Here is a 107,440-nt window from a genome sequence, read left to right as displayed (position 1 = left end):
CCAGCGGCATGTATTCCCCGAACGGAACGAGGTGGAATTTGTCAAACACCGCCAGCGTCTCGCCTTCCGCGGAGAGCGCGACCAGGGAGTTCCAAAGCCCTGACAGGCGCCGGTCCTCGCCCCATTCGGCGCGCACCGTCCCGGCCAGCAGCGTCGCGCCGGGCGCGAGCGACAGTGCTGCCAAGCGGATCGCCTCCGGATCCTGCGCCAGCAGGAAGGGGCTGGCGGTCTCGGGCCAGATCGCCACCACGCGTTCCCCCGACGCGGCGGCACGGGCCGTGCCCTCGCGCGTCAGGTCGAGGTAGCGGCGGAAGATGGGCAGGCGCTGCGCCTCGTCCCATTTCACCTCCTGCGCCACGTTGCCCTGGACGAGGACAAGGCGAATGCCGGGCGCGGGCGGCTCGGGCTGGCCGAGGCGCCAAGCGCCGAACCCCATCCAGGGCAGCAGGATCAGCAGCGCCAGCGGCACCGCGCGCCGCAGGCCCAGCAGCGGCAGCCCTGCCAGCAGGATCGTCACCAGGGACAGGCCATGCGTGCCGATGATGGCGGCGGGCTGGAGCGGCAGCGGGTGGAAGGCCCAGCCCGTCCCGATCAGGTTCCAGGGAAAGCCGGTGAACAGGAGGCCGCGCAGCCCCTCGGCCAGCACCCAGGCGCCGGCGAAGCCCAGGACGCGCGGCCATCCTGGCGCGGCCCGCCACGCCACCAGCGCCGGCAGGATGGAGAACAACGCCAGCGGCAGGGCCAGACCCGGGGCTGCGATCGGCACCAGCCAGAACCAGCGCCCGAAATCCGTGAACAGGGAATGCGTGACCCAGTACAGGCCGGCCACGTGGTGCCCGAAGCCGAACAGGAAGCCGAGCAGCGCGGCGCGCCGCCAAGTAGGCGCCCGGCCCACCAGCCGCACGAAACCCGGCACGGTCAGCAGCAGAACCGGCAGGAGATGAACTGGCGGCAGGGCGAGGGCGGAGAGCGCGCCCAGCACGGTGGCCAGGGCGGCGGGACGCTGCACCAGTTGCTTCACAGCCAGTTGATTCCCTTGCCTTCGCGCAGGCGCCGCTCGGCGCGGTCGAGATCGGGCGGGGTGGACAGGTGATACCACTCGCCATCATGGACGATGCCGTGCAGCCGCCCCGCCTCGAGGGTGCGGTCGAAGCAGCGATTGAGGCTGAACACCCCGTCCGGCTCCGAGGCCACCAGTGCGGGCGCCATCAGCTGCACCCCGGCGAAGAGGAAGGGCGCGACCTCGCCGGGCTTCGGGCGACGCAGCCGGCCCCAGCCATCCAGGAAGAAGTCGCCGCGCCCCACCGTTCCCTCGATGCGCGCGGTGGGCATCAGCAGCAGCAGCGAATCCATGCGCGCCGGATCGAAGGCTTCGGCGAGGCGCTGAAGCGCCGGCACCGGCCCCTCGCGCCAGAAGGCGTCGCCATTGATGATGGCGAAGGGTTCCTCGCCCAGCAGGGGCAGGGCGCGGCGGATGCCGCCGCCGGTTTCCAACAACTCCGGCTCAAGCTGGAGGCGGGTGCGGGGAGGCGCCGTGCGCGCGGTGAGTGCAGCGGCGACCTTCTCCGCCTTCCAGTGCGCGTTCACCACCGCCTGCTCCACCCCGGCCTCGGCCAGCCGGTCCAGCGCGTGGTCCAGCAGCGAGCGGCCGAGCAGCGTCAGCAGCGGCTTCGCCGTCTGATCCGTCAGCGGGCGCATCCGGGTGCCAAGCCCGGCCGCCAGCACCATGCCGCGCCGAATCACGCCGGGTTGCCGCGCAGCCGGGGCGGGACATGCGCGTCCAGGAAACGCCGCAGCGGTGCCGTCGCCGGGTGCTCCAGCGCGCGGGCGAGATGCGCCCAGCAGCGCGGCCCGTGGGCGAGGTAGTGCGGCTTGCCGTCGCGGCGGTCGAGCCGCACCCAGAGCGCCGCGACCCGCAAGTGGCGCTGTGCGCCGAGCGCGGCCATCGCCGCCGCATCCGGGGTGCCGCCATAGGCGCGCAACGCCGCCTCGCGCGCCGCCGCCGAAACGTCGCGCCGCGCATCTTCGACGAGGGAGACGAGGTCGTAGAACGGGTGGCCGCGCGCCGCGTCCTGGAAGTCGATGACCGCCATGCCGCGAGCGGTGGGGACGAGGTTGGCGGGAAAATAATCGCGATGGACGAAGCCCTCGGCGGCGAAGGGAGCCAGCATCTCGGTCAGCGCGGCGCGCAGCCCGGCCCGCATCGCGTCATCCGGAGGCGTGCCGAACACGGCGGGCCACCACCAGTCGAGAAACGTGGCCATCGCCGCCTCCGTCATCCGGGGCACGTCCCAGGCGGGCAGGCCATCGGGGGGCGGCGCTCCGTGCAGCTTCGCCAGGGTGCGGGCGGCGGCGGCATAGAGCGGCACCGGGTCCGCCCCGGCATCCAGCGCATCCGCCATGCTCTGCGGCCCCAGATCCTCGACCAGCGCCGCGCCCGGCGCCTCGGCCAGCACCGCCGGGGCGGGCACGCCGATGGCATCGAGGTGGCGCGCCACGCGCAGGAAGGCGTCCAGGTAGTCCTGGCCTGGCGTCTCCATCAGCAGGGCCGGGCGCGGACCGCCATGCAGCCTGGCGTAGCGCTTGCTGGCATCGCCAGGAAGCGACTCGGCGCGCGCCGCGGCGAAGCCGGCGCGGGCGAGGAGTTCCGTTACCACGCGCGCTTCTCCCAGCCCGTGACGACCACCCGGCGCGCATCGCCCTCCAGCGGCTCCAGCGCGACGCGCAGCGCCCCTGGCGGCGCCAGGGGGCCGAGCCGGTCGGGCCACTCCACCAGGGCGATGCCCTCCAGCGCCTCCTCCCAACCCAGCTCGTGCAGCGCATCGGGACCGTCGAGGCGGTAGAGGTCGAAGTGGGAGGCGATCATGCCCCCCGGCATGTCATAGAGCTGCACCAGGGTGAAGGTGGGACTCGGCACCTCCAGCGCCGCGTCGCCGGAGAGGGCGCGGAGGAAGGCGCGCGCGAGGGCGGATTTCCCCGCGCCCAGTGGCCCTTCCAGCAGGATCGCATCCCCCGCCCGCACCGCCTGGGCCAGTCGCGCGGCCAGGGCCTCGGTCTCGCTGAGGCCGTTCAGCACCATCTCCATGGCCCGGCTTGTCGCACGCCCTGGACGGGCGAGGCAAAGCGGGGCAAGCGGTCGGGCATGAGCGACGTGATCGAGACCGACGTGTGCATCATCGGCGCGGGGCCCTGCGGCCTCTTCGCCGTCTTCGAGTGCGGCATGCTGAAGATGCGCTGCGCCGTGGTGGACACGCTGGAGGAGATCGGCGGCCAATGCGCCGCCCTGTATCCCGAGAAGCCGATCTTCGACATCCCGGCGCATCCGCGCATCGAGGGCGCGAAGCTGATCGAGCAGCTGGCCGAGCAGGCCCTGCCCTTCGAGCCGCGCTACCTGCTCGGCCAGCGCGTCGAGGCGATGACGCAGGGCGACGAGGGCTTCACCCTGCGCACCAGCACGGACCGGGTGATCCGCTGCAAGGCCGTCATCCTCGCCGCCGGGGCGGGTGCCTTCGGCCCCAACCGCCCGCCGCTGGACCACCTGCCGGATTACGAGGCGACGGGCGCCGTGCGCTACCTGGTGACGAAGCGCGAGGAGTTCCGCGGCAAGCGCGTGGTGATCGCCGGGGGCGGCGACAGCGCGGTGGATTGGGCACTCAGCCTGAAGGACATCGCCCACGTCACCATGGTGCATCGGCGCGACAAGTTCCGCGCCGCGCCCGAGAGCGCGCGGCAACTGGCCGAAGCCGCCGCGCGCGGCGAGGTGGAGATGGCCATCCCCTACCAGCTGCATGGGCTGGAAGGCACGGAAGGCCGGCTTTCCGCCGTGGTGCTCGCCACGCTGAAGGGCGAGGAGAAGCGCGTCGAGGCCGACCATCTGCTGGCCTTCTTCGGCCTGTCCATGGAACTCGGCCCCATTGCCGAATGGGGGCTGGGCATCGAGCACAAGCATGTGCGCGTGGACCCGGCCACCTGCCTGACCAATATCCCTGGCGTCCATGCCATCGGCGACATCGCCACCTATCCGGGCAAGCTGAAGCTGATCCTGCAAGGCTTCAGCGAGGCCGCGATGGCGGCGCACGCCATCCATCCGCGGGTCTTCCCCGGCGAGGCGCTGCATTTCGAGTATTCCACCTCCAAGGGCGTGCCGCTCGGGTGAAGCGCGAGTCGCCCGCCGCGCAGCGCAACCGGGACCCCATCGCCGAGGCGCTGGTGCCGCTCCTGCCCGCGCGCGGCGTGGTGCTGGAGGTGGCGAGCGGCTCGGGCGAGCACGCCGTCCATCTGGCGCGGCGCTTCCCGCATCTGCTGTGGCAGCCCAGCGACCCGGATGGGGAGGCGCGCGCCTCCATCGCGCTTTATGTGCGCGAGGCCGGGCTGCCCAATCTCCGCCCGCCCCTCGCGCTGGACGCGGCCGGGGAAGCGTCCTTCCCGCGCGCCGAGGCGGTGCTGTGCATCAACATGATCCACATCGCGCCCTGGGCGGCCTGCGAGGGGCTGTTCCGCAAGGCGCCGGGCGGGTTGCTCTTCTTGTATGGACCATTTTTCCGCGACGGCGTCCTTACCGCCCCCTCCAACCTCGCCTTCGATCAGGACCTCCGCGAACGCGACCCGCGCTGGGGCGTGCGGCGGCTGGAAGACGTGGCGGCGCTGGCGGCGCGGAATGGCTGGGGTTCGCCCGAAGTCACGGAGATGCCGGCCAACAACCTTCTGGTCGCCTTCCGGCGCTGAGCGCCCCTCACTCGCGCAGGAGGCGGAAGGTGCTTTCGGTCGTGGAGACGCGGATGCCCGGCCCGGGCACGCGGGTGTAGCGCGCTGATCCGGTCAGCTGGTTGCCGGCGATGCGCCCCTCCAGCTCCGTCGTGAAGGGGTTGCGCCCCATCGTCAGCGTGCCCGAGGCGATCAGCGTCCCGTCGGGAGCGAGCCGGCCGCGGAGTTCGCCCGTGCCGATCAGCCCTGCCCAGGATTCGAAGCGCACCGCCACCGCATCCCCTTCCCCGGTCGGCCGCACGATCAGCCGCAGCCTTCCGCCGCGCTGCAAGGTCTCGTTGAAATTTGCGCCGCGGAAGCTGCCGGGCCGCTCGGCGGGCGTGGCTTCCGGTGGCGGGGCGGGCGGGGCCGCTGGCGGGGAAGCGCGTGGTACCTTTACGGCGGGGGCTGGCCCAGGCGATGCGGGTGCTGGCGCGGCCGGGGCTGGGGCCGCCTCCCGGGCCGGGGCTGCCTCCTGGGCCGGGGCGGGCTCAGCGCTTGGGGTTGGCTCCGCGACCGGAAGCGGCATTCCGGCCCATTCCCAGCCCAACGGGATCAGCGCGACCAGCAGAAGCAGCAGCACAGCCACCGGCCAGCGGCGCCGGCGCGACCGCGCCGGCCGCCGGGACGGGTGCGGCGGGGCCAGGGGCGCGTCGGCCACGATATCGGGCGGCATCTCCACCGGCGCTGCGGAGGGCCGGCGCAGCGCCGAAGCGGCGGCGACCGGCACAGGCTCCGGCGGGGGCGCTGGCGGTGGCGGCGCAGGAGGGGGCGCGGCTTCGGGCCTGGGTTCCGGCTTGGGCGCTGGCGCCGGTTCGGGTGGCGGCTCGGGGGCGGGCGGTGGCTCCGGCGCGGGCGGGGCTGAGATGGGCGGAGCCGGGGTGGGCCCGCCGGAGCGCATCGCATCCGCCGCCTCGACGTGATGGGGGCCGACCCGCGCCGAGCCGCCCATCCGGGCGATGAACATCGCGCCCTGGGCCAGGGTCGCCACCAGCCGGGGCAGGCCGCGCGCGTGCAGGGCCAGCGATTCGACGGCCTCGGCCTCGAACAGATCGGGCGGCTCGCCCACCGCCTCCAGCCGCGCGGCGACGAATTCGCCCACATCCTCGAGGGAAAGCGGTGGCAGGGGCACCACGGCGAAGGGCAGGCCCAGCGCCTCCAACCGCGCGGCGAAGCCGGGCAGCGCCGCCAGGACGGAGGGTCCGTCCTCGCCCAGGCCACGCAGCGCCGCGTCGTCCAGCGCATCCGCCTCGTCAAGCAGCCGCACCGTTTCGGGCGGGTCCGGCTCGGCGGTGAGGGCGTGTTCGTGAAGCTGCGCTGGGCGGCCCTCCTCGCGCAGGGTGCGCTCCACTTCCCGCAGCAGCAAGGTCTTGCCCGCGCCCGGCTGGCCGAGCAGCAGCACGGGCTGGCCGGGCCGCAACGCCCCCAGCACGGCCGCGCGGGCGCGCCGCCAGCCGGCATGGGGCACGGCACCGTCCACGCCGGAATGGAATTGGAAGGGGAGGCCGGAACGGGCCGGGCCGGACACTGAGTTCACCTTTTCTCCCTGGCTTGGCTTCGCTGAAACTCGCCGGCTGGGTGGAGGTGTCAGCCCCGGCTCATTCCCCGCCTCCCAGCGCGGCGAACCATTCCGCATAGGGAGAGTTCTTCGCCAGGCGGCGGTTCCAATCGGGCGCCCCGTCTGTCCACCAGACAGGTCCTCGCTCGCCCAGCGCGACCTTGGCGGCATGGACCGATGCGCCGGCATTGGCAAGAGCGTCGCGATCGCCGGCACGGCGGGCTGCGCCCACCGCCCGCCGCGCCGCCATCAGGGCACGAACCAGCGAGTCGCGCTCCGCCTCGGGCAGATGGGGGTTTGCGCGGCGCCACAGCCGACCGCGCACCACGATGTAGCGCCCGTCCGGCGTAACGGGCGGCGGCTCGTCAAACGACGAGGCCGCCATTCACGTGGATCACCTGGCCGGTGACGTAGCCGGCCTCCTCGCCGAGCAGGAAGGTGATGGCGGCGGCCATCTCCTCCGGCGTGCCCAGGCGGCGCATCGGCACCTTGGCGGTGAGGGCCTGGCGCTGCTCCTCCGAATAGGAGGCATGGGCGCCGGGATCCTTCTGGGTGTAGCCGGGGGCGATGGCGTTCACCGTCACCGCCGGCGCCCATTCCATCGCCAGGGTGCGCAGCAGCGCCTCCACCCCCAGCTTGCCGACGGCTGTGGCCGGGAAGTTGTGCGCGTCATGGCGATACAGGTGCGCGACGAAGGAGGACACGGCGACGAGGCGCGGATGCGTACCCCGCCGTAGATGCGGCCCGGCGGCGCGGGCGAGGCGGAGGAAGGCCCAGAGGATCGTGTCCAGGCTCTTCGCCAGCGTCGCGTCCGACAGGTCGCTGGCCGGGGTGCGGTCGGCGAAGCCCGCGTTGCTCACCACCGCGTCCAGCCCGCCCAGTCGCTCCGCTGCCGCTTCCACCAGCCCGGTGGGGGCCTCGGGATCGGACAGGTCGGCCAGGACGACATGCGCCTCCGCGCCCTTGGCGCGCGCCTCCTTCGCCACCGCCACCGCGCCCGCCTCGTTGCCGCGGGCGTGGATGACGAGGGCGACGCCCGGCGCGGCGAGGCGCCGTGCCGTCGCCGCGCCGATGCCGGAGGAAGCGCCGGTGATGAGGACGCGTCGCGTCACCCGGAATACGCGACGGTGCGCGTACGCTGCTCGCCCAGCCCCTGCACGCCGAGGCGCAGCGTCTGGCCCGGCTTCAGGAAGACCGGGTTCGGCTTCACACCGAGGCCGACGCCGGGCGGCGTGCCGGTGAAGATGATGTCGCCCGGGTGCAGCGTGATGAAGTGCGACACGTAGGAGACGATGGTCTTCACGCCGAAGATCATGGTCTTCGTGCTGCCCTTCTGGCGCATGGTGCCGTCCACCTCGCAGAACAGGTCGAGCGCCTGCGGGTCAGGCACCTCATCCTTGGTGACGAGCCAGGGGCCGACGGGGCCAAAGGTGTCGGCGCCCTTGCCCTTGTCCCAGGCGCCGCCGCGCTCGATCTGCCATTCGCGCTCGCTCACGTCATTGCCCGTGGCGTAGCCGGCGACGTGGTCCAGCGCCTGATCCTCGCTGACGCAGGTGGCCTTGCTGCCGATGACGATGCACAGCTCCACCTCCCAGTCGGTCTTGGAGCTGTTCTTGGGGATCACGATGTCGTCATTCGGGCCGCTGATCGCGCCATTGGCCTTGAGGAAGACGATCGGCTCCTTCGGGATATCGGCGCCCGTCTCCGCCGCGTGGTCGGCGTAGTTCAGCCCGATGCAGATCAGCTGCGTGAAGCCCGAGACCGGCGGGCCGAGGCGCGGATTGCCCTCGACCTTCGGCAGGGTGCTCGGGTCCAGCGCGGCGAGCTTCTTGAGGCCGTTGGGCGAAAGCACGTCGCCCGCGATGTCGTCGCAGATGCCGGACAGGTCGCGGATCGCGCCCGAGGCGTCGAGCAGACCCGGCTTCTCCTTCCCCTTGGGGCCGTAGCGCAAGAGCTTCATGGGGTTCCCTCTCCCGATTTGATCGGGCGGGAGCCTAGGGGGGAAAGCAGCGCGGTTGAAGGGGCGGGGCGCTACAGCGTCCAGCCTCCGTCGATGATGACGGCCTGCCCGGTCATGAAGGCGCTCTCGTCGCTCGCGAGATACACGACGAGCGAGGCGATCTCCTCCGGCCGCGCGAGGCGCCCCATCGCCTGGCGCGCGACGAAGGCCGCGCGCGCCTGCTCCATCCCGCCGGCCTCGTCCGCATTCGCCGCCACGCGCTCCTCCCAGGAGGGCGTCTCCACCGTGCCGGGGGCGAGGCAGTTCACGCGGATCCCCTGCTTCACCACGTCGGCCGCCGCAGCGCGCGTCATGCCCACCACGGCCGCCTTGCTCGCGCCATAGACGAAGCGGTTGGGCGCCCCTTTGATGGAGGAGGCGGCGGAGGACATGTTGATGATGGAACCGCGCCCGCGCTCGATCATCGCCGGCAGCGCCGCCTGCATCGCCTTCCACATGGCGCGCACGTTCAGCGCGAAGGCGAAGTCCCACTCATCATCCGTGCAGGTCAGCGCCGTGTTCTGGTGGACGAAGCCCGCGCAGTTGAAGATGGCGTCGAAGGGCCCGCCGCGCGTGATCGCCTCGCGCAGCGCCGTGTCGTCCATCACGTCGAGGCCCTGGGTCTCGATGCCCTCCAGGCCGCGCAGCTTGCCCACGTCCCTGTCGGTCGCCAGCACGTCCGCGCCTTCCTGCGCCATCATGATGGCGGCGGCGCGGCCGATCCCCTGCCCCGCCGCGCTGACGAAGACGCGCTTGCCCTGAAGCCTGCCGGCCATCCCTGGTCCCTCCCATCGTTGCGCGCATTGCGCAGGGAAGGGAGAGGCGCGTCAATCGCGAAGGTGCGGGGCTCCGTCCGTCAGAGGTGGAGGGTGCCAACAGAGATCCGGCCGCAGAGCGACCGGCACCGCCAGACCACCCAACCAGCAGACGCGACCGTGGCGCGGCGAAAGCCAAGCGGCCAGAGGCCGCGCCCGTCGCCTGAGGGCCCAGCAAAACTCCTAGCTCGGCGCAAGCGCCGAGCTAGGGTCTTCCGGCCAATCATGCTTCGGATAGCGGCCGCGCATGTCCTTGCGCGCATCGAGCCAGCCGCCCTTCCAGAACCCCGCGAGGTCCCGCGTGATGGCGATGGGCCGCCCAGCGGGGGACAGCAGCGCCACCTGCAAGGGCACGCGCCCGCCCGCGAGAGGCGGCAGCGACGACATGCCGTAGAGGTGCTGCGCCCTTGCCTCCAGCGTCGGCACCTCCGCCGCGTAGTCCACGGCGGCGGAGCGGCCCTGCGGCAGGGCGATGCGCGGCGGAAGCTCCGCATCCAGGCGGCGGCGGAGATCGTGCGGCAGGAGGATCTGCGCCACGTCCAGCGACTTCAGCTCGGACAGCTTCGTCAGCCCGTAGAGATGCGGCGCCAGCGCCTCGGCGGTCAGCGAATCGGGCCAGGGTTCGCCTTCCAGCGCGCGCATCCGGGCGATGCGGGCGCGCAGCTGCTCGGCGCCCTTTGTCCAGTCGAGGTCGCGGAACCCGCGCCCCGCTGCCGCTTCGGCCAGGGCGCGGGCCATCGCCTCCGGGTCGGCGGATGGCAGCGGGGTTTCCTCCAGCACCAGCGGGCCGAACATCCGCCGCCGCCGTGCCAGCACCGCCCCGGCGCGCGCATCGAAGGAAGCGCCCTCCTCTACGCGGAACCGCTCCGGGAAGCGTTCTTCCAGCGTGGCGAGGCCGATTGGCGCCGCCATGCGGATGCGAGCCTCCATGCCCTTGAGTTCCAGATCGGCGACGGCCAGCAGGCGCTCGCGCGACAAGGGGTCGGTGGCGGGCAGCCGCGCGCCCTGGCCGGAGGCCATGCGGAAGGCGCCATCCATGTTGCCGCGCCGCAGCGCGATGCGGTCGGGGAATCCCGCGGCCAGCAGCGCCCCCGCGTCCCCCGCCGCGTGGACATTGCCGTGCACCCCCAGACGTCGTCGGTGCAGCGCGGCGGTGCGGCGGATGGCGCGCAGCGCCACCGGGTCACCATCGGCGGGATGGTCGAGGCGCAGCGTGATGTCAGCGGGCGGCTCGCGGCCCCTCAGCGGATCCCGCTCCTCCAGCAGCGCGGCGAGTTCGGCGGCCAGTGCCGCTTCCTCCTCATTCTCCACCGCGCACATCATGCGGGCGAGGCGCGGATGCGCCCCCAGCCGCGCCATGCGCCGTCCCATCACGGTGATGCGCCCCTCCGCGTCCAGCGCGTCCAGGTCGCGCAACAGGGCGCGCGCCGCCTCCACCGCACCGGCGGGGGGCGGGTCGGGGAAGGACAGATCGGCGGGCGCGGCGCCCCAGGCGGCGCAGTCGAGCACGAGGCCGGACAGCTCGCTTTCCAGCATCTCCGGTCGGTCCTGCAGCGCCATGCCGCGCTGCGTCGCCTCGCTCCAGAGCCGCACGGCCACGCCCGGCTCGGTGCGCCCGGCACGGCCCGCGCGCTGCTCGGCTGCGGCGCGGGAGATGCGGGTGGTAACGAGGCGCGACAGGCCGGTCGCGGGGTCGAGGCGCGGCGTGCGGCGGAACCCGCCATCCACCACGATCCTGACCCCGGGCACGGTGAGCGAGGTCTCGGCGATGCTCGTCGCCAGCACGACGCGGCGGCGCGGGCCGGGCGAGAGGGCGCGGTCCTGCTCGGCGGGCGGGAGTTCGCCGTGCAGCGGCAGCACGTCGGCGTCCAGCCCGCCCAGACGCTCGGCGGTGCGGCGGATCTCGCCCCAGCCGGGCAGGAAGGCGAGCACGTCGCCCCCCTCGCGGCCCATCACCTCGCGGATGGCGCGCGCCATCGCTTCGGGCAGGTCGCGCGGCTCCAGGATGTCGCGCTTGGCGTGCTCGACGCGCACCGGGAAGGCGCGGCCCAGGCTTTCCACCAGCGGCGCCTCCATCAGATCGGTGAAGCGCGCCCCGTCCAGCGTGGCGGACATGGCAAGGAGGCGCAGCTCCGGCCGCAGCGCCCGTTGCAGGTCGAGGCAGAGGGCAAGGCCGAGATCGGTGTCGAGGTGGCGCTCATGCGCCTCGTCGAACAGCACCGCCGCGACGCCTTCGAGGCCGGGGTCGGATTGCAGCCGCCGCACCAGCAGCCCTTCGGTTACCACCTCCACCCGTGTCCGCGCGCTGCCCGCGCGGTCCAGCCGCGTGGCGAGGCCGATCGTCCCGCCCGGCGCCCCCTCGCCCAGCAATTCCGCCATGCGGCGCGCGGCGGCACGGGCAGCGACGCGGCGCGGCTCCAGCACCAGCAGCTTGCCGCCCTCCACCCAGGGCTCCTCCATCAGCGCCAGCGGCGCGACGGTGGTCTTGCCCGCCCCGGGCGGGGCGACCAGCACGGCATTCGGCCCGGCGCGCAGCGCATTGCGCAGGGCGGGCAGTGCCTCCTGGATGGGAAGGTCGGTTCCGGGGTTCATCATGGTCCGTGCGGTTCCTACCGCACGGCGCTCTCCCCGCCCACGGGCGGGGCGTCAGTGCCGGCGCGCGCTGCCCATCAGGTCCAGCAGCGGCGCCTCCGGCGTGCGGCGGCGCGCGGAGTTGCGGGGCGGCGAGACGCGGCGCCCCGCCTCGGCGCGGAGGCGGAACAACTCGTCCAGCAGCCGGTCCATCGTGACCCAGAGCGGCTCGTTGCCCTGCCTTTCGCGCATCACCACCGCATGGGCGGCGAGGGTGACGTTCAGCGTGCCGCGCGTGGTCTCGGGCCGCGGCATCCGCATCTGGCAGAGCGCCTTCTCGACCTCATCCATCGGGACATCGAGCAGGGCGGCGATCTCGGGCGGCTCCTTGCCCTCGCGCCGCATCCGGCGGGCATCGCCCGCTTGGCGGGGGGTCAGGGCGATGCTGGGGCGCAGCGCCTCGGTGAGCCGGGACATGTCGCCCGCCCCGGCACCGGGCGGGCGGCCTTTGAACTCGCGCATGGTGCTATCTCCGCATGCGGACACAACACCATGCAACCGAAGATGTATGCCGGGGAAGGCACATCTCGCGCCTTTCCCGCGGATCAGCCGAGGCTGCGCTCCACCCAGGCCTTCATCTCGGACCGGGGGGCGGCGCCGACCTTGGTGTCCACCGGCTTGCCATCCTTGAACAGGATCATGGTCGGGATGCCGCGCACCGCGAACTGGGTGGGAGTCATCGGGTTCTCGTCGATATTGACCTTCGCGACCGTCAACTTGCCCGCGTATTCCTTGGCGATCTCGTCCAGGATGGGGCCGACCATGCGGCAGGGGCCGCACCATTCAGCCCAGAAATCCACCAGGACAGGCCCCTGGGCCTTCAGCACCTCACTCTCGAAAGTTTCGTCGCTGACGGCCTTGGTCACTTCGCTCATGGAAAGCGTTCCTTCGTTCGGTTACCCTGAAGGTCGGGTCGGAGGGGGCCGCGGTCAAGGAGCCGCCCTCCCGTACTGGTCCCCCGAGCGCGGGAAACGCCCGCCCCGCCGGGCCAATGATTGGCCACGCCCGATTCCTGTTGCCAGGCGGGTGCCGATGGGTGGATTTTCCTCGGTTCAGAACATCCCGGCTGAAAGGAGGGCACAGGATCAGGAACAGCAGCACCCCCGTTGCATGGAAGGAATGAGACATGCCCGAGCGCTCCCTTCGTCCAGCCGCGGTCCTCGTGGCACTTTGCGCCGCCTTCCCCGTCGCGAGCCTTGCCGAGGTCATCACGACGGGCTGCGAGAACCCGCCCAACTGTCTCCTCCTCGAGCTGACCAGCGGCGGCACCATCCAGGTCGACGACAAGATCTTCACCGGGTTCACCTTCTCCCCCACCGGCAGCGATCCGGCGCCGCAGCCGTCGCAGATCACGGTGACGGGCACGGGTGTCGGCACGAACGCGCCCGGCCTGCGCTTCTCCAGCCCGACCGAGTTCCGCACCGGCGTCAACCAGGGCCAGAACTTCATCATCAACTACACGGTCTCGCTCGTGCCGGGCAGCACGATGCGGATCACCGACATCCAGTTCGACCTCAACTCGCCCTTCACGGTCGCCGGCACGGGAAGCATCGCCGGGATTGAGGTGGCGAATTGTCGCGGCGAAACCGGCCTGCAGCCGCGTCGCGAGCTCAACGTGGCCGGAACCGCGACCGGGGCGACGGACACGGCGCTCACGCAGGCCCCGGCGACGAGCTGCGAAGTGTTCAAGCAGCTGCTCCTGTCCGGTGGGCAGAACGGGCTGGCGCAGCTGCTCAGCTTCGACAACCAGTTCTCGCAGAAGCCCGTTCCCGAACCCTCGAGCCTGGCCTTGCTCGGCACCGCACTGCTGCTCGGGGGCTTCGGCCTTCGCCAGCTGCGGGCGGGTTGAACGGGCCTTCCCCGCGACGGGCACCCCGCCGCGGAGATGATCAGAAGGGCGCGAAGCGGTCCAGCAGCTCGCCGGGCAGTGGCATGGCCCGCGCCCCCACTGTCCAGACCAGGGCGCATTCCACCGCCTTCTCCGGGTGGATCTGCCGCAGCACGGCGCGATAGGCCGCCATCTGGCGCAGATAGGCCTCCGGCACCGCCTCCGGCGACCCGGGCGGCTCGCGGTTGGTCTTATAGTCGAGGATGGTGACGCGGTCCGGCTCCAGCAGGAGGCGGTCCACCTGCCCGGCCACCAGCCGCCCGCGCAGCCGCGCCGCGAGCGGCGCCTCGGCCAGGGAGCCGGGGCCGAAGGCGGCGGCCAGCGCCGGGTGCTCCATCACTGCCAGCGCCTCGCGCAGGATTTCCGCCTGCTGCTCAGGCGACAGGGCGTGGGCCGAGCGTGCCAGGAAGGCCGCACCTGCCGCCGCGCGGCGTCCGGGCGGCAGGCCGGGCAGGGATTGCAGCAGGGCGTGGACGAGGTTACCGCGGCGGAACCGCGCCGCGCGCCGATCGCCCTCGCCATGCGGCGCCAGGGCCGGGCCATCCCCTTCCCCCTCATCCTCCTGGCGCGAGGGGGTGAGGATCGGTTCCGGCTCCACCGCCGTGGCACGCAGCCGCGCCCAGGCGGGCAGCGCCTCTGCTTCGGCGCGCTCGGGGCGGGATTCTTCGCGACGCCGGTCGCGCTGCGGCGTGGCATGGTGCAGGAGCGGCCCGTCCTCGAACCCATCCGGGCGGGCGCCGAACCCCTCCGGCTCGAATTGCGCCTCCTCCGCGCCCAGGCGGCGGAACCCGGCGAGGAGGCGCGTGTGCCAGCAATCCTCGGGAAGCTTGGCGCGATACCAGCCGCAGACCAGCAGCCGGTCCTCCGCCCGCGTCAGCGCGACGTAGAGAAGGCGGTTCATCTCTTCCGCCTCGCGCGCCGCGCCCTCGGACACGGCGGCGTCGTAATCCGGCGTGGCGAAGCCCTCGCGCTTCGGCGCCCAGAGCGGCAGCCCGTCCGAGGTCCAGCGCAGCCCAGACTCGCGCGGGCGGCTGCCGGTGATGTCGGGAAGGATCACCACCGGCGCCTGAAGCCCCTTGGCGCCATGCACCGTCATGATCCGCACCTGATCCGCGCCAGACTCCGCCTGGCGCTTCACCTCCGGCGCGGCGCGGCGCAGCCAGTGCAGGAAGGATTGCAACGCGTGCGGGTGGGCGGATTCATGTGCCAGCGCGGCGTTCAGCAATTCATCCAGCGGGTCCGCCGCATCGGGGCCAAGCCGTGCCAGCAGCCTTGCCCGCGCGCCCCGCTCGCCCAGCAATTCCGCGATCAGCGCGTGCGGGGGCACGTGGTCGGCGCGTTCCTCCAGCGCGGCCAACAGGTCGGCGGCGCGGCCGATCGGCGTTTCCGCGCCGCGCTGCGCCATCAGCCTTGCGTGGAGGCTGGTTCCACGCTTCCAAGCCAGGGCGAAGAGATCCTCCTCCTCCAGCCCGAAGATGGGCGATTTCAGCGCGGCGGCGAGCTGGAGGTCGTCCTCGGGCAGCAGGATGGCGTCCAGCGTCGCCAGCACGTCCTGCACGGCGATCTGCTCGATCAGCACCATGCGGTCGGCGCCACCCACCGGCACGCCTTGGTTCTTCAGAGCCTTCACCAGCTGGCCGACAAAGGCGTTGCGGCGGCGCACCAGCACCAGGATGTCGCCGGGGCGGATGCGGCGGCCGCGCGAAGGGTCACCCTCATGCCGTGCTTCCAGCGTTTCGTGGTCCAGCATGTGGCGGATGCGGGCAGCCAACGCCTCGGCCAGGCGAGCATCGGGGCCGGTCTCGTCGCGCGCCTCGCCCGGCACGTCCCAGGCGGGGGCGCCCTCCGCCTCGCCACCGGCTTGGAGGGGCCACATCTCGACCAGACCGGCCGCCCCGGCGCGGTCGGGAATGTGGCGCAGCACCTCGCCATCGGCCACGACGCCCTGCCGCGCCGGGCCTTCGGCGAAGACGGCATCCACCAGGGCCAGCACGGCGGGGGCGGAGCGGAAGCTCACCTCCAACGGCACGGCACGGAACGCCTCCTTCGCGGCTGTCACGTCGCGCCCATACTGGTCCAGGGCGCGCGGCAACCCGGCGGCATCGGCGCCCTGGAAGCCGTAGATGCTCTGCTTCACGTCGCCCACCGCGAAGATCGTGCGCGGCAGCTCCGTCCGCTCCGAGCGGCCGCGGAACTCCGCCCCTTCCCCTGCGAAGAACTCGTTGGTGAGGGCGCGGACGATGCCCCATTGCTCGGGGTTGGAATCCTGTGCCTCGTCCAGCAGCAGGTGCTCGATGCCGCCATCCAGCTTGTAGAGCACCCAGGCCGCCCCCGGATTCTCCAGCAGGCGCCGAGCCCCGGCGATCAGGTCGTCGTAATCCTGCCGTCCCAGCACGGACTTGCTGTCGCGGAAGCGGCGCAGAACCGGCAGGGCGAGGCCCAGCGCCGCCCCCGTGGCGCGCCAAAGATTGATGGCGGCGCGCAGCCCGTGCAGCTCCGCGAGGCGTTCTGCCTCCGGCTTCAGCACAGCCTCGATGCCCTCCTTGTCGCCGCTCTGCTTGGTGGCGAGGTTCTTCTTCGGCTCCTTCTCCTTGGTGAGGAAGATGGCCTCCCACTCCGCCGCGGTCGCGGCGCGCGCCTCTGCGTCGCGGTCGAGGAAGCCCAGAATCTGCTCGCCCCGCTCGGCATCGTTGGCGTTGCGGCTGTTCGCGAGGGCGGCGGCGGCGTGCCGAATGGCCGCCTCCTCCCGGGGATGGGTGAGTTCGTGCAGCAGCCCGTCCTCGTCCATTCCCGCGGGAATGCCGAGGCGCCGGGCGATGCGGGCCAGCAACCCTTCCAGCCCGCCCGAGGCCTGGACCGCCTCGGTCAGCCACGCCTCGGCGCCGCGAAGCTCGGCCATCAGCCGGGCCAGCTGCTCCCCGCCCGCGAGCGGGGCAAGGAGCGCGGCCTCCGCCGCCTCCGGCAGCACAGCCTCGCGGGCGCCGGCAAGTTCGGCGGCGGCGTCCATCTCCTCCATCAGCGAGAAGCCGGGGGCGAGGCCCGCTTCGAGCGGGAAGCCGCGCAGGAGCGACTGCGCGAAGGCGTGGATAGTGGCGATGCGCATGCCGCCGGGCAGTTCCAGCACCTCGGCGAAAAGCTGGCGGGCGCGGGCCGCCTCCTCTGGCTCCGGCACGCGGCCCAGCAGGGCGCGCAGGTCGCCCAGCAACGCGGCGTCGGTCTCCACCGCCCAATCGCCGAGCCGCGTGTTGAGCCGCGTCGCCATCTCCGCCGCCGCCGCTTTGGTGAAGGTGAGGCAGAGCAGGCCCTGCGGCCGTGCCCCGGCGAGCAGAAGGCGCAGGATGCGGTCGGTCAGCAGCTTGGTCTTGCCCGAACCCGCAGAGGCGGTGACGAAGGCCGAGACGGCGGGATCCGAAGCCTGGCGCTGACGTTCGGCGGCGATGTCCCGGGCTTGCGGATTCGGCATGGGAGGGAGGCTAGCCCGAAACCGTGCCGCCGTCCGCGCGGTTCATCCCGTTCACCGATTGGAGGACGCGATGAGCCAGGACGAGAAGCCGCTGGTGCGGGGCAACCACCTTCCCTCCAGCGACGACGTGACGGAAGGCGGCAAGGCGCCCAGCCCGACGGACGGGCCGGGCAAGCCTAAGCCCGCCACTTCCCGCGCCGAGGCGGAGGGCAACCCGACCGACGGGACCAGCAAGGCCACGCAGGGCAAGGCCGAGAAGGACCACGCCGCCGGAACGGGAGCGGGGCAGGCGCTGCGCAACGAAAGCTAGCGCCCGCCCTTCGCGGTCAGTTCGCGAGGAACTGCGCCTCGGTCTTCTCGCGCAGCTCGTCGAGCGACACGCCCGGCGCCATCTCGATGAGGCGCAGCTCGGTGTCGCCGCGCCGGGCGACGGAGAAGACCGCGAGGTCGGTCACCACCATGTCCACCACGCGCTGCCCGGTGAGCGGCAGGGTGCACTGCTTCAGCAGCTTGGACTTGCCGCCCGCCGTGTGTTCCATCAGCACGATCACGCGCTTCACCCCGGCGACGAGGTCCATGGCGCCGCCCATGCCCTTCACCATCTTGCCCGGGATCATCCAGTTGGCGAGATCACCATTCTCCGCCACCTGAAGCGCGCCGAGGATGGAGCAGTCGATGTGCCCGCCGCGGATCATCGCGAAGGAATCCGCGCTGCTGAAGATGCTGGTGGTGGGCAGCATCGTCACAGTCTGCTTGCCGGCGTTGATGATGTCCGGATCCTCCTCCCCCTCGAAGGGGAAGGCGCCGATGCCCAGCATGCCGTTCTCGCTCTGCAGCTGGACCGACATCCCCTCGGGGATGTGGTTCGCCACGAGCGTCGGGATGCCGATGCCGAGGTTGACGTAGAAGCCGTCCTGCAATTCGCGGGCGGCGCGGGCCGCCATCTCGTCGCGCGTCCAGGGCATGTCGTGTCTCCTCAGGCCAGCTTTTCGGTGCCCGCCGCGGCCGGCGTGGCGGGGGCGCCGCGCGGGCGCACGGTGCGCTGCTCGATGCGCTTCTCGTAGCCCGAAGGCAGGGCGATCATGCGCTTCACGTAGATGCCAGGCGTGACCACGTGATCCGGGTCGATCTCGCCGGCCTCCACCAGGTTCTCCACCTGCGCGACCGTTACCTTGGCGGCGGTGGCCATCATCGGGTTGAAGTTGCGCGCGGTGCGCCGGTAGACGAGGTTGCCTTCCGTATCGCCCTTCCAGGCATGCACCAGGGCGAGGTCGGCGACGATGCCGCGCTCCATCACGAAGGTCTCGCCGTCGAACTCGGCGGTGGGCTTGCCCTCCGCGACCTTGGTGCCGACGCCGGTCTTGGTGAAGAAGGCGGGGATGCCGGCGCCGCCGGCGCGGATGCGCTCGGCCAGCGTGCCCTGCGGGTTGAACTCGATCTCGAGCTCCCCGGCCAGGAACTGGCGCGCGAACTCCGCATTCTCGCCCACGTAGGAGGCGATCATCTTGCTGATCTGCTTCGTGCGGAGCAGCTTGCCGAGGCCCACATCGTCGATGCCCGCATTGTTGGAGACGACGGTGAGGTTCTTCACCCCACTCTCCTTCACTGCCTCGATCAGCACGTCGGGGATGCCGCACAGGCCGAATCCGCCCGAGTGGATCACCATGCCGTCGCGCAGCAGCCCGGCCAGCGCCGCTGTCGCGTCGGGATAAACCTTGCCCATCCTGAACCCTCGTCCCGTTCCGGTGCGCGGGAACCTAGCGGCGGGGCGGCCGGTGCGAAAGGGCCGAAAGGAAGCGCGGGGGTGGGCTTGCGGGCTTCGCGCAGCAGGGCTATAGCCCCGCCCACCTGTGGGGCCATAGCTCAGTTGGGAGAGCGCTTGAATGGCATTCAAGAGGTCAGGGGTTCGACTCCCCTTGGCTCCACCAGGTTTTTCCAAAGACAAGTGATGTGGCGAAGGCTTCGGCGGCACTGACGCTGCCTTCCCAATGGCGCTTCCATTCCGGCGAGGCGTTCGCTTGTCTTTTCTGCCTGCCTTTGCGCCGACCGGAATGGTACGCCGTTCAGAGGCAAATCCGGACTGATGGCCGGTCTTCGAGATTGCCCCTCCAAAACAGAGTTCAGCTCCGACACTCACGCCCACCACTTTCGGCACTGCCAGCCTACCGCCCTGCGGCGTGATCAGGCGCCGCAACGATCTTCGCCAGCGCCTCACGCATGGCCGGCGCGAAGTCAGCATGGCCATAAAGGTCGTTATGTCCGGCATTGATGGTGCTCTCGAAGACCAGCTTCTCGATCACCGGGCGCAGCGCCGCGCTGCGTCGGGCCGGCACGATCGTATCTCGCCCTGCCATAATGAGGGCCGTCGGCACGGGGGAGCCTCGCAGGAACTCGATCGTTGGCATGTGGTGGCGCAGGAGCAGGCCAACCGGAGCCCACCAGTAATGGTCCTTTGCCACGCCCTCCAGGGAATCGAATGGCGTGACCAGGATCAGGCCAGCAGCAGGCCGGTGTTGGGCCAAGTAAGCCGCAATGCTGGCACCGATGCTGAACCCGACCGCGACGACAGGGGCTTGGGCATCCTGCTGGAGATGGTCGAAGATCACCGTGGAATCGGACAACAGCATCTCTGCGCTCGGCCGGCCGCTGCTTGGCGCGTAGCCGCGGTAGTGGAAAGCGGAGACCTCGTGCTCTGGGAAAAGGCCGTGAAGATACAGGGCCATGGCCTCGGCATTCCACGCATTGCCGCCAAAACCCAGCAGCTTCGACGCGTTTTCATGGAACGCCTGTCTGGCGCCTGGAATACGCACGCCTATGAGGGTCTCGCCGTCAGATGTCCTGACCTCTAGGCGCTGCGCCGATGAAGGGAGTTGAACCCGTGCGGTTCCGGCAAGCGTCGTCGGAAAAATGATCCAAGTTTGGGCGAAATACACCCCAGCCAGGAGAGCGGTGTAAAGCGCCGCCAACGTCAATGCGACATGCGCAAGCCACATTCAGCGATTCCCCATGTCGTCACTTCGCCGGGCCAGCCACAGGTAGAAGTAGGAAGCTGTGGCCCGCAAGGTTGTCGCTCAGACCCTATCCTCAACGGGCCACATGTACCTTTGAGGATGGGCCTGATCGTGACGTCAAAGTGTGAATAATCATGTGGGGAAAGAATGTGGCTTGAGACAAGAATTTTGATGGGCTTTCCAAGCCATTGACCCCTGTCAATTCAGCCATATTTGGGGGATGAGAATTTGCGGCCTTGCCTCGAATGACTTGAACAACACGGGCCGCATTCTGCGTAGGAGTGATTTCCATGTCAGATCATGAAGCTGAATCCAAATCCCGGCCGCGCGGGCGCGAGGCAGGACACGAAGGCACACAAGCCGCCGACCGAGTGATGGCTGCGCTCCAGGAGATGGGTGTCGGGCAGTTGCGCCAGATCATCAGCACGGCGGAGGGCTTGATCCAGCGGAAGAGCGAGGACGAGAAGAGATCCCTGAAGGAGGAGATCGAGCGCCGGGCAGCCGATCTGGGCATCAGCCTTCGCGATCTCTTTGGCGAGCCCGTCCAGGCGGCCGGCCGTGGTCGGGGAAGGTCGGGCAGGAAAGCCGGATCCGAAGGGCCTGCGCCGAAGTACCGGGGACCGGGCGGGGAGCTTTGGAGCGGTCGTGGTCGCATGCCGCGATGGCTGCAAGTCGCCCAGGCCGACGGCAAGTCCAAGGACGATTTCCTGATCAGGTAGGGCGTTTCACGCTTCAGGCTGCGAGCTGGGAGGCGCTCGTCCCAGTCTCGCGCCAAGCCTTGGACCGTCAAGGGCCGGATCGGGTCCGATGGCGAGCGCCACGACGGCTGCGACCGCATCCCTCCGCCAAGGGCCCGATCGGTAAAAGCTTCACCCCGGCGCAGCCGCGAAACAAGTGGACGAGGCTTGCCGCTTTCCGCCAGAAGGGAGAGCCAGCGCGGCACCGCCGCGCGGGGCCGAAACGACAAGAGCCCAAAGGGGCGCGACACGAAGCCGGGGAGCGTGATGGAGGATCTGTGGGCCGAGCATGGATGGTGGGCCTATCCGCTTGTTTTCATCTGGACGTTCTTTGAAGGCGAAACGGTCGTTCTGGTTGGTGGAGCCGCCGCGCGCGTGTTTGGCACTCCCGACCCATTCATCTTGTTCCTGGTGGCTTGGTGGGGATCCTTCCTGGGCGACCAGTGCTGGTTCTTTGTAGGCCGGCGCTGGGGGAGGCCATTCGTGGCCAAGCGGCCCAGGCTAGCCGCCCGTGTCGAGCGCGCCCTCCATTTGCTGGACCGCTACGGCGTCCTTTTCATCCTCTCATTCCGTTTCCTTTACGGCATCCGCAACGTAGCGAGCGTGGCGATCGGCCTTTCGCCGATGAGCTGGACCAAATTCGCACTCTGGAACTTCCTGGCCGCCGCACTCTGGTCAGCCAGCTTCGTCGCCGGCGGCTATTTCCTTGGAGCGCTACTCGGCCCCAAGGGGGTCGCCATTGCGCTCGGTTGCGTCGTGCTGGCCGCCGTGGGAGGTGTGCTGATCCGGCATTGGTGGCGACGTGGCATGACGGCTTCCCCGGCACGGCAGGGTGCCTCGCCCGGCCCTTGATCTTCCGCCGTGGCCGGTGAAGCGCGTTGGCGAGGCGCAGGAGCCGGAGGCGGCTCATCCTTAGGCTCGGGATATCCCTGACGTGGCGGCTTCAGGCCCTGTGCGTCCTCCGGCCCGCTCGGGCGTTCGTGCATTCGTGAGCCACTCCGGAGCGACGCCCCATGCGTGACCACCGCCGTCTCCTCCTCGCCCTGTCCATGGTTCCGCTCCTTGCCGCGGGTGCCGCGGCACAGGATCGGGCCGCGCAGCAACCGGCCCTGACCGACTGCTCCGTCGTGCAGTCCGATGGGCTCCGCGCCCCCGCGGAGGCCGCGTCGATCGGCCTCGCCTTTCTCGGCGACGGTGCGGAACGTCACGTCGTGGCGGTCCAGCCGCGCACCGGCCAGGCACCGGCGCCTCGGACCACCCTGCGCGCCGCACGGCCGGGCGTGTCCTACGGCGCGGCGCTGGAGGCAGCTGCCCCGGGCCAGCCCGCGTCCGAGACCGCCTTCACCCTGGTGACGCTGGAGCAGACGGGCATGGTGCTCGTGGAAACCTGGCGCTGGCGCGCTGCGCAATCAGGGGAGCTTTCCCCCGCCTATAGCTGGGCCCGGCTGCGCTGCGGCGCCTGATGACGTGATCCGGGCGCCGGGCGGCGTGAGCAGGCACCCGCGCAATGATGGCGCGGGGGCAGGGACGCATGATCGCCGACACCGTCGCATGTTGAAGCCGGTATGCGTCGTTGGCGCGTTGATGCGCGGCGGTCTTCATCGCCCCCGAGCCGGGCAGGCGCTGCCACGAAGCCCCGCGAGGGCGCCAGGAGATCTTCCATGACCCATATCGTGCTGGCCGGCGACTCGGTCTTCGACAACGGCGTCTATGTCCCGGGCCAGCCAGACGTGGTTCGGCAATTGCGGGCGGCGCTTCCTGCGGGTGCCCAGGCGAGCCTCGTGGCCTTGGATGGTGCGGTGGTGCGCGACGTCCCCCGTCAGATCGCCACCCTGCCCGCGGACACGACGCATCTGGTCATCAGCGCGGGTGGCAATGATGCGCTGAGCCAGGAGTGGATGCTCGGCCGGCCATCGCGCCTGGTGTCGGATTCGCTGGATCTCTTCGCCGATCTGCGCGGGGCGTTCCGCCAGGATTACGTCGCGATGCTCGACGCGGCCCTGGCGCAGGGGGTGCCGGTCACGGCCTGCGCCATCTATGACCCGCGCTTCCCGGATGCGGACCGGCAACGGCGCGCCGTCACCGCCCTCGCCTTCTTCAACGACATCATCCTGCGCGAGTGCTTCCTACGCGGCATCGCGCTGCTGGACCTCCGGCTGATCTGCAGCGAGGCGGGCGATTTCGCCAACCCGATCGAGCCGAGCGCGCAGGGCGGCGAGAAGATCGCCGCCGCCATCGCCGCGATGGCGCTGGAGCGCAGCACGCGCGGCGCCCGCGTGGTGACCGGGCGAAGCTGAGGCAACTCACTCGATGCGGATATTGGCGCGGCGGATCACGTCGCCGAACACCTCGCGCTGCTGGCGCAGATGGGCGGCGAAGCCTTCCGCGTCCTTGTAGGCCGGCTCCAGCCCCGCGATCTCCATGCGCGACACCATCTCCGAGTTCTGCATCCCCTCGCGCATCGCCTCCGCCAGCCGGTTGATGATGGGGGTCGGCGTCTGCGCCGGCACCATCAGCCCGAGCCACGCGCCGAGATCCATCCCCTCCAGCCCCGGCACGCGCGACAGCGGCGGCACCTCCGGTGCCAGCTTGCTGCCATTGAGCAGCGAGATGCCGAGGGCCCGGAGGTTGTTGGCGCGGATGACCGGCTGCGTCGCGGCCAGCGTCTCCACCACGTAATCCACCTGCCCGCCCGCGACGGCCGAGACGCCCGCGGCGCTGCCGGTGAAGGGAACATGCGTAACGTCGAGGCCGAGGCGGCGATTGATCGCCTCCGCCACCAGATGCGCCGTGGCGCCGATGCCAGAGGAGGCGAAGCTATAGCGCCCCGGCGCCGCGCGCACGGCCTGGATGAACTCCTGCATGTTCTCCGCCGGGAAGCCGGGCCGGATCACCAGCAGGTAAGGCGAGTTGCCGGTCATGGCCACGGGCGCCAGGTCGCGCTCTGCATCGAAGGGAAGGCGGCGCAGCAGCGGCGAGATGCTGACCGGGCCGGAGGAGCCGGCCAGCAGCGTGTAGCCGTCGGGCGGCGACTTCGCGACGTTGTCCGTGCCGATCGTTCCGCCCGCGCCCGCGCGGTTGTCCGGCACCACGGACTGGCCGAGGGATTGCGAGAGCGACTGCGCCATGAGCCGCCCGATGATGTCGGTGGCCTGACCCGGCGGCCAGGGGATCACCATGCGAATGGGGCGGTTCGGATAGGCCTGCTGCGCCGCGCCCTCGCGCGGCAGGGCGCCCGTCAGGGCGAGGGAACCAAGCGCGGCTCCGCGCAGCATTGTCCTGCGTTCCATTGGCACGTCCTCCAAGCGCCGCGCCTTCGTGGGCGCGGCGTCTTCCCATCTCGCGCCACGGATGCGGCGCCGGGGCCAGCTTAGTCGCGCGGTCGCGCACCCCGGAAGTCCTTGGCATGCAATTGACGCCACGCGGGGCCGGGCCGAAGCTTCCGGGCAAGGAATTGGGAAGGAAACGGCCGCTCCGCATGACAGGACAGCGCGCACCGGGCGCGGCCTTGCCGCTGGCAGGTCTTTGCGTCTTCGAGTTTGGCCACAGCGTGGCTGCGCCCTTCGCCGGGCAGATCCTCGGCGACATGGGGGCGGAGGTGATCAAGGTGGAGAAGCCCGCCGGCGACGATGCGCGCCGCTGGGGACCGCCCTTCTGGGAGGGCGAGAGCGCGATCTTCCAGACTCTCAATCGCGGCAAGCGCTCCCTCTGCCTCGACCTGCGGGACGAGGCGGCGATCGCGCGGCTGAAGGCGCTGCTCCTCGAACGCGGCGACGTCGTCCTGCAGAACATGCGGCCGGGCCAGGCGGAGTCGCTCGGGTTGGGGGCAGAGGCGCTGCTGGCGGCCAAGCCCTCGCTGGTCTGCTGCAACCTGGGCGCCTTTGGCCGCACCGGCCCGCTGGCGCAGGCCCCAGGCTACGATCCGCTGATGCAGGCCTTTGGCGGGCTGATGAGCGTGACCGGCGAGGCCGGGCGCCCGGCGGTGCGCGTCGGCGTCTCCATGGTGGACATGGGCACGGGGATGTGGGCGGTGATCGGCATCCTGGCAGCGCTGCAGCGCCGCGCCATGACCGGCATCGGCGGCGTGGTGGACGTGTCCCTGTTCGAGACGGCCGCAGCCTGGATGAGCGTGCCGGTGGCGCAATACCTCTCCTCCGGCGAAGCGCCGGAGCGGCAGGGCTCGGGCGCGCAAGGCATCGTGCCCTACCGCGCCTATCGCACCGCGGATGGCGAGCTGGTGGTGGCCGCTGGCAATGACGCGCTGTTCCGCGCCTTGGCGAGGGTGCTGGAGCGGCCCGAATGGCTGGATGACCCACGCTTCCGCTCCAATCCCGACCGCGTCGCGCATCAGGATCTGCTGTATCCGATGATCGAGGCGGAGATGCTGAAGCGCCCCAACGCCGAGTGGATGCGGCGCCTGGACATCGCTGGCATCCCCTGCGCCCCGGTGCAGGATGTGGGCGCGATGCTGGAGCATCCGCAAACCCAGGCGCTGGGCCTGCTGCAATCCCTGCCGGGCACGGGCGTCCAGGCGATTGGCCTGCCCATCTCCTTTGACGGAACCCGGCCCGAGCCGCGCGGCCCGGTGCCGGCGCGTGGAGCAGACAACGCGCTGCTGGGAGGCAACGCCGCATGAGCGCATCCTACGAAACGCTGGCGATCGAGCGCCCATCGCCGGAGGTGATGGTGGTGCGGCTGAACCGGCCGGAAGTGTCCAACGCGCTCAACACGCAGATGGGGCTGGACCTTCTGGATGTCTGGACGCGCCTGACTGCCGAGCCGGGCGAGGTGCGCTGCGCCATCCTCACCGGCGCGGGCGACAAGGCCTTCTGCGGCGGCGGCGACCTGAAGCAGCGCAACGGGATGAGCGTCGCCGCCTGGAAACACCAGCACGAGATCTTCGAGCGCTCCTACTGGGCGCTGCATGATTGCCCGGTGCCGGTGGTCGCCGCGGTGAACGGCCATGCTTTCGCGGGCGGGCTGGAGATGGCGCTGGGCTGCGACTTCATCTACGCGGTCCGCACCGCCCGCTTCGCGCTGACCGAGGTGACGATCGGCATCATGCCTGGCGGCACCGGCACGGTGACCCTGCCCCGCGCGGTGGGCGAGCGGCGCGCCAAGGAGATCATCCTGACCGGCAGGCCCTTCAGCGCGGAGGAAGCGCTGGAATGGGGCATGGTGAACCGCTTGGTGGAGCCGGGCGCGGCGCTGGAGGCGGCGCTGGAAACGGCGCGGATCATCGCCGGCAACGCGCCGCTTTCCGTGCGGCAGGCGAAGAAAGCCATCCATTTCGGCTTGCAGATGGACGTGCGCTCCGCCTTCCGCTTCGAGATCGAGGCCTATAACCGGCTGGTGGACACCGAGGACCGCATCGAGGGCGTGCGCGCCTTCAACGAGAAGCGCAAGCCGGTCTTCAAGGGGCGATAAGAGATGGACGTCAACGCAACGGGCGGCAGCGCCCTCATGTCTCTCGATCAGGACTATCCGGAAATCCGCGAAAGCGTGCGGCGCATCTGCGCCGGGTTTCCCGGCGCCTATTGGCGCGACCTGGAGAAGCGCGAGGAATACCCGACCGAATTCGTGCGCGCGGTGACGGAGGCCGGCTATCTCGGCGCCCTCATCCCCGAGGAATATGGCGGCTCCGGCATGCCGCTGCGTGCGGCCTCGGTCATCCTGGAGGAGATCCACAGCAGCGGCTGCTCCGCCGGCGCCTGCCACGCGCAGATGTACATCATGGGCACGCTGCTGCGGCACGGCAGCGAGGAGCAGAAGCGGCGCTACCTGCCGGGGATCGCCAGCGGCGCGCTGCGCCTGCAGGCCTTCGGCGTCACCGAGCCCACCAGCGGCTCCGACACCACCAGCCTGCGCACCCGCGCGATGCGGGAGGGTGACCACTATGTCGTCACCGGGCAGAAGGTCTGGACCAGCCGCGCGCTGCATTCCGACCTGATGCTGCTGCTGGCCCGCACCACCCCGCGCGACCAGGTGAAGAAGAAGACCGAGGGACTCTCGGTCTTCCTGGTGGATATCCGCGAATCGCTCGGCAAGGGGATGGAGATCCGTCCCCTGCCCGCGATGATCAACCACAACACCACCGAGGTCTTCCTCGACAATCTGCGCGTTCCCGCGGAGAACCTGATCGGCGAGGAAGGGCGCGGCTTCCGCTACATCCTGGACGGCATGAATGCCGAGCGCGTGCTGGTCGCATCCGAAGGCCTGGGCGATGCGCGCTGGTTCATCAGGAAGGCCGCCGCCTACGTGAATGAGCGCGTGGTGTTCGACCGCCCCATCGGGAAGAACCAGGCGGTGCAGTTCCCCATCGCCCGCGCGCATGTGGAGACGGAAGCCGCCGAGCTGATGATCCGGAAGGCCGCCGCGCTGTTCGATGCCGGGCTGCCCTGCGGCGCGGAGGCCAACATGGCGAAGCTCCTCGCCTCCGAGGCGTCGTGGAGCGCGGCGGAGGCCTGCCTGCAATGCCATGGCGGCTTCGGCTACGCGCGCGAATACGACGTGGAGCGCAAGTGGCGCGAGACGCGGCTGCTGCAGACCGCGCCCATCTCCACCAACATGATCCTCGCCTATGTGGGCGAGCACGTGCTCGGCATGCCGCGCACCTATTGAGGGAGGAAAGGCCATGACCGGACTGACCCAGGCGATCGGCGCCTATGTCGCGGATGCCCCCACGGCGCCGCCCGAGGACCTGCTGCCGCTGCTGCGCTCCGCCTTCATCGACACGCTGGGCACGATGATCGCGGGCCGGGACGAGCCCGCGGTGACCCTGCTGCGCGAGCATCTGGCAGAGCGCGGCGCGACCGCCACCGAAGCCTCCGTGCTGCTGGGGGCGGAGCGCGCCCATTCCGCCGACGCGGCGCTGCTCAACGGCACGGCGGCGCACGCGCTCGACTACGACGACGTGGCGCTGGGCGGGCATCCGTCCACCGTGCTGGTCCCCGCCATCCTGGCCGAGGCGCAGCGCATCGGCGCCACGGGCGCGCGCGCCATGGCCGCCTATCTGGTGGGCTATGAGGTCTGGGGCGAGCTGATTGCGCGTGAGCCGGACCCGCTGCACGAGAAGGGCTGGCACCCCACCGCCGTGTTCGGCACGGTGGGCGCCGCGGCGGCGCTGGCTTCGCTGCACGGGATGGACGCTGCCCAAGCGGCGCAGGCCGTGGCGCTGGCGGGCAGCATGGCCGGCGGGCTCGTCGCCAATTTCGGCAGCATGACCAAGCCGCTCCATGCCGGGCGGGCAGCTGCCGCGGCGGTGGAAGCGGTGCGGCTGGCGGCGCGCGGCTTCACGGCTTCGCCCGACGCGCTGGAGCATCGCGCGGGGTTCCTGGCCGCGCTGTCGCCCAAGGGCCGGGCGGATCGCGACGCAGCCGCGACGCTGGGCCAGACGCTCCGCATCCGCGAGGTGGGGCTGAACGTGAAGCGCTACCCGATGTGCTACGCCACGCATCGCACCATCGACGGCGTGCTGAATCTCGTCACCAAGCATGACCTGCAACCTGATGAGGTGGCCTCGGTGGAGGCGAGCATCGGCGAGACCCAGGCTTCCATGCTGCGCAACCACGCGCCGAAGACCGGGTTGGAGGCGAAGTTCAGCCTGCAATTCGCCGTCGCCTCCGCCGTGGTCGCGCGCAATGTCGGCCTGGGCGAGCTGACCGACGGATTCGTCGGGAGGCCGGAGGTGCGGGCCCTCTTCCCGAAGGTGAGCATCACGACGCGCGACACGCGCTGCCCGCTGGAACCCGCCTTCGCCGAGACGGACCGCGTCATCCTCCGCACCACCAAGGGCGACGTGCTGGACAGCGGCGAGATCCGCTTCCCGCGCGGCAACTCGCAGAACCCGATGGAGGAGGCGGAGCTTCACGCCAAATTCGCCGATTGCACGCGCGGCTGGAATGGCGGCGCAGCGCTGCTCGACCAGTTGTCGCGGCTGGAAACCTTGCCCGGCCTCGGCGCGCTGGGCGGCCGGGCATGAGCGTGGCGGATTTCGACGCACGCGTCGCGCGGGTGCGCGAGGAATGGCTGGGCCGAAGCTGGACCGTCGAGGATGACGTGACCCCGGCCACGATGCGCCGCATCGCCGCCATGCTGGACATGGACCCGGATGCGTTTCCGCGCGGGGCGGAAGTGCCGGCGCATTGGTTCAGCCTGTTCTGCGCGGAATCCGCGCGTCAGGGCGAGATCGGCGCCGATGGTCATCCGGCGCCCGGCGTGGTGCTGCCGCCCATCCCCTTGCCGCGCCGCATGGGCGCGGGGCGCCGTGTCCAGCTCGAAGGCGGGTTCCGCGTCGGAGAGGTGCTCACGAAGCGTGCCGAGGTCGCCGCCATCGAGCCGAAACAGGCGCGCACCGGCACGATCTGCGTCCTGACCATGCGCCACTCCTTCAGCGTGGGCGGCCGCCCCGTGGCGGTGGACGAGTTCGACGCGGTGTATCGCGAGGCTGTGCCGCCCGGCACCTCCTCGCCGGTCAATGCGGGCACGCCCGCGCCCACGGATGCGGCCTGGGGGGTGGAGCAGCACCTGCCGAGCACGCTGGTCTTCCGCTACTCCGCCATCACCTGGAACGCCCACCGCATCCACTACGACGCCGACTACACGCGCGAGGTCGAGGGCTATCCGGCGCTGGTGCAGAATGGCGGGCTGACCATGCAGCTCCTGCTGGACGCGGCGGTGGCTCACGCACCGGGGCAGCGGCTGGCTGGCTTCACCGCCCGCCTCACCCGGCCTATCTCGATCGGCGACACGGTGACGCTGGCGGGGAGCGAGGTCGCGGACGGCGCGATGTCGGCCTGGGTGGCGGATCGCGGCGGCGCGCTCTGCGCCCAGATGGAGCTGCGCTTCGCATGAGCGGCCCGCTCGACGGGGTGCGCGTGGTGGATCTCACCACCGTGGTCGTCGGTCCCATCTGCACGCGCACCCTCGCCGATCAGGGCGCGGACGTCATCAAGGTGGAGGCGCCAGGCGGCGACATCCTGCGCTACCTCGCCGCTGGCAGCCGCTCCCCGGCAATGAGCGGCAAGTTCATCAACTTCAATCGCAACAAGCGCAGCATCGGCCTCGACATCAAGCGGCCCGAGGGCGCGGCCGCGCTGCGGGCGCTGCTGGCCCGGGCGGATGTCTTCGTCAGCAACGTGCGCCCGGCGGGGCTGGAGCGTGCCGGGCTGGACTTCGCGACGCTCTCCGCACTGAACCCGCGCCTCATCCATTGCTCAATCCAGGCTTTCGGGCGCGGCGGGCGCTACTTCAACCGCCCGGCCTATGACCCGGTGATCCAGTCCCTGTCCGGCGTCGCCGGCACCTTCGAGCGCGCAACGGGCGAGCCGCGCTTCGTGCCCATGGTGATGACCGACCACATCGCCGGGCTGGTCGCGGCGCAATGCATCGGCTTCGCGTTGTTTCGCCGCGAGCGCACGGGTGTGGGCGAGGCGGTGGAGGTGCCGATGTTCGAGAACATGGCCAGCTTCGTCGCCAGCGAGCATCTGGGCGCCGCCACCTTCGACCCGCCGCTCGGCCAGGCGGGCGATGAGCGGCTGTTGAGCCCCTATTACCGCCCGCTGCCGACGAAGGACGGCTACATCACCGCCCATCCCAACGACAACCGCCAGGCCTTCGCCTTCTTCGACGTGATCGGACAGCCGGAGATGAAGGACGATCCGCGCTTCAACACCCCCAAGGCGCGCAGCGAGAACGCCGCCGCCTTCTTCGAATTGCGCGCCGCCGCGCTGCGCGAGAAGACGACCGCGGAATGGCTGGAGATCCTGGCGGCGGCGGACGTGCCCGCCGCGCCCTACAACCGGCTGGAGGATCTGCTGGAGGACCCGCACTTGAACGAGGTGGGGTTCTGGGAGATGGACGACCATCCGACGGAAGGGCGCATCCGGCGCGCCCGCGTCGCCAACCGCTTCAGCGGCGGCATGCGGGAGGAGACGCTTCCCGCGCCGCGGCTGGGCCGCGACACCCGCGCCGTGCTGCGCGAACTGGGCCATGACGAGGAGAGCATCGCCACCATGATCGAAACCGGCGCCGCCTTCGAGGATGTAGCGTGATGGCCGCCCCCAACTGGCGTTCTCTGCTCTTCGTGCCGGCGACGGCTGAGAAATTCGTCGCCAAGGCGCATACGCGCGGCGCGGATGTCATCATCCTCGACCTGGAGGACAGCATCCCGCCCGGCGAGAAGGAGGCGGCGCGCACCGCCCTGCCCGGCGCGGCGCGGCAGGTGCGCGGCGGCGGACCGGAGGTCTGCGTGCGGATCAACCGGCCACTGGAACTGGCCGTGCCCGACATCGTCGCCACCGTGCTGCCCGAAGTGTCGGCGCTGATGCTGCCCAAGGCGATGGGGCCGGAGCATGTGCGCCTCCTGGCCGAGGTGGTCGCCTCGCGGGAGGCGGCGCTGGGCCTGCCCGAAGGCCAGGTGCGGCTGATCCCGGTGGTGGAGACGGCGGAATCCCTGCCGCTGCTGCCCGAGATCGCGCGCGCCCATCCGCGCGTCGCGGCCATCGGCGTCGGCGCCGAGGATCTGTGCACGGAGCTGGAGGCGGAGCCGGGCGCGGATGCGCTCTACGCCTTCGGCATGCAGGTGGTGGCGGCAGCGCGTGCGGCCGGCGTGCTGCCCATGGGCTCCGTCGGTCCCTTCGCGGATTTCTCCGACCTCGACGCCTATCGCGCCTCGCTGCGCCGTTCGCGGCGGCTCGGCTTCGGCTGCGCCGCCTGCATCCATCCGTCGCAAGTCGCACCGATCAACGAGGAATACGGCCCCTCCCCCGCCGAGGTGGACCGGGCGCGGCGCCTGATCGCCACCTTCGATCAGTCGGTGGCGGAAGGGCGCGGCGCCGTGGCCTTCGAGGGCGCGATGATCGACCTGCCGGTGGTGGACCGGGCGCGCAAGGTACTGGCCCGGGCGCGCTGAGCGGCCTAGCCCGGCTGGCACCAGCATGGCCGGCGAAGGGTGCGCGATTGGAGGGGGAGCGGAACTGGCCTAGCTTCCGGCGCGAGAGGAATCCGCCATGCTCCCCCTTCCCCGCCGCGCCGCCTTAGCCGGCCTTACCCTCGGCTTGCCCAACCTGGCGCGGGCCGAAACCTGGCCCAGCCGTCCGATCACCCTCGTCGTCGCGCAGGGACCCGGCTCGGGCAGCGACATCAGCGCGCGGCTGCTCGCGGGCACCATGGGCGCCGTGCTGGGCCAGCCCGTGGTGGTGGAGAACCGGACGGGCGGCGGCGGTGCCATCGCGCATCAATCCGTGGCGCGGGCGCAGCCGGACGGCAACACCATCATCTTCTCCTCCACCGCCGCGCTGCTGGTGCTGCCGCTGGTCAACCCGGGCGTCCGCTACGCGATGGATGATTTCACCGCCGTGGCGCCGGTGCTGCGCGCGCCCTTCGCCATCCTCGCCTCCACCGCACCGGGCGCGCCCGCGACCCTGGCGGATCTGGTGGCGCGGCTGCGCCGGGACCGCACCGCCTATGCCTCTGCAGGGGTGGGCACGATGACGCACCTCGCCGCCGAGGCCTTCCTGCGCCGCGCGCAGGTCGAGGCGGTGCATGTCCCCTATCGCGGCAGCGGCGCGGCGCTCACGGACCTGATCGGCGGGCAGGTGGTCTTTGCCGCCGACTCCCTCACCGCCTCCATGCCGCACATCACGGGCGGAAGGCTGCGCGCCCTGGCCGTGACGGGGGAGCGGCGCGAGGCGGTGCTGCCCGACGTGCCCACCCTCGCGGAAGCCGGGCTGCCCGGCGCGCCGATCGCCGTGCTGGGCGGGCTCTTCGCGCCGCGCGACACGCCCGCGGCCCGCGTCGCGCGCCTCGCGGCGGCGACGGATCGCGCCCTGGCCGACCCGGAGGTGGCGGCCCGCTTCCAGGCCTCGCAGACCGAGATCCTGCGCGAGGCTCGCGAGGCCTTCGTCGCCCGGCTGCGCGAGGAGGAACCGGTCTGGCGGTCCCTGGTGCGCCAGCTCGACCTGCGCCTCGAATGAGCCTGCCGGTCGTCCATCCCGATCCGTCGCGCACCGGCCCGCTCTCCGGGGTGCGGGTCGTGGACCTGTCGCGCCTCGTCGCCGGCAACATGCTGACGCTGCAGCTGGCGGATTTCGGCGCGGAGGTGATCAAGGTCGAGCCGGCGGGCGCCGGGGACACGCTGCGCGCCTGGCGGGAGCGGCACCCGGACCATCCGGGCGGTTTCGATGGCTGGTGGCAGGCCTATGGCCGCAACAAGCGCAGCCTTGCCCTCGACCTGCGCGACCCGGAGGCGGGGCGCTGGCTGCGCCGTCTCGTCAGCACGGCGCAGGTGCTGGTGGAAAGCTTCCGCCCGGGCACGCTGGAGGCGATGGGTCTGGCGCCCGAGGCGCTGCACGCCGAAAATCCGGGCCTCGTCATCGTCCGCATCTCCGGCTGGGGGCAGACCGGCCCCTACCGGGAACTGCCGGGCTTCGGCAGCCTGGTGGAAGGGTTCAGCGGCTTCGCCCATCGCCATGCCCGGCCGGACGGCACGCCGGAACTGCCCAACATGGCCCTGGCCGACATGGTGACGGGGCTGTCCGGCGCCTTCGCCGTCGCGGCCGCGCTGCGCGAGGTGGAGGTGCGTGGCGGGCGCGGGCAGGTAGTGGACTTGTCCCTGCTGGAGCCCATGGCCTCCATCATGGGGCCGGACGTCACCAACCGCGCCGCGCTGGGAGATGCGCCGCGTATCGCCAAGATCGCCTCGCCGCGCGGGGTGTATCGCTGCGCCGACGGGCTCTGGGTGTCGTTGTCGGGCTCCACCGAGGCCATGGCGCGCCGCATCTTCGCGGCGATCGGCCAAGCGGCGCTGATCGAGGATCCGCGCTTCGCCGACAACGCCGCGCGGCTGGCCCATGATGCGGAGGTGGACGCCATTCTCGACCGCTTCATCGGCAGCATGACGCAGGAAGCCTGCCTCGCTCTGTTCCGGGCGGAGGGCGTCACGGTCGGGCCGATCCTGGGGCCGGCGGAACTCCTCGCCGATCCGCATATCGCCGGGCGCGGCGTCTATGTCCGGGCGAAGGAAGGGGAGCGCGAGGTGGTGATGCACGCGCCCACGCCCCGCCTCTCCGGCACGCCTGGTACCGTGCGCCGCCTGGCCCCCCGGCTGGGCGAGGACACGACGGCTATCCTCGGGGAGCTGGGCGCGGGGCCAGAGGAGGTCGCGGCGCTCAGCGTTCCGCCTGCCCGGCGCTAGGGCTCCGGCGTGTCGTCAGCGCGCACGCAGCCCCGCCCTGCTGCCTTGGCCTGGTAGAGGGCGCGGTCGGCGCGGCGCAGCACCTCCTCCATTCCGGCGGCGCCGGCCAGCCGCGCCACGCCGATGCTGGCGCCGATCCGCGCCTCGCGCCCCTCGCCCAGGGGGAAGGGCCGTTCCAGCAGGGAAACCAGGCGGCGGCCGAGCTCGAGCGCCTCGCCATCCATCATCCCTGAGCAGAGGAGCGCGAACTCGTCCCCGCCCAGGCGGCACACCACGTCGCCGGCGCGCACCGAGGCGCGCATGCGGCGCGCGACCTCGGCCAGCACGGCATCGCCCGCCGCATGGCCCTGGCCGTCATTCACCGCCTTGAAGCGGTCGAGGTCCACCAGCAGCAGCACCCCGCCCTGCCCCGTCCCGAGAGCGTGCGAGAACAGCGCATGGAAGCCGCGGCGGTTGGGCAGGTGGGTCAGCGGATCCTCGATGGCCAGCTGCTCCGCCGCGACCTGGGCGAGCTTGAGTTCCGTGATGTCGAGGGCGAAGCCGGCGACATGGCCGCTCGGCAGGGTGCGCTTGACCACTCGCATCCAGCGCCCATCCGGGTAGCGCCGCTCATAGGCGCCATTCCCCTGCTCATGGGCGCGGATCGCTGCCTTCAGCGCTTCCTCGATATCTTCGCCGGGACGCGTCAGGGAAAGGGTGACTCGCATGAGGTCGTCATAGCGCAGCGGCGGCGTCAGCCTGGCAAAGGCGTCGCGGTGCAGCTCCGCATAGGAGCGGCTATAGGCGATGAGGTAGCGATCCCGGTCGAAGACGGCGAAGTTGCATCCCGTCTCGTCGACGGCCAGGCGGAGCAGCTCCAGGTCGAAGGGCGTCGCCTTGAGAGGCGCCCCCTGTGCTGCCGTTTCTGTCGCCTCGCGATCCATATGCGCCCCGGGAAAAACCCAAACACCGGGATGAGACGCAAGGCAAGATGAAGAGTTGCGGAATGACCCGTTACACGTAGAGGTCGAGCGCCCCGTGCAGCCGGGCACGCAGCCATTCCAGCGCGACGTCGTCCCGCAACGAAGCGGCGTGCTCGACCGCCTGGGCGTAGTTCAGCGTGTTGAACAGGCGCAGCACCGGCGCTGCCTCGCGAAGCTCGGCGGGCCCCATGCCGTAGCCGCGCAGCAGCGCCTCCTTCGCATCCACCGACAGGTCGTGCAGGGCCAGGGACAGATCCCACCACGGCGCGGCATGGGAGGTGCAGAACTCCCAGTCCAGGATGGCGCGGATCTCGCCCCCGCCGCTGACGATGACGTTCTTCAGCCGCAGGTCGCCGTGGTTCAGCGACGGCTGCACCTCCATCTTCTCCAACGCCTCCAGCGTCTGCCGCAGCTTGCGGGCCGTGGCGACGGGCAGCATGGCGTGGCGGCGCAGCAGCGCGAGCCGTTCCGCCCCGCGATATTCGCGCCGGAGGTAGTCGCGCCAAGTGTCCCGACGGGACAGGCGGTTGTGCGACCAGTCGAAGGTCTGGCCGAAGCCTTCGGTGCGGATGCCGTGGATGAGCCGTGCGTTGCGGCCCAGCGCCTCCAGCACGCCGCGCCGCTCCGGATGGTGGATGGCCATGTCGCCGGGCACGGATTTCAGCACCATGAAGGGCAAGGGGGCGGCGCCGACCTCCAGCACCTCGGGCACGGGCACGCCGGCCTCGCGCGCCTGGGCCATCGCCCATTGCTCCTTCAGGAAGTCCTTCACCTTCCCCGGCTCGGGGTTGAGGCGCAGCACGAGCTGGTCGCGCCCCATGCGGGCGGCGAAGACGTGGTTGCTCAGCCCGCCGCCCAGCCGCTCCACCCGCGTCGGGTTGCGGCCCAGCAGGCGGCGCAGGATGGCGCCGGCATGGCGGCGGGCAGCACGCGCGTCGAGATTCACGAAGCGCCGCCCTCGGCCGAGAGGCGGCGCAGCAGCGCGCCCAGCCCGGCCGGGTCGGGCACGCGCAGCGTGGCGTGGACGCCCTTGTGCTCCAGCGCCTGCGGCCCGACCTGCACGGCGAGGCCGCATCCGGCGAGGAAGGCGTCCATGGGCGTGTCGCCGCAGCCCACGGAGTCCGGCAGGGAGAAGCCCAGGCGATCGGCAAGGCGCCGCGCCCCGTCCAGCTTGTCCACCCCGCGATGCGTGACGAAGGAGGAGGGCCGCGCATGCTGATAGGCCATGCGCTTGTCCTCCGGGATGGAGACGAGGAGGAAGATCATCAGCACCTCCTCCGCCGCCAGCCGCCGCCGCAGCGCCTCCACCGGGCCGTGGAACACCTCCGAAGCGGAGCGGTAGCGATCCCGTGCCGCCTCAGCCCCCGCCTCGCCCGGCGCCCAGATGCGCTCGCCCAGCTGCCAGTCGCGCCCGTAGAAGAAGACGAGCAGCTCCTCCACTCCGCCGGCGACAAGTCCCTCCACCCCCTCCAGCACCTCCGCCACCTCGGCGGGGGTGACAGGAACGGCGTCGAGCTCGTCGAACACCACCGTGTCGCCCGGGCCAGGGAGGAGGAGACCGGTCTGGGCGCCGTTCAGCGACACGAAGGGCAAGGGCTCGTCCGTGATGGAGGACCAGGCGCGGCCGAAGGTCCGCACCACGTTCAGCGGGAAGCGCAGCGTGTTGATCGCCACGGGCCGCCCCAACTCGGCGAGGCGCTTCAGCCCGAACTCCACCTCGGGATGGACGCGGATGCGCCCTTCCCACTCGTCCAGCGCCGTGCCGTCGAGGTCGGTGATGACTGCCCCTGCCTCGCGGAAGGCGGAGCGGGCCAGGAAAATGGCCAGCGGGTCGTCGTGCAAGGATGCCCTCCGGTCAGGGTTGTTCCCCGGCACAACGCAGGCCTCGCGAAAAAGATGACACTCCCTACATCTTGCAACGAAGGAGCCCCGCCATGACCCCTGGACCCGAGACGGTCATCCTGCCCCGCGCCCACGATGTCGGCGGCTTCGAGGTGCGGCGTGCCCTGCCCTCGCGTGAGCGGCAGATGGTCGGCCCCTTCATCTTCCTGGACCAGATGGGGCCGGGAGAGTTCCTCTCGGGCAAGGGGCTGGACGTGCGGCCGCACCCGCATATCGGCCTGTCCACCCTCACCTATCTCTACGAAGGCGAGATCCTGCACCGCGACACGCTCGGCGTGCGCCAGCCCATCCGCCCCGGCGAGGTGAACTGGATGACCGCCGGGCGCGGCATCGCCCATAGCGAACGCACGGACGAGGCGAAGCGCGGCCAGGTGAACCGGCTCTTCGGCATCCAGTCCTGGGTGGCGCTGCCGAAGGATGCGGAGGAGGTGGACCCCGCCTTCTTCCACCACGGCGCCGATGCCCTGCCCTTCGTCGAGGATGGCGGCATGGCGCTGCGCCTCGTCGCCGGGGAAGGCTGGGGGCTGCGCGCGCCGGTCGCCGTGTCCTCGCCGCTCTTCTACGCCGACGTGATCCTGGCGCCCGGCGCCGCCGTGCCCTTGCCCGATGGGCACGAGGAGCGCGCGGCCTACCTGGTTTCGGGAACGGTCCGCATCACGGACCAGGAATGGGAGGCCGGGCGGCTCCTCGTGTTCCGCGCGGGCGACCGTCTCTCGCTCCATGCCGGGCCGGAGGGGGCGCGGGTGCTGCTGCTGGGCGGCGCGGCGATGGACGGGCCGCGCTACATCTTCTGGAACTTCGTCTCCTCATCGCGCGACCGTATCGAGCAGGCGAAGAGTGACTGGAAGGACGGGCGCTTCGGCGCGGTGGCGGATGACGAGAAGGAGTTCATCCCGTTGCCTGAGGGCCGCGTCACCCTCCGCGCCGGTTCGAGGGACGTGGGCCAGGGATCGCCCACGACCTGAAGACATGGGGTAATCGGGGCGGGCCGCCTCCCCGATGCCCGGCTTGCTAGGATCAGCTCCGGGCATGCCATCTTGGGAGAAGCCGCCATGGAGCAGTATGTCGCGCTCGACGTTTCGCTGAAGGAGGTCAGCGTCTGCGTCATCGACACGAAGGGAGCCGTGACCTTCGAAGGCAAGGTCGTGGCCGAGCCTGCGGTCCTGATCAGCCTCATCCGCAGCAAGGCGCCGCAGGCTGCACGCGTGGGCCTTGAGACCGGCGCCACCTCTCCTTGGCTGTACCATGCCCTGAAAAAGGCCGATCTGCCGGTGGTGCTGATGGACGCGCGACATGCCAATGCCGCGCTCTCGATGCGGCCGACCAAATCAGACCGCAGCGATGCCCGCGGCTTGGCCGAGATGCTCCGGATCGGATGGTATCGCGCCGTCACCGCCAAGAGCTTCACCGCACACGAGCACCTGGCGCTGCTCGCAGCCCGGCGTCGTCTGGTGGGGATCCGCGTTGACCTTGATGGGCAGATCCGCGGCCTGTTGAAGACCTTCGGCCTGATCCTCGGGCCAGGGAACACCGATGCCCTCATCCGCCGCGCCGAGGCACTGGCGGAGGGCAACCCGACCATCAGCGGCTTGGTGGCCAAGCTCGCCGAAGTGCGGCGGCAGGTCGCCGTCCAGATTGCCGCGCTGGACCGCGACATCCGCCACGTCGTGCGCAGCGAGCCCGTCCTCAAGCGGTTCATGACCGTGCCCGGTGTCGGACCGATCACCGCATTGGCCTTCCTCTTCACCATCGATGAGCCGGAGCGCTTCAAACATGCTCGCGATGTCGGTCCCTATCTCGGGCTGACGCCGACGCGCTACCAGTCCGGCGAGGTCGACCGGCATGGGCGCGTCTCGAAGTGCGGCAACGCCTTCACCCGCACCTGCCTGTACGAAGCAGCCAATGTGCTGCTGACGAAGGTGCAGCGGTTCTCGCCGCTCAAGGCATGGGGCACCCGCCTGGTGCAGCGGATCGGCGCCAAGAAGGCGCGCGTTGCGGTCGCCCGTAAGATCGCCGTCATTCTCCGCTGCATCTGGGTGGACGGCAGCGAGTTCTGGTGGACGCGCGAGGAGGCCAAGATGGCCTGACCCGCGCGCCACCATCCAGGCTCCGCTCCGGCGGAGAGGCTGTCTCTGCCGGGACGGTGGGTGGAGGCGACCGCGCAGTGACCGTTGGTCGGTCCGACGGAAACCGGCGGATCAGGCCGCCTCAGACATCGCGGCGCCCCACCCCTGACCCCCATCATGGGGCGGATCACACCGACCCCGAAGAGAACCATGACCCCGGCGGCGGCCAGCCTCTACTCCGGCGCTTGACCTGGATGCCCCGATTAGAGAACGGTCAGTAATACTTCAGCGCCTGCGCCTTGCCGCCGAACCAGCGCCACACCAGCACGGTGTAGGCGATGATGACCGGCAGCACGACCAGCGTGCCGACCAGGATGATCAGCAGGCTTTCGGGCGCCGAGGCGGCCTCGAAGATGGTCAGGCGGTCGGGCACCACATAGGGCCAGAAGGAGTAAGCGAGGCCCTGGAAGCAGAGGATGAAGATGCCCGCCGTGGCGGCGAAGGGCACCCAGTCCAGCGCGGCGTCGCGGCGCGGCAAGTGGCGCAGCGACAGGAACACCACCAGGAACAGCGCCCCCGTCGCCACCGGGATGGGGGCGAGGCCGAGGATCTCCGGGAAGGAGAACCAACGCTCCATGATGCGCGGCGAGGCGAAGGGCGTGGCGAGTGACACGGCGACGACGCCGATGCCGGTCAGGATCAGCGCGATCCGCGCCCAGCGCACCGCACGCTCCTGCAGCGCGCCTTCCGTGCGCCACACCAGCCAGGAGGCGCCGATCAGCGCGTAGCCGGCGCAGATGAAGACGCCGCAGAACAGCGCGAAGAGCAGCGCCCCCCAGCCCTCGGCGAAGCCGAGGATATAGACGCCGAGCATCCAGCCCTGCGAGAAGCCGGCAAGCAGCGAGCCGCCCTGGAAGGCGAGGTCCCAGCGCGGCTTCTGCGCCTCTGGCGCCTTGGTGCGGAACTCGAAGGCGACGCCGCGCGCGATCAGCCCCACCAGCATCAGCAGCACGGGGATGTAGAGCGCGGTGAGGATCATGCCATGCGCCCGCGGGAAGGCGACCAGCAGCAGCCCTACGCCCAGCACCAGCCAGGTCTCGTTCGCATCCCAGAACGGGCCGATGGAGTGGATCATGCGGTCGCGCTCCGCCTCCTCCGGGGCCGCGCGCAGCATGATGCCCACGCCGAGGTCGAAGCCGTCGAGCACGGCGTAGAGCAGCATGGCGAGGCCCATCAGCCCCGCGAAGACCATGGGCAGCCAGGCGCCCTCGGGCAGCGTCTCCATCCCCGTCACTCCCCTGGAACCAGTGTGGCCGCGGCGGGCAGGCCGGGGCGCTTCGGCTCGCCCGGCGCGTCCGGACCGGTGAGCGCCGGACGGCGGGCGAGATGCATCAACGTGCCGACATAGGCGAGCAGCAGGAAGGCATAGACCGCGAGATAGGCAGCGAGCGAGGTCGCCACCGTGCCAGCCGGGACCGGCCCCGCGGCCTCGCCGGTGCGGAGGATGCCGGTGACGAGCCAGGGCTGCCGCCCGATCTCCGTCGTGTACCAACCGGCCAGCGTCGCCACCCAGCCAGAGAAGGTCATGCCGGCGAGCGCCCAGGCCGCTGGGCGCGACACCCGCCCGCGCCGCCAGAAGGAGAAGGCGGCCCACCAGGAAACCAGCAGCATCAGCACGCCCATGCCGACCATCACGCGGAAGGCGAGGAAGACCGGCAGCATCGGCGGATGCTCGCCCGCGAACTCGTTGAGGCCGCGGATCTCGCCCTCCCAGCTATGGGTGAGGATGAGCGAGCCGAGATAGGGCACCTCGACCGCGTAGCGGTTTGTGCGGTTCGCGTCGTCGGGCCAGGCGAAGAGGCGCAGCCCGGCACCGCGTTCCGTCTCCCAGATGCCTTCCATCGCCGCCACCTTCTGCGGCTGGTGATGCAGCGTGTTCAACCCGTGCATGTCGCCGGCCAGAATCTGCAGGGGGATCAGCGTGGCAGCAACGAAGACGCCGACGCGCATCGCCCGCATGACGCCCGGGCTGTCATCGCCGCGCAGCCAGCGATAGGCCGACAGCCCCGCCACCAGGAAGGAGGCCGTAAGCCCGGAGGCGAGCAGCATGTGCGTGACGCGAAAGGGCATGGAGGGGTTGAGGATGATCGCCGCCCAATCCGTCGCATGGGCCACGCCGCCGCGGATCTCGAACCCCGCCGGGGTCTGCATCCAGGAATTCAGCACCAGGATCCAGAAGGCCGACATGGTCGTGCCCAGCGCGACGAGGAGGGTCGCCAGCGTATGCAGCCGGTCGGGCACGCGGCCGTAGCCGAACAGCATGACGGCGAGGAAGGTCGCCTCCAGGAAGAAGGCGGTGATGACCTCATAGGCGAGGAGCGGCCCGGCGATGTTGCCCACGCGCTCCATGTAGCCCGGCCAGTTGGTGCCGAACTGGAAGGACATGGTGACGCCGGAGACGACACCCATCGCGAAGGAGAGGGCAAAGACCTTCACCCAGAACTTGTAGGCGTCCATCCACGCCTCGTCCTTGGTCGCGTTGAAGCGCAGCTTCAGGAAGAGGAGGATCCAGCCCAGCGCGATGGTGATGGCCGGGAACAGGATGTGGAAGGAGATGTTCGCCGCGAACTGGATCCGCGACAGCATCACGCCGTCCATGGTTTCTTCTCCTTCTGGCGGGACTTCTTCCCGCCCATGATGAGCTTCAGCTTGCGGCCGGAATCCAGCACCTTGGCGACGCCGCTTCCCATGCGCAGCAGGGCGACGACGCGCTCATCCGGCAGCTTCGCGATCTCGTCCGCCCAGGAGGTGAGAAGTTCGATCGCCTCCGTCATCTCGCGCAGGCGCCCCTGTGCGTGCTGCTCGGCGGGGGTGGCCGCCTTCTGCATCATCAGGTCGCGCAACACGGTGAGGGTGGGATCCACTTCGCGCTTGCGCCGCTCCTCCGCCAGGGTGCGGATCACTGCCCAGGGGTCCTCCAGCGCGGCGAAATGGTCGCGCCGGTCGCCGGGCAGGTGCAGGCGGCGGATCAACCGCCACGTGTCTAGCTCCTTCAGCCCCATGGAAACGTTGGAACGCGAGACGCCTAGCGCCTCCACGATATCCTCCGCGTTCAGCGGGCGATCGGCGACATAAAGCAGGGCGTAGATCTGCCCCACCGTGCGGTTGATGCCCCAGCGCGAGCCCATCTCCCCGAAATGGAGCACGAAGGACTGGATGAGGGGCGGAAGATCCATACTCGTCAGATATTTCTGGAATTCCTGAAATTCAAGAAGCACTCACTCGACCGTGCCCTTCACCGGAAGCTTCAGGTAACGCACGCCATTGCTTTCGGCCTCGGGGAAGCGCCCGGCCCGGATGTTGACCTGGATGGAAGGGATCAAGAGCGCGGGCGTGGAAAGCTTGGCGTCGCGCTCCTGCCGGAAGCGCACGAACTCCTCCTCGCTCATCTTGAGGTGGGGGTTGTGCGCCTTCTGCTCTGCCACGCTGGACCGCCAGGCGAAGCTGTCCCGCCCCGGCGCCTTGTAGTCGTGGCACATCCACAGCCTCGTGTGGTCCGGCAGGGCAAGCAGGCGGGTGATGGAGTTCCACAGGGCGCGGCAATCGCCGCCCGGGAAGTCGCAGCGCGCCGTGCCGTAATCATGCATGAACAGCGTGTCGCCCACGAACACATCGTCTCCAGCCTTGTAGGCGATGTCGGCCGGGGTGTGTCCGGGCACGTGCAGCACCTCCACCCTCAACCGGCCAAGGGCGAAATGGTCGCCATCCTCATAGAGCTCGTCGAAATCACCAGGATCCGCCTCCACGTCGAAGACGGGGCGGAAGATGCGCTGCACCTCGGTGATGTGGGCGCCGATGCCGATCGGCGCGCCGGTGCGTGCCTTCAGCCAGGGCGCCGCCGTCAGGTGGTCGGCATGGGCGTGGGTCTCGAGGATGCGGGCGATCCGCACCCTCTCCTCCCGCGCCGCGTCGAGGATGGCCTGGGCGGAGCGGGTCGAAGCCTCGCCCGCCGCCTGGTTCCAGTCCAGCACGGGATCCACCACCGCCCCCTCGCGCGTCTCCGGGCACCAGACGAGGTAGCTGACCGTGTTGGTGGGTTCGTGGAAGAAGGCGCGGATCGCGGCGTCGGGCATGGCGTTTCCTCCTTTTCGGGCGAGGCTAGGTGCGCCTTGCTGCCCTCGGCAAGGAATGTTGCGCGGGCGGATCGCCGGGCGTCCGGTTCCGTCCTATGCAGAGAGGCATGCAAGACCCGCTGCTTTTCGCCCTGGCCGTGCTGGCGCTGCTGGGGACGCCCGGCCCCACCAACAGCCTTCTGGCGACCTCCGGCGCCATGGCAGGGCTGCGCGCCTCGCTGAAGCTCATCCTGGCGGAGGCGGCGGGCTACCTCATCGCCATCCTCGCCATCGGGCTGCTGGTGGGGCCAGCCGTGGCGGCCTCGCCTCTCGTATCGGGCGCGCTGCGGGTGGCGGTGGGGATCTACCTCGTCCTGCTGGCGGTGCGGCTCTGGCAGAAGGGCGAGGCCGGGCCAGGACCGGACGGCGCGGTGACCTTCGCGCAGGTCTGGCTGACGACGCTGCTGAACCCCAAGGCGCTGGTGCTGGCCCTGGTGATCGTGCCCTTCGGCCATCCCGGCGTGGGCCTCTATCTGCTGGGCTTCCTGGGGCTGCTGATGGGCTGCGCCCTGGGCTGGATCGCCTTCGGCGCCATGCTGGGCACGGCGGCGGGGCGGGCGGGCAAGGCGCGCTTCGTGCCACGGGCCGGATCGCTGGCCGTAGGCGGCTTCGCGGCCTTCCTGCTCCTCTCGCCGATGCTGCGCTGACCGCTTGACAGGGGGCCGGAGGCTGCGCTGCCTTCGCGCCATGCCCGGCACCGCTTCACCAGACATCCTCATCGTGGGCGGGGGGCCGGCGGGCTCCACCGCCGCCGCCCTCCTCGCCATGCAGGGGCGCTCCGTCACGCTGCTGGAAAAGGAGGCGCATCCGCGCTTCCACATCGGCGAGAGCCTGCTGCCGCGCAACCTGGACATCCTGGAACGCCTGGGCGTGCTGGAGGAGGTGCGCGGCATCGGCGTGCACAAGCCGGGCGCCGAGTTCGTGAGCGACCGCACCGGGCGGTCCTGCGCCTTCCCCTTCGCAAAGGCGCTCAACCGCTCGCGCACCAGCTCGTGGCAGGTGCGGCGCTCGGATTTCGACGCGCTGCTTTTCAGCAATGCCCGCCGCAAGGGCGCCGATGCGCGGGAGCGCGTGCGCGTCACCGACATCCGCTTCGGCGCGCCGGGCGAGCGTGCCACCGTCCTCGCCGAAGGGCCGGACAAGGAAGCGCTGGAGTTCCGCCCCCGCTACGTGCTGGACGCCTCCGGGCGCGACACCTTCCTCGCCGGGCGGATGCGGGTGAAGGACACCAACAAGTACAATAACACCGCTGCCATGTACGCCCACTTCGAGGGGGTGGAGCGCCGCACCGGGGAGCTGGAGGGCTACATCTCCATCCACCTCGCGGAGGATGGCTGGTTCTGGCTGATCCCGCTGCCGGGCGACGTGATGAGCGTCGGCTTCGTCGGCAACCAATCCGCCTGGAAGAACCGCAAGGGCGCGGCGCAGGAGGTGTTCGCGGCGCGCATCGCCTCCTCCCCCACCGTGTCGGACCGGCTGCGCGGCGCGCGGATGGTCAGCGACATCTACAGCACCGGCAACTACAGCTACCGCGCGCGCCAGGGCTTCGGTGACAACTTCCTGATGATCGGCGACGCCTATGGCTTCGTGGACCCGATGTTTTCGACCGGCGTGCTGATGGCGATGACGGCGGGCGAGCTGGGTGCGGAAGCCGCCCATGCCTGGCTGGACAACCCGGCGCGCGGGCAGCGCCTGGCGGCGCGCACCAATCGCGAACTGGCTGACGCGATGGACCGCATCAGCTGGCTGATCTACCGCATCAACGACCCGGTGCTGCGCTCGCTCTTCATGGCGCCGCGCAACACGCTGTGGATGCGCGATGGCATCATCAACATGCTGGCTGGCAATCTCCGTGGCGACCCGCGCGCCACCTTGCCGATCCTAAGCTTCAAGGCGGTGTTCCACGTTCTGTCGGCGCTGCACCGCTTCGGCCTCGGCCCCCGCATGCCCGAGGAGCCGACGGCGCTGGCACCAGCGGAGTAGCGCGTCAGATCGTTGCCCGGGCGCATGTTCCGAGCCATCGGGCGATCCCGCCCGGCTTGAAGCTGCTTCAGCGCGTTCGGTCGCGCATCCAGTCGCCGGCGCGATCCAGCGCGTTGCCGGTGGATTGCGCAGCATTCCCCAGCGCATCGCCGGTACGGGTGCCGGCGCGATCCAGCGCGGCGCCGGTGCGCGCGGCGGGCTGACGGCTCTCGCAGGAAGCGAGGAGGAGGAGCGCAAGGAGCAGGGGAAGCCGTGTCATGAGGTGGGAGCATGTGGTGCAGCCCGGTGCGCCGCAAGATCTGCTTTGGCTTGCCGTGCCTGGGAAGCAGCGCCATCATCCCGCCGCCTGATCAAGGGGAACACGCCATGACCGCGCAACGCCGCACCCTCCTGCTTCTCGCCCTCACCCTGCCCGCCATCGCCGCCTGCGGGCGCCAAGCCGCTCTGGTCTCGGAGGTAGATGGCGAGTTCCAGGGGCCGGGCAACCTCTCGGATCGGGCCTTGCAGATCCGCCGCGCCGGCGCCTCGCTCGGCTGGTCCATGTCGGATTTCCAGCCCGGTCTGATGCGCGGCACGCTGAACCTCCGCTCGCACCAGGCGGTGGTGGACATTCCCTACGACCGGAACCGCTTCCGCATCCGCTACGTGGACAGCACCAACCTCAATGCCTCGGCCGGCACGATCCACCCGAACTACAATTCCTGGGTGCAGAACCTGCGGAACGCCATCATGCGCGAATCCGCCATGGGCGGATTCAGCCCAGCCCGCCACTGACCGCGATCACCTGCCCGCTGACATAGCTGGCGGCGTCGGAGCACAGGAAGCCCACCACCGCCGCCACCTCCTCCGGCCGCCCGGCGCGGCGGGCGGGCACCATCTCCCGGATACGCTCAGGCGGCAGGGCGGCCGAGACGGCCGGGCTCTCGATGATGCCGGGCGCCACGGCATTGGCCGTGACCCCGCGCGAGGCGTATTCGAGCGAGACGGTCTTCACCGCGCCGATCAGCCCGGCCTTGGCGGCGGCATAGGCCGCCTGCCCGCGATTCCCCATCAGGCCGGAGATGGAGGAGATGGCGACGACGCGGCCCCAGCGCGTGCCCATCATCGGCATGATCAGCGGCCGCAGCGCGGCATAGAAGCCGGTCAGCGACACCTCCACCACGCCCCGCCACTGCGCCTCGGTCATCGCGGCCAGGGGCACGTCGTCATGGATGCCGGCATTGTGGACCAGGATCTGCACCGGCCCATCCGCCAGGGCGCACTCCAGCGCGGCGGCGGTGCCGGGTACGTCCGAAAGGTCGAAGCCCATCGCCGAGGCGCGCCCGCCCCCGGCGCGGATCTCCCCCGCCAGCGCCTCGGCGCGCTCCAGCCCGGCATGGGCGTGGATCAGCACCTCATGCCCCTGCGCGGCGAGGTGGCGGGACATGGCTCCGCCCAGCGGGCTGGCACCGCCCGTCACCAAGGCGCGGCGGCTGGTCGTCATGCGAGGATCACGGCCGCCTGGCCCTCCAGAAGCGCTTCTCCCTCGCCCCGGATGGCGAAGCGGTAGATGAAGCCAGAGGCCTCGGCCACCAGCGCCTCGGCCTCCACCTCCAGGGGACCGGGCACCTCGTCCAGCAGGGCAAGGCGCAGGGACACGTCGCGCAGGGAGGAAACGAAGCCCCGGCGCTGCGCCGCCCCCTCGCCCAGCGCGCCGTGCAGCGCCATGGCCTGCAGGGCGAACTCGACGCCGCAGATCGCGGGCAGGATGCCGTCGCGGCGCAGCGGGTGGGCAGGGTCGCGGTGGCGCGCGGTCTCGCAGAGGATGCGGCCCTCCTCCCAATGCAGCACCCGGTCGAGCAGGGACATGGAACCGGCATGTGGCACGAGGCGCGCGACCGCAGCCGCGTCGCCGGGCAGGGTCAGCATGGAATGCAGCGCAGCTCCAGGTGACTCTCAGGGCCGGAGGCGAGGCGCTGCACGGAATCGCGCCGCGCCGCCAGGGCGCGCAGCAACGGCAGGGCGCGGGCGGCGGGGTTGCCTGTCTCCAGCGCCATCAGCGCATCGTCCGGAGAAGCCTCGGGCGCCGGGCCGGGGCGCGGGGTGAGTTCCAGCACGGCGCGCGCGCCAGGAGAGTCGGCCTGGCGCAGCACCAGCGCGGCGGCGAAGGGAAACGCGGTGGGCCGGGCCCCGTGCAGCGGCGCCGGCATGGGCACGTCATAGGCACAAAGCAGCACCGGCCCGCCGCGCACCGAAGCCGAAGCCGCCGCCGCCAGCAGCCCCGCGCCGAAGGCCGCATCATGTCCACCCAGCGACAGGGAGGGGTGGGTGGAGCCGACCGCGATGTGCCAGTACCCCGCCGCCGCATTGTGCACCGAGTTGTGGAACTGCGTGGGCGAGAGCGCGACCTCCTCCGCCTGCAGCGCCTCCATCAGCGCCCCCACCACGGCGCCGTCGCCATTGGCGCTGCTGAACACCGTTTCCAGCGCCGCGCGATCAGGCTCCGCTTCCGTCGCCTCGGCGGCGGCGGCGAGGGCGAGGCGCGTGGTGGCCCCGGCCCGGCGGCGCTCCGTGGGGGAGAGCAGGGCGGGGGCGGGCACGGCGCATTCCGCCGCTTCCCAAGGGGAAGATCCGGCCAGCACGGCCTCGCTCGCCGCCCATCCGGGCAGGCCGGGGCCCCAGACGGAGACCCCATGCACGGAGCAGCGGATCATGCGCCCCTCACGCGGGGCGGCCGATGACCAGCGAGCAATTGCTGCCGCCGAAGCCGAAGGAATTGCTGAGGACCCGGCGCAGCGGGGCCGCCCGGTTCTCCGTCACGATGTCGGAGCGGAATTCCGGGTCGGGGCTGTCCACGCGCAGGCAGCCGGGCACCAGCCCCTCCTCGACGCAGAGCGCACCGATCACCGCCTCGATGGCCCCTGAAGCGCCGAGCGTGTGGCCCGTCCAGCCTTTGGTCGAGGAACACGGCACGGCCTGGCCGAAGAGGTGGTGCACCGCCCGGTCTTCCATCGCGTCATTGGCGCGGGTGCCGGTGCCGTGCAGGTTGACGTAGCCGATCTCCTCCGGGGCGATCCCGGCGCAATCGAGCGCGGCGCGCATGGCGGAGACGGCGCCCAGCCCTTCGGGATGCGGCGAGGACATGTGGTGGCCGTCGCTGCTGGCCCCCGCGCCCAGCAGCAGCGTGGCGCCGGGGGGCGCGTCCGCCGGGCGCTCCAGCAGCAGCAGACCCGCCGCCTCGCCGATGGAGATGCCGTCGCGATCGCCCGCGCAGGGGCGGGTGGGGCCGCGGCTCAGCAACTCCAGCGCGTTGAACCCCTGCAGCGTCAGCCGGCACAAGCTGTCCACCCCGCCCGCCACCACGGCATCCGCCACGCCCGCGGCGATGAGCGTCGCCGCCTCCATGATGGCGCGGGCGCCGGAGGTGCAGGCGGTGGAGATAACCAGCGCCGGTCCCGTCAGCCCCAGACGGGACTGGAGATAGCGCGGCAGGGCCTGGAGGTCGTGGGTGCGGCCATAGTCGAAATCGGCGGGCAGCTCCGCCTGTCCCTCCGGGCGGCGGCGATAGGCCTGCTCGGTTTCCTCGATGCCGGCGGTGCTGGTGCCGACCACCACGGCGATGCGGTGCGCCCCATGGCGCGCGGCGACTTCCCGCACCGCCTCGGCGAAGCCGTCGGCGCGCAGGGCGAGTTCGGCGATGCGGTTGTTGCGGCAGTCGAAGCCGGCGAGCTCGGGCGGTGGGGCGGCCTCCTCCAGCCCCGGCACCTCGCCGGTCCAGATGCCGTCCGGCGCACCGGGGAAACGCGCGGGGGCGAGGCCGGAGGCGCGGTCGCGCAGCGCCGCCCGGAGCGGTTCGACCCCCGCCCCCAGCGCCGTCACCACCGTCCGGGCCGAGATCGCCAGCGGCCAGGGGGAAGCGCGGCCGCTCATGCCACCTGCCGGGGCAGGAGGGCCAGGGCGAGCAGGAAGGCCGAGGCGACCCCCGCGCTCACGGTGAGGCCGATGCCGCGCAGCACCGGGGTTTCACAGACCAGCAGGAGGCCGAAGGTCAGGAGCGTGGAAAGGACGCAGGACAGAACGGCTTCCAAGGTGCGTGGGTCCATCTCGGCGCGGGCGAGGAACAGCGCATAATCTATGGCAAGTCCCGCCAGCAGCAAAAGAGCGGCGAGGTGGAACAGGTTCAGCGCCTCGCCCGCCAGGGCGAGGACGGCAAGGGCCAGGAGCAGCGCGCCCCCGATCGGCCCCGCCGCGCGCAGCGCCGGGCGCAGCCCGCCCAGCCCCCAGCCGAGGATCAGCAGGACAAGCGCCCCACCCGCCGCCGCCCAGCCCAGCGTGGCCGCCCCATAGGCGAGCAGCAGCCGCTCCATCTCCAGCTTGGTGTCCAGGAAAGCGACGCCCGGCAGGCCCAGCCCCGCCGCTGCCGCTTCCAGCGCCAGGGGATCGGAGACGCCGCTGGCGGGGGCGATGGCCCAATGCGCATCGCCCTGCTGGGCGAGAAGGGGCGAAAGCCGCGCGGAAAGCACGGGGGCCTCGCGCGCGAAGGCCGCAGTGGTGACGGGGTCGAGGGCGCGGCTTTCCACCACCGCCGCCTCGAAGCGGCCAAAGGCCGTGGGGCGGAAGGGCAGCCCGACCGCGGCCGTGCGCAGCGCCTCGGCGAGATCCTCCGCCGCGGGCAGCGCCGCCTGCCGCTCCCGCTGCGTCGCGAGGGAAGGCAGCCAATCGGAGGGGAGGTCGAGCCCCGCCAGCAGCCCGCGCGCGAGAAGCGGCGCGGCGGCTTGGCGCAGCGCCTCCGCGCCTCGCAGCGCCTCCTCCGTCGAGGCGGCGGGGCCGATCACGAACAGCGCCCGCACGTCGGGCGCGCCGAGCGCCGCGCGCAGTTCCGCGTCCAGGTTCTGCTGCGCCGCCGGAACGGGGGAAAGCGCGGCCATGTCGCGTTGCAGGCGCGGACCGCCCGAAGCGAGCAGGGCAAGCGCGGCCAGTGCCATGGCCCCCGCCGCCAGGGCCCGCCGCCCTTGCAGGGCGCGCAGCGGCCGCAGCACCATCGCCGGCAGTGCCTGGGGCTCCGACGCGAAGCCGGGCGGCGCCAGGCGCGGCAGAAGCCAGCGCGTCGCCAGCGCCGCGACCAACACCCCCGCCGCCGCGAAGGTGCCGAGTTGCGCCAGCCCCGGCAGGCCGGAACCCAGCATGGCAACCAGCCCCGCCGCCGCCGCCGCCGCCGCGAGGCGCAGCGTCGGCCAGAGCCGCCGCGCCGCATCCCCCATCGCCTCGCCGGGGCGGCGCAGGGTCAACAGCAGGATGGGGTAGTCTACCGTGACACCGAGCATGGTCATGCCGAAGCCCAGCGCCACCGCATGCACGGAGCCGAAGACCAGCAGCGTCAGCGCGTAGCCCGCCAGGGCGCCCGCCAGCAGCGGCACCGCCACCAGCAGCAGCAGCGCCGCCGAGCGGAAGCGCCAGAACAGGAACAGGGCCAGCAGCCCGGCACCGAGCCCCGAGGCGAGCTCGACATCCGCGCGGATGGAGGCGGCGGCCTCTGCCGCGAAGACGCCGGGGCCGCTCAGGAGAAGCCGCGCGCCAGGGGGTGGGCTGGCGGTGGCGAAGCCCTCGCGGAAGGCGTCCATGGCTTCGCGCTGCGCCTCCGCATCCAGCCCCCCGCCAGCGGAGCGGGCCAGCAACAGCACGCGGCGGCCATCGGCGGTGAACCAAGCGCCATCGCTGTTTTCCAACCGGTTCTCCCCCAGCCAGCGCATGGCGAGGCGGGGAAAGGCACCGGTCGGGTCGGCAAAGCCGAAGCGGGCCAGCAGCGGCGCCGCGGCGCTGCGGAGCCCGTCCAGCAGCGCCTCCAGGCGAGGACGCAGCGCCTCTGCCGTGAAGGCCTCCGGGCGCGTCTCGTCGGAGAGGAGGTAGCGGTGGCGGAACAGGAAGGCTTCCTCCGCCTCGCCCAGGCGCAGCGTGCCGTCGCCCACGAAAGAGAAGCGGCCCGAGGCGCGCAGCGAGGCCGCCGTCTCGCGCGACAGCCGTGCCATCTCGGCGCGCGGCGCCCCCTCGATGGCGGCGAGGAGCAGCGTGGTGGCCGCGCCCGAGCGCAGCTCGCGGAACAGGAAGGCACTGGCCGGGCTGTTGCCCGGCGGCAGGAACTCCGCGAGATCCGCGCGCGGCGGTTGGCGGGCCAGCAGCGCGCCGCACAGCGCGGCGAGCAGGAGCAGGGCCAGGAGGGGTCGCATCAAGGGAGGGGGAAGATCCTCATGCGGCTGATCCCACCGCCCTCCTGGGTTTCCACCTCCAGCACCTCCGTCCCCTCGCCCCGCAAGGTAAGGCGCTGCACCATCCCGCGCAGCCGCAGCGAGGAAGGGATGAGGCGTAGGCTCCAGCTGCCGTCGGCGGCCGGGTCGAAGCGGATGTCGTAGTGGCGCTGCAAGGTGGCGAGGTCGCCGGCCAGCGTGGCGCGCACCGCCTCCACCAGCGCCGCCATCTCGGGCTGGCTGGCGAGGGCGAAGTCCTGGCGCTGGCCGCGATCCGGTCGCTCCCAGGTGAGGCGCGGCCCGGCGACGGTCAGGCGCTCTTCGATGGGCGAGGTCGTGTGCTTCTCCAGCCGGTCGGGCGCCTGCCAGCTCAGGGTGCCGCTATAGGGGATGGGCACGTCCAGCTCGGGCAGGGCGCGCTCCTCCTCGAAGCGGGAGCGGCGGCTGCGTACCCCAGCCATCCGGCGCATCTGCGCCTCCAGCGGCGTCTCCGTCTGGGCCACGCCCGGAAACGCCAGCGCGGCGGCAAGGAGGAAGCGCCGCCTCACGCGCCCCAGAACCGGTGGAAGTTGAACCAGTTGTCGGGTGCCTCCCGAGCGGTGTCCTCCAGCCGCGCCGCGTAGCGGCCGAGCGACCGGTGCAGAAAATCCTCCCGCCCGGCGCGGGCAACTGGGGCGGCAAGATCTTCGAAGGGCTCGAAGCGCACCTCGTAGTGGCGCGGCCCGCGGCGCAGCCCGAAGGCCAGCATCACCGGAACGCCCAGCACCGCGGCCAGTTGGTGCGGCCCCGCGGGGAAGGCCGCAGGCGCGCCGAGGAAGGGGAAGGAGACCATGCGCGCCCCTTCCGGCGCGCGGTCGGCCAGCAGACCCACCAGCCCGCCGCGCTCGAGGCATTCGCGCACGCGCAGCATGGCGTCGGGCTGGCCCAGCGGGATGATGGCGGCGGCGCGCGCCTCGCCCCCCAGCGCATCGGCCCATTGCTTCACGCGGGCGGCATTGCCCTCGTGCATCAGCACGGCCAGCTCCACCGGGCAGCCGGCATCCGCCACGGCGCGCATCGCCTCGAAGGAGCCGAGATGGGCGCCCATCAGCAGCACCCCCCTGCCCTGCGCCATGCGCTCGCGCAGTTCGTCCAGCCCGCGCATTTCCAGCCGGAACTCCTCAGTGCGCCCGGTGCAGAGCCACACACGGTCGAGGATGGTGCTGCTGAAGCTGAAATACAGATGCCACAGATCGCGCCACCCCGCCTCCCGCCCGAGGGCGCGGCGCAGGAACTCGCGCGAGGCGTGGCGCGGGCGCGGCGCCGTCAGCAGGAAATAGGCGGTGATGGGGAAGAGCAGCGCATGGCCCACGCGCCAGCCGAGGCGCAGGGCGATCACCGTCATCAGCCGCAGCAACGCGGGCGAGCCGCGCTCGGGCGCCGCGCGCCAGTCCGGTGACGCGGCGGGAGAGGAGTTCAGCGGGAGGGTGCCGACGGGCATCCGAACTCCCCCCGTGCGACCACGCGCGCGCCCACGCGGCAGGTGAAGGACACGCGCGCTCCGGGCGGACCCAGCTCCAGCTCCACTGCCTCCTCCGGCGCGACGGGAGCGGTGAACTTGGCGCGCAGCAGCGCGGTAGGCGCCGTCCCGTCCCGCCGGGCGATGGCCTGCATCACTTCATCCAGCAGCAGGACGCCGGGCACGATGGGGAGGCCCGGGAAATGGCCAGGCAGGCTGGGATGGTCCGCCGGGATGGCGAAGCGCGTCACTTTCCCTCCAGGGCCAGCAGGGCGTGGCGGGGCAGCTTGCCCAGCGCGTCGCGCGGCAGCGCCTCCACCAGCCGGAGGCGGCGCGGCAGGAAGGCTGGGTCGAGCCGCCGCCGCAGCCCGAGCAGGATGTCCTCCGCGCTGCGGCCAGGAGCCACCACCAGGGCGGAAAGCCGGGCGGCGGGGTTCTGCTCCAGGTCGTCGGGCACGACGAAGACGCCGTCCTCCACCCCTTCCACATCGGCCAGGGCGCGATTCAACTCGCCCAACGAGGCACGCTTGCCGCCGAGCTTCACGATGTCGGCGATGCGGCCCAGCAGGCGGAAGCGGCTGTCGGACAGCATCTCCAGCGCATCGCCGAGCTTCACGCGGCCCAGCCCCGGCACCAGCGCCGCCGCCTCCTCCATCGCGATGCCGGGATAGGGGAGCCAGGAATCCTCCTCCACCGTGCGGCGGCTGGCGACGGAGCCTGCCTCGGAGGCGCCATAGATCTCCAGCACCGGCGCCTCCCAGCGCACCTCCACCGAAGCCGCCAATTCGCGCGCTAAGGGCGCGGTGGCGGAGATCACGGCGGCAGGCGAGCGGGCGGGCGCATCGCCAGACAGCAGGGCACGCAGGTGCAGCGGCGTTGTGACGAGGATGCGGCGGCCCGGCAGGCGCTCCAGCGCCGCCAGCACGTCGCCGGGGAAGAAAGTCTCCTTCGCCTCGATCGCCACCTGCGCCTGGAGCGGCAGCATGATCGTCGTCTCGAAGCCGTACATGTGCTGGGCCGGGACGGTGGCGGCAATGGCGGCGAGCGGGCCGTCCCCGTGGCGCAGGCCGAAGCGCGTGGCGGCAGCCTCCGCCGCGGCGACCAGCGCCCCCCAGGGCTTGAGGTGGGCGCTCGGCGCGCCCGTGGAGCCGGAGGTGAAGGCGATGGCGGCGATGCGACCGGCCGGGATGTCCGGCCAGGGCGGCGCCTCGCCGCCGGGCGGTGCGCCATCCACGCGGATCACAGGCAGGGGGCATCCGGGCACGGGCGCGTCGGCCAGCACATAGGCATCGGGAAAGCGCGCGGCGGCGGTGGGGAGGAACTGCGCCGCCCCGGCCCGACCACCGCCCAGCAGCACCGGATGCCCGCGCAGCACGGCGGCGGCAAAGGCGACGAGGGAGTGCGAACGGTCGGCGCAGAGATCCACCGCATGGCCCTGCGTGGGCAGGCGCGCGGCCAATGCCGAGGCTTCGCGCCGGAACTCGGCGACAGAGAGCGGAAGCCCTTTCCGGAACGCGATCGCCTCCCCCGCCGGGCGCGGCAGGAGGGGCAGGGACTCAGCCATGGCGCGCGCCCAGGCTGCGGCCGATGGCCCCCAGCGTGCCCCAGGGCGTGACGGGGCGAAGCTGCGGGAAGCGGCGGGCGCGAACCGCGTGCTCGCCCAGGAAGACGCCGAGGAGCAGGAATGCCTGCGCGGCCAGGATCACCCCCGTGCGCCCGAGCCCCAGCAGCGGAAGCAGATGCGCCAGCGCCGCCAGCAGCAGCAGCCCAGCCCAGAGCGCCGTGAGGGCGCGTGTGTAGCCCTCGACCTCGGGCGGCAAGCCTTGGCGGTCGAAGCGTGCGTAATGGGAGATCAGCGGCATCCGCCCGGCGCGCAGGGACAGGCCGAATCGCAGCGCCACCAGCAGGTTCACCACAGCGGCCAGCAGCGCCCCGCCCGCGGGCCCGGCCCAGCGCAGGAGCGTGGCGCCCGCCGCCACTTCGAACCCCCAGAGCGCGAGGCCAATCGGCAGCACCACCAGGAGGAGGCGGCGCCGGTTGGGCTGGGACGGTTCCGCCGGAAGCGGGGAGATGTCAGCGGAGGCGCTGAGCGGCGACATGCGCGGCGAGGGAGCGCAGCGACGCGAAGATCCGATGGTTCTGCGCGTCATCCGACCGGAGCTGGACCCCGTAGGCCTTAGACACGACCAGCGAGATCTCGAGCGCGTCGATCGAATCGAGCCCCAGCCCGTCGCCGAAGAGCGGCGCCTCGGCGTCGATTTCCTCCGGCGTGGTCTCGAGGGACAGCGCCTCGATGATGAGCCGCTTCAGCTCCTCCTCGATGGCGAGGGTCTCTTCGATCCCCGGCGGGAGCGGCTTCGCCATGGCATTCACGGTCGTCATGTTCCTTAACTCGGCGACCAGCAGCCGGACAGGCGGATCGCACGGCATTTCCTTTACGGAGAGCAGGTTAGCAATCCGCTCCACCCCCTCGCAAGCGAGATGGAGGCTACGGTTTCATCACGAGTCGCCACGTTCCGCCACCAGCAGCACGTTGGGCAGGGGTGTCCAGCCCCAGCAGGGGGCGACCTGCACCCGGAAACCGGCCTCGCGGAAGGGAGCGGCCAGCGCCTCCAGCGCCATGGGCCGGAAATGCGAGCCGTCGCGGCGGATGCGCCGTCCCGCCTCCTCCATCGCGCTGCCCAGGGCAGCGCGCCAGCCGGCCGCGGGGTCGAAGGCGCGGATCAGCACGCGGCGCCGCGCGGCGGCGGCGATGCGCCGGAGCAGGGGAAGCTGGGCCGCCGCCTCCATCTGCAGCAGCACGTCCAGCATCATGGCCGTGTCCGCCTCGGGCACATCCGCCACCGACAAATCGGCCACGGCGAAGCGCGCGGGCAGGCCCTGCGCCGCCTCCGTCGCGTCGCGGATCTTGGCGGGGTCGAGATCGAGCCCCGTCACCTCCCCCGCCAGCCCAGCCAGGAGAAGGGCGATCCCCGTCTGCCCCCGTCCGCAGCCCAGATCCACGAGGCTCCCCAGCCCGCCGGAGGCGGCCGCCAGGCGCAGCAGCGCGGGCGTCACCGGGTCGGTGAGAAGCTTGCCGCGCACGAAGCCGCGCGACCAGGCGGGTGCCGCGGCGTAGCGGGCGCCCACGCGCTCCATCAGCGGCCAGAGCGCGGGCGGCTCCGTGCCGCTCATCCGGGCTTGCGGGCCGAATAGGCGCGCATCACGCCAAGCTGGACGTCGCAGCCCACCTCGGCGAAACCGACCTCGTTCAGGTGGCGGAGGATCTCGGCAGGGGGGACGCAATGCTCGATCGTGTCCCAGTAGTAGCGCATCAAGAGCGCCGCCCGGCGGCCGAGCAGGTGGCTCGCGGCCGGCACCACGCGGCCCAGCCAGAACCGCGCCGCGCCGAGCGCCAACCGCCCTTCGGGCCGCGCGATCTCCAGCAGCAGCACGCGCCCGCCGGGACGCAGCACGCGGCGGAACTCGGTAAACAAGGCGCGCAGATCGCCCGCGTGGCGCAGCGCGTAGCCCATGCTGACGAAATCCACGCTCGCATCGGCCAGCGGGATGGCCTCCGCCTCCGCCTGCAGCAGCGGGATGGGCAGGTTGCGCCGCGCTACCGCCAGCATCCCGGCGGAGAGGTCGAGGCCGACGACATCCTCCGCCCGGCCCAGGATCCGCACCGCCTCGCGCGATACGGCGCCGGTGCCGACCGCCACGTCCAGCAGCCGCATCCCCGGCGCCAGCCCGGCGCGCCGCAGGGCCTGGCGGCGGTACCAGCCGCCGGAGCCGAAGGCGAGGGCGTTGTTGATGCGGTCATAGGCGCCGGCGGTGCGGTCGAAGAGGTCACGCACGAAGCGCTGCCGGTCCGGCGCGGCCTCGTAATACTCCTTGAGCACGCCATGCGGCGGCGCCGCCCCGGCCTCATCCCTTTTCATGCTTCCCCGGCCAATCTGGACCCCTTGCGGCCCGGACGTGTAGCATGGCGGCAAGGGCACGCCAGGGAACTTCGCCACGAAATGACGCGCCGCACGGCCCCCGCGCCCCAGCCATGGCCCTTGCGGCTCTGGTATGCCTTCGCCTTTCCGCTGTGCCTCTTCGTCTTCGGCGCGAGCTGCCTGCTCTGGGGCGCCGCAGCCCTGGTGCTGCGCCCCCTGCTGCCCGAGGAGAAGGGGCGGCGGGTCGGGCAATTCGCGATCATGGCCGGGTTCCGCTGGTCACTCTGGGTGATGCGGATCACGGGCGTGCTGCGGGTGGACTACTCCGCCATCGACACGCTGCGCGGGGAGCGGGGGCTGGTGATCGCCGCCAACCACCCCAGCATGCTGGATGCGGTGCTGCTCATCTCGCGCCTGCCGCGGGTGGTGTGCATCACCAAGGCCTCGCTGTGGGACAACGCCTTTCTCGGCCCCGGCATCCGGCTGGCCGGCTACATCCGCAACGACGCGCCGCTCGCCATGATGCGCCGTGCCGCCGCCGCGGTGCGCGAAGGCGCGACGCTGCTGATCTTTCCCGAGGGGTCGCGCACCGAGCGCCCGCCGCTCGATCCTTTCCACCGCTCCTTCGGGGTGCTGGCGCGTCAGGTGGGCGCGACGGTGCAGACCGTGCTGATCGAGGCAGACAGCCCCTATCTCCAGAAGGGCTGGCCGCTGCTGCGCCGCCCCGTCCTGCCGCTGGTCTTTCGCATCCGCCTGGGCGAGCGATTCGGGCCCGAGGGCGAGGCCAATGCGCTGACCCGGCGCATCGAGGACCACATCCGCGCGAGCCTCGCGTGACGCCCGACCCGCATCGCCTCGTCCTGATCCCGAGCTACAATTCCGGCCCGCACCTCGCCGCGACGGTGCGGGAGGCGCGGGCGGCCTGGGCGCCGGTCTGGGTGGTGGTGGATGGCTCCACCGACGGCAGCGAGGCCCCGGTGGAGGAGATGGCGCGGACGGATCCCGGGCTGCGCGTGCTTCGCCTGCCGCGCAACAGCGGCAAGGGCGCAGCGGTGCAGCATGGGCTGCGCGAAGCGGCGAAGGCGGGTTTCACCCACGCCCTCACCATGGATTCCGACGGGCAGCACCCCGCCGGCCACATCGCCGCCTTCATGGAAGCCTCAGCCCAGGCGCCGGAGGCGATGATCCTCGGCGTGCCGGTCTTCGGGGCGGAGGCGCCGGCGCTGCGGGTGAAGGGACGGCGCGTGTCCAATGCCTGGACGCGGCTGGAGACCCTGGGCGCGGTGGCGGATTCCCTGTTCGGCTTCCGCGTCTATCCTATCGCGAAGCTGTTGGCGGTGATGGAGCGCAATCCCTGGATGCGCCGCTTCGACTTCGACCCCGAGGCGGCGGTGCGCCTCGCCTGGGCAGGGGTGCCGGCCGTGAACCTGCCCGCCCCCGTGCGCTACCTCGCCGCCACGGAGGGCGGCGTTTCGCATTTCCGCTACGGACGGGACAACGCGCTGCTCACCTTCATGCATGCGCGGCTTGTGCTGGGGATGGTGCCGCGGCTTCCGGTGCTGCTGCTGCGGCGGGCAAGGCGGCGGCGCTGAGCCCCGCGCGGGCCATCGCGTCCAGCAATCCGGGCAGCACCTCCAGCACCACCGGGGTGCCGCAGCGCTGCCGTGCCGCGTTGCCGTCATGCATCAGCAGGATGTCGCCGGGGGTCAGGCCGCCCGCCAGGCGGCGAAGGGCACGGCGCGGGTCGCGCCATAGCGCGTCGTGGCCGCGCCGCGTCCAGGAAACGAGGGACAGCCCCGCCGCCGCCAGCACCGGGTCCAGCAGCGGGGAGCGCAGCCCCATCGGCGCGCGGAAGAAGCGCGGCGCGACGCCCGTGGCATCGGCGATGGCGGCCTGCGCCTCCGTCACCTCCCGCCACAGCCAGAGGGGGCCGCGCGCGGCGAAGGCAGGGGAATGCCGGTGGGAATGGTTCTCCACCGCGTGGCCGCGCCGCAGCGCCTCTCGCAGCAGGGGGCCATTCCGGGCGGCGCGGCGGCCGATGCAGAAGAAGGTGGCGCGCGCCCCGTACCGGTCCAGCAGGTCCAGCACGCGGGGCGTCACCTCCGGGTCGGGCCCGTCATCGAAGGTCAGCGCCACGCCGGCGGCCGGTTCGGGCAGGCGGCGCAGATTGGGACCGAGAAGCGCGGCGCGCGGGTGCATCGCGCAGCCGAGGATGAGATGGTTCAGCGCCACCGTGCCCAGCGCCTCGGCCCAGAGGGCGGGCATGGCGGCGACCCCGCCCAGCGCCGCGCAATGCCACCAGAGGGAGGCGCGCGGCAGCGGCGCGGGCGACCAATCGCGCAGGCGCTCCCGCGGCGTCACGGCTCCGGCCCTGCCAGCCAGCGCGCCCCCACCGCCTCGGCGGGCAGGCGGGAAGCGGGGTCGGCCATGAAGGCGAGGAGGTCGGCCACCACCCGCTCGCGCCCCCGGTCGCGCAGCAGCAGGTGCCAGCCATCGGGGTAGTGGGCGACGCGCGGCGCGTCGAGGCGCCGCAACACCCGGTGCGAGACATGGGTGGGCACGACCCCGTCCCGTGCCCCGAGCAGGAAGAGGGTGTGCTTGTCCCCGCAGCAATGCGGCAGGGCCGCCACCGCCTCGTCCATCAGGTCCACCAGCCCCTTGGCCATGTCCACCCGCACCTCGCGCAGCACCAGCGGGTCGCGCGCCATGCGCAGCATCGCCTCCCGGTTGTCGGAGGGCATGATGCCCCCGAACGAGGCCCCGCCTGCCACGGCGGGGACGAGGCGTGAGGCGACGGCGAGCGTGCCGCGGACCAGGGACGACATGTCGCGCCGCGACCAGATGGCGGGGGCGGCGAGGAGCAGCCCCGCCGCCTCCGGCGGGTCGGCCAGGATGGAGACGGCCGCGCCCATGCTTTCGCCGAGCAGGAACAACGGGACGCCGGGATGCCGCGCGGCGAGGAGGCGGGCGACGGTGCGCGCGTCCTCGGCCAGCGTGGCGGCGCCCGGCCAGATGCCGCGGCTCGTCGTCCAGCCGAAGCCGCGCTGGTCATAGGCGTAGACCAGCGCCCCGCCGCGCGCGAGCAGCGGACCGCTATCGGCCAGGAAGTTGCCGCCATGATCGGCGAGCCCGTGCAGGCCCAGCACCACGAAGCGCAGCGGCCCGTCCGGGCGCCAAGCGCGTAGGGGAAGCTGCGTCCCGTCCGCCATGACCAGCGCCGCCTCCGGCGCCGGGCCGGAGGGCCTGGGCGCAGGCGGTGAGGGCGCAAGCGCATAGGCCGGGCGCGGCATCCAGGGCAGGGCCGGGCCGGAGAAAGGGGCCTCGATCGCCGCCTCGCGCACCGCGGGGCCGGCCGGCACGGTCAGCGGCGCGCATCCCGCCAGGGCGGGCAGCAGTGCGAGGAGGGGAAGTCGGGCGGGCATTTGGCTCCCTAGGATAAGGCGGCTGCGCGCCGCGCACACCTGGGGATGTTTCCGGACGGCGGAGGGGGGTATGGTGGCCAAACCCCATCACATTCCGGATGTTCTCCCGCCCATGCGCGACAAGATGACCGGCTACGCCCCCCGTTTCACCCCCGGCGTGACGCCGGAGGAGGTCCAGATCGTTTCCACCCGCACGCCGATGTGCGACGGCGGCGGCGGGACGCTCGGCCATCCACGCGTGGCGCTGCGGATCGAGAACGGGGAAGTGGTCTGCCCCTACTGCTCGCGCACCTTCCGCCTGGCCGAGGGCGCGGGGCATGACGACCACCACTGAGGCGGCCGCCGCCCCGGAGGCGGAAGCCGCGCAGCCGCACCTGATCCTGGTGGACGGCTCGGGCTACATCTTCCGGGCCTATCACGCCCTGCCGCCGGTGACGCGCCCGGACGGCACGCAGGTCAATGCGGTGTTCGGCTTCTCGCAGATGCTGGAGCGCTTCCTGCGCGAGCACACGGCGACGCACCTCGCCGTCGTGTTCGACCACGCGCGCAAGACCTTCCGCGCCGAGATCTTCCCCGAATACAAGGCGCATCGCCCGCCGCCCGACCCGGAGCTGGTGCCGCAATTCGCGCTGATCCGCGAGGCGACCGCCGCCTTCGGCGTCTCCTGCGTCGAGCAGCCGGGCTTCGAGGCCGACGACCTGATCGCCGCCTATGCGCGCGAGTTCACGGAGAAGACCGGCGGGCGCGTCACCATCGTCTCCTCCGACAAGGATCTGATGCAGCTGATCCGCCCAGGCGTGGTGATGCTGGAGCCGATCAAGCGCACCGAGATCGGCGAGGCGCAGGTGCTGGAGAAGTTCGGCGTGCCGCCTGCCAAGGTGGTGGAGGTGCAGGCCCTGGCCGGCGACTCGACGGACAACGTGCCCGGCGTGCCAGGCATCGGCGTGAAGACCGCCGCCCAGCTCATCACCGAATATGGCGATCTGGAAACGCTGCTGGCACGCGCGGGCGAGATCAAGCAGCCCAAGCGGCGCGAGACGCTGCTCGCCAATCTGGAGCAGGCGCGGATCAGCCGCCGCCTCGTCCAGCTGGACGAGAACGCCCCCCTTCCGGAGCCGGTGGAGGCGCTGAAGGCCAAGCCGCCCGAGCCCGCCCGGCTGCGCGCCTTCCTGGAAGAGAATAATTTCCGCTCCATCCTCGCGCGCACCGGCCTCGGCAACGCGGCCGAGGGCAAGCAGGATTTCCGCACCGCCGCCCCCGCGAAGCCGGTGGTGGTGGACCCGGCGGCCGCGCCCTTCGGCCCCTATACGACGATCCAGGACCTGGATGCGCTGAACACGGTGATCCGCGAGGCGCGCGAGGCGGGCATCCTGGCCGTGGACACCGAGACGGACAGCCTGGATGCGCTCAACGCGAATCTCGTCGGCATCTGCCTCGCCACCGCGCCGGGCCGCGCCTGCTACGTGCCGCTGCGCCATCGCGGCCGCGACATGCTGGAGCCGGTGCCGCCGCAGATCCCGCTGGAGGATGCCGTCACCGCGCTGCGCCCGGTGCTGGAGGACCCGACGGTCCTCAAGCTGCTGCTCAACGCGAAATACGACCTGGAGGTGCTGGCGCGGCCGGAGAATGGCGGGCTGCGCGTCACGCCCTTCGACGACGTGATGCTCATTTCCTACGCGCTGGATGCCGGGCGGCACGGGCATGGCATGGATGAGCTGGCGCTGGAGCATCTCGGCCATACCTGCGTCACCTTCAACGAGGTGACGGGGACGGGCCGCGCCCGCATTCCCTTCGCCGAAGTGCCGCTCGACCGCGCCACGCATTACGGCGCGGAGGATGCGGACGTGACGCTGCGCCTGTGGCGCATGCTGAAGCCGCGCCTCCTGCCCGAGAAATCCCTCGCCCTCTACGAGAGGATCGAGCGGCGCATGGTGCCCGTGCTGATGGCGATGGAGCAGGACGGCATCCGCGTGGACCGCGAGGAGCTGGAGCGCATCGGCCAGGATTTCAGCGAGCGCCTCGTGGTGATCGAGGCCCGCATCCACGAGCTGGCCGGGCGCCCCTTCTCCGTCGGCTCGCCCAAGCAGCTCGGCGAGATCCTGTTCGACGAGATGGGGCTGAAGGGCGGTCGCAAGGGCAAGACCGGCGCCTACTCGACCGACGCCCAGGTGCTGGAGGACCTGGCGGCGCAAGGCCATGCCCTGCCGCGCGCCGTGCTGGAATGGCGGCAGATCGCCAAGCTGAAATCCACCTACGTGGACGGGCTGACCGCGCAGATCGCCGCGGATGGCCGCGTCCACACGGATTTCTCCATGGCCATCACCTCGACGGGCCGCCTGTCCTCCACCGAGCCGAACCTGCAGAACATCCCCATCCGCACGGAGGAAGGGGCGAGGCTGCGTCGGGCCTTTGTGGCGGAGCCGGGGCACCTGCTGCTTGCGGCCGACTACAGCCAGATCGAGCTGCGCCTCCTCGCCCATCTGGCCGAGGTGCCGTCCCTGATGGAGGCGTTCCAGCGCGGCGAGGACATCCACGCCCGCACCGCCGCCGACATTTTCGGCCTGCCGCTCGACGCCGTGGACCGCGAGGCGCGGCGCCGCGCCAAGACGCTGAACTTCGGCATCATCTACGGGATGAGCGCCTTCGGCCTCGCCGCGAGGCTCGGCATCCCGACCGGCGAGGCGAAGGGGGTGATCGACGCCTATTTCGCTCGCTACCCCGGCATCCTGGCGGCGATGGAGCGCATCAAGGATGAGGCGCGGACCAACAAGTTCGTCTGCTCCCCCTTCGGGCGGCGGCTGTGGATCCGCAACATCGACGACAAGAACCCCGCCTTCCGCGCCGGCGCCGAGCGCCAGGCGATCAACGCCCCCTTCCAGGGCGGCGCGGCGGAGGTGATCAAGCGCGCGATGGTGCGCGTTCCCCGCGCCCTTGCCGATGCCGGGCTGCGTGGCCGCATGCTGCTGCAGGTGCATGACGAGCTGGTGCTGGAAGTGCCCGAGGCGGAAGCCGAGGCGACCGGCGCCCTGCTACGCGAGGTGATGGAAGGCGTCGCCTCGTTGCGCGTGCCGCTTCTGGTCGAGATCGGCACCGGGCGGAACTGGGCGGAGGCGCACTGAACTCCCCGTGAAAGCAGGGGTGCCACCCGCCCGGCCGGATGGGCAGGTGGCGCGTTCCCTGGCATGGTGAGCGCAACGCCAGTCCAGGAACAGCAGGTCCATGAGCTTCGCCGCGGAGGAACGCCGTGTCCTCGCCAGCGTGTCCGGTGCGCATTTCGTCAGCCACGTCCACATCCTGGCGCTGCCGCCGCTGTTTCCGTTGCTGCGCGATTCCTTTGGCGTCGGCTTTGTCGAGCTTGGGCTGGCGCTGACGCTGTTCAACGTCGTTTCCGCCGTTACCCAGGCGCCGATCGGGTTCTGGGTGGACCGGTTCGGTCCACGCCGGGCGCTGGTGGGCGGGTTGATGCTCGGCGGCCTCGCCTTCGTGCTGGCGGGGATCATGGGCAGCTATGCCGGGCTGCTGGTGGCCGCCGTGCTCGCCGGCCTCGCCAACAGCGTCTACCACCCGGCCGATTACGCCATCCTCGGCACCTCGATGAAGGAGGTGCATGTGGGCCGCGCTTTCTCCCTGCATACATTTGCCGGCTACCTGGGCAGCGCAATGGCGCCGGCCTTCATGCTGGGTGCCGCCTGGCTGTTCGGCGCCGGGGGCGCGCTGGTGGCGGTCGGGCTGCTCGGCCCGCTCTTCGCCCTGCCCCTGCTGCGCGATGCGGCGGGCGAACGCATCCGGCCCCGCGCCGTCCATGCAGGCGGGGTGAAGCCGCGCATCCTGTCCCCCACCGTCATCGCCATGACGGGGTTCTTCGTGATGATCTCGATGTCGTTCGGCGCGGTGCAGGGCTTCTCCGTCTCGGCCTGGAACCAGGCGCATGGGCTGTCGCTCGTGTCGGGCAACATGGCCTTGACCGCCTGGCTGGCGATGAGCGCGGTGGGCGTGCTGGCCGGGGGCTGGGTGGCGGATCGCACGCGGCGGCATGGGCTGGTGGCGGCGGGCGGCTTCGGCGCGGCGGGGGCGCTGATCCTCTTCGCCGGGTTGGTGCCCATGGGTTTGGTGCCGCTGCTGCTGGTGATGGGGCTGTCCGGCTTCCTGTCCGGCATCATCATGCCCTCGCGCGACATGCTGGTGCGCGCCGCCGCGCCGCCGGGCCAGGCCGGGGCGGTATTCGGGGTGGTCAGCACGGGATTCAACATCGGTGGCGTGGCCGGGCCGCCCGCCTGGGGTTGGATGCTGGACCACGGCCAGCCGCTTTCCGTCTTCACGGGCGCCGCCGTCTGCATGGGCCTCGCTGTGGCCATGGCGCTGTGGCAGGAGCGCGGGCGGCAGCGCCGCGCCCTGGCGGCGGCGGAATAGCTTTCATTCCCGTCCAGGCGCGGCTTCTGCTCGGCAGCACCGCGTAGCCGCGGCGCCTCACCCCTCCCGCAGCTGCGGGTTGTCGAAGACCGGCTCGCGGTAGCGGCGCAGCGCGTCGCCCAGACCGGCTTCCAGGGCGCGCTTCTCCTCCGGTGGCAGGAAGCGTCCGATCTCCACATGCCGGGCGCGGTGCCGCACCACCAGCCTGCCCTCCCCGTCCCAGCCCAGCCGGGCCCAGAACGGGTCGAACTCAACCTCCACCAGCCGCCTTCCCTCACGCCGCCGCACCAGGAGCCGCCCTTCGGTGAGCATCACCAGTTCGGCCGAATTGCCGGCGCGGAGCCGGTAGATGGCGAGGAGCAGGATGACCAGCACCACCTCGACCCCGGCGAAGATCGTCACCGGCCAGGCGCCCATCAGGGTGCAGACCGTGCCGCCGAAGGTGAAGCCGAGGAGCAGCAGCCCGGCCACGACCCGGAACCCGCTCTGATCCATGCTGAGCAGGGGCGCGGAGCGGGCCTCGAACAGGGCGGGGCTGTGCGGCATCCCCCTATCAGATAGAACGCTCCGCGTGGAGAAAACCCCTAAGACGCCGCTTCACGGCACCGCCCGCGCCCCGCGCCGCGCACGGCTGATGTCGCGCGACCAAGCCGCCGCTTTCCTCCATGCCCTGGCCGCGGCCAACCCCACGCCGCAGACGGAGCTGATCTACACCGACGCCTTCACCCTGCTCTGCGCCGTCGTGCTCTCGGCGCAAAGCACGGATGCCATGGTGAACAAGGTGACGCCCGCCCTGTTCGAGGCGGCGCCGGACCCCACCTCCATGGCGGCGCTGGGGGCCGAGGGGATCGGACCGCTGATCCGCCGCCTCGGGCTATGGCAGGCCAAGGCGCGCAACCTTGCCGCGCTGGCGGCGCTGCTGGTCGAGCGACACGGCGGCGAGGTCCCGCGCACGCGGGAAGGGCTGGAGGCTCTGCCGGGCGTCGGGCGCAAGACCGCCAACGTGGTGCTGAACGTGATGTTCGGCGAGGAAACCATGGCGGTGGACACGCACATCTTCCGCCTGGGCAACCGCACCGGCCTCGCCCCCGGGCGCAACCCGCGCGAGGTGGAGGATGCGCTGGTGAAGCGCTGCCCGCCCGGCCTGCTGCGGGACGCGCATCACTGGCTGATCCTGCACGGGCGGCACGTGTGCAAGGCGCGCCAGCCCGAATGCTGGCGCTGCCCGGCGATCCGCTTTTGCAACTACCGCGACAAGGTGTTGCCCCCCGCCGCATGAATGGCGAGGAAAGGCCGCCTCAGGCGGCGGCCTTGATCGCGACGGCCTTCACATCCTCGCCGACGGCACCGGCGAAGCTCTCGAAATTCGCCTCGAAGCGCTTCACCAGATCCGCCGCGGTGCGGTCATAGGCGGCCTTGTCCGCCCAGGCCGCGCGCGGGTTCAGCACCTCGGCCGGGACGCCCGGCACCGCCTTCGGGATCATCAGCCCGAAGAACGGATCCTTCTCGAACTCGGCGTGGGCGAGGGAGCCGTCGAGCGCCGCGCGCAGCAGGGCGCGGGTGTGCTGGATGCTCATGCGGTGGCCGGTGCCGTAGGCGCCGCCCGTCCAGCCCGTGTTCACCAGCCAGCAATCGGCTCCGTCGCGCGCGATGCGCTCGGCCAGCATCTTGCCGTAGACCTCGGGGTGACGCGGCAGGAAGGGCGCGCCGAAGCAGGTCGAGAAGGTGGCCTGCGGCTCCTTGCCCAGCCCCTTCTCCGTGCCCGCCACGCGCGCGGTGTAGCCGGACAGGAAGTGGTACATGGCCTGGGCCGGCGTCAGCTTGGAGATGGGCGGCAGCACGCCGAAGGCGTCGGCCGTCAGCATCACCACGTTCTTCGGCAGGCCGGCCACCCCGCCCGGCGCGATGCCCGGGATGAACTCGATCGGGTAGCAGGAGCGGGTGTTCTCCGTGTAGCGGTTGTCGTCGAGGTCGAGATGGCCCCGCTCATCCGCCACCACGTTCTCCAGCACCGCGCCGAAGCGGTGGGAGGCGTCCCAGATCTGCGGCTCGGCATCCTTGGAGAGCTTGATGACCTTGGCGTAGCAGCCGCCCTCGAAGTTGAAGACGCCCGTGTCGCTCCAGCCATGCTCGTCATCGCCGATCAGCGCGCGCTCGGGGTCGCTGCTCAGCGTGGTCTTGCCAGTGCCCGACAGGCCAAAGAACAGCGCCACGTCGCCCTGCTTGCCCACATTGGCGGAGCAATGCATCGGCAGCACGCCGCGCTCCGGCAGCAGCCAGTTCATGACGGTGAAGATGCTCTTCTTGATCTCGCCGGCATAGCTCGTGCCCGCGATCACGATGGTCTTCGCCGCGAAGGACAGGGCGATGCAGGTGGATGAGCGGCAGCCGTCGCGCTCCGGCTCGGCTTCGTATTCCGGGGCATGGACGATGGTGAAGTCCGGCGTGAAGCCCTCCAGCTCCGTCACCGGGGGCCGGATGAACATGTTGCGCGCGAAGAGCGCGTGCCAGGCATTGGTGGTGACGAGGCGCACGCGGATGCGGTGCGCCGGGTCGGCGCCGGCATAGAGGTCCTGGGTGAAGAGAACCGGGCGCGCGCCCAGCCATTCGCGGACGCGGGCGGCAAAGCCGGCGAATTTCTCCGGCGCCATCTTCTGGTTGACCTTGCCCCACCAGACCTGGTCGGTCACGGCAGGATCGTCCACCACGAACTTGTCCTGCACGGAGCGGCCGGTGTGCTGGCCGGTCAGGGCGATGAAGGCGCCATCGGCGGACAGGCGGCCCTCCCCGCGGGAGAGCGCGTGCTGCACCAGCGCCGGAGCGGTGAGGTTGGCGTGAACCGTAGAGGCGGCGACGACGCCGGTGCCGGCGAGGGCGGAAGCGGACATGCGATGTTCCCAAATGGCTCGAGCGCCGTGACCCGGATTCAGTTCCCGGCCGGGCGCTGATGGAGCAAGGCTTTGGCGGAAATAGGGCCGCGCCGGACCTGCGGTCAATGACCTGACAACGCAGGCGCAGCAAAGGAAACCGATGGGTTCCCTCTGGGTTATCCTCTCTTGGCCCGCGCTTCCCGCGCGGCCCAGACAAGTTCATCCCGCACTGCCGAAGGCGTGGTCACGGGCGCGCGGAAAGCAAGGCGCAAGGCCGGTTTCTCCTCACAAGCGAGGTCACAGCCATCGGCATCCACGGTGACCAAGCGCCACTCCCCCGCCCCCCCGCCCAAGGCGGCGGCGATGGCCATCACGGCATCGACATGGTCAGCATTGACGTGTCCCAGAATGTCCGACTCGGCGGCGAGCAACGATTCGGCGGCTGGCGGCGCGAGTTCGGCGGCGGAAAGGCGCCGGGCGCGGGCGAAGCCGCCCACCAGCAGCGCCCCGCCCGGCTGGACCCGCCAGAGCGCGAAATCGGCGAAATCGGCATAGAGCGCGGCATAGGGGTGGCAGGCCAGCCAGCGCGATTTCAGCGCGGGATCCTCGATCACCTCGGCCAAGCCGGTCACGGTCACGCGCGGCGCGGTTTGCGGGTTTGGCCCCCCCGCCGCCCCGGTGAAGAGCAGGGCGCAGCGCCCGTTGCGGCGAAGCTGCCGCGTGTGCTCGGAGAGGGAGGAGAGCCAGAGCAGGACCGACCCGTCCGGCGCCGTGGCCGGGGTGACCAGCGAGGCGAAGGGCTGGCCTTCCGCCTCCGTCGCCAGGGTGGCGGAGCGGGCGGCGCGGATCAGGCGGCGAGCGGCGAAGCCATCGTCCTCGGTCATGGGTCCTGTGTCCCGCCGGCTCGATCGGGGGTCAAGGCAGCTCCCTCTGCCATGATGCGTTCACCTCTTGGCCTCTCCCTGCCACAATTGCCTGCCATATTCCTTGCAGATGCCAACCGGATTTTCGCCGATGCCGCAGACCATCGCCCTCGTGGATGACGACCGCAACATCCTCACCAGCGTCTCCATGACGCTGGAACAGGAGGGCTACGCCGTCCGCACCTACACGGATGGGGAGAGCGCGCTGCAGGGGCTGATGAGCAAGCCTGCCGACCTCGCCGTGCTGGACGTGAAGATGCCGCGCATGGATGGGATGGAGCTGCTGCAGCGGCTGCGCGCCCGTTCCACCATGCCGGTCATCTTCCTCACCTCCAAGGACGAGGAGGTGGACGAGGTGATGGGGCTGCGCCTCGGCGCCGACGACTACATCACCAAGCCCTTCTCGCAGCGCCTCCTCCTCGAGCGCATCCGCGCCCTGCTCCGCCGCAACGAGGCGAGCCGGGCGGAGGCGAGCGGCCAGGCGCCCGGCGGCCTCATGGTGCGCGGCGACCTGGTGCTGGACGAGACCAAGCACTCCTGCACCTGGAAGGGGAAGCCGGTGCAGCTGACGGTCACCGAGTTCCTGCTGGTGAAGACGCTCGCGGCGCGGCCCGGCCTCGTGAAGAACCGCGACCAGCTGATCGACTCCGCCTATGGCGAGAACATCTACGTGGACGATCGCACCATCGACAGCCACGTGAAGCGCGTCCGCAAGAAGTTCCGCGCGGTCGACGATGATTTCGCGCAGATCGAGACGCTCTACGGCATCGGCTACCGCTACAAGGAGCAGTAGAGGCGAGCACGACGCCGTGCGAGGTCGTCGAACGCTGGGTCGAGAGGTTCAACGCCGCCGATCCGGGCGGCTTTGCCGAGCTCTACCACGAGGACGCGGTCAACCATCAGGCCACGCAGGAGCCCGTCGAGGGCCGCGAGGACATCCGCGCGATGTTCAGGCGGGAATTCGCAGCGGCTGAGATGGTCTGCCTCGTCGAAGCCATCCACAGGCCGGCGAGGTCGTGGCGCGCGAACGGCGCGATCCCCTCGGCCTGCGCGGCTGCGGCTTCTTCACGATCCGCGCGGGATGTATCACCTTCCAGCGCGGCTATTAAGGCAAGCTGTCCTTCCTCCGGATGCACGGCCTGCCCATCGCCTAGCGTGGACCTTCTGCGCCTAGCGGATCGAAAGTGTCATCCGGTAGGGCGCGCCGCCGCGCTCTGTGCCCATCACCAGCAGGTATTCGCCGCTGCGCGGCAGCACCAGGCGGAAGCGCTTGCCGTTGCCGGTGTCGAGCGGATCGGGCGTGATGTCCACCGCCGTGCCATCCACCGCCAGCCGCCATCCCGGCGCCCAGACGGACAGCGCTGCGTTGCGCTCGGGGCTGTCCACCCGCACCTCCATCGTCTGGCCGGCGCGGGCGCGCAGGGTGAAGCAATCCGGCGCGCCGCGTGGCACGGCGCCATCCACCACCGTGCCGCTCGCGCCTGGGGCGAAGCGGAGCGGAGCGGGCGGATTGCAGCCCTCGGCGGCTGCCAGCCCGGGCGCGAGCGCCAAGGCGAGGAGAATCAGGAAGCGAGCCATTGCGGAAGCTCCGTCAGCTTGGTGATGTCGCCGCGCCCGCCCAGGTGCCCCCACAGGCCGCGCGGAATCAGGACCGGCCGCATCCCTGCGGCGCGCGCCGGCGCCACGTCATTGTCCAGCCGGTCCCCCACATAAGCGATGCGGCGCGGCTCGGCCCCGCAGGATTCGGCGACGCGGGCGAAGAAGCGTGGATCCGGCTTGCTGACGCCCCAGTCGTTGCTGGTGGCGATGAAATCCGCGCCGAGGTCGAGCGCGGCCAGCGCCTCGGCCACGCCACGCGGCTGGTTGCCGGCGATGCCGATCCGGAGTCCTGCCGCGCGCAACGAAGCGAGGGCGGGGCGCACGTCGGGGTAGAGATCGTCCTCGCCGGGGATTTCCAGCGCCGCCAGCCGCGCGCGATGGGCGGCGATGTCGATGCCCGGCGCCAATTCGCGCACCGTGCCGCCGATGCCCAGCCCGCGCGCGATGCCGTCGCGCAGCGCGGCGAGGAAGTGGGCCTCGTCCAGCCCCACCACCTCGGCCCAGCCGCGCCACATGCGCGCCTCGTTCACCAGCACCCCGCCCACGTCGAAGACGACGTGCGTGACGCTCACCACGTCATCTCCGCGAAGGCGATGCGGTTCTCCGCAAGGGGCACGGCGCGCGCGGTGATCGATTCCGTGTTGAACACGGACCGCACCGGCGTGCCGGTGCGGTCCGCCGGCAGGCGCAGCGTGGCGGTGGCAACGCTCGCCACGCCCTCGCGCCGCTCCGCCACCTCGCGCCCGTCCAGCAGCCCCACGTCGCGCGGCCAGGAGAAGTAGCCGCGCGGCCGCGTCAGCCGCACCAGCGCGCCGGCCCCGCGGTCCGCCTCGGCCAGGGGTGCGGGCGGGCGCAGGTGCAGCACCTCCGTCCCGCGCGGGAAGGGCGAGCGGAAGAAATGCGCGATGGGGTGGCCGGGCACTGCCAGCACGATCTCCAGCGACCAGCCCGGCTCCACCGTGACGGGACCCCAGACGCCGTCCGCGCCGGTTTCGCGCGCATGGATCGCCTCGCCTGTCCGTGCGCCAGTCGCCGGATCGACGCGGAACACCTCCACCCGCGCGCCTGTGACGGGGCGGTTGGTGGGCGCGCCGGAGGCCAGCCCGGTGACGATTCCGTTCAGCACCGGCCGCGCCTCGGGCGTGACGTCAAACGCCTGGGCCTCGCGCCCCGCGATGAAGCGGAAATACTCGCGGAAGGCGCGCCAGTGATACGCCACCTCGCGGTGATCGAGGCCGGGCAGCAGGATGTTGGTGGCGCCGCGCAGCATCGGCCCGTCCTGGTCCACCCCGGTGGGCGTGCCGGGGCGGCCGACGAAGCGCCCGTCGGGCTGGGCGTAGAGGTCATTGTCCGAGCGCAGCGTCAGGAACGCCGTGCCCTCCACCACGTCGCTCGCCCCGCCATTAAGGCGGCGCAGGAAGGGGGCGCGGCCATTGAACTCGCTGCCCTCGTTCCACTCCCAGTCATAGACGCCACGATTGGGGGTGCCGCAGGTGACGGCGTGCGACACCTCGGGCGCGCCGCCCGCATGGACGACAAAGTCGCGGATCGGGTAGCCGCCGCGGCTATTGCCCACCAGCGCCACGCGCGGCGCGCCGGTGCGCGCACGCAGGTCGCGCACGAAGAAAGCGAGGCGCTCGGTCTGCTCGGCAGCGGAGGAGCGGTTGGGCTGCGGCACCGCGTCATTCGCCCGCGCCAGCGGATCGGGCATGTTCACGGCCAGGAGGCGGTCGCGGGCGATGCCGTTGCTCTCGAAGCGCCAGAGCGTGGTCATCCACAGCGCCGCGTGGTCGCCATTGCCATGAACCAGCAGGATGGGTGGCGGCGCCGCGTCCTGCGCGCGGGCGAAGCGCAAGGCAGGAAGGGCCAGGGCGGCGCCCAGCAGGGCGCGGCGAGTCGAATTCATGCCGCAAGCCTAGCCAGCGCCACGCCACCCCGGAAGGGGATGGGGCTACTTCGCCGGCAGGGCGGCGCGCAGCGCCTCGACATAGGCGTTGCGCGCCGTCTGCATCGCGGCCAGCCGCGCCTGGAGCCGGGCGATCTCGCCCTCGACGAACTGGATGCCCGCGACCTGCGCCTTCGCCGCCTCGGACAGGGTGTCGAGTGCAAAGGTGCGGCCTTCGAAGGTGATGGTGGACATGGATTGGGTTTCCGCGACTGGGGTGGCGCTTGGTTCGGAGTTCGGCACTTGCCCGCTAGCCCTGAAGCGCTCGCATTCGGCCAGCGCCGCGGCCACCCATCTGGGGTCGGATGCGAGCCCGCGCGCGCGGGCGGAGCGGCAGGCGGCCAGCGCGGCCTCGCCACCGGTTTCCGGGTTGGTGGCGAGACATTCGGCGGAGACGCGTGACCGCAGCAAGGCCGTCACCCCCTCGGGCGGCGGCGGGGCGGCGGCAAGCCATTCCTCCGCGAGGCGGAACCCATCCCGCAGGAACAGCCCCGCCATGTAGACCGTCACCGAAGGAAAGGAGACGGCACCATCGGGCATGACCCCGATCATGGGAACCAACGGCGCGATCGAGGGGAGCGCGTGGTTGCCGTAGAGCGTCATGCCCCAGTAGGAGCCGGCGATGCCGGCGAAATGGAAGGCATCGCGCACGGGTTCCAGCCCCGCCTCGGCCATGGGCAGGATCTCGACCTTCGGCTTGGTGAGCACGACCGTGTCGTTGGCAACGTCCACGTAGAGCGCGCCGAATTGCAGCGCGGTCTGGAAATACGTGTCGCGAAGGATGCCCCATACGCAGCGCCCCTCCCCACCTTCCGCGAGAAACGCCTGCAGGGCGCGGCTTTCCCGGCAGGCCGGGCGCTCCATGCGTCGCTTCAACGCTTCGAAGACGTGCATCGTGATCTCACGGCAATAGCCATAGGGATAAGGCTTGCCGTAGGCGGCGGGGGCGTTGCCCTGCATCTCGGCATCCGTCTCGGCGCGGAGCGCGAGAAAGAGATCCATGAGCGCTGCCCGGGCCGGCAGCAGGTGCCGCGCGGTGAGGACACGGACGCGCCGCGACACGGGCGCGGGTTCCTGCGGCAGGAGCGGCCTTGCAACGGACGGGCTGGGCTGGTTCCGGTCGGACATGGCCTCTCTGATGGCGCATTTTCGGCGCGGGGCGAAAGGCGGCGCCCCTGTCCCGCCGCGCGGCGTCAGCCCCTCATGAGTCCAACCGAATCCCCAGCTCCCGGATCAGCGGGCGCCACAGCGCGTTCTCGGCCCGCACGAATTCGGCGAATTGCGCGGGTGTCCAGGGCTGATACTCGATGCCCAGGCCGCGCATCCGCGCCACCACCTCCGGCGACTGGATGGCGCCGATCATCTCCTGCGACAGCCGCGCGACGACCGGCGCGGGCGTGGCGGCAGGGACGCTCATGCCCTGCCAGCCCCAGGCGACCGTACCCGGATAGCCCAGCTCCACCATGGTCGGCGCATCGGGCACGTCGGGGGTGCGGCTCTCGGTCAGCGCGGCCAGCACCCGCACCTTGCGGTCGCGGATGAAGGGCAGGCCGGTGGCAGTGTCGATCACCACCACATCCACCTGGCCACTCAGCAGATCCTGCATGGCGGCGGGACCGCCGCGATACGGCACATGCGTCGCATCCATCCCGGTGCGGCGCTTCACCAGCTCCATCGCGAGGTGATGCGGCGAGGCGACGGCGGGCGTGCCATAGGTCGGGGCGCGGCGACGCGACGCTTCCAGAAGCCCGGCGAAATCGCGCGGCGAGGCGTCGTCCGGCCGCACGACGATGTAGAGCGGAAAGCGCCCGATGAAGCCGACCCCCACGAAGTCGCGATCCGGGTCATAGGGGAGGCGGGCATAGAGGGCGGGGTTGTACGTGAGGATGCCGTTGTCCACGTGCATCCAGGTGTGGCCGTCCGGCGCGGCGCGGGCAACAAGGTCGCTCGCCACCACGGCGCCGCCGCCCGGCCGGTTCTCCACCACCACGTTCTGGCCGAGGCGCTGACTCATCAGCCCGCCGATCAGCCGCGCGAAGACATCGGAGGCGCCGCCGGGCGGATAGCCGACGATCCAGCGGATCGGGCGGTCGGGGAAGCTGCCCTGCGCGCGCGCGGCCAGTGGCAGCGCCGCCGCGCCCAAACCCATCGCCAACTGCCTGCGCCCCAGCATCCCCCACATCCCCTGCCGATTCATCCGCTTCATCCTGGCGCAGCGAGGCGGCGCTTCCAAGCCGCCTAGGGCGCCGCCTCGATGCGGTTCCGCCCCGCCCGCTTCGCAGCGTAGAGCGCGGCATCGGCGCGTTCGATCAGCCGCGCGCTCCCCTCCCCAGGCGTGGCGGCGGCCAGCCCGCCCGAGACAGTGAGAGCGAGACGCGTCCCATCTTCCAGCATCACCCCTTCGCGCGCGATGGCCTGGCGCAGCGCCTCCGCCGCGCACATCGCGCGCTCGGGCGGAGTGCCGGGCATCAGCACGGCGAATTCCTCGCCGCCCAGCCGGGCGGGCATGTCGGCGGCGCGCGCCGCCTCGCGCAGCGTGGTGCCAAGGTGCCGCACCGCCAAATCGCCCGCCGCGTGGCCGTGCCGGTCGTTCACCGCCTTGAAGTGATCCACGTCGAGCAGCAGCAGGCAGGGCAGCGCATCGCCGGCGAGGTGCCGTTCCAGCGCCGTCTCGAAGGCGCGGCGGTTGGGCCGACCGGTGAGGACGTCCGTCGCCGCCTCGCGCCGCGCCTCCTCCAGCTCCTCGCGCAGGGCTTCGGCGCGGCGGCCGGTTTCGGCAAGGCGGCGGGCCAGGATGGCGCCCTTGTCGCGCAGCGCCTGGGTTTCGCGGATCAGGCCGGCCAGCACCTCCGGCCAGTCCGCAGTGCCGGAGGCGAGTGCCGCCGCGGCCCCTTCCAGCGACCTTTCGTAGCGCACCGCATCGGTGGCGGTGCCGTCGAGGATGACAGCGGCGTCGCGCACGGCCTCGCCCAGGCGCCGCGAAATCTCGGCGAGGGTGGGACCGGAGGGGCTGGCGCCGAAGCGGGCATGCAGCGCCGCCATCTCCGCCTCGCCCAAAGGGGACGGGTCGCGCAACCTGTCCTCCAGCGCCGCGCGCAGTGCCGCCGCCTGCCCGGCGTGGAACTCGAACCACAGCACGTAATTGGGCGGGGTGGGCCGAAGCCCGTGGTGCAGCAGCGCGGCGATGGCGTCGTGGGCATGGCGCATCGCCGGGTCGGTGCGCGTAGTCGATGGGGCGTCGCTGGGCATGGCGTCCCCCGATGCCTAGGCGTGCCGGGTTAACGAAGCCTCACCCCAGCCCGGTGATGCGCTTCACGAGCAGCAGCCAGAGCGGCAGGGTGATGATGGAGAGCGCGTGCTCGGAGGTGGTGATGGCGGCCATGAGCGGCGCGTCGCCCCCCATGGCGCGTGCCATCACGTAGGAGGTAGCGGCGGTGGGCAGCGCCATGAACAGCACCGCCATGGCCAGCGCCAGCGGATCCAGCCCCAGGGCGAGCGCCAGCAGCAAGGTCAGCCCCGGCATGACGAGAAGCTTCAGCGCGGCGGTAAGGAGTTGCAGCGCGACGCGGTCCGCCAGGGCACGGGCCGAGAGCGCCGCCCCCACCGCCAGCAGGCCGAGCGCGACGGAGGCGCGGCCCAGCGTCTCGGCCAGCGGCTTCACCCCCGGCGGCAGCCCGCCCAGTGCCGCCACCGCGAAGCCGACGAGGCAGGCCAGCATCAGCGGGTTCATCGCCACCTGCCGCAGCGCCGGAAGAAGCTGGAACGGGCCGGGCCGCCCCAGGGCGAAGGCGGCATTGGTGACAAGCTGCACGAAGGGCACGATCAGCCCCGTCGCCACCGCCCCCAGTGCGATGCCGGGCAGGCCGAACAAGGCCCCCGCCACGGCGAAGCCGATCAGGTTGTTGAAGCGGATGCCGCCCATGACGACCGATGTCATCGAAGGGTGCGGCTGCCGGAACAGGCGCGACAGGGCAACGGAAAGCGCCGTGCCCGTCGCCAGCGCCAGCCAGATCGCCAGCAGCATGCCCCCCACCGGCACCTGCGCGAGGTTCACCGAGCCGATAGCCGCGACCAGCAGAGATGGAAGCAGAACCCAGAAGATGAGCCGCTCGATCCCCGCCCAGATCGCGTCATCGGGCAGGAGGCGACGCTTCAGCAGCGCACCCAGCGCCAGCAGCCCGAAGGCCGGGACGAAGGCGTCCAGGTAAGGGATCACGCGCCGAGTTCGAGGGGCGGGGCGCGTCCGGGCTCGGTGTTGCGGCGACTGCGCGCTTCCTCGCGCCGGGACTGCAGGTCGCGCAGGCAGGCCGCTTCGGTGCGCTGCGTGAGGCCGCCGGCGCGGGCCTGCACATGGGCGACGCGCGGCCCGCCTGCGCCCGGGTACAGCACCACGTCCAGTTGGCAGCCCCCGGTGGCGTAGAGCCAGACGGAGGCGCTGCCCTCATCCCGGCGCAGGGTCGGCTCGCCCAGCGCCTCCAGCAGCGCGGCGAGGCTGGCGCCTAGGAATTGCGAGACGGATTGGCGTGGCGGCGCGGGACGTGAGGGCGCGGCGGGCGTCGGGGAGGAGGGCGCTGGCGCCTCGCCCGTCAGGGCCTGGAGCGTGGCCCGGTGGCTCTCCATCGTGGCATGCGCCATCTCGGCCTCGCGCGCCGTGTCGGGTGCGCAGGCCACCAACGGCAGCAGCCACAGGAGGGGAACGGTCCGGCGCAGCATGCGGCAGGTCCGGAAGCTGAAGGTCAGAAAGGATCGGCGCCGCCCCGGGACCGGCCAGGGGCGGCGGGCGGGGCTCAGCCCTCGCCCTGGAGCATCTCCATGGAGCCCATGATCTTGCCCCCTTCCTCGACGGAAAGGCGCTTGCAGCGGGCGACGCCCTTCACCGTGCCGCTGGCGCGGATGATGAGGTTGCCGCGGGCCGTCACCGTGCCGTCGAACACGCCGGCGATCTCGGCATCCTCGACCTGCACCTCACCACGGAACACGCCGGTCTGGGCGATCTGCAGCTCGGCGGCCTGGATCATCTGGCTTTCCACCGTGCCCTCGACCACGAGGCGCTCGGCATCCGCCACCGTGCCCTGCAGCGCGATGCCGCGGCCAACCACCAGGGTGCGGCGCTCCTGCGCGCTCGGGCGGGGCGGGGCGACCGTGCCCGGCCCGGCGGCGGGGCGCGGCGGGGCGCCAGCGACGGGAAGCGTCGGCGCGGCAGGCTTCGGGGGCAGGCCCACCGGGGCGCTGTTCGCCGCCGGGGCGCGGAAGGTCGGAACGGCGAGCTCCGCGTCGCGCGAGGGAACCAGCCCGTCGTTCGCCTCGGTGCCGTCGTCCTTCTTGCGGCCGAAGATGGACATGATGTGATCCCCCTGTATCCGGTTCCGTCGCGGTTATAGCGCGCGCCCCCCGCCGCACAATGCGCGCCGCGTGGATTCGCGCCAGTTTCCAACTAGGGATTTTCCCTCTAACCCCTGGGCCTCCAAACTGACGGAAGCCTTGCGCCGCATGAACAGCCAGAGCCTCGACATCCTCGGCATCGGCAATGCCATCGTGGATGTGCTGGCCCCCGTGCCCGACTCCTTCCTCCTCGACCGGAACCTGCCCAAAGGCGGCATGTCGCTGATCTCGACGGAGCAGGCGGAGGCGCTCTACGCCGCCATGCCGTCGGGGGTAGAATCCTCCGGTGGGTCGGCAGCCAACACCTGCGCCGTCGCGGCCGCGCTGGGGGCGCGGGTCGGCTTCCTGGGCAAGGTGGCGAAGGACCAACTGGGCGAGGTCTTCGCTCACGACATCCGCGCGGCGGGGGTGCATTTCCCGACGGCACCGCTGGAAGGCGGGGCGCCCACGGCGCGTTGCCTCATCCTCGTCTCGCCGGACGGGCAGCGCACCATGAACACCTATCTCGGCGCCTGCGTCTCCTTCGGCGAGGACGACGTGGATGAGGCAGAGGTGGCGCGGGCGGGCGTCGTGTATCTCGAGGGCTACCTGTTCGACCCGCCGGCGGCGCAGGCCGCCTTCCGCAAAGCGGCGCGGGCGGCGCGCGCGGCGGGGCGGCAGGTCGCCATCACGCTGAGCGACCCGTTCTGCGTCGGCCGCCACCGCGACGCCTTCCTCGACTTCGTTCGCCATGACGCCGACATCCTCTTCGCCAACGAGGCGGAGGTCGCGGCTCTCTACGGCACCGACGACTTCGACCAGGCGGCGGCCCAGGCGGCGCGCGACGTGTCCATCGCCGCCCTCACCCGGTCGGAGAAGGGCAGCGTCATCCTCTCGAAGGGCGGGCGCGACGTGGTCCAGGCCGCCCCGGCGCGGGTGGTGGACACGACCGGCGCGGGCGACGCCTATGCCGCCGGCTTCCTGGCCGCCCATGCTAAGGGGCTGCCATTGGCGGAAGCCGGCCGCTGGGGCAGCATCGCCGCGGCCGAGGTGATCGGGCATTTCGGCGCCCGGCCGCAGGCCGATTTGAAGGAGATGGTGGCATGACGACGCGCATCCTCGCCCTTGCCCTGGCCGTCGTGCTGCCCGGCACGGCGCTGGCGCATGAACGGCCCTGGCCGCACACCCACTGGGCGCATCACGGTGCGGGGCACCCCTCCCCCAACGCCATGGCCCAGGCCGCCCCGCCGCGGGACTCGGCCATCCAGGAACTGCAACGCCAGCAGGCCCAGCCGGGCGCGACACCCTGGGTGCCGTCGCAGAACCGCGACGCCGCGGAGGCGGATGCCGCCAGCGTGGACGATGCCGCCGGCCTGCTGAACGCCGCCCATGTCGCGCTGCGCGCCGGCCGGGCCGGCCAGGCCAACGAGTTCCTGGAGCGCGCGGAATCCCGCCTCCTCACCCGCTCCACCCTCGCGACGCGGGCGGGCGAGGCGGTGCAGGGCGGGCCGGTGGGGCGCATCGCCGCCGCCCGCGCCGCCCTGCTGCGCAACGACCGCAAGACGGCGCAGCGCGAGGTCGAGGCGGCGCTGGCCGCGCTGGACCGCCCGCGGCGTCGCCCCCGGTGAGCCCTGCGCTGCCCGAGGCGCCGGAGGCGATTCGCGCCGCCATCCATGACTGGCTGGACCGCTTCGCCGCGTGCGTGCGCGAGGTGGATTACCACAGCGCCTACCCGTTCTGGCATCCGCGCATCCTGGCCTTCGGCACGGTGCAGGCCGTGGTGGAGGGGCTGGAGCCCTTCCGCGACCGGCAATGGAGCAGCGTCTGGCCCAAGACCAGCGATTTCCGCTTCCGCCTGGACGCGGCGCGGGTGCTGGCGAGCGCGGACGGGTCCATGGCCGTGGCGATCGTGCCCTTCGAGAGCACGGGCTACCATCCGGACGGCACGCGCTTCGACCGGCCCGGCCGCACAACCCTGGCTCTGGTGCCCAATAGCGGCGAGGGCGAGCCTTGGGTCGCGGTCCACTCCCACATGTCGCTCGCCAAGGGCGTCCCGCCGGACAGCCACGCCGACCGGCCGGTGAAGGCCCGATAAGCCCCGGGCGGCGCGGCTTTGCCGTGCCAACGCAGTGCACCTGACGATATTCCGGGCTCTCGAACGGGGCCCCTGCGAAAATGCGAAGCGTTTTTGCCGGGTATTCTACATCGGACAGTTGAGGGTCAGGCCCGCCGCCACTTCCGCGGTGGGCACGGGGCGCAGGCCCGGCCCGGCCGGAACCACCAGCACCTCGTTACCGCCGACGCGGTAGGGCTGGTTGTCGCGCCTTGCCAGCTCCCGCTCCGCCGCGCGCAGGCTCATGGTGAACAGGATGGGGCGCCGCGTGGTGTTGCGGATATGGATCAGGTAGCCCCACTGCCCGTCCGAGCGCCGTTCCGCCTGCACCCGGTCCAGCAGCAGCCGCCCATCCAAGCCGCACGAGCCGCGCACGCGCGGGATGTCCTGCGCGGCGGCGGAGGTTGAGGCCAGCGCTGCCAGCAGGGGCAGGATGCGCGCGAAGCGGGTCATTCCGGCGGATATGGCTGGCATTTCGGCCTTTCACCCCCTATGTGTGCGCCGCACAAGCCACACAACAAGTGATTATCCCTGCCCGGGGCTTCCGAGACGCCCGGGCCAACCCATGCCCGGAACCTCTCTTCCCATGCAGATGCGAAACCTCGCGATCATCGCCCACGTCGACCACGGCAAGACGACGCTGGTGGACCAGCTTCTCAAGCAGTCGGGCACCTTCCGCGAGAACCAGCAGGTCGCCGAGCGGGCGATGGACCGCAACGACCTGGAGCGCGAGCGCGGCATCACCATCCTCGCCAAGTGCACGGCGGTGGACTGGAACGGCCACAAGCTGAACATCGTCGACACGCCAGGCCACGCCGATTTCGGCGGCGAAGTGGAGCGCATCCTGTCCATGGTGGACGGCGCCATCCTCCTAGTGGACGCGGCCGAGGGCGTGCTGCCCCAGACCAAGTTCGTGCTCGGCAAGGCGCTGGCGCGCGGCATCCGCCCCATCGTCGTCGTGAACAAGGTGGACCGCCAGGACGCCCGCCCGCACGAGGTGCATGACGAGGTGTTCGACCTCTTCGCCAATCTCGGCGCCACGGACGAGCAGCTGGACTTCCCCATGCTCTTCGCCTCGGGCCGCCAGGGCTGGGCCGACGAATCCATGGAAGGCCCGCGCCAGAACCTGGACGCGATGTTCGACCTGATCATCCGCCACGTCCCCGCGCCGACGGTGGACATGGACGCGCCCTTCGCGATGAACGCGGCGATCCTGGAATACGACAACTTCCTGGGCCGCATCCTGACGGGCCGCATCGAGCAGGGCACGGCGCGGGTGAACATGCCCGTGAAGGTGCTGCGCGCCGACGGCACGCAGGTGGAGACGGGGCGGCTGACCAAGCTGCTCACCTTCCGCGGGCTGGAGCGCGTGCCGGTGGACGAGGCGCAGGCGGGCGACATCATCGCCATTGCCGGTCTGTCCGACAGCACGATCCCCGACACGATCTGCGCGCCCGAGATGCAGGCGCCGCTGCCTTCCGTGCCGGTGGACCCGCCGACCCTGGCCATGACCTTCCGCGTCAATGACGGCCCGCTGGGCGGCCGCGAGGGCAAGAAGGTGACGTCGCGCCAGATCCGCGACCGGCTGATGCGCGAGGCGGAGGGCAACGTCGCCATCCGCATCCGCGACTCCGAGGAGACCGACGCCTTCGAGGTGGCGGGCCGCGGCGAGCTGCAGCTGGGCGTGCTGATCGAGACGATGCGCCGCGAAGGCTTCGAGCTGACCATCGGCCGCCCGCGCGTGCTTATGCGGCCGAACCCGGAGACGGGCGAGAAGGAGGAGCCTTACGAGGAAGTCCTCGTGGACGTAGACGAGCAGTATTCCGGCGTGGTCGTCGAGAAGCTGTCGCTCCGCAAGGGCCAGATGCAGGACATGCGTCCGTCGGGCGGCGGCAAGACCCGCCTGACCTTCCACATGCCCTCGCGCGGCCTGATCGGCTACCACTCGGAGTTCCTGACCGACACGCGCGGCACCGGCATCATGAACCGGCTGTTCCACGGCTATGGCCCCTATGCGGGCACGATCGAGGGGCGCCGCAACGGCTCGCTGATCTCCAACGTGGATGGCGAGACGACGCAGTACGCGCTCTTTGCCCTGCAGGAGCGCGGCACGCTGTTCGTGGATCCGGGCGCCAAGGTCTATGAGGGTCTGATCATCGGCGAGAACTCGCGCGGCGACGACCTCGAGGTGAACCCGGTGAAGGAGAAGAAGCTCACCAACATCCGCGCCGCCGGCAAGGATGACGCGCTTCTGCTGACGCCGCCGCGCCGCATGAGCCTCGAGCAGGCGATCGCCTACATCGAGGATGACGAGCTGGTGGAGGTCACGCCCTCTGTCGTGCGGCTCCGCAAGCGCCACCTGGACCCGCATGAGCGCAAGCGCGCCCAGCGTCGGGCCGACGGCCTCCCCGTCAAGGGCGACCAGGCGGCTTGATCCTGATGTGCTTGAGGCCAAGCCTCAGGCACCCCTCATCGAGAACCCGTGGGAGCGATGCTTCCACGGGTTTTTCTTTGCCGGACGGTCTCGCCTCAGCGCGCGATGGGGTCGAGGCCGAGGGCGCGGGCCGCCTCATAGGCGCGCGGCCCGGCCAGGAATTCGATCAGCGCCCGCGCCGCTTCCTCCTCCCGCGCATTCGCCGCGATCCCGGCGCTGAACACCGTCACGCGCTGCAGCGATTCGGGCAGCGGGCCGAGGAAATCGAGCCCGGCAATGGGCAGGAGCTCGCTGATCTGCTGGAAGCCCAGCGCCGCCTCGCCCCGCGCCACCACGCTGCCCACCCGCTCGGAGTAGATGCGCCGCGCCTTGGGCATCACCAATTCGGCGAGGCCAAGCCGGGCGAAGAGCTCGCGCGACAGGTACTCGCCGCTGGCGCTGGCCGAATAGGCGATGCTTGGCGCCTCCAGCAGGGCGCGGCGCAGCCCCTCCTCCGTCGAGATGTCCCAGCGCGGCCCGCCCGCGCGCACCGAGGCGCCGATGCGGCTCACGACCAGGTCGGTGCGGCTGCCTGGGCGGACGAAGCCGCGCTGCGCGAGCGCGTCCAGCGCCTCGGCCGCCAGGATGAGCACGTCGGCCGCCTCCCCGCGCGCCAGGCGGTTGGGGATGGCGTCGGGGGCGGCGCCCATGGAGGCGCCACGCAGCGTGACGAGGCGGTGCCCGGTTTCCCGTTCGAAGACCGGGGCCAGCGCCTCATAGGCGGCATTGAACCCGCCGGAGGTCATCACCGTGATCTCGGCGGCGCGGAGCGCAGGCGCCGCCAGGACCAGGGCGGCGAGGAGGACGAAGCGACGGAGCATGGCGCGTTTCCCTTGACCCGCGAATCCTAGAGCGGCGCGGCCGGAACGCGATAGGCTTTGCCCATGCTGGCCCTCCTCCTCGCCGCGCTGCTCTGGGTCGGTCTGCATGTCGGGGTGGCAGGGACCGGGCTGCGCGCCGCGTTCGTGGCGCGGCTGGGGGAGCGCGGCTTCCGCGCCGCCTTCTCCCTCGCCTCCGCCGTGGCGATCACCCTGCTGGTGCTGGCTTGGCGGAACGCGCCCTTCATTCCGCTCTGGGCGCTGCCGGAGGCGGGGCGCCTCCTCGTCGCCGCATTGATGCTGCCGGCCTTCCTCCTCTTCGCCGCCTCCGTCGCCACGCCGAACCCGACGGCGGTGGGCGGGGCGCTGGCCGGGGAGCCGCGCGGGATCCAGCGCATCACCCGCCACCCAATGCTGTGGAGCTTCGCCCTCTGGGCCGGGCTGCACGCGCTGGCGGACGGGACCGCGGCGGGCATGGCGTTCTTCGGCGCCTTCCTCGTCACCGCGCTGGCCGGGATGCCCTCCATCGACGCCAAGCTGCGGCGGCGCGACCCGGCGCTGTGGGCGCGCCTGGCCGCCGTCACCTCCATTCTGCCCCTTGGCGCCGTGCTGTCGGGGCGCAACCGCGCCGCCTGGCGGGAGATCCCGCTTCGCGCCTGGGCAGGCGGGTTGGCGGGGTGGGCGCTGCTGCTTTGGCTGCACCCCCACATCTTCGGCGTGCCCGCGCTTCTCCCTTGATTCATTCTGCCCCTGCAGCCATTCCAGGCGCGGGGACCGGGGAATCGCTCGCCATGCAGGAAGCCTTGACCGACGCCGATACGGCCGACACACCGCGCGCCCGCGCCGCGCGGCTGGTTCTGTCGAGCGGGTTTCAGCGCCTGGTGATAGGGCTGATCCTGCTCAACGCCGTCACGCTCGGCCTCGAGACCAGCGTCACGATCAGCGAATCCTGGGGCGGGCTGCTGCATGGCCTGGACCTCGCCCTGCTGACCATCTTCACCGCCGAGCTGGCCTTGCGGATCTACGCCTTCCGTGGCCGCTTCTTCCGCGACCCCTGGGGCCTCTTCGACCTGCTGGTGGTGGGCATCGCCTGGCTGCCCGCGACCGGGCCGCTTTCCGTGGTGCGTGCCCTGCGGGTGCTGCGCGTGCTGCGGCTGATGAGCATCATGCCCTCGCTGCGCCACGTGGTGGAGGCGATGTTGCACGCCCTGCCGGGCATGGGCTCCATCGTGCTGCTGATGGGGCTGATCTTCTATGTCTCCGCCGTGATGGCGACGAAGCTCTATGGCGAGCTCCTGCCCGAGCGCTTCGGCACGCTGGGGGAGAGCCTGTTCACCCTGTTCCAGCTGATGACGCTGGAATCCTGGGCCGAGTCCAACGTGCGCCCCATCCTGGAGCACCAGCCCCTCGCCTGGCTGTTCTTCGTCCCCTTCATCCTGGTCACCACCTTCGTGGTGCTGAACCTCTTCATTGGCGTGATCGTGGAAAGCATCCAGACGCTGCGCGCCGAGCGGGAGGCGCCGGCCAAGGAGGCCAAGGAAAGCGTCGAGCGGGTGGAGATGCGCCTGCTGCTGCAGGAGATGCGCGCCTTGCGGGCGGAGGTGGCGGCGCTGCGCGAGACGGAGCGGCGCTGACGCCTCATCCCAGCAGCAGCGTGTGCAGGTATCGCCCCGGAACCACGACCGCAGCCAACCCGGCGGCGGCGAGGCCCCCGGCATTGATCATCATGGCGCGGCGGTGTGCCGCGATCCGGCCCTGCCGCGCCGCCCGCACCGCCAGCGGCACGTTTACCAGCGTGGTGACGGACAGGAGGTGGACCAGGGTGAGATGGCCGAAGGCGGGCAGCCAGAACGAGGACAGCGCCGCCACCAGCAGCATCAGCCCGCCGAGCCGTCCCCAAATTCGGTGCGCCCCCCGACCTTTGGGCAGCAGCAGCACGGCGAGGATGCAGAGCAGGGCCAGCAGCGCGGAGAACAGGTGGAGATGGAGCATGGACATGACCGGATCCAGCGGTATGTTTACGGCGTGAACTTTTAGCGGGTCCATGTGAGCAATGTCAACATCGCCGAAGCCGTACCATCACGGTGACCTGCGCGCCGCGTTGCTGGACGCGGCCGACTCCCTGCTGGACGCCGGCGGTGATGGTGCCGTGTCGCTGCGCGAGGCGGCGCGGATCGCCGGTGTTTCCCCCACCGCCGCCTATCGCCACTTCGCCGACAAGGAGGCGCTGCTGGCCGCGCTGGCCGCGCGGCACTTCGCCCAGTTCGGCGCCGCGCTGGGGGAGGCCGGCCTCGACGCGCAGGGCATCGCCTATGTCCGCTTCGCCCTGGCGCGGCCCGGCCGGTTCCGCCTGATGTTCGGCCCCCTGCTCGCCCGCGCGAAGGCGCATCCGGAATTGCAGGCTGCCTCCAGCGCCGCCTTCGATGCGCTCACCCGCGCGGCGGGGGGAAAGGAGGCGGCGATCCGTGCTTGGGCGCTGGTGCATGGACTGTCGCACCTGTTGCTGGATGGCGCCCTCTCGGACGAGGTTTCGCCGGAGGGGCTGCTGACAGTGCCGCGCTGATCGCGTAACCGCGACGCATGAGCGAAGCCCCGAAGAAGCGTCCCGTCATGCTGGCCATCCTGGATGGCTGGGGCTGGCGGGAGGAGGAGTCGGACAACGCCGTGCGCCGCGCGCGCACCCCGAATTTCGACACGATGTGGGCGCAGGGCCCGCGCGCCTTCCTGCGCACCTCCGGCCTCGATGTCGGCCTGCCCGAAGGGCAGATGGGCAACAGCGAGGTCGGGCACCTGAACATCGGCGCCGGGCGCGTGGTGATGCAGGACCTGCCGCGCATCGACGCCGCCGTCGCGGATGGGTCACTCGCTGCCATGCCGGCGCTGCGCGGCTTCGCCCAGGCGGTGAAGCGCAGCGGCGGGACGGCGCATCTGCTCGGCCTGCTGTCGCCCGGTGGCGTCCATGCGCACCAGGACCACGCGGTGGCGCTGGCGAAGGCGCTGGTGGCGGAAGGCGTTCCGGTCGCGATCCATGCCTTCACCGACGGGCGCGACACCCCGCCGCGCTCTGCCCCCGGGTACCTCCAGCGTTTCGAGGCGGCGCTGCCGGAGGGCGCGCGGGTCGCCACCGTCACCGGGCGCTACTTCGCCATGGACCGCGACAACCGGTGGGAGCGGGTGGAGAAAGCCTGGCGCGCCCTGGTTCTCGGCGAGGGCGAGCGCGCGGACTCCGCCGCCGCCGCGATCGCCGCCGCCCATACGCGCGACGTGACGGATGAGTTCGTGCCCGCCACCGTGCTGCCCGGCCATGCCGGGATGCGCGACGGCGACGGAATCCTCTGCTTCAACTTCCGCGCCGACCGGGTGCGGGAGATCCTGGGAGCGATGCTCGATCCCGGCTTCGCGGGCTTCGCGCGCGCCGCCACGCCGCGCTTCGCCGCCGCGCTGGGCATGGTGGAATACTCGCGCGAGCTGAACGCCTTCATGGAGACGCTGTTCCCGCCGCAATCCATGGCCGACATCCTCGGCGCCGCCGTCTCCGATGCCGGGCGCACCCAGCTGCGCATGGCGGAGACGGAGAAATACCCGCACGTCACTTGGTTCCTGAATGGCGGCGAGGAGACGCCGTTCCCCGGCGAGGAGCGCATCCTGGTGCCCTCGCCCAAGGTCGCGACCTACGACCTCCAGCCCGAGATGAGCGCGCCGGAACTGGCCGAGAAGGCGGTGGCGGCAATCCGCTCGGGCCGCTTCGACATGATCGTGCTGAACTTCGCCAATGCCGACATGGTGGGCCACACCGGCAGCCTGGAGGCGGCGACGAAGGCTTGCGAGGCGGTGGATACCGGGCTCGGGCAGATTCGCGGCGCGGTGCGGGAGATGGGCGGCGCGCTGCTGGTCACTGCCGATCACGGCAATGCGGAGATGATGCGCGACCCGGAAACCGGCGGTCCGCACACCGCCCACACCACCAACGTGGTGCCGGTCGTGCTGGAAGGTGGGCCGGCGGGGCTGGCGCTGCGCGAAGGGCGCCTCGCCGACATTGCGCCGACTCTGCTCGCGTTGCTGGGCGTGGCGCAGCCCGCGGCGATGACGGGACGCAGCCTGCTCCAGTAGGCTCGCGTCAGCCCAGCAGCCAGAGCAGCAGGGCGAGGCCCCACAGGCCGAGGGCGACCATGGACACGCGCTCGGCGTGCCAGAGCAGGCGGTCGCGCAGCGCCTCCGCCAGCATGGCCTGCATCTCGGCGGTGGCGAGGCGGCCGCGCGGGAGGCCGGAATCGATCAGCAGCGCATAGACCTCCGAATGGCGGAGGTCGCGGTTCGGGGTGCGCCAGGCGGCCATGGCCAGCCCGATGACCAAGACGGACATCGCCTGCGCCCCGGCGCGGCAGGCCAGCACGGCATCGAAGGACAGCGCGACCATCAGCGTCGCGGTGGCGAGAGCCACGAAAGCGCAGGCCCGGCGGATGGACAGATCGGCATAGGCCTCGAAGACAGGCTGCATGGCGCACGTCCCGAAAATGTGTGGCCGTCGGTGCGGCGAATTCATAGCCCACCGAACCCCCTGGCCACGTTCCCGGTTGCCTCGCCCCATCCTGGCAAGCCTGCCGAGCGCGGGCGCGGCGCGCCATTGAGGCGGCGCCCCGCCCATGCGACATGGAAGCGAGAGCCGAAGGAGCGACGAGGGGCATGGCGCTGCGCGTGGCGGTCCAGATGGACCCGATCCAGTCCATCAACATCGAGGGCGACAGCACCTTTGCCATGATGCTGGAGGCGCAGGCGCGCGGCCACCAGCTCTGGCACTATCACGTGCGCCACCTGTCCATGCATGCGGGGCGCGTCATCGCCCACGCCCAGCCGGTGACGGTGCGGCGCGAGTTCGGCAACCACTTCACCCTGGGCGAGACGGTGGAGCTGGACCTGGAGCGCGACGCGGACGTGGTACTGATGCGCCAGGACCCGCCCTTCGACATGGCCTACATCACGGCCACCCACATCCTGCAGCACATCCACCCGAAGACGCTGGTGGTGAACGACCCCGAGCACGTGCGCAACGCACCGGAGAAGCTCTTCGTCCTGCGCTTCCCCGAGCTGATGCCCGAGACGCTGGTGAGCAGCGACGTGCGCGAGATCCGCAAGTTCCGGGCGAAGCACGGCGACATCGTGCTGAAGCCGCTCTTCGGCAATGGCGGCGCCGGCGTGTTCCATCTGCGGCCGGACGATCCCAACCTCAACTCACTGCTGGAGATGTTCACCGAGCGCTCGCGCGAGCCGCTGATGGTGCAGCAATACCTCCCCTCCGTGCGTCAGGGCGACAAGCGCGTGATCCTGGTGGATGGCGAGGCGATGGGTGCCATCAACCGCGTCCCGGCCGAGGGCGAATCGCGCTCCAACATGCATGTCGGCGGACGGCCGGAGCCCACGACGCTGACGGAGCGGGAAAAGGAGATCTGCCGCATCATCGGGCCGGAACTGCGCGCGCGCGGCCTGATCTTCGTCGGCATCGACGTGATCGGCGGCCACCTCACCGAGATCAACGTCACCTCGCCGACCGGCCTGCAGGAACTGGCGCGCTTCGACGGCGTCCACCTGGAAAAGGCGATCTGGGACGCCATCGAGGCGCGGCGCCGGTAGTCCCGGCTGCCGCTAGAGCAGCGCTTCCCCCTCGAGCACGCGGACGCAGGATCCGCCGACGCTGGCGCGCATGCCGCCCTCCGCGCGCCACGCCGCGATTCGCAGCGTGGAGGGACGCCCCATCTCCACGCCTTGGCGCAGGGTGAAGCGGTCGCCCTCGCCCAGCGAGTGCAGCAGGGCGGCGAGGGGCGTTGCGGCGCTGCCCGTGGCCGGGTCCTCGATCGTGCCGGAGAGCGGCGAGAACATGCGCGCCCGCAGCGCGTCGCGCCCCTCACGCGCCCAGAGGTAGACCGGCAGGCGCTCCGGCCCCGCCGCCGTCCACTCCCCCGCCACTTCGCGGAACCGGGCGATGTCGGGGACGGCGCGGCCCAGCGCCTCGGGCGTCACCTCGGCGACGACGAAGCTGTTGCCGCAGGAGGCGAGAACCGGGCCGTGCCGGTCCAGCAGCACGTCGCCAGGCGCGAGCCCGACGCAGGAGGCCAGGGTGGCGACGTCCATCGCCGCGCCGGTCGAGAGCGGCTGCGGCGCCTCGATGGTCGTCCCGCCCTCCTCCACGCGCACGCGGACGAGCCCTGCGATCTCCTCGAAGCGCAGCTCGCCGTCGCGGGCGCGCTCGGCCAGGACGAAGCCGGTGCCGACATTGGGGTGGCCGGCGAAGGGCATCTCCGTCTTGCGGTTGAAGATGCGCACGCGCGCGGTGTTGGCTGGGTCCGAAGGGGGCAGGACGAAGGTCGTCTCGCTCAGGTTGAACTCGGCGGCGAGGGCCTGCATCTCTGCATCCGAGATGCCGCGCGCATCGGGAAAGACCGCCAGCGGATTGCCGCCGAATCGGGTCTCGGTGAACACGTCCACCGTGACGAAGCGGAAGCGGCGTGCGGTCATAGGGAAAGCTCCACCAGGACGGGGACGTGATCGCTGGCCTGGGTCCAGGCGCGGGCGGGCTTGTGGACGTGCTGCCGCGCCAGCTTGCCCTGGAGGTCGGGGCTGACCCAGACATGGTCCAGCCGTCGGCCACGGTCGGAGGCAGCCCAGTCGCGGTTGCGGTAGCTCCACCAGGAATAGAGCTTCTGGTCGGCGGGAACGAAGTGGCGCACCGCGTCCACCCATTCGCCCTTCTCCATCCAGCGCCCCATCGCCTCCACCTCGACCGGCGTGTGGCTCACCACGTCGAGGAGCTGCTTGTGGCTCCAGACATCGTGCTCCAGGGGCGCGATGTTCAGGTCGCCGACGAGGACGCGGCGCGGTGCCGCGGCGCGGCTTTCCCCCCAGGCCGTCACCTCGCGCAGGAAGTCTAGCTTGTGGGCGAATTTCGGATTGACCGCTGGGTCGGGCGCGTCACCGCCGGCGGGGACGTAGAAATCATGCAGCTCGATCGGGCCGCCCGGAACATCGAGCGTGACGCCGAGGTGGCGGCAATCGCCCTTCTCACACCAATCCGGATCCTGCTCGCGCACGGCGAAGGGGATGCGGGACAGGATGGCGACGCCGTTATAGCCCTTCATGCCCTTCGCCGCGACGTGGCGAAAGCCGAGCGCCTCGATGCCTTCGAGCGGGAAGTGCTCATCCGGGCACTTCGTCTCCTGCAGGCAGAGCACGTCGGGGGCCAGGGCGGCGTCCAGCTCCTTCAGGAGCGGGAGGCGCAGGCGGACGGAATTGATGTTCCAGGTGGCAATGCGAAGAGGCTTGGGCATGGAGCCCAAGCCCTAGCAGAACAGGCGCCCGCTGGGCAGCGGGCCACCCGAATGGGGCCATGCCCTTACCCTTGGCCGCCCCAACAAAACCGCGAAGCGGTTTTATGGGGAGTCAGACGATCTTGGTGCGAACCTCGCCCACGCCCTCGACGAAGCCTTCGAGCAGGTCGCCGCGCTGCACGGCGGCCACGTTCTCCGGCGTGCCGGTCATGATCAGGTCGCCCGGCTCCAGCCGCACGAGGGTCGAGAGGTTGGCGATCACCTCGGGAACGGACCAGATCAGCTTGCTCAGGTCGCTGACCTGACGCTGCGCGCCGTTCACGTTGAGCTGGATCTTGCCCTTGGACGGATCAAAGGAGCCGGCCTGGATCAGCGCGCCCATCGGCGCAGATTGGTCGAAGCCCTTGCCCATGTCCCAGGGACGTCCGGTCTTCTTGGCTTCGCCCTGCAGGTCGCGGCGCGTCATGTCGAGCCCGGCGCAATAGCCCCAGACATGCTTCAGCGCATCGCCCACGCCGATGTTCACGCCACCCGCGCCGATCGCCACCACCAGCTCCATCTCGTGGTGCAGATCCTTCGTGGCGGAGGGATAAGGCATGTCCGCGCCATTGATGACGAGCGCATCGGCAGGCTTCGCGAAGTAGAAGGGCGGCTCGCGCGTCGGGTCGCTGCCCATCTCGATCGCGTGCTCGGCGTAGTTGCGGCCGACGCAGAAGATTCGGCGGACCGGGAACACAGCGCTCGAGCCCTGGACGGGCACGTAGGGCACGGGGGGCGGGCTGATCACGTAATCGGGCATGGCGTCCTTCACCTCGCGGTTGGGTTCCCATAGACCGAAACCCGCCTCGGGGGAAATACGGAGGGGATTGACGCGACAACGGCGCGTCTGAGAGGTTCCCGCACATCCGAGTCGCTTTCCCATAATGGGAACGAGAGAAACTCTGGTTGGGTTTCGCGGCACGGCAAAAAAAAGCGCCCGACCAGGGGGGTGGCCGGGCGCCCATTTGGGGTACTGAAACTTACCGATCGGTAGTCTCTTTGGTCGGGCGAGCCGGAAGGGGATGCCGGTTCGTCCACCGGAGCAAAACCTGCTCCGGCGCTCGGACTATAAGTGTTTTCCCGGAACATGCAACCCCAATTCCGCCTCATTCGGCGGCGACTTGCCCATGGCGCAGGCGGGCCCAGTCGGTGCATGCCTCGCCGAAGCTTTCGAAGATGCGGCGGCTGAACCCGTCGCGGTCCCAGTCGTATTCGGGGTGCCATTGCACGCCCCAGGCGAAGCCACGCGCCTCGCGCACACGCACCGCCTCGACCGTCCCATCTGGTGCCCATCCCATGGGCTCCAGGCGCGGCGCAAGGCGCTGCACCCCCTGGTTGTGCAACGAGTTCACGGCCACCTCATCGCAATTGGCGAGGCGGGCAAGCATCCCTTCCGGCGCCAGCCGGACCGTGTGCGCCTTGCCGGTACGCACCAGGGGAATGGGCTGATCGGAAGGAGTGGAATGATCCATCCGGCCCGGCAGGTCCTGGATGCGCTGGTCGAGCGACCCGCCCAGCGCCACGTTCAGCTCCTGCATGCCACGGCAGATGGCGAGCATGGGGACGCCCTGCTGGATGGCTGCACGGATCAGAGGCAGCGTCGTGCTATCGCGCTGTGGATCCTCCGGCGTGCCTTCGGCATGGGCAGGTCCATCATAGTTGGACGGATGGACGTTGGACCGGCTGCCGGTCAGCAGCAGCCCATCCAGACGCGGCAGGATGTCCGGGACGCTGGCCTCGCCCGCCGCCGGGATCAGGATCGGGATGCCGCCCACCGGGCCCAGCACCACCTTCACGTAATGGTCAGACGCCGCGTGGTTGGGGGTGTTGAAAAGGCCGAAGCCTTTCACGCAGCAAGAAATCCCGATCAGCGGCTTCACGCGCATCCCCTTGGGGCGAGGTGTCATCCGGCGAGGGGCCCTTCCGGACTCCCGTCTCCTCCCTGAAATAAACGCGCCGCAGATGTCTCAATCAAGGCAGGAGGAATGCGGATTCAGCGCCCCTGCTCCAGCGCCTCGCGGAAGCGCGGGTCATTGAAGGCGAACAGGAAGGGATCGAAGCGCAGCCCGGTCTGGATCTGGTTCAGCGTGACGCGGGTGGCGCGGTTCTGCCCATCCACCACCGTCCACTGGCGCAGCTGCATCGGCTCCTCTTCCAAAGCCAGCTGGATGCGGCCCTCGGCCGGGCGCCCGGTCCGGAACACCGTGACGCGCAGAAAGCCGCCCGAGCGCTCCACCCCCGCTACCGTCACGTCGCCCGACAGGCGCAGCGGCGAGCGGAGCAGGACGCCGAGCGGGGTGGATTCCAGTGGCACGACGGTCGCCTGACGCAGCTCGCCATCCCAGTGGAAGAACTGCCGGTCCGCGGCGACAAGCAGCGTCGGCTCCGGCGGATCGTATTCGAAGCGCATGCGCGACGGGCGCCAGATCCAGGCTGTCCCCTCGGCGGAAGCGCCGTTCTGCGCGGTCTGCAGGAAGCGGGCGCGCAGCGTCGTCAGCCCGTTGAAATAGGCCTCCACCCGCGCGAGCGCCGCGTTGGACTGGGCCAGCGCCATGCTGGGCAGCAGCAAGGCAGGGGCGGCGAGGAGGGAACGGCGTCCGGTGATCATAGAGGGAGATGTGGAGGGGAAAGGGGCCCGTGAGTAGGGGCCCCTCCCCGTCCCTGGGTCAGAGCGGAGCGCGGCGATGCGCCATGACCAAGCCCCGCGTGCCAGAGCGTGCGCCCAGCATCGCGGCCCCGGCCCCGAGCAGCATGGTGATGAAGAAATACAGCGCCGAGGTGGCGGCGGCCTTGGCGGCGGCATCCGCGGCCTCGCGGGCCCGGCGCTCCGCCTCCTCGGCGAGGCGCCGTGCCTCGGCCTCGGTCGCGGCGACGCGCTGGGCGGCCTCGGCTTCCGGGATGCCGGCCTCGGCCGACACGAGGCGCACGAGGCGCGCGCGGCGGGCATCGTCCAGGCGGCCCTGAGTCACGCCGGCCCCGATCAGCGAGGCGATCTCTGCCCCGCGCTGCTCGGGCTCCATGGCGTTCGGATCTTCCGGGCCGGACAGGGCCAGGCGGAGACGCTCCGTCACCTCTTCCGGGTTCACGGCGGAGGCGGCAGCGCCGGTGGCAGCGCCAGCGGCATCGGCTGCCCCGCGCGCGACGGAACCCACGGCATCGGCAGTCCGACCGGCGATGTTGCTGCCCACCTGCCCCATCACCAGCACGGCGAACAGGAAGGCCACCGCCCAGGCGCCCAGCCCGTGATAGGCAGCGTCGAGCCGGTCCGTGGTGCCGGAAAGCCGCGCCGCGACCATCCCGCCCAGAAACAGGCCGATGATGTTGGACGCGGCGAACCAGATGGCCGCACCCACGCCCATCGCCGTGGCGGAGGGCGTGTCACGCGCAGTCGCGTCCACCACCCCCGCGCCGATGGCGACGCCCAGCGTGTTGAGCATAAGCCCGATGGTGATGGCCACGACGGCACCGACCAAAAGGGCACCCCAGGAGGCCTGGGGCCGGAGCGCGGGCGCTGCCTCCGGCTGCGCCACCATGGGATCGTAGACGACCTCGCTCCGGTCGGATGCCGCGTGGCTCATCGGGCCTTACTTCTTGTCGAGCGCGTCGCGGGCGGCATCCTTGACGCCACCGACCGCGTTCTGCGCCTTGCCCTCGGCCTTATCCATCTTGCCCTCGGCCTCGAGCTTCGCGTCGCCGGTCAGCTTGCCGGCGGCGTCCTTCAGGGCGCCCTTGGCCTGCTTGGCCGCGCCTTCGATCCGGTCCTTGTCCATGGAGGAACCTCCTTGTCTGGTGGCGCCAACGCAGGCGCCTTGCCAGACAGGAACGCGACCCGAGCGGGTTCGTTGGGCTTACCTTCCTGGGAGGCCAGGCGGCGGCAGGGCGGTGCCGCGCGGCAGGGTCGCGCCACCACCCGCCGGCACGTTGGATTGCGGCTGCATCACCTGATAGCCGGTCGGCCGCTCGAAGCGCAGCGGGTCGAGCGGCGTGCGGTCCACCGCCACGGCCTCCATGCGGCCATTGGGGCCTTCGGCGCGAAGGATCAGCCCGTCCGTGGTGATACAGGCGCGGGCGGTGCGGCCCGCATCCTCCACGCGCCACAGCGTGCAGGGAAAGCCGGCGACGCTGTCCGAACCCTCGCGCGTGTAGTTCGCGCTCTCACGCGGCAGCATCCCGGCCGGGCCGCTGCCCGGGGGTAGTTCCACCACCGCGCGCATCGCCTCATTCACCATGAAGCCCGTGCGGGCGCGGTGGTCGGCCACGATGTAGCCACCGCCCGTGGGCAGATCCAGGCGGATGAGTCGCCGCGCGGCGAGGAAGCCGATCCGCATCTCGTTCAGCGTCCCGGCCGCTCCGCCGCCCGGCGTGCCCTGGAGGCGGTAGGTCACCGTCGCGTCGCGCGTCGGGGTGACGGATGGGCGCTCCTGCGCCACCGCCGGCGTGGCGGCGAGCAGGGCGGCGATGATCAAACGGTGCATGCAACAAGTCCCTCCAGCCGCGGAACGTCCGCCGGCTGGAGAGGATGCGTCAAGCAGAGGGCGCGGTTCAGAAGCGGTTCAGAACTTGAAGGAGAGCGAACCCAGGGCGCGCGCGGCGCAGATATCCTGCCCGCCGGCGCAGTCGCCGCGGCGGATCGAGGTGTCGTAATACCCGACCGCCGCCGTGATCGTGCCGATGCCGGGAATGGCGAATTCGCGCGAGATTGCCACCGACCACCAGGCATAATCCGGCGTGCCGAAGCGCACGTTGCGCTCGATCCACTGGTAGCCGATGCGCCCGCCCAGGGTCAGTTCGAAGATTCCGGTCTTCCAGTCCGCCCCAGCCTCTGCATAGAAGCCATTGCCCGAGGAGCCGAAGTAGTTCGGCGAGTAGTTGAACTGGCCGAGCAGGTTCACCGGCCCGATCTCATAGGACGCCTTGATCTGTGCCTCGGCGTAGTTGAGGCCATAGGCGCCCGCCGGGCGGTCATAGCCCGGGTAGGTGTACCAGATGCCGCCGAGGTCGAGCTTCAGCCCCGCCACCGTGAAGCGGTAGCCGCCAAACAGATCCACTTCTTGGCGCGCGTCGGTGCCGAGGAAGCGGACATTGCTGATGAAGCCGCCGATGTAGAAGCCGCTGCTATGCGCCAACTCCACATTCGCCTGGGTCGCGATGCGCGAGCGCGTCTGGCTGATGCCGCGGAACAGGTAGTCGCTCGCGACCGTGCCGGTGATGCTGGCTTCCAGCCCCGTATTTCCAAGGGCGACCTGCGCATCTGCCGGCTGCGCCAGGGACAGGCCCGCGAGGGCTGTGAGGGCGAGGAGAATCTTGCGCATGGGCCTTGCCGCTTTCCGTCTCCGACGCGTGCAGGCGTCGTTGCGACGAAGCTGTCACGGAAGCGGAGGCTGGTCCTCGGGCTACAGTGGCTCTTTTTGCGGCAGCGAGGCGAGCGTGCCCAGGAAATCAGCAGAAATCAGACGCGCAGATCAAGAAGTGAGCCGCGCGGCAGGGGCTTGGCAGGAGCCGGGGGCACCGCTTCCAGCGTGCGTTGCGCGGCGGCTTGCTGGATGGGAGCGGTGTCGGGAGCGGGGGCGACCGGACGCGTCGGCTGGCTGGGACGCGTGCGCGACACTTCCGGCGTGAAGGCGGCGAGGCTGCTGGTGCTGATCATGCGCAGCACTCTCCATCGCAGCCGTGAAGGATGGGTAAACGCGGCTGCGATGAGACGATTGCGGGACATGCCTCAAGGCTGAGGCATGTCCCCTTAACAGGTCAACGAGAAGTAAACGCGTCAGCGCGACAGCGCCGCGACGCCCGGCAGTTCCTTGCCCTCGAGCCATTCCAGGAAGGCGCCACCGGCGGTGGAGACGTAGCTCATCCGCTCCGACACGCCGGCATGGCGCAGGGCGGAGACGGTGTCGCCGCCGCCGCCGACGCTGGTCAGGCTGCCGGCCTCGGTCAGCCGCGCCACTTCCTTCGCCACCGCCACGGTGGCGGCGTCGAAGGGCGCGATCTCGAAGGCGCCGAAGGGGCCGTTCCACACCAGCGTCCGCGCGGAGGCGAGGCGGGACACCACTTCCTTTACCGTCTCGGGCCCCACATCGAGCGCCATGCGGTCCGCCGGCACCGCATCCAGCCCGACGACCTGGTTGGGCGAATGCGCGGCAAAGGCCTCCGCCACCACGAGGTCCTTCGGCAGCAGGATCTCGCACCCATTGGCCTTGGCATCGGCCATGATCTGGCGGGCGGTGTCGTGCATCTCCGCTTCCTGCAGCGACTTGCCGACACCATGGCCCTGCGCGGCCAGGAAGGTGTTGGCCATGGCGCCGCCGATCACCAGCACGTCCACCTTCTTCGACAGGTTGCCGAGCAGGTCGAGCTTGGTGGAGACCTTGGCGCCGCCGACAATGGCGACGACGGGACGCTGCGGATTGCCGAGCGCCCTGTCCAGCGCCTCCAGCTCCGCCTGCATCAGCCTTCCGGCATAGGCGGGCACGAGGCGCGCCACGCCCTCGGTGCTGGCATGGGCGCGGTGCGCGGCGCTGAAGGCATCGTTCACGAACACGTCCGCGAGCTTGGCGAGGCCCTGCGTCAGCGCGGCGTCGTTCTTCTCCTCGCCCTTGTGAAAGCGGGTGTTCTCCAGCAGCAGCGCCTCGCCATCCTTCAGCGCGGCGACGGCCGCCTCCGCCTCGGGGCCGATGCAGTCATCCGCGAAGCGCACCTCGCTTCCCAAGGCCTGCGTCAGCGCGGCCTGCATGGGCTTCAACGACATCTCCGGCACGCGCTGCCCCTTGGGCCGGTCGAAATGTGAGCAGACGATGAGCCGCGCGCCCTTGTCGAGCAGCTCGCGCAGCGTCGGGACCAGGCGCTCGATGCGCGTCATGTCGGTGATGCGCCCGTCCTTCACCGGCAGGTTCAGGTCGGCGCGCAGCAGCACGCGCTTGCCGCGCGCGTCCAGGTCATCGAGGGTGCGGAAAGCGGGCATGAAACCTCCGGGGCAACATCAAGGAAAAGCACCGCCCACGGAGGGTGCGGCCGCAAGGACGGCCGCCGCGCCCAGACCTTATCGCGTCACAAGCGCGCCCGTGGTGGCGCGAAAGCCAAGCGCGCGGAGCGCGCGCCCGGCGTTTGAGGGCACAAACAAAATAATCGGATGTGGCGCTTACAGCTTGCCGAGGAGGGCCGCCGTATCCGACATCCGATTGCTGAAGCCCCACTCGTTGTCATACCACGCCATGACGCGCACCAGCGCGCCATCCACCACCTGCGTCTGCGTTGCATCGAAGGTGGAGGAGTGGGCGTCGTGGTTGAAGTCGATGGAGACGAGCGGCGCGGTGTTGTAGCCGAGGATGCCCTTCAGCTCGCCCTCCGCGGCTTCCTTCATCGCCGCGTTCACCATCTCCTTCGTCACGCCCGGCGTGTTGAGGTTCACGTCCAGCGAGATCAGGGAGACGTTGGGCGTCGGGATGCGGATGGCGGTGCCGTCCAGCTTGCCCTTCAGCTCCGGCAGGACGAGGCCCACGGCCTTGGCCGCGCCGGTCGAGGTCGGAATGGCGGAGACGGCGGCGGCACGGGCCCGGTGCAGGTCCTTGTGCAGCGTGTCCACCGTGTTCTGGTCGCCGGTGTAGGCATGGATCGTCACCATGTAGCCGCGGGCGATGCCCCACTTCTCATGGAGGACCTTCGCCACCGGCGCCAGGCAGTTCGTGGTGCAGGAAGCGTTGGAGACGATCTGGTGGCTCGGCTTCAGGATCTTGTGGTTGACGCCATAGACGATCGTCGCCTGCGCCGAGGCGTCGCTATGCGCCTCCGCCCAGGTGACGGGGGCGGAAACCAGCACCTTGCGCGGCCCGGCCTGCAGCAGCAGCGCCGCCTTGTCGGAGTTGGTGAAGATGCCGGTGCACTCGGCGGCCACGTCCACGCCCTGCCAGGGCAGCTTGGTCGGGTCGCGCTCGGCCGTCACCTTGATGGGCGCATACTGCCGGCCATTGGCGCGGATGATGATGCTGTCGCCCTCGACCTGAACTTCGCCGGGGAAGCGGCCATGGACGCTGTCGTAGCGGAAGAGGTGGGCATTCGCCTCGACGGAGCCGAGGTCGTTGATCGCGACGCACTCCACGTCGGTGCGCCCGCTCTCGATCATCGCGCGCAGCACGAGGCGCCCGATGCGCCCGAACCCGTTGATGGCAACCTTGACCGTCATCGTCCTAGCGATCCCCTTCCACAAGCTTGCGCGCCGCCGCGACCACCGCGGCCGGCGTGATGCCGAAATGTTCGAACAGCGCCTCGGCCGGCGCGGAGGCGCCGAAGCCCTGCATGCCCACGAAGGCCGAGCGCTCGCCGAGCCAGCGCTCCCAGCCGAAGGGCAGAGCGGCCTCGATGCCGATGCGCGGCGCCGCGCCGAGCACGGAGGCCCGGTAGCCAACGTCCTGCGCGGCGAAAAGTTCCCAAGAGGGCAAGGATACCACGGCAGCGCGGATTCCCGCCTCGGCCAGCGCTTTGCGCGCCGCGACGGCGACCGACACTTCGGAGCCGGTGGCGATCAGCGTCACCTGGCGCTCGCCGCCCTCGGCCTCCGCCAGCACGTAGCCGCCGCGGGCGCAGCGATTCTCGCCCGCCTCCTCGCGCAGGGCGGGCACGCCCTGGCGGGTGAGCGCCAGCACGGAAGGCCCGTCGGCGCGGCGCAGAGCCATCTCCCAGCATTCCGCCGTTTCCATCGCGTCGGCGGGGCGGAAGACGAAGCAGTTCGGGATAGCGCGCAGGCTGGCCAGCGTCTCGACCGGCTGGTGCGTCGGCCCGTCCTCGCCCAGGCCGATGCTGTCATGCGTCAGCACGTGGATGACGCGCTGATGCATCAGCGCCGCGAGGCGCAGCGCCGGGCGCAGGTAGTCGGCGAAGACCAGGAAGGTGCCGCTATACGGGATCAGCCCGCCATGCAGCGCCATGCCGTTCATGGCCGCGGCCATGCCGTGCTCGCGCACGCCCCAATGGACAAAGCGGCCGCCATAATCGCCCGGCCGCACCACCGGGATGCCCTTCACGTTGGTGTTGTTGGAGCCGGTGAGGTCGGCGGAGCCGCCCACCATCTCCGGCACGGCCGGCACCAGGGCTTCGAGCGACTTCTGGCTGGCGACGCGGGTGGCGAGCTTGGGCTTCGCCTCGGCCCATTCCGCGCGCAGCGCGTTCAGCGCCTCGGTCCAGTTCTCCGGCAGCTTGCCGGCGGTGGCGAGCTCGAAATCCGCGCGCATCGGATGCTTGGCGAGGCGCTTCAGCCAGGAGCGGCGCGTGCCGGCGGAACGGCGGCCCGCCTCCTCCCAGCGCCCCTTCAGCCCCTCGGGCACGGTGAAGGGCTCGGCGTTCCAGCCCAGCGCGGACTTCGCCGCCGCGATCTCGTCACCGCCCAGCGGCGCGCCGTGGGAGGCGGCGGTGCCCGCTTTCTTCGGTGCGGCGAAGCCGATGATGGTGCGGCAGGCGATCAGCGTCGGCTTGCGCGAGCGCAGCGCCTGCGACATCGCCCCGGCCAGTTCCTGATGGTCGTGCCCATCCACCCGGCGGACGGCCCAGCCATAGGCCTGGAAGCGCTTCAGCACGTCCTCGGAGAAGGAAAGCGAGGTGTCGCCGTCGATGGAGATGTTGTTGTCGTCCCACAGCACCGTCAGCTTCTCCAGCTTCAGGTGCCCGGCGAGCGACGCCGCCTCGTGGGAGATGCCTTCCTGCAAATCGCCATCCGAGGCGATGACCCAGGTGCGGTGATCCACCAGCGACTTGCCGAAGCGCGAGGCCAGCATGCGCTCGGCCAGCGCCATGCCGACGGCGGTGGAGATGCCCTGGCCCAGCGGGCCGGTGGTGGTCTCGATCGCCGGGTGCTCGCCGAATTCGGGGTGGCCGGCGGCGGGGGAATGCAGCTGCCGGAAGCGGCGCAGCTCCTCGGTGCCCATGCCCGCATGCCCGGTCAGGTGCAGCAGGGAGTAGAGCAGCATGGAGCCATGGCCGGCCGAAAGGACGAAACGGTCGCGGTCGGGCCAGCGCGGATCGGCGGCGTCGTATTTCAGGAACTTGGACCACAGCACCGTGGCCGCGTCGGCCATGCCCATGGGCATGCCGGGATGGCCCGACTTCGCCGCCTCGACCGCATCCATCGCCAGGGCACGGATGGCGTCGGCCATGCGGCGCTCCTCCGTGGCGGGGCGGGCGAGGATGGCGGCCTGGGCTGCCTGCGCCGCCGTGGGTTCGGCGCGCGGCTGGGTATCGGGTTCGGTGGTGGCCAAGGCGATCCTCAGGGTCCGGCGGTGGCCGGGTTCTATTCCCCCGGGGCGGGAGGGGCAAGGGACGGCCCCCGCCCAGTGCCTTGGTTCAGAGGCGGGTGCCCTGAGTGGAGAAGCTGTCCTGCACCGGACGCTGCACCATGCCATCCAGGATGAAGGCGGCGCCGACGGCGATGAGAACAGCGAGGACGATACCCGTCAGGACGGACTTCATGGTTCTGGTTCTTCCCGGTTCAGTGCCGACTGGCTCCAGCTTCCCTAAGGCGGAACAGCGCCCGATCGCAAGAGCTTCTCGGCCTCTGCCAGCTCCTCCGGCGTGTTGGCGTTGAAGAAGGGATCGAGCGGTTCGGTGGGCCATTCCGCCTCTGCCACGCCGATCCGCGCCGTCCAGCGATCAATCTTACGCTCCCCCGCTTCCACCGCCGCACGCAACGCCGGGGCAAGGTCGCGCCGCCACAGCCCGACCGGCGGGTGCGCCCAGCCACCCGAGGCGGCGCAGGCGAGCGGAACCCTCGCCATTTCCCGCGCCGCATGGAGCCGCGCGACGAGGTCACTGGGCAGGAAGGGGCTGTCGCCCGGCACGGTGACCACCCATTCGGCCGGGCTGTTCTCCATCGCGGCAAGGATGCCGGCCAAGGGACCTGGGTGATCCGGCAGCGTGTCGGGCCAGACCGGCAGGCCGAGCATGGCGAAGCGCGCCGGGTCGCCGTTCGCGTTCAGCGCGACGCCGGAGACCTGCGGCGCCAGCCGCGCCAGCACATGCTCCAGCATGGGCTTCCCACCAAGGGGACGCAGCGGCTTGTCCCCGCCCCCCATGCGACGCGCGAGGCCGCCCGCCAGCACCACGCCGAATGTGTCATTCCTCACGGGCATTCTTCCGCCAGTGCTTGGCGCTCTCCTCCTCGACATAGGAGAGGTCGGCATCCCAGATCAGCCGCTCCTCGCCGGCCAGCACGGTGAAGCGCTTGCCCTTGCAGCGGCCGATCAGCGTCAGGTTGGCCTCCCGCGCCAGATCCACCCCCCAGGCGGTGAAGCCGGAGCGGGAGACGAGGATAGGGATGCCCATCCGCACCGTCTTGATCACCATCTCCGAGGTGAGGCGGCCCGTGGTGTAGAAGACGCTGCCCCGCACCCCTTCGCGGAACATCCAGCCGGCGATCTTGTCCACCGCGTTGTGGCGGCCGACATCTTCCATGTAGCAGAGCGGCCGGTCGCCCTCCGCCAGGGCGCAGCCATGGATCGCCCCCGCCTCCAGGTAGAGGCTGGGAATGGTGTTAATGCGATGCAGCAGGCGGTAGAGCTCGCTGGTCCGCAGCCGCGCCTCCGTGTCCAGCTTCACCTCGGCGAAGCCTTCCATCAGGTCGCCGAAGGCGGTGCCCTGGGCGCAGCCGCTGGTGAGCGTCTTCTTCTTCAGCTTCTCTTCGAAGGAGGTGCGCCGCTCGGTGCGGACCACCACCACGCCGAGGTCGTCGTCATATTCCACCACCGTCAGCCGGTCGTCGGCGCGGAGCATTCCCTGGTTTAGCAGGTAGCCCACCGCGAGATCCTCGGGCCGGTCTAGGATGGTCATCATCGTCACGATTTCCTGCCCGTTCAGGTAGAGGGTGAGCGGGCGTTCCACCGTGACGCTGGTTTCCACTGCCGCCCCCGTCTGGTCGCGCCCGGTGACGCGACGGGTCAGGCGGGGGTCGGCGGGGTCGGGCGCGATGCGCAGATCGGGCAGGTCCATGGGATTCATATGGGCCTGCCCGGCCGTCAGATCAGGAACTCGATCAGGAACGGGTTGTCCTGCGCAAGGCTCTGGGCGACGAGATCCGCCAGCTCCTCCAGCGTCGAGGCGGTCGCGGCCTCGACCCCCATGCCGTTCGCCACCTGGACCCAGTTGATGTCCGGATTGCCGAGGTCGAGCATCTGCATCGCGGTCGGGCCGGGATTGGCGCCGACATTGCGGTATTCGCCGATGAGGATCTGGTACTTGCGGTTGGACAGCACGATCGTGGTGATCGGCAGTTTCTCCCGCGCCTGCGTCCACAGCGCCTGCACCGTGTACATGCCCGAGCCGTCGGCCTGGAGCGAGATCACGCGACGGCCGCCGCCGGCCACGGCCGCGCCGGTCGCGACCGGGAAGCCATAGCCGATGGCGCCGCCGCGATTCTGCAGCCAGTCATGCTTCGCGGCGCAATGCGTCAGCGGCGAGAGGCCGCGGCCATAGGTCACCGATTCGTCCACGACGATGGCATGCTCGGGCATCAGCGCCGCGATCACCTGCGCAAGCCCTTCCGGCGAAGGCGCGCCGCGCGGCAGCTCAGGCTTGGGGCCGTTATCGGGCATCGTCACCTTCGGCGCCCCGAGCTCCTCGGCCAGCGCGGTCAGCGCCGTGACCGCGTCCTGCTCCTGGCGCGTCAGGACGGTGATCTCGGCCTTCGGCGGATAGTGGAGCGAGGGATAGTTCGGATAGCCGAAGAAGCCGACCGGCGCCTTCGAGCCGACGAGGATGATCTGCTCATAGCCCTTCAGCCGCTCGATCGCCTGATCGGGCGGATAGGGCACGCGGTCGAGCTGCATGCGGCCCTGGCCGCGCGCGATCTTCGCGTTGGAGGTTTCGGCCAGGATATGCGCGCCCGTATGCGCAATCACCCGCTGGGCCGCGATCTGGCCGGCCTCGGTCAGGGCCGTCGGGCCGCCCAGCAGGATCAGCACGTTCTTCTTCTCGCGCAGCACCTTGGCGGCGTTGCGGATGGCATGCGCCTCGGCCTGCGGCGTCGCGGGCACGGGCAGCGCCTCGGCGACCTGGCCGCCGTCATTCCAGCACGTGTCGGAAGGGAGGATGAGGGTCGCCACCTGACCGGGCGAGGTCCGGGCGGCCTGCACCGCCACGGCGACGTCCTGGCCGACCTCGCTTGCCTGCGTGCTGGTGCGGACCCAGGCGGAAACCCCGCGCGCGAAGCCTTCCGTGTCGGCGGTGAGCGGCGCGTCGAGCGGGCGGTGATAGGTCGCCTGGTCGCCGACGCAATTCACGATGCCCGAATGGGCACGGCGTGCGTCATGCAGGGCGGCGAGGCCGTTGGCGAGGCCAGGGCCGCAATGCAGCAGAGTCACCGCCGGCTTGCCGCTGATGCGGTAGTAGCCGTCCGCGGCGCCGGTCACCACGTTCTCCTGCAGGCCAAGAACGCAGCGCATGCCCGGAACGCGGTCGAGCGCTGCGACGAAATGCATCTCGCTGGTGCCGGGATTGGCGAAGCAAACTTCGACGCCGCTCTTGAGCAGCGAGTGGACCAGGGATTCGGCACCGTTCAACGGGGGCACTCCTTCGCTGAAGAAAAGTTTAAGTGGACGCGGCGGGAGCCTCCCCCGAAGATGGTCACGCCGCAAGACGGGGGGCAGGAACGTGACCAGGGTGATCGTGCTCGGGTTCCTGATGGGGGCCTTGTCTGTCGCCATCTTCCACCAGGGCACGCTGTTCCTCCTGTTCCACTACGCCAACGCCATCCCCGAGGCGGCGCAGGTGGTCGGCCGGGCCCCGGCGCCAGGCTGGGACCTGTCACGAATGATGCCGAATCCGCCTTTCGGCCTGCCAATGCCGCTCCTTTTCAGCCAGATGTTCTGGGGCGGGGTGTGGGGCATCGTCATCGCGGCGGTGCTGCGCGGGACCCCCGCGCCCGACCTTCTCACCGGCTTCCTCATCGGCGCCGTAGGCTGCACGCTGGTGGCCGTGACGGTGGTGGCCGGGCTGAAGGGCCTGCCGCTCTATGGCGGGGGCAATGTGCAGAACCTGCTGCGCGCGGCGCTGATAAACGGGGCCTTCGGCTGGGGCACCGCCTTGCTGCTGCGCCCGGCGAAGCTTCGGGAATTTCGCGCTCTGCCCATGCACCAGGGCCAGGCGGCCCGGGGCTGAGGCATCCCGCGCGAAGAGGGCTTCTGGCGCGGCGCCGAATCCGGCTGTAATCCGCGACACCATCCAGGGAGCCGCCCCATGCCTCGATTCCGGGTGAACCGCCGTGCCGCGCTCGGCCTCGCCGCCGGGCCACTCCTCCTGCCCATCGCGGGACGCGCCCGCGCGCAGGGGATGGAGCGCCTGTCCTTCCTCACCGACTGGCGCGCCCAGGCCGAGCATGGCGGGTTCTACCAGGCCCAGGCCGCCGGTCTCTACCGCGCGGCAGGGCTGGAGGTGGAGCTCCGCACCGGCGGGCCGCAGATCAACCCGGCGCAGCTTCTGGTCGCGGGGCGGGTGGACATGTCCATGGGCTCCTCGCTGGAAAGCTTCAACTACGTGCGCGAGGGGCTGCCCTTCCTGACGGTCGCGGCGATCTTCCAGAAGGAGGCGCAGGTGCTGCTCGGCCACCCCAATACGGGGCTGACCGGCTTCGAGGCGCTGCGCGGCCGCACCATCCTGATCGGCGCCCAGGCGCGCACGACGTGGTGGCCCTTCCTGCGCCGCAAGTACGGGCTGCGCGATGAGCAGGCGCGGCCCTACACCTTCAACCCGCAGCCCTTCCTGGCCGACCGGATGCTGGTGCAGCAGGGCTATCTCGGCTCCGAGCCCTTTACCCTGCGCCAGGCGGGGGTGGACCCGGTGGTGCTGCTGATCGCCGATGCGGGGTTCGAGAACTACAACACTACCATCCAGATCGGCCGGCAGACGATGGAGCGGCGGCGCGAGGCAGTGCAGCGCTTCGTGGACGCGACGCTGCAGGGCTGGGCGCAATACCTGGACCCCGCCACCAACGTCGCCGACGCCCATGCGCTGATCCGCCGCGACAACCCGGACATGCCGGAGGCGCTGCTGGATTACGGCCGCCGTATGATGAACGAGGCGGGCATCGTCCGCTCTGGCGACGCGAACGAGTTGGGCATCGGCGCCATGACCGAGCCGCGCTGGCGCCGCTTCTTCGAGAGCATGGCGGAGGCGGAGGTGGTGCCGCGCGCCCTCGACTGGCGTCGTGCCTTTGACCTGTCCTTCGTCAACAAGGGGATCGGGCGCGGGTGACGGGGGACGCGCCGGTTCCGTGACGCTGCTGCGCCTGTCCGGCATCGGCCACCGCTTTCCCAATGGCGTGAGCGCGCTGGAGGGTGTTTCCCTGGACGTGGCGCGGGGCGAGCTTCTGTGCCTGCTCGGCGCCTCGGGCTGCGGCAAGTCCACCTTGCTGCGCATCGCCGCCGGACTGATCACGCCGACCGAAGGGCAGGTGGAATGGCCGGAAGGCCGACCGCGCGAGATCGGCTTCGTGTTCCAGGATCCGACGCTGATGCCCTGGGCGCGGGCGCTGGACAACGCCGCCCTGCCGCTGCGCCTTGCCGGCATGGCGCGGGCGGAACGCGAGGCGCGCGCCGAATCCGCCTTGGCCGCGCTGGGGCTGCGCGACTTCGAGCGTGCCCTGCCGCGCGAACTCTCCGGCGGCATGCGGATGCGCGTCTCCATCGCTCGCGCCCTGGTGACGGAGCCCGATCTGCTGCTGATGGACGAACCCTTCGCCGCGCTGGACGAGGTGGCGCGGATGCGGCTGAACGACGAGATCCTGGCGCTGAAGCAGGCGCGCGGCGTGTCCGTGCTGTTCGTCACGCATTCCTTGCTGGAGAGCGCCTACCTCGCCGACCGCCTCGTGGTGCTGGCGCCGCGCCCGGGCCGCGTTTCCGCCGAGCTGCGCTTCGATGCCGCGCCGCGCGGCCCCGGCTTCCGTGCCACCTCCGGCTTCGCCGCGCGCCTGGCCGAGGCGACCGCAGCGCTGGAGGCGGCGTCGTGACGGAGCGCCTCGCCCCCGCGCTGCTGGGAATCCTCGTGCTGCTGGGATGGGAGGTAGGACTGCGCATCTTCGCCGTGCCGCCCTGGATCCTGCCGGGGCCGGCCGCCATCGCCGAGGCGCTGGTGGCGGATTGGCCGCTGCTGTTCCGCTCCCTGCTGGCGACGCTGCGGGTCGCGCTGCTGGCGCTGGCGCTGGCGGTGGCGGCGGGGGTGCTGCTGGCGGTGATCTTCGCGCAGTCGCGCTGGCTGGAACGCGCGCTGTTTCCCTATGCGGTGATCCTGCAGGTGACGCCCATCGTCGCCATCGCGCCGCTCATCCTGATCTGGGTGGACAGCGTGACGGTGGCGCTGCTGATCTGCGCCTGGATCGTCGCCTTCTTCCCCATCCTTTCCAACACCGTGCTGGGGCTGAACAGCGCGGATCCGAACCTGCGCGACCTTTTCCGCCTGCATGGCGCGACGCGCTGGCAGACGCTGCGCCTGCTGCGCCTGCCTTCCGCCCTGCCCTTCTTCCTGGCGGGGCTGCGCGTGGCGGGCGGGCTGGCGCTGATCGGCGCGGTGGTGGCGGAGTTCGTGGCGGGGGCGGGCGGCGCGGGCTCCGGCCTCGCCTTCCGCATCCTAGAGGCGGGCTACCAGCTTCGCATCCCGCGCATGTTCGCCGCCCTGGCGCTGATCTCCGTCGCGGGCATCCTCATCTTCGCGGCGCTGGGCTGGGTGCAGCGCCGCGCGCTGCGGCGGTGGGGGACAAGCGAGGAATAGCGCCGCTGGAGCGTGATCCGCCAGGACATATCTCGCTCCAGCCATCTTTGCGAGACTGATTCACCGCCTCGGTGATTTCACCTCGGCGGATCAGGCTCTACTGCACTGTGATGTTCTTGGTGCGGATCACCTCGCTCCATCGCTGAAGGTCGCCTTCCATCACGCGCCGCAGCGCCTCGCCATCGCCGCCGACTGGCGTGGCGCCTTGCTGGAGAAAGCGCTCGCGCACCTCGGGCAGGGCGACGATGCGCGCCACCTCCGTCTGGATGCGCTGCACCACCGCCGGGTTCATCCCGCGCGGGCCGAGCAGCCCGTACCAGAAGGAATAGGGGAAATCGAAGCCCTGCTCGCGCGCCGTGGGCACGTCCGGCAGGACGGGGATGCGGCCGCCCGTGGTGCCGATGGCGATGGCGCGCGCCCGCCCCTCGCGCACCGCGCCCAGCACGGTGGGCGGCGCGGCGATCAGGAAGCCGACGCGCCCGGCCAGCAAATCGGTGAAGGCCGGCCCCATGCCGCGATACGGCACGTGGGTCAGCTGGATGCGCGTGAGGTCCTGCAGATACTCCGTGTAGAGATGCGGCGAGGAACCAGCGCCCATGGAGCCATAGAACCCCGCCCCCTCGCCCTCACCGCGCCGCCCTTCC

The 107,440-nt window shown here is 71.1% G+C and carries 117 protein-coding genes and 1 tRNA gene (2 of these 118 only partly in view); 43 read left to right on the top strand and 75 right to left on the bottom strand.

The window, feature by feature from the left end:
• The 4 genes in view from lnt to tsaE are tightly spaced (at most 11 nt apart) and all read right to left on the bottom strand, a layout consistent with a single transcriptional unit that may run on beyond the window.
• Positions 1-1,009, bottom strand: the 5' portion of a protein-coding gene (lnt, locus tag JTJ31_RS07865) for an apolipoprotein N-acyltransferase (protein WP_328805701.1). Its footprint begins 500 nt before the window's first position; the window shows 1,009 of its 1,509 coding nt (coding positions 1-1,009); its start codon is at positions 1,007-1,009; the stop codon falls past the left edge of the window.
• A gap of 8 nt (positions 1,010-1,017) precedes the next feature.
• Positions 1,018-1,728, bottom strand: coding sequence for a nucleotidyltransferase family protein (locus JTJ31_RS07860; RefSeq protein ID WP_207538242.1), 711 nt, complete (start codon positions 1,726-1,728; stop codon positions 1,018-1,020).
• An 11-nt stretch (positions 1,729-1,739) separates the two neighbouring features.
• Complete coding sequence (locus JTJ31_RS07855; RefSeq protein ID WP_328805699.1) at positions 1,740-2,657, bottom strand: aminoglycoside phosphotransferase family protein; 918 nt, start codon at positions 2,655-2,657, stop codon at positions 1,740-1,742.
• Positions 2,651-3,085 (bottom strand): tRNA (adenosine(37)-N6)-threonylcarbamoyltransferase complex ATPase subunit type 1 TsaE, encoded by a 435-nt coding sequence (tsaE, locus tag JTJ31_RS07850; protein WP_408015394.1) that lies wholly within the window; start codon positions 3,083-3,085, stop codon positions 2,651-2,653. The genes JTJ31_RS07855 and tsaE overlap by 7 nt, the downstream gene beginning before the upstream one ends.
• Before the next feature lie 57 nt (positions 3,086-3,142).
• Here tsaE and JTJ31_RS07845 point away from each other — a divergent pair, with 57 nt between their 5' ends.
• A complete protein-coding gene (locus JTJ31_RS07845; protein ID WP_207538079.1) occupies positions 3,143-4,156 on the top strand; it encodes an NAD(P)/FAD-dependent oxidoreductase in 1,014 nt (337 codons plus the stop codon).
• Positions 4,153-4,725: a DUF938 domain-containing protein gene (locus JTJ31_RS07840; RefSeq protein ID WP_207538078.1), complete on the top strand. Its 573-nt coding sequence runs from the start codon at positions 4,153-4,155 to the stop codon at positions 4,723-4,725. The genes JTJ31_RS07845 and JTJ31_RS07840 overlap by 4 nt, the downstream gene beginning before the upstream one ends.
• A 7-nt stretch (positions 4,726-4,732) precedes the next feature.
• Here JTJ31_RS07840 and JTJ31_RS07835 read toward each other — a convergent pair whose 3' ends face one another.
• From JTJ31_RS07835 to trxA, 8 genes are all read right to left on the bottom strand, one after another.
• Positions 4,733-6,280 carry a hypothetical protein gene (locus tag JTJ31_RS07835; protein ID WP_207538077.1) on the bottom strand — a complete coding sequence of 516 codons (1,548 nt, stop codon included), beginning with the start codon at positions 6,278-6,280 and terminating at the stop codon, positions 4,733-4,735.
• A 61-nt stretch (positions 6,281-6,341) separates the two neighbouring features.
• Entirely contained in the window at positions 6,342-6,686 is a 345-nt protein-coding gene (locus JTJ31_RS07830; protein ID WP_207538076.1) for a hypothetical protein, read from the bottom strand.
• Complete coding sequence (locus JTJ31_RS07825; RefSeq protein WP_207538075.1) at positions 6,667-7,413, bottom strand: SDR family NAD(P)-dependent oxidoreductase; 747 nt, start codon at positions 7,411-7,413, stop codon at positions 6,667-6,669. Before JTJ31_RS07825 ends, JTJ31_RS07830 begins: the two co-directional genes overlap by 20 nt.
• Entirely contained in the window at positions 7,410-8,261 is an 852-nt protein-coding gene (locus tag JTJ31_RS07820; RefSeq protein WP_207538074.1) for a fumarylacetoacetate hydrolase family protein, read from the bottom strand. Before JTJ31_RS07820 ends, JTJ31_RS07825 begins: the two co-directional genes overlap by 4 nt.
• A gap of 71 nt (positions 8,262-8,332) precedes the next feature.
• Positions 8,333-9,076, bottom strand: coding sequence for an SDR family oxidoreductase (locus JTJ31_RS07815; protein WP_207538073.1), 744 nt, complete (start codon positions 9,074-9,076; stop codon positions 8,333-8,335).
• 222 nt (positions 9,077-9,298) lie between these two features.
• Complete coding sequence (gene hrpB / locus JTJ31_RS07810) at positions 9,299-11,707, bottom strand: ATP-dependent helicase HrpB (protein ID WP_207538239.1); 2,409 nt, start codon at positions 11,705-11,707, stop codon at positions 9,299-9,301.
• Between the two features lie 54 nt (positions 11,708-11,761).
• Entirely contained in the window at positions 11,762-12,208 is a 447-nt protein-coding gene (locus JTJ31_RS07805) for a hypothetical protein (protein ID WP_207538072.1), read from the bottom strand.
• Positions 12,209-12,291: 83 nt separating this feature from the next.
• Positions 12,292-12,621: a thioredoxin TrxA gene (gene trxA / locus JTJ31_RS07800; RefSeq protein ID WP_207538071.1), complete on the bottom strand. Its 330-nt coding sequence runs from the start codon at positions 12,619-12,621 to the stop codon at positions 12,292-12,294.
• Positions 12,622-12,872: 251 nt separating this feature from the next.
• On the opposite strand from trxA, the gene JTJ31_RS07795 reads away from it, so the two are divergent.
• Complete coding sequence (locus JTJ31_RS07795) at positions 12,873-13,595, top strand: PEP-CTERM sorting domain-containing protein (RefSeq protein WP_207538070.1); 723 nt, start codon at positions 12,873-12,875, stop codon at positions 13,593-13,595.
• 40 nt (positions 13,596-13,635) lie between these two features.
• On the opposite strand, the gene addA is transcribed toward JTJ31_RS07795, so the two are convergent.
• Positions 13,636-17,097: a double-strand break repair helicase AddA gene (addA, locus tag JTJ31_RS07790; RefSeq protein ID WP_207538069.1), complete on the bottom strand. Its 3,462-nt coding sequence runs from the start codon at positions 17,095-17,097 to the stop codon at positions 13,636-13,638.
• Positions 17,098-17,167: 70 nt separating this feature from the next.
• Between addA and JTJ31_RS07785 the strand changes: the two genes are divergently transcribed.
• A complete protein-coding gene (locus tag JTJ31_RS07785; RefSeq protein WP_207538068.1) occupies positions 17,168-17,407 on the top strand; it encodes a hypothetical protein in 240 nt (79 codons plus the stop codon).
• 16 nt (positions 17,408-17,423) lie between these two features.
• Here JTJ31_RS07785 and JTJ31_RS07780 read toward each other — a convergent pair whose 3' ends face one another.
• Entirely contained in the window at positions 17,424-18,062 is a 639-nt protein-coding gene (locus JTJ31_RS07780; RefSeq protein ID WP_207538067.1) for a CoA transferase subunit B, read from the bottom strand.
• A gap of 11 nt (positions 18,063-18,073) precedes the next feature.
• Positions 18,074-18,820, bottom strand: coding sequence for a CoA transferase subunit A (locus JTJ31_RS07775; RefSeq protein ID WP_207538066.1), 747 nt, complete (start codon positions 18,818-18,820; stop codon positions 18,074-18,076).
• A gap of 129 nt (positions 18,821-18,949) precedes the next feature.
• On the opposite strand from JTJ31_RS07775, the gene JTJ31_RS07770 reads away from it, so the two are divergent.
• Positions 18,950-19,025 (top strand) — tRNA-Ala (locus JTJ31_RS07770).
• A 234-nt stretch (positions 19,026-19,259) separates the two neighbouring features.
• Here the strand turns inward: JTJ31_RS07770 and JTJ31_RS07765 are convergent.
• Positions 19,260-20,090 (bottom strand): alpha/beta hydrolase, encoded by an 831-nt coding sequence (locus tag JTJ31_RS07765; RefSeq protein ID WP_207538065.1) that lies wholly within the window; start codon positions 20,088-20,090, stop codon positions 19,260-19,262.
• Positions 20,091-20,398: 308 nt separating this feature from the next.
• Between JTJ31_RS07765 and JTJ31_RS07760 the strand changes: the two genes are divergently transcribed.
• The 4 genes from JTJ31_RS07760 to JTJ31_RS07745 all read left to right on the top strand — a co-directional run bounded on the left by JTJ31_RS07760 (position 20,399) and on the right by JTJ31_RS07745 (position 23,142).
• Positions 20,399-20,827: an H-NS histone family protein gene (locus JTJ31_RS07760; protein ID WP_207538064.1), complete on the top strand. Its 429-nt coding sequence runs from the start codon at positions 20,399-20,401 to the stop codon at positions 20,825-20,827.
• 285 nt (positions 20,828-21,112) lie between these two features.
• Positions 21,113-21,697, top strand: a complete 585-nt coding sequence (locus tag JTJ31_RS07755) for a DedA family protein (protein ID WP_236020012.1) — start codon at positions 21,113-21,115, stop codon at positions 21,695-21,697.
• Positions 21,698-21,858: 161 nt separating this feature from the next.
• Positions 21,859-22,308 carry a hypothetical protein gene (locus tag JTJ31_RS07750; protein WP_207538062.1) on the top strand — a complete coding sequence of 150 codons (450 nt, stop codon included), beginning with the start codon at positions 21,859-21,861 and terminating at the stop codon, positions 22,306-22,308.
• Positions 22,309-22,506: 198 nt separating this feature from the next.
• Positions 22,507-23,142, top strand: a complete 636-nt coding sequence (locus tag JTJ31_RS07745) for an SGNH/GDSL hydrolase family protein (protein ID WP_207538061.1) — start codon at positions 22,507-22,509, stop codon at positions 23,140-23,142.
• A gap of 6 nt (positions 23,143-23,148) precedes the next feature.
• Here the strand turns inward: JTJ31_RS07745 and JTJ31_RS07740 are convergent, their stop codons facing one another.
• Positions 23,149-24,135, bottom strand: coding sequence for a Bug family tripartite tricarboxylate transporter substrate binding protein (locus JTJ31_RS07740; protein ID WP_207538060.1), 987 nt, complete (start codon positions 24,133-24,135; stop codon positions 23,149-23,151).
• 188 nt (positions 24,136-24,323) lie between these two features.
• Here JTJ31_RS07740 and JTJ31_RS07735 point away from each other — a divergent pair, with 188 nt between their 5' ends.
• The 9 genes from JTJ31_RS07735 (at position 24,324) to JTJ31_RS07695 (ending at position 34,040) form a co-directional block, all read left to right on the top strand.
• Positions 24,324-25,481 carry a CaiB/BaiF CoA transferase family protein gene (locus JTJ31_RS07735; protein ID WP_207538059.1) on the top strand — a complete coding sequence of 386 codons (1,158 nt, stop codon included), beginning with the start codon at positions 24,324-24,326 and terminating at the stop codon, positions 25,479-25,481.
• Complete coding sequence (locus JTJ31_RS07730) at positions 25,478-26,272, top strand: enoyl-CoA hydratase/isomerase family protein (RefSeq protein ID WP_207538058.1); 795 nt, start codon at positions 25,478-25,480, stop codon at positions 26,270-26,272. Before JTJ31_RS07735 ends, JTJ31_RS07730 begins: the two co-directional genes overlap by 4 nt.
• Before the next feature lie 3 nt (positions 26,273-26,275).
• The gene (locus JTJ31_RS07725) at positions 26,276-27,466 is read left to right on the top strand and encodes an acyl-CoA dehydrogenase family protein (protein ID WP_207538057.1); all 1,191 of its coding nucleotides are present in this window, start codon (positions 26,276-26,278) and stop codon (positions 27,464-27,466) included.
• A 13-nt stretch (positions 27,467-27,479) separates the two neighbouring features.
• On the top strand, positions 27,480-28,826 hold the full coding sequence (locus JTJ31_RS07720; protein WP_207538056.1) for an MmgE/PrpD family protein: 1,347 nt from the start codon (positions 27,480-27,482) through the stop codon (positions 28,824-28,826).
• Positions 28,823-29,698 (top strand): HTD2 family dehydratase, encoded by an 876-nt coding sequence (locus tag JTJ31_RS07715; RefSeq protein ID WP_207538055.1) that lies wholly within the window; start codon positions 28,823-28,825, stop codon positions 29,696-29,698. Before JTJ31_RS07720 ends, JTJ31_RS07715 begins: the two co-directional genes overlap by 4 nt.
• On the top strand, positions 29,695-30,897 hold the full coding sequence (locus tag JTJ31_RS07710; protein ID WP_207538054.1) for a CaiB/BaiF CoA transferase family protein: 1,203 nt from the start codon (positions 29,695-29,697) through the stop codon (positions 30,895-30,897). Before JTJ31_RS07715 ends, JTJ31_RS07710 begins: the two co-directional genes overlap by 4 nt.
• The gene (locus tag JTJ31_RS07705; protein WP_207538053.1) at positions 30,897-31,757 is read left to right on the top strand and encodes an HpcH/HpaI aldolase/citrate lyase family protein; all 861 of its coding nucleotides are present in this window, start codon (positions 30,897-30,899) and stop codon (positions 31,755-31,757) included. The genes JTJ31_RS07710 and JTJ31_RS07705 overlap by 1 nt, the downstream gene beginning before the upstream one ends.
• A gap of 97 nt (positions 31,758-31,854) precedes the next feature.
• Complete coding sequence (locus JTJ31_RS07700) at positions 31,855-32,820, top strand: Bug family tripartite tricarboxylate transporter substrate binding protein (protein ID WP_207538052.1); 966 nt, start codon at positions 31,855-31,857, stop codon at positions 32,818-32,820.
• Entirely contained in the window at positions 32,817-34,040 is a 1,224-nt protein-coding gene (locus JTJ31_RS07695; protein ID WP_207538051.1) for a CaiB/BaiF CoA transferase family protein, read from the top strand. Before JTJ31_RS07700 ends, JTJ31_RS07695 begins: the two co-directional genes overlap by 4 nt.
• Here JTJ31_RS07695 and JTJ31_RS07690 read toward each other — a convergent pair.
• The 3 genes from JTJ31_RS07690 to JTJ31_RS24955 form a co-directional block, all read right to left on the bottom strand.
• Positions 34,037-34,963, bottom strand: a complete 927-nt coding sequence (locus JTJ31_RS07690) for a sensor domain-containing diguanylate cyclase (RefSeq protein ID WP_207538050.1) — start codon at positions 34,961-34,963, stop codon at positions 34,037-34,039. The genes JTJ31_RS07695 and JTJ31_RS07690 overlap by 4 nt on opposite strands.
• 70 nt (positions 34,964-35,033) lie before the next feature.
• A complete protein-coding gene (locus tag JTJ31_RS07685; protein ID WP_207538049.1) occupies positions 35,034-35,948 on the bottom strand; it encodes a phosphotransferase family protein in 915 nt (304 codons plus the stop codon).
• Positions 35,945-36,844, bottom strand: a complete 900-nt coding sequence (locus tag JTJ31_RS24955; protein WP_207538048.1) for an HAD family hydrolase — start codon at positions 36,842-36,844, stop codon at positions 35,945-35,947. Before JTJ31_RS24955 ends, JTJ31_RS07685 begins: the two co-directional genes overlap by 4 nt.
• 92 nt (positions 36,845-36,936) lie before the next feature.
• Between JTJ31_RS24955 and JTJ31_RS07675 the strand changes: the two genes are divergently transcribed.
• A complete protein-coding gene (locus tag JTJ31_RS07675; protein WP_207538047.1) occupies positions 36,937-37,869 on the top strand; it encodes a pirin family protein in 933 nt (310 codons plus the stop codon).
• Positions 37,870-37,956: 87 nt separating this feature from the next.
• Complete coding sequence (locus tag JTJ31_RS07670; protein ID WP_207538046.1) at positions 37,957-38,991, top strand: IS110 family RNA-guided transposase; 1,035 nt, start codon at positions 37,957-37,959, stop codon at positions 38,989-38,991.
• A gap of 253 nt (positions 38,992-39,244) precedes the next feature.
• Here the strand turns inward: JTJ31_RS07670 and JTJ31_RS07665 are convergent, their stop codons facing one another.
• Genes JTJ31_RS07665 through JTJ31_RS07650 form a run of 4 tightly spaced genes read right to left on the bottom strand, consistent with a single transcriptional unit; the run spans position 39,245 to position 43,103 of the window.
• Complete coding sequence (locus JTJ31_RS07665) at positions 39,245-40,255, bottom strand: cytochrome d ubiquinol oxidase subunit II (RefSeq protein ID WP_207538045.1); 1,011 nt, start codon at positions 40,253-40,255, stop codon at positions 39,245-39,247.
• A gap of 5 nt (positions 40,256-40,260) precedes the next feature.
• Positions 40,261-41,628 (bottom strand): cytochrome ubiquinol oxidase subunit I, encoded by a 1,368-nt coding sequence (locus JTJ31_RS07660; RefSeq protein ID WP_207538044.1) that lies wholly within the window; start codon positions 41,626-41,628, stop codon positions 40,261-40,263.
• Positions 41,616-42,206 carry a GbsR/MarR family transcriptional regulator gene (locus tag JTJ31_RS07655; protein ID WP_207538043.1) on the bottom strand — a complete coding sequence of 197 codons (591 nt, stop codon included), beginning with the start codon at positions 42,204-42,206 and terminating at the stop codon, positions 41,616-41,618. The genes JTJ31_RS07660 and JTJ31_RS07655 overlap by 13 nt, the downstream gene beginning before the upstream one ends.
• Before the next feature lie 42 nt (positions 42,207-42,248).
• Positions 42,249-43,103 carry an MBL fold metallo-hydrolase gene (locus tag JTJ31_RS07650; RefSeq protein WP_207538042.1) on the bottom strand — a complete coding sequence of 285 codons (855 nt, stop codon included), beginning with the start codon at positions 43,101-43,103 and terminating at the stop codon, positions 42,249-42,251.
• 107 nt (positions 43,104-43,210) lie between these two features.
• On the opposite strand from JTJ31_RS07650, the gene JTJ31_RS07645 reads away from it, so the two are divergent.
• Both JTJ31_RS07645 and JTJ31_RS07640 read left to right on the top strand, forming a co-directional pair.
• Positions 43,211-43,789 carry a LysE family translocator gene (locus tag JTJ31_RS07645; RefSeq protein WP_207538041.1) on the top strand — a complete coding sequence of 193 codons (579 nt, stop codon included), beginning with the start codon at positions 43,211-43,213 and terminating at the stop codon, positions 43,787-43,789.
• A gap of 40 nt (positions 43,790-43,829) precedes the next feature.
• Entirely contained in the window at positions 43,830-45,125 is a 1,296-nt protein-coding gene (locus JTJ31_RS07640; RefSeq protein WP_207538040.1) for an NAD(P)/FAD-dependent oxidoreductase, read from the top strand.
• Positions 45,126-45,192: 67 nt separating this feature from the next.
• Here JTJ31_RS07640 and JTJ31_RS07635 read toward each other — a convergent pair whose 3' ends face one another.
• Positions 45,193-45,384 (bottom strand): hypothetical protein, encoded by a 192-nt coding sequence (locus tag JTJ31_RS07635; RefSeq protein ID WP_207538039.1) that lies wholly within the window; start codon positions 45,382-45,384, stop codon positions 45,193-45,195.
• 107 nt (positions 45,385-45,491) lie between these two features.
• Between JTJ31_RS07635 and JTJ31_RS07630 the strand changes: the two genes are divergently transcribed.
• Complete coding sequence (locus JTJ31_RS07630; RefSeq protein WP_207538038.1) at positions 45,492-45,899, top strand: hypothetical protein; 408 nt, start codon at positions 45,492-45,494, stop codon at positions 45,897-45,899.
• Here JTJ31_RS07630 and fabG read toward each other — a convergent pair.
• The 13 genes from fabG to JTJ31_RS07565 all read right to left on the bottom strand — a co-directional run bounded on the left by fabG (position 45,880) and on the right by JTJ31_RS07565 (position 56,764).
• Positions 45,880-46,608, bottom strand: coding sequence for a 3-oxoacyl-ACP reductase FabG (fabG, locus tag JTJ31_RS07625; protein WP_207538037.1), 729 nt, complete (start codon positions 46,606-46,608; stop codon positions 45,880-45,882). The two genes, JTJ31_RS07630 and fabG, sit on opposite strands and share 20 nt — an antisense overlap.
• Positions 46,605-47,033 carry a phosphotransferase gene (locus JTJ31_RS07620; RefSeq protein ID WP_207538036.1) on the bottom strand — a complete coding sequence of 143 codons (429 nt, stop codon included), beginning with the start codon at positions 47,031-47,033 and terminating at the stop codon, positions 46,605-46,607. Before JTJ31_RS07620 ends, fabG begins: the two co-directional genes overlap by 4 nt.
• The gene (locus tag JTJ31_RS07615; RefSeq protein WP_207538035.1) at positions 47,027-47,818 is read right to left on the bottom strand and encodes a beta-ketoacyl synthase chain length factor; all 792 of its coding nucleotides are present in this window, start codon (positions 47,816-47,818) and stop codon (positions 47,027-47,029) included. Before JTJ31_RS07615 ends, JTJ31_RS07620 begins: the two co-directional genes overlap by 7 nt.
• A 7-nt stretch (positions 47,819-47,825) precedes the next feature.
• Positions 47,826-49,034 (bottom strand): beta-ketoacyl-[acyl-carrier-protein] synthase family protein, encoded by a 1,209-nt coding sequence (locus JTJ31_RS07610; RefSeq protein WP_207538034.1) that lies wholly within the window; start codon positions 49,032-49,034, stop codon positions 47,826-47,828.
• A complete protein-coding gene (locus JTJ31_RS07605; RefSeq protein WP_236020010.1) occupies positions 49,031-51,328 on the bottom strand; it encodes an MMPL family transporter in 2,298 nt (765 codons plus the stop codon). The genes JTJ31_RS07610 and JTJ31_RS07605 overlap by 4 nt, the downstream gene beginning before the upstream one ends.
• Positions 51,328-51,894: a LolA family protein gene (locus JTJ31_RS07600; RefSeq protein ID WP_207538032.1), complete on the bottom strand. Its 567-nt coding sequence runs from the start codon at positions 51,892-51,894 to the stop codon at positions 51,328-51,330. The genes JTJ31_RS07605 and JTJ31_RS07600 overlap by 1 nt, the downstream gene beginning before the upstream one ends.
• Positions 51,891-52,826, bottom strand: coding sequence for an LpxL/LpxP family acyltransferase (locus tag JTJ31_RS07595; protein WP_207538031.1), 936 nt, complete (start codon positions 52,824-52,826; stop codon positions 51,891-51,893). Before JTJ31_RS07595 ends, JTJ31_RS07600 begins: the two co-directional genes overlap by 4 nt.
• A complete protein-coding gene (locus JTJ31_RS07590; protein ID WP_207538030.1) occupies positions 52,802-53,095 on the bottom strand; it encodes a hypothetical protein in 294 nt (97 codons plus the stop codon). The genes JTJ31_RS07595 and JTJ31_RS07590 overlap by 25 nt, the downstream gene beginning before the upstream one ends.
• Positions 53,092-54,408 (bottom strand): AMP-binding protein, encoded by a 1,317-nt coding sequence (locus tag JTJ31_RS07585; RefSeq protein WP_207538029.1) that lies wholly within the window; start codon positions 54,406-54,408, stop codon positions 53,092-53,094. Before JTJ31_RS07585 ends, JTJ31_RS07590 begins: the two co-directional genes overlap by 4 nt.
• Positions 54,401-54,943 (bottom strand): COG4648 family protein, encoded by a 543-nt coding sequence (locus JTJ31_RS07580; protein WP_207538028.1) that lies wholly within the window; start codon positions 54,941-54,943, stop codon positions 54,401-54,403. The genes JTJ31_RS07585 and JTJ31_RS07580 overlap by 8 nt, the downstream gene beginning before the upstream one ends.
• On the bottom strand, positions 54,918-55,226 hold the full coding sequence (locus tag JTJ31_RS07575) for a phosphopantetheine-binding protein (RefSeq protein WP_236019974.1): 309 nt from the start codon (positions 55,224-55,226) through the stop codon (positions 54,918-54,920). Before JTJ31_RS07575 ends, JTJ31_RS07580 begins: the two co-directional genes overlap by 26 nt.
• A 117-nt stretch (positions 55,227-55,343) precedes the next feature.
• Positions 55,344-56,018 carry a class I SAM-dependent methyltransferase gene (locus JTJ31_RS07570; protein ID WP_207538027.1) on the bottom strand — a complete coding sequence of 225 codons (675 nt, stop codon included), beginning with the start codon at positions 56,016-56,018 and terminating at the stop codon, positions 55,344-55,346.
• On the bottom strand, positions 56,015-56,764 hold the full coding sequence (locus tag JTJ31_RS07565) for a class I SAM-dependent methyltransferase (RefSeq protein ID WP_207538026.1): 750 nt from the start codon (positions 56,762-56,764) through the stop codon (positions 56,015-56,017). The genes JTJ31_RS07570 and JTJ31_RS07565 overlap by 4 nt, the downstream gene beginning before the upstream one ends.
• Before the next feature lie 81 nt (positions 56,765-56,845).
• Between JTJ31_RS07565 and JTJ31_RS07560 the strand changes: the two genes are divergently transcribed.
• Both JTJ31_RS07560 and JTJ31_RS07555 read left to right on the top strand, forming a co-directional pair.
• On the top strand, positions 56,846-57,601 hold the full coding sequence (locus JTJ31_RS07560; RefSeq protein ID WP_207538025.1) for a lysophospholipid acyltransferase family protein: 756 nt from the start codon (positions 56,846-56,848) through the stop codon (positions 57,599-57,601).
• Positions 57,598-58,356: a glycosyltransferase family 2 protein gene (locus JTJ31_RS07555; RefSeq protein ID WP_207538024.1), complete on the top strand. Its 759-nt coding sequence runs from the start codon at positions 57,598-57,600 to the stop codon at positions 58,354-58,356. The genes JTJ31_RS07560 and JTJ31_RS07555 overlap by 4 nt, the downstream gene beginning before the upstream one ends.
• On the opposite strand, the gene JTJ31_RS07550 is transcribed toward JTJ31_RS07555, so the two are convergent.
• Both JTJ31_RS07550 and JTJ31_RS07545 read right to left on the bottom strand, forming a co-directional pair.
• On the bottom strand, positions 58,277-59,125 hold the full coding sequence (locus JTJ31_RS07550; protein ID WP_207538023.1) for a polysaccharide deacetylase family protein: 849 nt from the start codon (positions 59,123-59,125) through the stop codon (positions 58,277-58,279). The two genes, JTJ31_RS07555 and JTJ31_RS07550, sit on opposite strands and share 80 nt — an antisense overlap.
• The gene (locus tag JTJ31_RS07545) at positions 59,122-60,186 is read right to left on the bottom strand and encodes an alpha/beta fold hydrolase (protein ID WP_207538022.1); all 1,065 of its coding nucleotides are present in this window, start codon (positions 60,184-60,186) and stop codon (positions 59,122-59,124) included. The genes JTJ31_RS07550 and JTJ31_RS07545 overlap by 4 nt, the downstream gene beginning before the upstream one ends.
• Before the next feature lie 112 nt (positions 60,187-60,298).
• Here JTJ31_RS07545 and JTJ31_RS07540 point away from each other — a divergent pair, with 112 nt between their 5' ends.
• The 3 genes from JTJ31_RS07540 (at position 60,299) to JTJ31_RS07530 (ending at position 64,596) form a co-directional block, all read left to right on the top strand.
• Positions 60,299-60,520, top strand: coding sequence for a zinc-finger domain-containing protein (locus tag JTJ31_RS07540; RefSeq protein ID WP_207538021.1), 222 nt, complete (start codon positions 60,299-60,301; stop codon positions 60,518-60,520).
• Positions 60,504-63,305: a DNA polymerase I gene (polA, locus tag JTJ31_RS07535; RefSeq protein ID WP_207538020.1), complete on the top strand. Its 2,802-nt coding sequence runs from the start codon at positions 60,504-60,506 to the stop codon at positions 63,303-63,305. The genes JTJ31_RS07540 and polA overlap by 17 nt, the downstream gene beginning before the upstream one ends.
• A gap of 100 nt (positions 63,306-63,405) precedes the next feature.
• On the top strand, positions 63,406-64,596 hold the full coding sequence (locus tag JTJ31_RS07530) for an MFS transporter (protein WP_207538019.1): 1,191 nt from the start codon (positions 63,406-63,408) through the stop codon (positions 64,594-64,596).
• A gap of 57 nt (positions 64,597-64,653) precedes the next feature.
• On the opposite strand, the gene JTJ31_RS07525 is transcribed toward JTJ31_RS07530, so the two are convergent.
• Positions 64,654-65,142 carry a DUF2244 domain-containing protein gene (locus tag JTJ31_RS07525; RefSeq protein ID WP_207538018.1) on the bottom strand — a complete coding sequence of 163 codons (489 nt, stop codon included), beginning with the start codon at positions 65,140-65,142 and terminating at the stop codon, positions 64,654-64,656.
• 88 nt (positions 65,143-65,230) lie between these two features.
• Between JTJ31_RS07525 and nth the strand changes: the two genes are divergently transcribed.
• Positions 65,231-65,875, top strand: coding sequence for an endonuclease III (gene nth, locus JTJ31_RS07520; protein WP_207538237.1), 645 nt, complete (start codon positions 65,231-65,233; stop codon positions 65,873-65,875).
• A gap of 19 nt (positions 65,876-65,894) precedes the next feature.
• Here the strand turns inward: nth and JTJ31_RS07515 are convergent, their stop codons facing one another.
• The gene (locus tag JTJ31_RS07515; protein WP_207538017.1) at positions 65,895-67,484 is read right to left on the bottom strand and encodes a phosphoenolpyruvate carboxykinase; all 1,590 of its coding nucleotides are present in this window, start codon (positions 67,482-67,484) and stop codon (positions 65,895-65,897) included.
• A gap of 158 nt (positions 67,485-67,642) precedes the next feature.
• Positions 67,643-68,350: a HugZ family pyridoxamine 5'-phosphate oxidase gene (locus JTJ31_RS07510; protein ID WP_207538016.1), complete on the bottom strand. Its 708-nt coding sequence runs from the start codon at positions 68,348-68,350 to the stop codon at positions 67,643-67,645.
• A gap of 130 nt (positions 68,351-68,480) precedes the next feature.
• Here JTJ31_RS07510 and JTJ31_RS07505 point away from each other — a divergent pair, with 130 nt between their 5' ends.
• Positions 68,481-69,182 carry a response regulator transcription factor gene (locus JTJ31_RS07505; RefSeq protein ID WP_207538015.1) on the top strand — a complete coding sequence of 234 codons (702 nt, stop codon included), beginning with the start codon at positions 68,481-68,483 and terminating at the stop codon, positions 69,180-69,182.
• A 106-nt stretch (positions 69,183-69,288) separates the two neighbouring features.
• Here the strand turns inward: JTJ31_RS07505 and JTJ31_RS24550 are convergent, their stop codons facing one another.
• The 10 genes from JTJ31_RS24550 to JTJ31_RS07455 form a co-directional block, all read right to left on the bottom strand.
• Complete coding sequence (locus tag JTJ31_RS24550) at positions 69,289-69,525, bottom strand: hypothetical protein (RefSeq protein ID WP_236019973.1); 237 nt, start codon at positions 69,523-69,525, stop codon at positions 69,289-69,291.
• Between the two features lie 34 nt (positions 69,526-69,559).
• Positions 69,560-69,967: a hypothetical protein gene (locus JTJ31_RS07495; protein WP_207538014.1), complete on the bottom strand. Its 408-nt coding sequence runs from the start codon at positions 69,965-69,967 to the stop codon at positions 69,560-69,562.
• Positions 69,952-70,560: an HAD family hydrolase gene (locus JTJ31_RS07490; RefSeq protein ID WP_207538013.1), complete on the bottom strand. Its 609-nt coding sequence runs from the start codon at positions 70,558-70,560 to the stop codon at positions 69,952-69,954. The genes JTJ31_RS07495 and JTJ31_RS07490 overlap by 16 nt, the downstream gene beginning before the upstream one ends.
• Complete coding sequence (locus JTJ31_RS07485; protein WP_207538012.1) at positions 70,557-71,894, bottom strand: hydrolase; 1,338 nt, start codon at positions 71,892-71,894, stop codon at positions 70,557-70,559. Before JTJ31_RS07485 ends, JTJ31_RS07490 begins: the two co-directional genes overlap by 4 nt.
• A gap of 45 nt (positions 71,895-71,939) precedes the next feature.
• Positions 71,940-73,061, bottom strand: a complete 1,122-nt coding sequence (locus JTJ31_RS07480) for a DUF6447 family protein (protein ID WP_207538011.1) — start codon at positions 73,059-73,061, stop codon at positions 71,940-71,942.
• Between the two features lie 73 nt (positions 73,062-73,134).
• Positions 73,135-74,130 carry a Bug family tripartite tricarboxylate transporter substrate binding protein gene (locus tag JTJ31_RS07475; RefSeq protein WP_236019972.1) on the bottom strand — a complete coding sequence of 332 codons (996 nt, stop codon included), beginning with the start codon at positions 74,128-74,130 and terminating at the stop codon, positions 73,135-73,137.
• A gap of 41 nt (positions 74,131-74,171) precedes the next feature.
• Positions 74,172-75,182: a GGDEF domain-containing protein gene (locus JTJ31_RS07470; RefSeq protein WP_207538010.1), complete on the bottom strand. Its 1,011-nt coding sequence runs from the start codon at positions 75,180-75,182 to the stop codon at positions 74,172-74,174.
• 40 nt (positions 75,183-75,222) lie between these two features.
• Entirely contained in the window at positions 75,223-76,149 is a 927-nt protein-coding gene (locus JTJ31_RS07465) for an AEC family transporter (RefSeq protein WP_207538009.1), read from the bottom strand.
• The gene (locus JTJ31_RS07460) at positions 76,146-76,646 is read right to left on the bottom strand and encodes a hypothetical protein (protein WP_207538008.1); all 501 of its coding nucleotides are present in this window, start codon (positions 76,644-76,646) and stop codon (positions 76,146-76,148) included. The genes JTJ31_RS07465 and JTJ31_RS07460 overlap by 4 nt, the downstream gene beginning before the upstream one ends.
• A 74-nt stretch (positions 76,647-76,720) precedes the next feature.
• Entirely contained in the window at positions 76,721-77,275 is a 555-nt protein-coding gene (locus JTJ31_RS07455) for a polymer-forming cytoskeletal protein (protein WP_207538007.1), read from the bottom strand.
• A 148-nt stretch (positions 77,276-77,423) separates the two neighbouring features.
• Here JTJ31_RS07455 and JTJ31_RS07450 point away from each other — a divergent pair, with 148 nt between their 5' ends.
• The 3 genes from JTJ31_RS07450 to JTJ31_RS07440 are packed head-to-tail and all read left to right on the top strand — an operon-like array spanning position 77,424 to position 79,389.
• The gene (locus JTJ31_RS07450; RefSeq protein ID WP_207538006.1) at positions 77,424-78,401 is read left to right on the top strand and encodes an adenosine kinase; all 978 of its coding nucleotides are present in this window, start codon (positions 77,424-77,426) and stop codon (positions 78,399-78,401) included.
• A complete protein-coding gene (locus tag JTJ31_RS07445) occupies positions 78,398-78,922 on the top strand; it encodes a hypothetical protein (protein ID WP_207538005.1) in 525 nt (174 codons plus the stop codon). Before JTJ31_RS07450 ends, JTJ31_RS07445 begins: the two co-directional genes overlap by 4 nt.
• On the top strand, positions 78,919-79,389 hold the full coding sequence (locus JTJ31_RS07440; RefSeq protein ID WP_207538004.1) for a YybH family protein: 471 nt from the start codon (positions 78,919-78,921) through the stop codon (positions 79,387-79,389). The genes JTJ31_RS07445 and JTJ31_RS07440 overlap by 4 nt, the downstream gene beginning before the upstream one ends.
• A gap of 105 nt (positions 79,390-79,494) precedes the next feature.
• Here JTJ31_RS07440 and JTJ31_RS07435 read toward each other — a convergent pair whose 3' ends face one another.
• Positions 79,495-79,881, bottom strand: coding sequence for a hypothetical protein (locus JTJ31_RS07435; RefSeq protein WP_207538003.1), 387 nt, complete (start codon positions 79,879-79,881; stop codon positions 79,495-79,497).
• Between the two features lie 112 nt (positions 79,882-79,993).
• Between JTJ31_RS07435 and typA the strand changes: the two genes are divergently transcribed.
• Positions 79,994-81,841 (top strand): translational GTPase TypA, encoded by a 1,848-nt coding sequence (typA, locus tag JTJ31_RS07430; protein ID WP_207538002.1) that lies wholly within the window; start codon positions 79,994-79,996, stop codon positions 81,839-81,841.
• A gap of 95 nt (positions 81,842-81,936) precedes the next feature.
• On the opposite strand, the gene JTJ31_RS07425 is transcribed toward typA, so the two are convergent.
• Positions 81,937-82,701 carry a substrate-binding domain-containing protein gene (locus tag JTJ31_RS07425; protein WP_207538001.1) on the bottom strand — a complete coding sequence of 255 codons (765 nt, stop codon included), beginning with the start codon at positions 82,699-82,701 and terminating at the stop codon, positions 81,937-81,939.
• Positions 82,702-82,764: 63 nt separating this feature from the next.
• On the opposite strand from JTJ31_RS07425, the gene JTJ31_RS07420 reads away from it, so the two are divergent.
• Both JTJ31_RS07420 and JTJ31_RS07415 read left to right on the top strand, forming a co-directional pair.
• Entirely contained in the window at positions 82,765-83,436 is a 672-nt protein-coding gene (locus JTJ31_RS07420; RefSeq protein WP_207538000.1) for an NnrU family protein, read from the top strand.
• 53 nt (positions 83,437-83,489) lie between these two features.
• The gene (locus JTJ31_RS07415; protein WP_207537999.1) at positions 83,490-84,332 is read left to right on the top strand and encodes an ion transporter; all 843 of its coding nucleotides are present in this window, start codon (positions 83,490-83,492) and stop codon (positions 84,330-84,332) included.
• A 4-nt stretch (positions 84,333-84,336) separates the two neighbouring features.
• Here the strand turns inward: JTJ31_RS07415 and JTJ31_RS07410 are convergent, their stop codons facing one another.
• Positions 84,337-84,696 carry a DUF2306 domain-containing protein gene (locus tag JTJ31_RS07410; RefSeq protein WP_207537998.1) on the bottom strand — a complete coding sequence of 120 codons (360 nt, stop codon included), beginning with the start codon at positions 84,694-84,696 and terminating at the stop codon, positions 84,337-84,339.
• A gap of 55 nt (positions 84,697-84,751) precedes the next feature.
• Here JTJ31_RS07410 and JTJ31_RS07405 point away from each other — a divergent pair, with 55 nt between their 5' ends.
• Positions 84,752-85,261 carry a TetR/AcrR family transcriptional regulator gene (locus tag JTJ31_RS07405; protein ID WP_207537997.1) on the top strand — a complete coding sequence of 170 codons (510 nt, stop codon included), beginning with the start codon at positions 84,752-84,754 and terminating at the stop codon, positions 85,259-85,261.
• A gap of 17 nt (positions 85,262-85,278) precedes the next feature.
• Positions 85,279-86,808 carry a 2,3-bisphosphoglycerate-independent phosphoglycerate mutase gene (gene gpmI / locus JTJ31_RS07400; RefSeq protein WP_207537996.1) on the top strand — a complete coding sequence of 510 codons (1,530 nt, stop codon included), beginning with the start codon at positions 85,279-85,281 and terminating at the stop codon, positions 86,806-86,808.
• Positions 86,809-86,815: 7 nt separating this feature from the next.
• Here gpmI and JTJ31_RS07395 read toward each other — a convergent pair whose 3' ends face one another.
• Positions 86,816-87,196 carry a hypothetical protein gene (locus JTJ31_RS07395; RefSeq protein ID WP_207537995.1) on the bottom strand — a complete coding sequence of 127 codons (381 nt, stop codon included), beginning with the start codon at positions 87,194-87,196 and terminating at the stop codon, positions 86,816-86,818.
• A 185-nt stretch (positions 87,197-87,381) separates the two neighbouring features.
• On the opposite strand from JTJ31_RS07395, the gene gshB reads away from it, so the two are divergent.
• Complete coding sequence (gene gshB / locus JTJ31_RS07390; protein ID WP_207537994.1) at positions 87,382-88,326, top strand: glutathione synthase; 945 nt, start codon at positions 87,382-87,384, stop codon at positions 88,324-88,326.
• 12 nt (positions 88,327-88,338) lie between these two features.
• On the opposite strand, the gene JTJ31_RS07385 is transcribed toward gshB, so the two are convergent.
• The 17 genes from JTJ31_RS07385 to JTJ31_RS07310 all read right to left on the bottom strand — a co-directional run bounded on the left by JTJ31_RS07385 (position 88,339) and on the right by JTJ31_RS07310 (position 103,603).
• Entirely contained in the window at positions 88,339-89,208 is an 870-nt protein-coding gene (locus JTJ31_RS07385) for a PhzF family phenazine biosynthesis protein (protein WP_207537993.1), read from the bottom strand.
• Complete coding sequence (locus JTJ31_RS07380) at positions 89,205-90,017, bottom strand: exodeoxyribonuclease III (RefSeq protein WP_207537992.1); 813 nt, start codon at positions 90,015-90,017, stop codon at positions 89,205-89,207. The genes JTJ31_RS07385 and JTJ31_RS07380 overlap by 4 nt, the downstream gene beginning before the upstream one ends.
• Positions 90,018-90,129: 112 nt before the next feature.
• Positions 90,130-90,816: a fumarylacetoacetate hydrolase family protein gene (locus JTJ31_RS07375; protein WP_207538235.1), complete on the bottom strand. Its 687-nt coding sequence runs from the start codon at positions 90,814-90,816 to the stop codon at positions 90,130-90,132.
• 346 nt (positions 90,817-91,162) lie between these two features.
• On the bottom strand, positions 91,163-91,963 hold the full coding sequence (locus JTJ31_RS07370; RefSeq protein ID WP_236019971.1) for a gamma-glutamyl-gamma-aminobutyrate hydrolase family protein: 801 nt from the start codon (positions 91,961-91,963) through the stop codon (positions 91,163-91,165).
• 86 nt (positions 91,964-92,049) lie between these two features.
• Complete coding sequence (locus JTJ31_RS07365; protein ID WP_207537991.1) at positions 92,050-92,664, bottom strand: LolA family protein; 615 nt, start codon at positions 92,662-92,664, stop codon at positions 92,050-92,052.
• A gap of 58 nt (positions 92,665-92,722) precedes the next feature.
• Positions 92,723-93,634 (bottom strand): hypothetical protein, encoded by a 912-nt coding sequence (locus tag JTJ31_RS07360; protein ID WP_207537990.1) that lies wholly within the window; start codon positions 93,632-93,634, stop codon positions 92,723-92,725.
• 6 nt (positions 93,635-93,640) lie between these two features.
• Positions 93,641-93,826, bottom strand: coding sequence for a CsbD family protein (locus JTJ31_RS07355; protein ID WP_207537989.1), 186 nt, complete (start codon positions 93,824-93,826; stop codon positions 93,641-93,643).
• Positions 93,827-93,904: 78 nt separating this feature from the next.
• The gene (locus tag JTJ31_RS07350) at positions 93,905-94,531 is read right to left on the bottom strand and encodes a hypothetical protein (protein ID WP_207537988.1); all 627 of its coding nucleotides are present in this window, start codon (positions 94,529-94,531) and stop codon (positions 93,905-93,907) included.
• A gap of 78 nt (positions 94,532-94,609) precedes the next feature.
• Positions 94,610-95,368, bottom strand: coding sequence for a TorF family putative porin (locus JTJ31_RS07345; RefSeq protein WP_207537987.1), 759 nt, complete (start codon positions 95,366-95,368; stop codon positions 94,610-94,612).
• 137 nt (positions 95,369-95,505) lie between these two features.
• Positions 95,506-95,703, bottom strand: coding sequence for a hypothetical protein (locus JTJ31_RS07340; RefSeq protein ID WP_207537986.1), 198 nt, complete (start codon positions 95,701-95,703; stop codon positions 95,506-95,508).
• Between the two features lie 120 nt (positions 95,704-95,823).
• The gene (locus JTJ31_RS07335; protein WP_207537985.1) at positions 95,824-97,017 is read right to left on the bottom strand and encodes a phosphoglycerate kinase; all 1,194 of its coding nucleotides are present in this window, start codon (positions 97,015-97,017) and stop codon (positions 95,824-95,826) included.
• Positions 97,018-97,194: 177 nt separating this feature from the next.
• A complete protein-coding gene (gene gap / locus JTJ31_RS07330; protein WP_207537984.1) occupies positions 97,195-98,235 on the bottom strand; it encodes a type I glyceraldehyde-3-phosphate dehydrogenase in 1,041 nt (346 codons plus the stop codon).
• Between the two features lie 4 nt (positions 98,236-98,239).
• Positions 98,240-100,300, bottom strand: a complete 2,061-nt coding sequence (gene tkt / locus JTJ31_RS07325) for a transketolase (RefSeq protein ID WP_408015392.1) — start codon at positions 100,298-100,300, stop codon at positions 98,240-98,242.
• Positions 100,301-100,385: 85 nt separating this feature from the next.
• Complete coding sequence (locus JTJ31_RS24950; RefSeq protein WP_268957016.1) at positions 100,386-100,511, bottom strand: hypothetical protein; 126 nt, start codon at positions 100,509-100,511, stop codon at positions 100,386-100,388.
• Positions 100,512-100,555: 44 nt separating this feature from the next.
• Positions 100,556-101,170 (bottom strand): molybdenum cofactor guanylyltransferase MobA, encoded by a 615-nt coding sequence (gene mobA, locus JTJ31_RS07320; protein ID WP_207537982.1) that lies wholly within the window; start codon positions 101,168-101,170, stop codon positions 100,556-100,558.
• Positions 101,154-102,035, bottom strand: a complete 882-nt coding sequence (fdhD, locus tag JTJ31_RS07315) for a formate dehydrogenase accessory sulfurtransferase FdhD (RefSeq protein WP_457852404.1) — start codon at positions 102,033-102,035, stop codon at positions 101,154-101,156. Before fdhD ends, mobA begins: the two co-directional genes overlap by 17 nt.
• A gap of 17 nt (positions 102,036-102,052) precedes the next feature.
• Positions 102,053-103,603, bottom strand: coding sequence for an acetolactate synthase large subunit (locus JTJ31_RS07310; RefSeq protein ID WP_328805692.1), 1,551 nt, complete (start codon positions 103,601-103,603; stop codon positions 102,053-102,055).
• A 91-nt stretch (positions 103,604-103,694) separates the two neighbouring features.
• On the opposite strand from JTJ31_RS07310, the gene JTJ31_RS07305 reads away from it, so the two are divergent.
• The 4 genes from JTJ31_RS07305 to JTJ31_RS07290 all read left to right on the top strand — a co-directional run bounded on the left by JTJ31_RS07305 (position 103,695) and on the right by JTJ31_RS07290 (position 106,796).
• Positions 103,695-104,192 (top strand): hypothetical protein, encoded by a 498-nt coding sequence (locus tag JTJ31_RS07305; protein ID WP_207537980.1) that lies wholly within the window; start codon positions 103,695-103,697, stop codon positions 104,190-104,192.
• 78 nt (positions 104,193-104,270) lie between these two features.
• Positions 104,271-105,284, top strand: a complete 1,014-nt coding sequence (locus tag JTJ31_RS07300; protein ID WP_207537979.1) for an ABC transporter substrate-binding protein — start codon at positions 104,271-104,273, stop codon at positions 105,282-105,284.
• A gap of 19 nt (positions 105,285-105,303) precedes the next feature.
• The gene (locus tag JTJ31_RS07295) at positions 105,304-106,038 is read left to right on the top strand and encodes an ABC transporter ATP-binding protein (RefSeq protein ID WP_207537978.1); all 735 of its coding nucleotides are present in this window, start codon (positions 105,304-105,306) and stop codon (positions 106,036-106,038) included.
• A complete protein-coding gene (locus JTJ31_RS07290; protein WP_207537977.1) occupies positions 106,035-106,796 on the top strand; it encodes an ABC transporter permease in 762 nt (253 codons plus the stop codon). The genes JTJ31_RS07295 and JTJ31_RS07290 overlap by 4 nt, the downstream gene beginning before the upstream one ends.
• A 97-nt stretch (positions 106,797-106,893) precedes the next feature.
• Here the strand turns inward: JTJ31_RS07290 and JTJ31_RS07285 are convergent, their stop codons facing one another.
• Positions 106,894-107,440, bottom strand: the 3' portion of a protein-coding gene (locus tag JTJ31_RS07285; RefSeq protein ID WP_207537976.1) for a Bug family tripartite tricarboxylate transporter substrate binding protein. It continues 425 nt past the right edge of the window; 547 of the gene's 972 nt are visible here — the last part of the coding sequence; its start codon lies off the right edge, out of view; it ends in the stop codon at positions 106,894-106,896.

The sequence above is a fragment of the Sabulicella rubraurantiaca genome, from assembly GCF_017355885.1.
GTDB lineage: Bacteria > Pseudomonadota > Alphaproteobacteria > Acetobacterales > Acetobacteraceae > Roseococcus > Roseococcus rubraurantiacus.
This window is presented reverse-complemented; position numbering and strand designations above follow the sequence as displayed.

Excerpts from the sequence above, each read along its gene's own strand:
- JTJ31_RS07610 (WP_207538034.1), bottom strand. The coding sequence starts at position 49,034 with ATGAGCGGCCGCGCTTCCCCCTGGCCGCTGGCGATCTCGGCCCGGACG.
- gpmI (WP_207537996.1), top strand. The coding sequence starts at position 85,279 with ATGAGCGAAGCCCCGAAGAAGCGTCCCGTCATGCTGGCCATCCTGGAT.
- JTJ31_RS07340 (WP_207537986.1), bottom strand. The coding sequence starts at position 95,703 with ATGATCAGCACCAGCAGCCTCGCCGCCTTCACGCCGGAAGTGTCGCGC.
- JTJ31_RS07350 (WP_207537988.1), bottom strand. The coding sequence starts at position 94,531 with ATGCACCGTTTGATCATCGCCGCCCTGCTCGCCGCCACGCCGGCGGTG.
- JTJ31_RS07495 (WP_207538014.1), bottom strand. The coding sequence starts at position 69,967 with ATGGCTCGCTTCCTGATTCTCCTCGCCTTGGCGCTCGCGCCCGGGCTG.
- JTJ31_RS07565 (WP_207538026.1), bottom strand. The coding sequence starts at position 56,764 with ATGAAAAGGGATGAGGCCGGGGCGGCGCCGCCGCATGGCGTGCTCAAG.
- JTJ31_RS07300 (WP_207537979.1), top strand. The coding sequence starts at position 104,271 with ATGCCTCGATTCCGGGTGAACCGCCGTGCCGCGCTCGGCCTCGCCGCC.
- JTJ31_RS24950 (WP_268957016.1), bottom strand. The coding sequence starts at position 100,511 with ATGAAGTCCGTCCTGACGGGTATCGTCCTCGCTGTTCTCATCGCCGTC.
- JTJ31_RS07375 (WP_207538235.1), bottom strand. The coding sequence starts at position 90,816 with ATGCCCGATTACGTGATCAGCCCGCCCCCCGTGCCCTACGTGCCCGTC.
- JTJ31_RS07860 (WP_207538242.1), bottom strand. The coding sequence starts at position 1,728 with ATGGTGCTGGCGGCCGGGCTTGGCACCCGGATGCGCCCGCTGACGGAT.
- JTJ31_RS07750 (WP_207538062.1), top strand. The coding sequence starts at position 21,859 with ATGCGTGACCACCGCCGTCTCCTCCTCGCCCTGTCCATGGTTCCGCTC.
- JTJ31_RS07510 (WP_207538016.1), bottom strand. The coding sequence starts at position 68,350 with ATGACCGAGGACGATGGCTTCGCCGCTCGCCGCCTGATCCGCGCCGCC.
- JTJ31_RS07360 (WP_207537990.1), bottom strand. The coding sequence starts at position 93,634 with ATGAGCCACGCGGCATCCGACCGGAGCGAGGTCGTCTACGATCCCATG.
- JTJ31_RS07645 (WP_207538041.1), top strand. The coding sequence starts at position 43,211 with ATGCAAGACCCGCTGCTTTTCGCCCTGGCCGTGCTGGCGCTGCTGGGG.
- JTJ31_RS07700 (WP_207538052.1), top strand. The coding sequence starts at position 31,855 with ATGCTCCCCCTTCCCCGCCGCGCCGCCTTAGCCGGCCTTACCCTCGGC.
- JTJ31_RS07650 (WP_207538042.1), bottom strand. The coding sequence starts at position 43,103 with ATGCCCGACGCCGCGATCCGCGCCTTCTTCCACGAACCCACCAACACG.
- JTJ31_RS07365 (WP_207537991.1), bottom strand. The coding sequence starts at position 92,664 with ATGATCACCGGACGCCGTTCCCTCCTCGCCGCCCCTGCCTTGCTGCTG.
- JTJ31_RS07820 (WP_207538074.1), bottom strand. The coding sequence starts at position 8,261 with ATGAAGCTCTTGCGCTACGGCCCCAAGGGGAAGGAGAAGCCGGGTCTG.
- JTJ31_RS07460 (WP_207538008.1), bottom strand. The coding sequence starts at position 76,646 with ATGCTGCGCCGGACCGTTCCCCTCCTGTGGCTGCTGCCGTTGGTGGCC.
- gshB (WP_207537994.1), top strand. The coding sequence starts at position 87,382 with ATGGCGCTGCGCGTGGCGGTCCAGATGGACCCGATCCAGTCCATCAAC.
- JTJ31_RS07515 (WP_207538017.1), bottom strand. The coding sequence starts at position 67,484 with ATGTCCGCTTCCGCCCTCGCCGGCACCGGCGTCGTCGCCGCCTCTACG.
- JTJ31_RS07480 (WP_207538011.1), bottom strand. The coding sequence starts at position 73,061 with ATGTCCGACCGGAACCAGCCCAGCCCGTCCGTTGCAAGGCCGCTCCTG.
- JTJ31_RS07605 (WP_236020010.1), bottom strand. The coding sequence starts at position 51,328 with ATGCGACCCCTCCTGGCCCTGCTCCTGCTCGCCGCGCTGTGCGGCGCG.
- JTJ31_RS07765 (WP_207538065.1), bottom strand. The coding sequence starts at position 20,090 with ATGTGGCTTGCGCATGTCGCATTGACGTTGGCGGCGCTTTACACCGCT.
- JTJ31_RS07675 (WP_207538047.1), top strand. The coding sequence starts at position 36,937 with ATGACCCCTGGACCCGAGACGGTCATCCTGCCCCGCGCCCACGATGTC.
- JTJ31_RS07425 (WP_207538001.1), bottom strand. The coding sequence starts at position 82,701 with ATGCTCCGTCGCTTCGTCCTCCTCGCCGCCCTGGTCCTGGCGGCGCCT.
- JTJ31_RS07710 (WP_207538054.1), top strand. The coding sequence starts at position 29,695 with ATGAGCGGCCCGCTCGACGGGGTGCGCGTGGTGGATCTCACCACCGTG.
- JTJ31_RS07505 (WP_207538015.1), top strand. The coding sequence starts at position 68,481 with ATGCCGCAGACCATCGCCCTCGTGGATGACGACCGCAACATCCTCACC.
- JTJ31_RS07775 (WP_207538066.1), bottom strand. The coding sequence starts at position 18,820 with ATGGGCAAGGTTTATCCCGACGCGACAGCGGCGCTGGCCGGGCTGCTG.
- JTJ31_RS07780 (WP_207538067.1), bottom strand. The coding sequence starts at position 18,062 with ATGCCCTGGACGCGCGACGAGATGGCGGCCCGCGCCGCCCGCGAATTG.
- JTJ31_RS07640 (WP_207538040.1), top strand. The coding sequence starts at position 43,830 with ATGCCCGGCACCGCTTCACCAGACATCCTCATCGTGGGCGGGGGGCCG.
- JTJ31_RS07445 (WP_207538005.1), top strand. The coding sequence starts at position 78,398 with ATGACGACGCGCATCCTCGCCCTTGCCCTGGCCGTCGTGCTGCCCGGC.
- JTJ31_RS07795 (WP_207538070.1), top strand. The coding sequence starts at position 12,873 with ATGCCCGAGCGCTCCCTTCGTCCAGCCGCGGTCCTCGTGGCACTTTGC.
- JTJ31_RS07755 (WP_236020012.1), top strand. The coding sequence starts at position 21,113 with ATGGAGGATCTGTGGGCCGAGCATGGATGGTGGGCCTATCCGCTTGTT.
- JTJ31_RS07540 (WP_207538021.1), top strand. The coding sequence starts at position 60,299 with ATGCGCGACAAGATGACCGGCTACGCCCCCCGTTTCACCCCCGGCGTG.
- JTJ31_RS07580 (WP_207538028.1), bottom strand. The coding sequence starts at position 54,943 with ATGTCGCCGCTCAGCGCCTCCGCTGACATCTCCCCGCTTCCGGCGGAA.
- JTJ31_RS07670 (WP_207538046.1), top strand. The coding sequence starts at position 37,957 with ATGGAGCAGTATGTCGCGCTCGACGTTTCGCTGAAGGAGGTCAGCGTC.
- JTJ31_RS07615 (WP_207538035.1), bottom strand. The coding sequence starts at position 47,818 with ATGATCCGCTGCTCCGTGCATGGGGTCTCCGTCTGGGGCCCCGGCCTG.
- JTJ31_RS07475 (WP_236019972.1), bottom strand. The coding sequence starts at position 74,130 with ATGAATCGGCAGGGGATGTGGGGGATGCTGGGGCGCAGGCAGTTGGCG.
- JTJ31_RS07380 (WP_207537992.1), bottom strand. The coding sequence starts at position 90,017 with ATGCCCAAGCCTCTTCGCATTGCCACCTGGAACATCAATTCCGTCCGC.
- JTJ31_RS07435 (WP_207538003.1), bottom strand. The coding sequence starts at position 79,881 with ATGCCAGCCATATCCGCCGGAATGACCCGCTTCGCGCGCATCCTGCCC.
- JTJ31_RS07845 (WP_207538079.1), top strand. The coding sequence starts at position 3,143 with ATGAGCGACGTGATCGAGACCGACGTGTGCATCATCGGCGCGGGGCCC.
- JTJ31_RS07385 (WP_207537993.1), bottom strand. The coding sequence starts at position 89,208 with ATGACCGCACGCCGCTTCCGCTTCGTCACGGTGGACGTGTTCACCGAG.
- JTJ31_RS07415 (WP_207537999.1), top strand. The coding sequence starts at position 83,490 with ATGCAGGAAGCCTTGACCGACGCCGATACGGCCGACACACCGCGCGCC.
- JTJ31_RS07405 (WP_207537997.1), top strand. The coding sequence starts at position 84,752 with ATGTCAACATCGCCGAAGCCGTACCATCACGGTGACCTGCGCGCCGCG.
- polA (WP_207538020.1), top strand. The coding sequence starts at position 60,504 with ATGACGACCACCACTGAGGCGGCCGCCGCCCCGGAGGCGGAAGCCGCG.
- JTJ31_RS07560 (WP_207538025.1), top strand. The coding sequence starts at position 56,846 with ATGACGCGCCGCACGGCCCCCGCGCCCCAGCCATGGCCCTTGCGGCTC.
- addA (WP_207538069.1), bottom strand. The coding sequence starts at position 17,097 with ATGCCGAATCCGCAAGCCCGGGACATCGCCGCCGAACGTCAGCGCCAG.
- JTJ31_RS07335 (WP_207537985.1), bottom strand. The coding sequence starts at position 97,017 with ATGCCCGCTTTCCGCACCCTCGATGACCTGGACGCGCGCGGCAAGCGC.
- hrpB (WP_207538239.1), bottom strand. The coding sequence starts at position 11,707 with ATGAACCCCGGAACCGACCTTCCCATCCAGGAGGCACTGCCCGCCCTG.
- JTJ31_RS07585 (WP_207538029.1), bottom strand. The coding sequence starts at position 54,408 with ATGGCTGAGTCCCTGCCCCTCCTGCCGCGCCCGGCGGGGGAGGCGATC.
- gap (WP_207537984.1), bottom strand. The coding sequence starts at position 98,235 with ATGACGGTCAAGGTTGCCATCAACGGGTTCGGGCGCATCGGGCGCCTC.
- JTJ31_RS07630 (WP_207538038.1), top strand. The coding sequence starts at position 45,492 with ATGACCGCGCAACGCCGCACCCTCCTGCTTCTCGCCCTCACCCTGCCC.
- JTJ31_RS07575 (WP_236019974.1), bottom strand. The coding sequence starts at position 55,226 with ATGACGACCGTGAATGCCATGGCGAAGCCGCTCCCGCCGGGGATCGAA.
- JTJ31_RS07815 (WP_207538073.1), bottom strand. The coding sequence starts at position 9,076 with ATGGCCGGCAGGCTTCAGGGCAAGCGCGTCTTCGTCAGCGCGGCGGGG.
- JTJ31_RS07410 (WP_207537998.1), bottom strand. The coding sequence starts at position 84,696 with ATGTCCATGCTCCATCTCCACCTGTTCTCCGCGCTGCTGGCCCTGCTC.
- JTJ31_RS07620 (WP_207538036.1), bottom strand. The coding sequence starts at position 47,033 with ATGCTGACCCTGCCCGGCGACGCGGCTGCGGTCGCGCGCCTCGTGCCA.
- JTJ31_RS07735 (WP_207538059.1), top strand. The coding sequence starts at position 24,324 with ATGACAGGACAGCGCGCACCGGGCGCGGCCTTGCCGCTGGCAGGTCTT.
- JTJ31_RS07725 (WP_207538057.1), top strand. The coding sequence starts at position 26,276 with ATGGACGTCAACGCAACGGGCGGCAGCGCCCTCATGTCTCTCGATCAG.
- JTJ31_RS07655 (WP_207538043.1), bottom strand. The coding sequence starts at position 42,206 with ATGGATCTTCCGCCCCTCATCCAGTCCTTCGTGCTCCATTTCGGGGAG.
- JTJ31_RS07760 (WP_207538064.1), top strand. The coding sequence starts at position 20,399 with ATGTCAGATCATGAAGCTGAATCCAAATCCCGGCCGCGCGGGCGCGAG.
- JTJ31_RS07570 (WP_207538027.1), bottom strand. The coding sequence starts at position 56,018 with ATGAGCGGCACGGAGCCGCCCGCGCTCTGGCCGCTGATGGAGCGCGTG.
- JTJ31_RS07660 (WP_207538044.1), bottom strand. The coding sequence starts at position 41,628 with ATGGACGGCGTGATGCTGTCGCGGATCCAGTTCGCGGCGAACATCTCC.
- JTJ31_RS07785 (WP_207538068.1), top strand. The coding sequence starts at position 17,168 with ATGAGCCAGGACGAGAAGCCGCTGGTGCGGGGCAACCACCTTCCCTCC.
- JTJ31_RS07705 (WP_207538053.1), top strand. The coding sequence starts at position 30,897 with ATGGCCGCCCCCAACTGGCGTTCTCTGCTCTTCGTGCCGGCGACGGCT.
- JTJ31_RS07355 (WP_207537989.1), bottom strand. The coding sequence starts at position 93,826 with ATGGACAAGGACCGGATCGAAGGCGCGGCCAAGCAGGCCAAGGGCGCC.
- JTJ31_RS07665 (WP_207538045.1), bottom strand. The coding sequence starts at position 40,255 with ATGGAGACGCTGCCCGAGGGCGCCTGGCTGCCCATGGTCTTCGCGGGG.
- JTJ31_RS07545 (WP_207538022.1), bottom strand. The coding sequence starts at position 60,186 with ATGCCCGCCCGACTTCCCCTCCTCGCACTGCTGCCCGCCCTGGCGGGA.
- JTJ31_RS07420 (WP_207538000.1), top strand. The coding sequence starts at position 82,765 with ATGCTGGCCCTCCTCCTCGCCGCGCTGCTCTGGGTCGGTCTGCATGTC.
- JTJ31_RS07730 (WP_207538058.1), top strand. The coding sequence starts at position 25,478 with ATGAGCGCATCCTACGAAACGCTGGCGATCGAGCGCCCATCGCCGGAG.
- JTJ31_RS07395 (WP_207537995.1), bottom strand. The coding sequence starts at position 87,196 with ATGCAGCCTGTCTTCGAGGCCTATGCCGATCTGTCCATCCGCCGGGCC.
- JTJ31_RS07745 (WP_207538061.1), top strand. The coding sequence starts at position 22,507 with ATGACCCATATCGTGCTGGCCGGCGACTCGGTCTTCGACAACGGCGTC.
- JTJ31_RS07740 (WP_207538060.1), bottom strand. The coding sequence starts at position 24,135 with ATGGAACGCAGGACAATGCTGCGCGGAGCCGCGCTTGGTTCCCTCGCC.
- JTJ31_RS07805 (WP_207538072.1), bottom strand. The coding sequence starts at position 12,208 with ATGCGCGAGTTCAAAGGCCGCCCGCCCGGTGCCGGGGCGGGCGACATG.
- JTJ31_RS07370 (WP_236019971.1), bottom strand. The coding sequence starts at position 91,963 with ATGACACCTCGCCCCAAGGGGATGCGCGTGAAGCCGCTGATCGGGATT.
- JTJ31_RS07830 (WP_207538076.1), bottom strand. The coding sequence starts at position 6,686 with ATGGCGGCCTCGTCGTTTGACGAGCCGCCGCCCGTTACGCCGGACGGG.
- trxA (WP_207538071.1), bottom strand. The coding sequence starts at position 12,621 with ATGAGCGAAGTGACCAAGGCCGTCAGCGACGAAACTTTCGAGAGTGAG.
- fdhD (WP_457852404.1), bottom strand. The coding sequence starts at position 102,035 with ATGAATCCCATGGACCTGCCCGATCTGCGCATCGCGCCCGACCCCGCC.
- JTJ31_RS07450 (WP_207538006.1), top strand. The coding sequence starts at position 77,424 with ATGAACAGCCAGAGCCTCGACATCCTCGGCATCGGCAATGCCATCGTG.
- mobA (WP_207537982.1), bottom strand. The coding sequence starts at position 101,170 with ATGCCCGTGAGGAATGACACATTCGGCGTGGTGCTGGCGGGCGGCCTC.
- tsaE (WP_408015394.1), bottom strand. The coding sequence starts at position 3,085 with ATGGAGATGGTGCTGAACGGCCTCAGCGAGACCGAGGCCCTGGCCGCG.
- JTJ31_RS07485 (WP_207538012.1), bottom strand. The coding sequence starts at position 71,894 with ATGAATTCGACTCGCCGCGCCCTGCTGGGCGCCGCCCTGGCCCTTCCT.
- JTJ31_RS07530 (WP_207538019.1), top strand. The coding sequence starts at position 63,406 with ATGAGCTTCGCCGCGGAGGAACGCCGTGTCCTCGCCAGCGTGTCCGGT.
- fabG (WP_207538037.1), bottom strand. The coding sequence starts at position 46,608 with ATGACGACCAGCCGCCGCGCCTTGGTGACGGGCGGTGCCAGCCCGCTG.
- JTJ31_RS07455 (WP_207538007.1), bottom strand. The coding sequence starts at position 77,275 with ATGTCCATCTTCGGCCGCAAGAAGGACGACGGCACCGAGGCGAACGAC.
- JTJ31_RS07720 (WP_207538056.1), top strand. The coding sequence starts at position 27,480 with ATGACCGGACTGACCCAGGCGATCGGCGCCTATGTCGCGGATGCCCCC.
- JTJ31_RS07525 (WP_207538018.1), bottom strand. The coding sequence starts at position 65,142 with ATGCCGCACAGCCCCGCCCTGTTCGAGGCCCGCTCCGCGCCCCTGCTC.
- JTJ31_RS07345 (WP_207537987.1), bottom strand. The coding sequence starts at position 95,368 with ATGCGCAAGATTCTCCTCGCCCTCACAGCCCTCGCGGGCCTGTCCCTG.
- nth (WP_207538237.1), top strand. The coding sequence starts at position 65,231 with ATGTCGCGCGACCAAGCCGCCGCTTTCCTCCATGCCCTGGCCGCGGCC.
- JTJ31_RS07595 (WP_207538031.1), bottom strand. The coding sequence starts at position 52,826 with ATGCCCGTCGGCACCCTCCCGCTGAACTCCTCTCCCGCCGCGTCACCG.
- JTJ31_RS07690 (WP_207538050.1), bottom strand. The coding sequence starts at position 34,963 with ATGGATCGCGAGGCGACAGAAACGGCAGCACAGGGGGCGCCTCTCAAG.
- JTJ31_RS07695 (WP_207538051.1), top strand. The coding sequence starts at position 32,817 with ATGAGCCTGCCGGTCGTCCATCCCGATCCGTCGCGCACCGGCCCGCTC.
- JTJ31_RS07715 (WP_207538055.1), top strand. The coding sequence starts at position 28,823 with ATGAGCGTGGCGGATTTCGACGCACGCGTCGCGCGGGTGCGCGAGGAA.
- JTJ31_RS07635 (WP_207538039.1), bottom strand. The coding sequence starts at position 45,384 with ATGACACGGCTTCCCCTGCTCCTTGCGCTCCTCCTCCTCGCTTCCTGC.
- JTJ31_RS07470 (WP_207538010.1), bottom strand. The coding sequence starts at position 75,182 with ATGCCCAGCGACGCCCCATCGACTACGCGCACCGACCCGGCGATGCGC.
- typA (WP_207538002.1), top strand. The coding sequence starts at position 79,994 with ATGCAGATGCGAAACCTCGCGATCATCGCCCACGTCGACCACGGCAAG.